The sequence below is a fragment of the Plantactinospora sp. ZYX-F-223 genome, from assembly GCF_039649625.1.
GTDB lineage: Bacteria > Actinomycetota > Actinomycetes > Mycobacteriales > Micromonosporaceae > Plantactinospora.
In genome coordinates this window covers 1-98,875 of record NZ_JBDJAV010000036.1, presented here as the reverse complement: position 1 = coordinate 98,875, position 98,875 = coordinate 1, and the positions used below count along the sequence as shown (strand labels likewise).

Annotated in this window: 88 protein-coding genes and 1 tRNA gene; 50 read left to right on the top strand and 39 right to left on the bottom strand. The window is 70.5% G+C overall.

All coding sequences use genetic code 11. The features are described 5' to 3' along the window. Positions 1-995, top strand: a 995-nt coding sequence (locus AAH979_RS30730; RefSeq protein ID WP_346261634.1) for a FumA C-terminus/TtdB family hydratase beta subunit, incomplete at its 5' end; no start/stop codon positions are given. Between the two features lie 25 nt (positions 996-1,020). On the opposite strand, the gene AAH979_RS30725 is transcribed toward AAH979_RS30730, so the two are convergent. Further along, entirely contained in the window at positions 1,021-1,275 is a 255-nt protein-coding gene (locus tag AAH979_RS30725) for a hypothetical protein (protein ID WP_346261633.1), read from the bottom strand. 245 nt (positions 1,276-1,520) lie between these two features. Between AAH979_RS30725 and AAH979_RS30720 the strand changes: the two genes are divergently transcribed. From AAH979_RS30720 to AAH979_RS30710, 3 genes are all read left to right on the top strand, one after another. Next, positions 1,521-4,517 (top strand): BTAD domain-containing putative transcriptional regulator, encoded by a 2,997-nt coding sequence (locus tag AAH979_RS30720; protein WP_346261632.1) that lies wholly within the window; start codon positions 1,521-1,523, stop codon positions 4,515-4,517. Positions 4,518-4,614: 97 nt separating this feature from the next. Then, complete coding sequence (locus AAH979_RS30715) at positions 4,615-6,024, top strand: class II fumarate hydratase (protein WP_346261631.1); 1,410 nt, start codon at positions 4,615-4,617, stop codon at positions 6,022-6,024. 39 nt (positions 6,025-6,063) lie between these two features. After that, on the top strand, positions 6,064-6,756 hold the full coding sequence (locus AAH979_RS30710) for an HAD family hydrolase (protein WP_346261630.1): 693 nt from the start codon (positions 6,064-6,066) through the stop codon (positions 6,754-6,756). A 64-nt stretch (positions 6,757-6,820) separates the two neighbouring features. Here AAH979_RS30710 and AAH979_RS30705 read toward each other — a convergent pair whose 3' ends face one another. Then, positions 6,821-7,495: a helix-turn-helix domain-containing protein gene (locus tag AAH979_RS30705; RefSeq protein WP_346261629.1), complete on the bottom strand. Its 675-nt coding sequence runs from the start codon at positions 7,493-7,495 to the stop codon at positions 6,821-6,823. Between the two features lie 113 nt (positions 7,496-7,608). On the opposite strand from AAH979_RS30705, the gene cysS reads away from it, so the two are divergent. From cysS to AAH979_RS30660, 9 genes are all read left to right on the top strand, one after another. Continuing rightward, on the top strand, positions 7,609-9,030 hold the full coding sequence (gene cysS / locus AAH979_RS30700; RefSeq protein ID WP_346261628.1) for a cysteine--tRNA ligase: 1,422 nt from the start codon (positions 7,609-7,611) through the stop codon (positions 9,028-9,030). Continuing rightward, positions 9,030-10,187, top strand: coding sequence for a 23S rRNA (guanosine(2251)-2'-O)-methyltransferase RlmB (gene rlmB / locus AAH979_RS30695; RefSeq protein ID WP_346261627.1), 1,158 nt, complete (start codon positions 9,030-9,032; stop codon positions 10,185-10,187). The genes cysS and rlmB overlap by 1 nt, the downstream gene beginning before the upstream one ends. A gap of 315 nt (positions 10,188-10,502) precedes the next feature. Then, on the top strand, positions 10,503-13,298 hold the full coding sequence (locus AAH979_RS30690) for an Hsp70 family protein (RefSeq protein WP_346261626.1): 2,796 nt from the start codon (positions 10,503-10,505) through the stop codon (positions 13,296-13,298). A gap of 113 nt (positions 13,299-13,411) precedes the next feature. Further along, positions 13,412-14,494 (top strand): pentapeptide repeat-containing protein, encoded by a 1,083-nt coding sequence (locus AAH979_RS30685; RefSeq protein WP_346261625.1) that lies wholly within the window; start codon positions 13,412-13,414, stop codon positions 14,492-14,494. 312 nt (positions 14,495-14,806) lie between these two features. After that, positions 14,807-16,249, top strand: a complete 1,443-nt coding sequence (locus tag AAH979_RS30680) for an ATP-binding protein (protein WP_346261624.1) — start codon at positions 14,807-14,809, stop codon at positions 16,247-16,249. Positions 16,250-16,278: 29 nt separating this feature from the next. Continuing rightward, on the top strand, positions 16,279-16,683 hold the full coding sequence (locus AAH979_RS30675) for a roadblock/LC7 domain-containing protein (protein ID WP_346261623.1): 405 nt from the start codon (positions 16,279-16,281) through the stop codon (positions 16,681-16,683). A gap of 48 nt (positions 16,684-16,731) precedes the next feature. After that, entirely contained in the window at positions 16,732-17,103 is a 372-nt protein-coding gene (locus tag AAH979_RS30670) for a DUF742 domain-containing protein (protein ID WP_346261622.1), read from the top strand. Continuing rightward, complete coding sequence (locus AAH979_RS30665; RefSeq protein WP_346261621.1) at positions 17,084-17,728, top strand: ATP/GTP-binding protein; 645 nt, start codon at positions 17,084-17,086, stop codon at positions 17,726-17,728. Before AAH979_RS30670 ends, AAH979_RS30665 begins: the two co-directional genes overlap by 20 nt. After that, complete coding sequence (locus AAH979_RS30660) at positions 17,725-19,002, top strand: cytochrome P450 (RefSeq protein ID WP_346261620.1); 1,278 nt, start codon at positions 17,725-17,727, stop codon at positions 19,000-19,002. Before AAH979_RS30665 ends, AAH979_RS30660 begins: the two co-directional genes overlap by 4 nt. 99 nt (positions 19,003-19,101) lie before the next feature. Here AAH979_RS30660 and AAH979_RS30655 read toward each other — a convergent pair whose 3' ends face one another. From AAH979_RS30655 to AAH979_RS30635, 5 genes are all read right to left on the bottom strand, one after another. Next, positions 19,102-19,752 carry a hypothetical protein gene (locus AAH979_RS30655; RefSeq protein WP_346261619.1) on the bottom strand — a complete coding sequence of 217 codons (651 nt, stop codon included), beginning with the start codon at positions 19,750-19,752 and terminating at the stop codon, positions 19,102-19,104. A gap of 25 nt (positions 19,753-19,777) precedes the next feature. Beyond that, entirely contained in the window at positions 19,778-20,656 is an 879-nt protein-coding gene (locus AAH979_RS30650) for a carbohydrate ABC transporter permease (protein WP_346261618.1), read from the bottom strand. Next, positions 20,656-21,639 (bottom strand): sugar ABC transporter permease, encoded by a 984-nt coding sequence (locus tag AAH979_RS30645; RefSeq protein ID WP_346261617.1) that lies wholly within the window; start codon positions 21,637-21,639, stop codon positions 20,656-20,658. The genes AAH979_RS30650 and AAH979_RS30645 overlap by 1 nt, the downstream gene beginning before the upstream one ends. A 77-nt stretch (positions 21,640-21,716) precedes the next feature. Continuing rightward, a complete protein-coding gene (locus tag AAH979_RS30640; RefSeq protein WP_346261616.1) occupies positions 21,717-22,967 on the bottom strand; it encodes an ABC transporter substrate-binding protein in 1,251 nt (416 codons plus the stop codon). 114 nt (positions 22,968-23,081) lie between these two features. After that, on the bottom strand, positions 23,082-24,245 hold the full coding sequence (locus AAH979_RS30635) for a LacI family DNA-binding transcriptional regulator (RefSeq protein WP_346261615.1): 1,164 nt from the start codon (positions 24,243-24,245) through the stop codon (positions 23,082-23,084). 240 nt (positions 24,246-24,485) lie between these two features. Between AAH979_RS30635 and AAH979_RS30630 the strand changes: the two genes are divergently transcribed. The 8 genes from AAH979_RS30630 to AAH979_RS30595 all read left to right on the top strand — a co-directional run bounded on the left by AAH979_RS30630 (position 24,486) and on the right by AAH979_RS30595 (position 37,600). Further along, complete coding sequence (locus AAH979_RS30630; protein WP_346261614.1) at positions 24,486-25,814, top strand: Gfo/Idh/MocA family oxidoreductase; 1,329 nt, start codon at positions 24,486-24,488, stop codon at positions 25,812-25,814. A 17-nt stretch (positions 25,815-25,831) separates the two neighbouring features. Next, positions 25,832-27,268, top strand: coding sequence for a glucuronate isomerase (gene uxaC, locus AAH979_RS30625; protein WP_346261613.1), 1,437 nt, complete (start codon positions 25,832-25,834; stop codon positions 27,266-27,268). Continuing rightward, a complete protein-coding gene (locus AAH979_RS30620; protein ID WP_346261612.1) occupies positions 27,265-28,575 on the top strand; it encodes an enolase C-terminal domain-like protein in 1,311 nt (436 codons plus the stop codon). Before uxaC ends, AAH979_RS30620 begins: the two co-directional genes overlap by 4 nt. After that, positions 28,566-30,071: a mannitol dehydrogenase family protein gene (locus tag AAH979_RS30615; RefSeq protein WP_346261611.1), complete on the top strand. Its 1,506-nt coding sequence runs from the start codon at positions 28,566-28,568 to the stop codon at positions 30,069-30,071. Before AAH979_RS30620 ends, AAH979_RS30615 begins: the two co-directional genes overlap by 10 nt. Beyond that, positions 30,068-31,300 carry a Gfo/Idh/MocA family oxidoreductase gene (locus tag AAH979_RS30610; protein WP_346261610.1) on the top strand — a complete coding sequence of 411 codons (1,233 nt, stop codon included), beginning with the start codon at positions 30,068-30,070 and terminating at the stop codon, positions 31,298-31,300. The genes AAH979_RS30615 and AAH979_RS30610 overlap by 4 nt, the downstream gene beginning before the upstream one ends. A gap of 254 nt (positions 31,301-31,554) precedes the next feature. Then, positions 31,555-32,916 carry a pectate lyase gene (locus AAH979_RS30605; RefSeq protein ID WP_346261609.1) on the top strand — a complete coding sequence of 454 codons (1,362 nt, stop codon included), beginning with the start codon at positions 31,555-31,557 and terminating at the stop codon, positions 32,914-32,916. Positions 32,917-33,119: 203 nt separating this feature from the next. After that, entirely contained in the window at positions 33,120-34,742 is a 1,623-nt protein-coding gene (locus AAH979_RS30600) for a family 16 glycoside hydrolase (RefSeq protein ID WP_346261608.1), read from the top strand. 263 nt (positions 34,743-35,005) lie between these two features. Continuing rightward, positions 35,006-37,600 carry a family 16 glycoside hydrolase gene (locus tag AAH979_RS30595; protein ID WP_346261607.1) on the top strand — a complete coding sequence of 865 codons (2,595 nt, stop codon included), beginning with the start codon at positions 35,006-35,008 and terminating at the stop codon, positions 37,598-37,600. A 194-nt stretch (positions 37,601-37,794) separates the two neighbouring features. Here the strand turns inward: AAH979_RS30595 and ugpC are convergent, their stop codons facing one another. Further along, positions 37,795-38,886, bottom strand: coding sequence for a sn-glycerol-3-phosphate ABC transporter ATP-binding protein UgpC (ugpC, locus tag AAH979_RS30590; RefSeq protein WP_346261606.1), 1,092 nt, complete (start codon positions 38,884-38,886; stop codon positions 37,795-37,797). 319 nt (positions 38,887-39,205) lie between these two features. On the opposite strand from ugpC, the gene AAH979_RS30585 reads away from it, so the two are divergent. Then, a tRNA-Thr gene (locus AAH979_RS30585) sits at positions 39,206-39,282 on the top strand. A gap of 61 nt (positions 39,283-39,343) precedes the next feature. On the opposite strand, the gene AAH979_RS30580 is transcribed toward AAH979_RS30585, so the two are convergent. Next, positions 39,344-39,484 (bottom strand): hypothetical protein, encoded by a 141-nt coding sequence (locus AAH979_RS30580; RefSeq protein ID WP_346261605.1) that lies wholly within the window; start codon positions 39,482-39,484, stop codon positions 39,344-39,346. A gap of 191 nt (positions 39,485-39,675) precedes the next feature. Further along, positions 39,676-39,798, bottom strand: a complete 123-nt coding sequence (locus AAH979_RS30575; protein WP_346261604.1) for a hypothetical protein — start codon at positions 39,796-39,798, stop codon at positions 39,676-39,678. Between the two features lie 686 nt (positions 39,799-40,484). Between AAH979_RS30575 and AAH979_RS30570 the strand changes: the two genes are divergently transcribed. Continuing rightward, complete coding sequence (locus tag AAH979_RS30570; RefSeq protein ID WP_346261603.1) at positions 40,485-42,518, top strand: AIPR family protein; 2,034 nt, start codon at positions 40,485-40,487, stop codon at positions 42,516-42,518. 37 nt (positions 42,519-42,555) lie between these two features. Here the strand turns inward: AAH979_RS30570 and AAH979_RS30565 are convergent, their stop codons facing one another. The 3 genes from AAH979_RS30565 to AAH979_RS30555 all read right to left on the bottom strand — a co-directional run bounded on the left by AAH979_RS30565 (position 42,556) and on the right by AAH979_RS30555 (position 46,784). After that, entirely contained in the window at positions 42,556-45,147 is a 2,592-nt protein-coding gene (locus AAH979_RS30565) for an N-6 DNA methylase (protein WP_346261602.1), read from the bottom strand. 1,041 nt (positions 45,148-46,188) lie between these two features. Then, positions 46,189-46,371, bottom strand: a complete 183-nt coding sequence (locus AAH979_RS30560) for a hypothetical protein (protein ID WP_346261601.1) — start codon at positions 46,369-46,371, stop codon at positions 46,189-46,191. A gap of 5 nt (positions 46,372-46,376) precedes the next feature. Continuing rightward, entirely contained in the window at positions 46,377-46,784 is a 408-nt protein-coding gene (locus AAH979_RS30555) for a hypothetical protein (RefSeq protein ID WP_346261600.1), read from the bottom strand. Positions 46,785-47,256: 472 nt separating this feature from the next. Between AAH979_RS30555 and AAH979_RS30550 the strand changes: the two genes are divergently transcribed. Further along, positions 47,257-47,922 (top strand): XRE family transcriptional regulator, encoded by a 666-nt coding sequence (locus AAH979_RS30550; RefSeq protein ID WP_346261599.1) that lies wholly within the window; start codon positions 47,257-47,259, stop codon positions 47,920-47,922. A 170-nt stretch (positions 47,923-48,092) separates the two neighbouring features. Here AAH979_RS30550 and AAH979_RS30545 read toward each other — a convergent pair whose 3' ends face one another. The 3 genes from AAH979_RS30545 to AAH979_RS30535 form a co-directional block, all read right to left on the bottom strand. After that, positions 48,093-48,695: a hypothetical protein gene (locus tag AAH979_RS30545; protein WP_346261598.1), complete on the bottom strand. Its 603-nt coding sequence runs from the start codon at positions 48,693-48,695 to the stop codon at positions 48,093-48,095. 76 nt (positions 48,696-48,771) lie between these two features. Continuing rightward, a complete protein-coding gene (locus tag AAH979_RS30540) occupies positions 48,772-49,071 on the bottom strand; it encodes a hypothetical protein (RefSeq protein ID WP_346261597.1) in 300 nt (99 codons plus the stop codon). Positions 49,072-49,083: 12 nt separating this feature from the next. Then, complete coding sequence (locus AAH979_RS30535; protein ID WP_346261596.1) at positions 49,084-49,908, bottom strand: hypothetical protein; 825 nt, start codon at positions 49,906-49,908, stop codon at positions 49,084-49,086. Between the two features lie 209 nt (positions 49,909-50,117). On the opposite strand from AAH979_RS30535, the gene lhgO reads away from it, so the two are divergent. After that, entirely contained in the window at positions 50,118-51,308 is a 1,191-nt protein-coding gene (gene lhgO, locus AAH979_RS30530; RefSeq protein WP_346261595.1) for an L-2-hydroxyglutarate oxidase, read from the top strand. A gap of 116 nt (positions 51,309-51,424) precedes the next feature. Beyond that, entirely contained in the window at positions 51,425-51,661 is a 237-nt protein-coding gene (locus AAH979_RS30525; RefSeq protein ID WP_346261594.1) for a hypothetical protein, read from the top strand. 234 nt (positions 51,662-51,895) lie between these two features. Here AAH979_RS30525 and AAH979_RS30520 read toward each other — a convergent pair whose 3' ends face one another. Beyond that, on the bottom strand, positions 51,896-53,374 hold the full coding sequence (locus tag AAH979_RS30520) for an FAD-dependent oxidoreductase (RefSeq protein ID WP_346261593.1): 1,479 nt from the start codon (positions 53,372-53,374) through the stop codon (positions 51,896-51,898). After that, positions 53,374-53,874, bottom strand: a complete 501-nt coding sequence (locus AAH979_RS30515) for an MSMEG_6728 family protein (RefSeq protein ID WP_346261592.1) — start codon at positions 53,872-53,874, stop codon at positions 53,374-53,376. Before AAH979_RS30515 ends, AAH979_RS30520 begins: the two co-directional genes overlap by 1 nt. Positions 53,875-53,990: 116 nt before the next feature. On the opposite strand from AAH979_RS30515, the gene AAH979_RS30510 reads away from it, so the two are divergent. Next, entirely contained in the window at positions 53,991-55,955 is a 1,965-nt protein-coding gene (locus AAH979_RS30510) for an NAD-binding protein (RefSeq protein ID WP_346261591.1), read from the top strand. Positions 55,956-55,974: 19 nt separating this feature from the next. Here the strand turns inward: AAH979_RS30510 and AAH979_RS30505 are convergent, their stop codons facing one another. Then, positions 55,975-57,189, bottom strand: coding sequence for a DUF4032 domain-containing protein (locus AAH979_RS30505; RefSeq protein WP_346261635.1), 1,215 nt, complete (start codon positions 57,187-57,189; stop codon positions 55,975-55,977). Between the two features lie 137 nt (positions 57,190-57,326). On the opposite strand from AAH979_RS30505, the gene AAH979_RS30500 reads away from it, so the two are divergent. Both AAH979_RS30500 and AAH979_RS30495 read left to right on the top strand, forming a co-directional pair. Then, positions 57,327-58,079 (top strand): phosphatase PAP2 family protein, encoded by a 753-nt coding sequence (locus AAH979_RS30500; RefSeq protein WP_346261590.1) that lies wholly within the window; start codon positions 57,327-57,329, stop codon positions 58,077-58,079. A gap of 325 nt (positions 58,080-58,404) precedes the next feature. Beyond that, complete coding sequence (locus AAH979_RS30495; protein ID WP_346261589.1) at positions 58,405-58,656, top strand: hypothetical protein; 252 nt, start codon at positions 58,405-58,407, stop codon at positions 58,654-58,656. Between the two features lie 63 nt (positions 58,657-58,719). On the opposite strand, the gene AAH979_RS30490 is transcribed toward AAH979_RS30495, so the two are convergent. Both AAH979_RS30490 and AAH979_RS30485 read right to left on the bottom strand, forming a co-directional pair. Next, positions 58,720-59,196, bottom strand: a complete 477-nt coding sequence (locus AAH979_RS30490) for an SRPBCC domain-containing protein (RefSeq protein WP_346261588.1) — start codon at positions 59,194-59,196, stop codon at positions 58,720-58,722. Beyond that, positions 59,180-59,530 carry a metalloregulator ArsR/SmtB family transcription factor gene (locus AAH979_RS30485; RefSeq protein ID WP_346261587.1) on the bottom strand — a complete coding sequence of 117 codons (351 nt, stop codon included), beginning with the start codon at positions 59,528-59,530 and terminating at the stop codon, positions 59,180-59,182. Before AAH979_RS30485 ends, AAH979_RS30490 begins: the two co-directional genes overlap by 17 nt. Positions 59,531-59,699: 169 nt before the next feature. Between AAH979_RS30485 and AAH979_RS30480 the strand changes: the two genes are divergently transcribed. Further along, positions 59,700-60,845 (top strand): hypothetical protein, encoded by a 1,146-nt coding sequence (locus AAH979_RS30480; protein WP_346261586.1) that lies wholly within the window; start codon positions 59,700-59,702, stop codon positions 60,843-60,845. Between the two features lie 54 nt (positions 60,846-60,899). Here the strand turns inward: AAH979_RS30480 and AAH979_RS30475 are convergent, their stop codons facing one another. From AAH979_RS30475 to AAH979_RS30455, 5 genes are all read right to left on the bottom strand, one after another. Beyond that, complete coding sequence (locus AAH979_RS30475) at positions 60,900-61,445, bottom strand: DUF3105 domain-containing protein (RefSeq protein ID WP_346261585.1); 546 nt, start codon at positions 61,443-61,445, stop codon at positions 60,900-60,902. A gap of 547 nt (positions 61,446-61,992) precedes the next feature. Beyond that, positions 61,993-62,676, bottom strand: a complete 684-nt coding sequence (locus tag AAH979_RS30470) for a dihydrofolate reductase family protein (protein ID WP_346261584.1) — start codon at positions 62,674-62,676, stop codon at positions 61,993-61,995. A 440-nt stretch (positions 62,677-63,116) separates the two neighbouring features. Continuing rightward, complete coding sequence (locus AAH979_RS30465) at positions 63,117-66,539, bottom strand: DEAD/DEAH box helicase family protein (protein WP_346261583.1); 3,423 nt, start codon at positions 66,537-66,539, stop codon at positions 63,117-63,119. A gap of 46 nt (positions 66,540-66,585) precedes the next feature. Next, positions 66,586-67,773, bottom strand: a complete 1,188-nt coding sequence (locus AAH979_RS30460; protein WP_346261582.1) for a restriction endonuclease subunit S — start codon at positions 67,771-67,773, stop codon at positions 66,586-66,588. After that, complete coding sequence (locus AAH979_RS30455; RefSeq protein ID WP_346261581.1) at positions 67,770-69,308, bottom strand: class I SAM-dependent DNA methyltransferase; 1,539 nt, start codon at positions 69,306-69,308, stop codon at positions 67,770-67,772. Before AAH979_RS30455 ends, AAH979_RS30460 begins: the two co-directional genes overlap by 4 nt. A 214-nt stretch (positions 69,309-69,522) precedes the next feature. Between AAH979_RS30455 and AAH979_RS30450 the strand changes: the two genes are divergently transcribed. Further along, entirely contained in the window at positions 69,523-70,149 is a 627-nt protein-coding gene (locus tag AAH979_RS30450; RefSeq protein WP_346261580.1) for a hypothetical protein, read from the top strand. 449 nt (positions 70,150-70,598) lie between these two features. Further along, complete coding sequence (locus tag AAH979_RS30445; RefSeq protein ID WP_346261579.1) at positions 70,599-70,829, top strand: hypothetical protein; 231 nt, start codon at positions 70,599-70,601, stop codon at positions 70,827-70,829. Positions 70,830-70,840: 11 nt separating this feature from the next. Here the strand turns inward: AAH979_RS30445 and AAH979_RS30440 are convergent, their stop codons facing one another. Next, positions 70,841-71,074, bottom strand: a complete 234-nt coding sequence (locus tag AAH979_RS30440; protein ID WP_346261578.1) for a winged helix-turn-helix domain-containing protein — start codon at positions 71,072-71,074, stop codon at positions 70,841-70,843. 346 nt (positions 71,075-71,420) lie between these two features. On the opposite strand from AAH979_RS30440, the gene AAH979_RS30435 reads away from it, so the two are divergent. The 6 genes from AAH979_RS30435 (at position 71,421) to AAH979_RS30410 (ending at position 77,611) form a co-directional block, all read left to right on the top strand. Further along, entirely contained in the window at positions 71,421-71,909 is a 489-nt protein-coding gene (locus tag AAH979_RS30435) for a hypothetical protein (RefSeq protein WP_346261577.1), read from the top strand. Next, positions 71,906-72,469, top strand: coding sequence for a hypothetical protein (locus tag AAH979_RS30430; protein WP_346261576.1), 564 nt, complete (start codon positions 71,906-71,908; stop codon positions 72,467-72,469). Before AAH979_RS30435 ends, AAH979_RS30430 begins: the two co-directional genes overlap by 4 nt. A 148-nt stretch (positions 72,470-72,617) precedes the next feature. Then, entirely contained in the window at positions 72,618-72,926 is a 309-nt protein-coding gene (locus AAH979_RS30425; RefSeq protein ID WP_346261575.1) for a DivIVA domain-containing protein, read from the top strand. Between the two features lie 109 nt (positions 72,927-73,035). Continuing rightward, positions 73,036-75,114: a LamG-like jellyroll fold domain-containing protein gene (locus AAH979_RS30420; RefSeq protein WP_346261574.1), complete on the top strand. Its 2,079-nt coding sequence runs from the start codon at positions 73,036-73,038 to the stop codon at positions 75,112-75,114. A 337-nt stretch (positions 75,115-75,451) separates the two neighbouring features. Next, complete coding sequence (locus AAH979_RS30415; protein WP_346261573.1) at positions 75,452-76,615, top strand: EI24 domain-containing protein; 1,164 nt, start codon at positions 75,452-75,454, stop codon at positions 76,613-76,615. A 165-nt stretch (positions 76,616-76,780) separates the two neighbouring features. Then, entirely contained in the window at positions 76,781-77,611 is an 831-nt protein-coding gene (locus AAH979_RS30410) for a hypothetical protein (protein WP_346261572.1), read from the top strand. Between the two features lie 42 nt (positions 77,612-77,653). Here the strand turns inward: AAH979_RS30410 and nagA are convergent, their stop codons facing one another. The 3 genes from nagA to AAH979_RS30395 form a co-directional block, all read right to left on the bottom strand. Then, positions 77,654-78,778 carry an N-acetylglucosamine-6-phosphate deacetylase gene (gene nagA / locus AAH979_RS30405; RefSeq protein WP_346261571.1) on the bottom strand — a complete coding sequence of 375 codons (1,125 nt, stop codon included), beginning with the start codon at positions 78,776-78,778 and terminating at the stop codon, positions 77,654-77,656. A 151-nt stretch (positions 78,779-78,929) separates the two neighbouring features. Beyond that, positions 78,930-79,871 (bottom strand): ROK family protein, encoded by a 942-nt coding sequence (locus AAH979_RS30400; protein WP_346261570.1) that lies wholly within the window; start codon positions 79,869-79,871, stop codon positions 78,930-78,932. Continuing rightward, a complete protein-coding gene (locus AAH979_RS30395; protein ID WP_346261569.1) occupies positions 79,868-80,797 on the bottom strand; it encodes a sugar isomerase in 930 nt (309 codons plus the stop codon). Before AAH979_RS30395 ends, AAH979_RS30400 begins: the two co-directional genes overlap by 4 nt. Before the next feature lie 227 nt (positions 80,798-81,024). Here AAH979_RS30395 and AAH979_RS30390 point away from each other — a divergent pair, with 227 nt between their 5' ends. From AAH979_RS30390 to AAH979_RS30380, 3 genes are all read left to right on the top strand, one after another. Continuing rightward, positions 81,025-81,810 (top strand): DeoR/GlpR family DNA-binding transcription regulator, encoded by a 786-nt coding sequence (locus AAH979_RS30390; protein WP_318396735.1) that lies wholly within the window; start codon positions 81,025-81,027, stop codon positions 81,808-81,810. A gap of 120 nt (positions 81,811-81,930) precedes the next feature. Beyond that, entirely contained in the window at positions 81,931-82,602 is a 672-nt protein-coding gene (locus tag AAH979_RS30385; protein WP_346261568.1) for a hypothetical protein, read from the top strand. A gap of 142 nt (positions 82,603-82,744) precedes the next feature. Then, positions 82,745-83,260 carry a hypothetical protein gene (locus tag AAH979_RS30380; protein ID WP_346261567.1) on the top strand — a complete coding sequence of 172 codons (516 nt, stop codon included), beginning with the start codon at positions 82,745-82,747 and terminating at the stop codon, positions 83,258-83,260. Between the two features lie 31 nt (positions 83,261-83,291). Here the strand turns inward: AAH979_RS30380 and AAH979_RS30375 are convergent, their stop codons facing one another. After that, positions 83,292-83,942, bottom strand: coding sequence for a response regulator transcription factor (locus AAH979_RS30375; RefSeq protein ID WP_346261566.1), 651 nt, complete (start codon positions 83,940-83,942; stop codon positions 83,292-83,294). Further along, on the bottom strand, positions 83,939-85,075 hold the full coding sequence (locus AAH979_RS30370; RefSeq protein WP_346261565.1) for a histidine kinase: 1,137 nt from the start codon (positions 85,073-85,075) through the stop codon (positions 83,939-83,941). The genes AAH979_RS30375 and AAH979_RS30370 overlap by 4 nt, the downstream gene beginning before the upstream one ends. 153 nt (positions 85,076-85,228) lie before the next feature. Here AAH979_RS30370 and AAH979_RS30365 point away from each other — a divergent pair, with 153 nt between their 5' ends. The 4 genes from AAH979_RS30365 (at position 85,229) to AAH979_RS30350 (ending at position 89,021) form a co-directional block, all read left to right on the top strand. Next, positions 85,229-86,128: a hypothetical protein gene (locus AAH979_RS30365; RefSeq protein ID WP_346261564.1), complete on the top strand. Its 900-nt coding sequence runs from the start codon at positions 85,229-85,231 to the stop codon at positions 86,126-86,128. Positions 86,129-86,407: 279 nt separating this feature from the next. Further along, entirely contained in the window at positions 86,408-87,418 is a 1,011-nt protein-coding gene (locus tag AAH979_RS30360) for an ATP-binding cassette domain-containing protein (protein ID WP_346261563.1), read from the top strand. After that, positions 87,415-88,431: an ABC transporter permease subunit gene (locus tag AAH979_RS30355; RefSeq protein ID WP_346261562.1), complete on the top strand. Its 1,017-nt coding sequence runs from the start codon at positions 87,415-87,417 to the stop codon at positions 88,429-88,431. Before AAH979_RS30360 ends, AAH979_RS30355 begins: the two co-directional genes overlap by 4 nt. A 209-nt stretch (positions 88,432-88,640) precedes the next feature. Continuing rightward, entirely contained in the window at positions 88,641-89,021 is a 381-nt protein-coding gene (locus AAH979_RS30350) for a DUF3263 domain-containing protein (protein ID WP_346261561.1), read from the top strand. A 45-nt stretch (positions 89,022-89,066) separates the two neighbouring features. Here the strand turns inward: AAH979_RS30350 and AAH979_RS30345 are convergent, their stop codons facing one another. After that, entirely contained in the window at positions 89,067-89,279 is a 213-nt protein-coding gene (locus tag AAH979_RS30345; protein WP_107257510.1) for a hypothetical protein, read from the bottom strand. Positions 89,280-89,552: 273 nt separating this feature from the next. Between AAH979_RS30345 and AAH979_RS30340 the strand changes: the two genes are divergently transcribed. The 3 genes from AAH979_RS30340 to AAH979_RS30330 all read left to right on the top strand — a co-directional run bounded on the left by AAH979_RS30340 (position 89,553) and on the right by AAH979_RS30330 (position 91,827). Then, complete coding sequence (locus AAH979_RS30340) at positions 89,553-90,389, top strand: hypothetical protein (protein WP_346261560.1); 837 nt, start codon at positions 89,553-89,555, stop codon at positions 90,387-90,389. A gap of 111 nt (positions 90,390-90,500) precedes the next feature. After that, a complete protein-coding gene (locus tag AAH979_RS30335) occupies positions 90,501-91,097 on the top strand; it encodes a DUF4291 domain-containing protein (protein WP_346261559.1) in 597 nt (198 codons plus the stop codon). 184 nt (positions 91,098-91,281) lie between these two features. Beyond that, positions 91,282-91,827: a GNAT family protein gene (locus AAH979_RS30330; protein ID WP_346261558.1), complete on the top strand. Its 546-nt coding sequence runs from the start codon at positions 91,282-91,284 to the stop codon at positions 91,825-91,827. A gap of 17 nt (positions 91,828-91,844) precedes the next feature. Here the strand turns inward: AAH979_RS30330 and AAH979_RS30325 are convergent, their stop codons facing one another. Beyond that, positions 91,845-92,429, bottom strand: coding sequence for a helix-turn-helix domain-containing protein (locus AAH979_RS30325; RefSeq protein WP_346261557.1), 585 nt, complete (start codon positions 92,427-92,429; stop codon positions 91,845-91,847). An 89-nt stretch (positions 92,430-92,518) separates the two neighbouring features. Between AAH979_RS30325 and AAH979_RS30320 the strand changes: the two genes are divergently transcribed. Then, positions 92,519-92,926 carry a nuclear transport factor 2 family protein gene (locus AAH979_RS30320; protein WP_346261556.1) on the top strand — a complete coding sequence of 136 codons (408 nt, stop codon included), beginning with the start codon at positions 92,519-92,521 and terminating at the stop codon, positions 92,924-92,926. A 46-nt stretch (positions 92,927-92,972) separates the two neighbouring features. On the opposite strand, the gene AAH979_RS30315 is transcribed toward AAH979_RS30320, so the two are convergent. The 5 genes from AAH979_RS30315 to AAH979_RS30295 all read right to left on the bottom strand — a co-directional run bounded on the left by AAH979_RS30315 (position 92,973) and on the right by AAH979_RS30295 (position 97,655). Next, positions 92,973-95,216, bottom strand: coding sequence for an AAA family ATPase (locus tag AAH979_RS30315; RefSeq protein WP_346261555.1), 2,244 nt, complete (start codon positions 95,214-95,216; stop codon positions 92,973-92,975). Positions 95,217-95,377: 161 nt separating this feature from the next. Further along, a complete protein-coding gene (locus AAH979_RS30310) occupies positions 95,378-95,791 on the bottom strand; it encodes a hypothetical protein (protein ID WP_346261554.1) in 414 nt (137 codons plus the stop codon). Positions 95,792-95,844: 53 nt separating this feature from the next. Then, positions 95,845-96,630, bottom strand: a complete 786-nt coding sequence (locus AAH979_RS30305; RefSeq protein ID WP_346261553.1) for an ATP/GTP-binding protein — start codon at positions 96,628-96,630, stop codon at positions 95,845-95,847. After that, positions 96,608-97,111 carry a DUF742 domain-containing protein gene (locus tag AAH979_RS30300; RefSeq protein WP_346261552.1) on the bottom strand — a complete coding sequence of 168 codons (504 nt, stop codon included), beginning with the start codon at positions 97,109-97,111 and terminating at the stop codon, positions 96,608-96,610. The genes AAH979_RS30305 and AAH979_RS30300 overlap by 23 nt, the downstream gene beginning before the upstream one ends. 73 nt (positions 97,112-97,184) lie before the next feature. Continuing rightward, positions 97,185-97,655 carry a roadblock/LC7 domain-containing protein gene (locus tag AAH979_RS30295; protein ID WP_101369297.1) on the bottom strand — a complete coding sequence of 157 codons (471 nt, stop codon included), beginning with the start codon at positions 97,653-97,655 and terminating at the stop codon, positions 97,185-97,187. Between the two features lie 141 nt (positions 97,656-97,796). Between AAH979_RS30295 and AAH979_RS30290 the strand changes: the two genes are divergently transcribed. Then, positions 97,797-98,875: transposase (locus AAH979_RS30290; protein ID WP_346261551.1), on the top strand; the 1,079-nt coding region annotated here is incomplete at its 3' end.

Sequence of the window (98,875 nt, the reverse complement as noted above, 5' to 3'; positions counted from 1 at the left end):
GCACCTCGGCCTGCCCGCCGTACCACCTCGCCGTGGTGATCGGCGGCACCTCCGCCGAGTACGCCCTGAAGACCGCGAAGCTGGCCTCCGCGAAGTACCTGGACAACCTGCCCACCCAGGGCTCGATGTTGGCGCACGGCTTCCGCGATCTGGAGCTGGAGGCCGAGGTACTGGAGCTGACCCGGCAGTTCGGCATCGGGGCGCAGTTCGGCGGGCGCTATTTCTGTCACGACGTACGCGTGGTCCGGCTGCCCCGGCACGGCGCCTCCTGTCCGGTGGCGATCGCGGTCTCCTGCTCCGCCGACCGGCAGGCGATGGGCAAGATCACCCCGTCCGGCGTCTGGCTGGAGCGGCTGGAGACCGACCCGGCCCGGTTCCTGCCGGACGTCACCGACGCCCAGCTTGACCAGGGCTCCGAGGTGGTCCGGGTCGACCTCAACCGGCCGATGGACGAGATCCGGGCCGAGCTGTCGAAATATCCGGTCAAGACCCGGCTCTCCCTGACCGGCCCGCTGGTGGTCGCCCGGGACATCGCGCACGCCAAGATCGCCGAGCGGCTGGACGCGGGCGAGCCGATGCCGCAGTACCTGCGCGACCACGCCGTCTACTACGCCGGTCCGGCGAAGACCCCGGAGGGGTACGCCTCCGGCTCGTTCGGCCCGACCACGGCCGGCCGGATGGACGCGTACGTGCAGAAGTTCCAGGCCGCCGGCGGCTCGCACGTGATGCTGGCCAAGGGCAACCGGTCCGGCCAGGTGACCCGCTCCTGCCACGAGCACGGCGGGTTCTATCTCGGCTCCATCGGCGGCCCCGCGGCCCGGCTCGCGCAGGACTGCATCAAGCACGTCGAGGTCCTGGAATATCCGGAACTCGGCATGGAGGCGGTGTGGAAGATCGACGTGGTGGACTTCCCGGCCTTCATCGTCGTCGACGACAAGGGCAACGACTTCTTCGCCGAGGTGACCAAGCCGGTGCTGACCGTCGGGCGACGCTGACCGACGGTTGACGCTGGTGCACCGCTCAGCCGGTACCGAGCAGGGCGCTGGTGCGGACCAGCACCTGCCGTTCGGGACCGGCGCTGCCGTCCCCGCGCAGCTCCACGCCGCGCAGGGACAGCCACTCGAGCTGCGGATACCGGCCTAGATCCGCGCCGACCCCGGTGACCCGGAGCACGAGCGGGCCGGTTCCGTAGCAGTAGTCGGATTCGGCGAATTGCAACACGTCCCCGGCGGTCGGCACCGGCCGGGACCGCTCGGGTCTTGCAGAGGCGTCCATGTCCTGGCGTCTCCTCAGGTGTGGATGGCGGCGAAACCGCTGCTCCGACACGGTGCGTCCGTCGCCCCCGCAGGTCGGCGGACGCACCGCCCCCGTCGATGTGTCTCACCTGGTGTCGTGCATCCCAGCGCACAGTGTGGGCGGTGGCGCTCTCGTTCCGCTGCCACCCCGCTATCAAGTCGATTCTGCTGCGAGTGATTGTCGGGTTACTCTGCTGCCGGATGCGACCTCGGTCAGGAGCTGGCATGCGGTTCGGAATCCTTGGGCCGCTCCAGGTGAGCGGCGGCGAGTCGACGGTGACCGCTGGCCGGGACAGAGTCGTTCTGGCGGTGCTACTTCTGCATGCCCCGCAGGTGGTACCGGTCGACGAGTTGGTCGACGCGGTCTGGGACGCCGACCCGCCGGTCACCGCGCGGGGGCAGTTGCAGACCTGCGTCTCCCGGCTGCGCCGGCTGCTCGCCGGCGCCGGGGTGCCCGGTGAGACGATCGTCACCGGCCCGGCCGGCTACCGCATCGTGCTCGGGCCGGACGACCTGGACGCGCACCTCTTCGAGCGGCTGGTCGCCGGGGCCCGGAGCGCCGCCGCCGAACAGAACTGGCCGGAGGCGCGGGAGGGCTACCGGGCCGCCCTCGCGCTCTGGCGCGGTCCGGCGCTCGCCGGTATCACCGGTACGGCGGTCCGCCGGGGTGCGGCGTCGCTGGACGAGCAGCGCATGCTGGCGATGGAGGACGGCTTCGAGATCGAGCTCCGGCTCGGCGGCCGGAGCGGCGACCTGGTCGCCGAACTGACCGAGCTGGTGGAACGCCATCCGCTGCGGGAACGGCTCCGGGGTCAACTGATGCTGGCGCTCGCCGACAGCGGCCGCCGGGCCGAGGCCCTCGCGGTGTTCCGGTCCGGCCGGGAGATCCTCGCCGGCGAGCTGGGCATCGAGCCCGGGCCGGCGCTGCGGGAGATCCACCGGCGGGTACTCGCCGGCGAGGTCGGGCCGGCGGACGACGAGCCCCCGCCCCGGTCGCCGGTACGTGCCCTGCCCCGGGCCATCGAGGACTTCACCGGCCGGCACGAGACCATCACCCGGCTGCGCAAGGAGATCGAGGAGGCCGGTCCGCACTTCTCCGCCGTCTACGTCATCGACGGCATGCCGGGCAGCGGCAAGACGGCGCTGGCCGTACACCTGGCGACGGCGCTCGGCGCCGCGTACCCGGACGCGCACCTCTTCGTCGACCTGCACGGGCACAGCCTGCACAGCCCGCTGCCGACCAGCACGGCCGTCGGCACGCTGCTGCGGCAGCTCGGGGTACCCGGGGAGCGGATACCGGCCGACCTCGACGACCGGCTGGCGCTGTGGCGTACCGAGCTGGCCAGCCGGCGCGTGCTGCTGGTGCTGGACAACGCGGCCAACACCGCCCAGGTCGGTCCGCTGCTGCCGGCCGGCCCCGGCTGCCTGACCGTGGTGACCAGCCGACGCCGGCTGGTCGGCCTGGACGGGGTACGGGCGCAGTCGCTGACCGTGCTGGAGCCCGCCGAGGCGGTCGACCTGCTGGCCCGGATCGCCGGCCCGGAACGGATCGGGGCCGAGCCGGCGGCGGCGGAGGAGGTGGTCCGGCGCTGCGGGTACCTGCCGCTGGCGATCCGGCTCGCCGGTGCCCGGCTGGCCCACCGTTCCCGCTGGCGGGTGGCGGACCTCGCCCAGCGGCTCGGCGACCCGGACCGCCCGGTACTCGCCGAGTTCGCCGTCGAGCACCGCACCCTGGCGGACGCCTTCGCGCTGTCGTACGCCCAGCTACCGGAGCCGGTCCAGCGGACGTTCCGGCTGCTCGGAGTGCACCCCGGCGTGCAGTTCGACCAGTACGCCTGCGCCGCGCTGACCGAGTTGCCGCTCGGGGTGGTCAGGGAACACCTCGACGAACTGGTCGACGCCCATCTGACCGACGAGGTGGACGCCGGACGGTTCCGCCTGCACGACCTGGTCCGGGAGTACGCCACCGAACTGGTCACCGTGGTCGGCGGCGAGCCGGAGCGGCGGCAGGCGTTGCAGGCGCTGCTCGACTACTACCTGCACACCGCCGCCTCGGTCAGCCAGGTCCTCGAACCGACCGGAAACCTGCGGATGGCCGTACCGGGGCAGCCGGCCCGGCCCGACCTGGTCGCCGCCGCGGCGCAGGAGGGGCGGAACTGGCTGGAGGCGGAACGGCGCAACCTGGTGGCACTGGTCCAGCTCGCGGTGCAGGAGGGCCTGTACCGGTACGCCTGGCAGCTCGCCCGGGCCAACTGGCGGCAGCTCTATCTCGGCGGCCACCTGGACGAGCTGATCCAGACGCACACCGACGGGCTGCGCGCGGCGGAGGCGCTCGGCGACGACGCCGGGATCGCCATCATGCACAACTACCTCACCTCGGCGTACTTCCGGCTCGGCGAGTTCCAGCGCTCGGTCGAGTCGCTGCGGGTGGTCATCGCGATCTGGGAGCGGCTCGGCGACGTCGCCGGGCGGTCGGTGGCGACGGTGAACCTCGGCCTGCCGCTGATGATGCTCGGCCGGACCCGGGAGGCGGTGCACTACCTCGAACTCGGGCTGGAGCTGGCCCGGCAGACACCGGGCTGGCACGCGATGCCGAACGCCCTGACCAACCTGGGCAGCGTCTATCTCGTCCTCGGCCGCTATTCGGACGCGCTGCGGGTACTGCGGAACCGGCTGTTCATGGCCCGCCAGGTCGGCAAGATCGCCATGGTGGCGGACACGCTCGGCTCGATCGGCGGGGTGTACGGGCGGCAGGGACAGCGCGACCGGGCGCTGCGCTACATGTCCGTGGCGCTGCGGATCCAGCAGGCCCGGGGCAATCCGTTCGCCGTCGCGGACCTGCTCAACGAGATCGGCAGCATCGAGCGGGAGTGTGGCCGGCCGGAGGTGGCGGTGCAGCGGCACCGGGAGGCGCTGGCCGCGATGCGGGACGCCGGGGACCGGGCCGGCGAGTGCGCGGCCCGGAATCTGCTCGGGCGCGCCATGCTGGCGCTGGGCGACACCGAAGCCGCCCTGGACCTGCACCGGCAGGCCCTGCTCGGCGCGACGAAGATCCAACTGGCGTACGAGCAGGCCCGCGCGCTGGACGGGCTCGCCCGCTGCCTGCGGGAGACCGACCCGGCGGCGGCCCGGTCGTACTGGACCCGGGCGCTGGCCCTGCTGATCCAGGTCGACTCCCCGGACCAGCACGACGTCCGGCGGCGGCTGCGCGAACTGGGCTGAATCCGGCCGCCAGCACCGGCGAGGGCGGCAGGGCGGGCAGCCGGAGCCGCCGGTCGGTGACGGCGATCATCTGCGAGCCGGCCGGGGTCGGGGCAGGATGGAACGCGTGACCACACCAGAGGCGGCCGGCTACCGGATCGAACGCGACACGATGGGCGAGGTGGAGGTGCCCGTCGACGCGCTGTGGCGGGCCCAGACGCAGCGGGCGGTGCAGAACTTCCCGATCTCCGGGCGCGGGCTCGAATCGGCGCACATCCGGGCACTGGCCCAGATCAAGGGTGCCGCCGCGATGGTCAACGCCGAGCTGGGCGTGATCGACGAGGCCGTCGCCGGAGCGATCGTCACCGCGGCGGCGCACGTCGCGGACGGCGGCTACGACGACCAGTTCCCGATCGACGTCTTCCAGACCGGTTCGGGCACCTCGTCGAACATGAACGCCAACGAGGTGATCGCCACGCTGGCCGCCCGCGAACTGGGCCGCGAGGTGCACCCGAACGACGACGTGAACGCCGCCCAGTCGAGCAACGACGTCTTCCCGTCCTCCATCCACCTGGCCGCCACCCATGCCGTGGTGCACGACCTGCTGCCGGCGCTGCGGCACCTGGAGTTCGCCCTGGAGTCCAAGGTGGACGAGTTCGCCGAGGTGGTGAAGGCGGGTCGTACCCACCTGATGGACGCCACCCCGGTCACGCTGGGCCAGGAGTTCTCCGGGTACGCCACCCAGCTCCAGTACGGCATCGAGCGGCTGGAGAGCTGCCTGCCCCGGCTCGCCGAACTGCCGCTCGGCGGCACCGCGGTCGGCACCGGGATCAACACCCCGGCCGGCTTCGCCCCGAAGGTGATCGAGAAACTGCGCGAGATGACCGGGCTGCCGCTGACCGAGGCGCGCAACCACTTCGAGGCGCAGGGCGCCCGGGACGGGCTGGTCGAGGTCTCCGGCCAGCTCCGCACGGTCGCGGTCGGCCTCTACAAGATCGCGAACGACATCCGCTGGATGGGCTCCGGCCCCCGGGCCGGGCTGCGCGAGTTGCAGATTCCCGACCTGCAACCCGGGTCGTCGATCATGCCCGGCAAGGTCAACCCGGTGGTCTGCGAGGCGGTCCGGCAGGTCTGCGCCCAGGTGATCGGCAACGACGCCACGGTCACCTTCGCCGGGTCGCAGGGCGACTTCGAGCTCAACGTGATGCTGCCGGTGCTGGCCCGCAACGTGCTGGAGTCGATCCGGCTGCTCACATCTGTCAGCCGGCTGTTCGCCGACCGCTGCGTGGTCGGCCTGGTCGCGAACGTCGACGTGGCGCTGGCGTACGCCGAGGGGTCGCCCTCGGTGGTCACCCCGCTCAACCGCTATCTCGGCTACGACGAGGCGGCGTCGATCGCCAAGGAGGCGCTGGCCAAGGAGCTGTCGATCCGCGAGGTGGTGCTCGCCCGGGGGCACGTCGAGGCGGGCCGGCTCACCGCCGAGCAGCTCGACGACGCGCTCGACGTGCTGCGGATGACCCACCCCTGACGCTCCCGGGGCCCGGTCGCCGTCGCTACCCTCGAACCCGTGGGCCTGCGCACGGTGGTGTTCGACGCGGACGAGACCCTGGTCGACCTGCGTACGGCGGTGACTGGCGCGCTGGTCGCAGTACTGGCCGAGATGCGGCGGCTGACCCCGGCGGCCCGGGACGTCACCCTGGCGGAGATCGAGGGGGACTGGGACGCCGTCTACGCCGAGCACGCCAATGCTCCGGTCACCCAGGTACGCCGGGCCGCGCTGGCCCGGTCACTGGCCCGGGTCGGCCTGACCGCCGAACTGGAGCCGATCGCCGAGCTGTACTTCGCCCGGCGGTTCGCGTTGACCCGGCCCTTCTCCGACACCCTGCCGGCGCTCGGGGTGCTACGCCGGTCGTACACGCTCGGCTTCGCCACCAACGGCAACAGCCGAGTGGACCGGTGCGGGCTGGCCGCCGCCGAGTTCGCCTTCGAGATCTACGCGCACGTCGGGGGCGTACCGAAGAAGCCGGCGCCGGAGTTCTACGCGGCGGTGCTGGCGGCGGCCGGGATGCCGCCGTCGTCTGTGGTGTACGTCGGCGACTCGCCGAGCAAGGACGTCGAGGCCGCCCAGGCGGCCGGCCTGCGCGCGGTCTGGCTGAACCGGGCCGGGCTGGACCGCCCGCCCGGCCTGCGCCCCGACGCCGAGATCCGCTCCCTGGCCGAGCTGCCGGCCGTGCTGGGCCACTGGCGGGAGAGCTCGTAGATCACGCACCATCACAGCCAAGTCACCCGGAGGCCACTCTTTCCGGGAAGCGGCGCGATCTCCGCTAGGAGAGGGCGGCGGCGATCTCGGTGGCGGCGGTGCGGACCTGGGCGCCGGTCTTGGCCACGTCGAGCGGAGCCAGGGCGACCACGCCGACGCTGGCCTCCAGCCCGGGCACGCCGAGCACGGGTGCGGCCACGCCGTAGGCGCCGGCCTGGAGTTCGCCGCTGGTCGCGACCGGGTCGGCCCGGCCCTGCCGGCCGGCCAGGATCGCCCGGCCGGCCGCGCCCCGGCCCAGCGGATGCCGGGCCCCGGTCCGGTACGCGACGTGGAACGCCGTCCAGCTCGGCTCGACCACCGCCAGCGCCACCCCCTCGGCGCCGTCGACCACGGTCAGGTGCGCGGTCGCCCCGGTCTGCTCGGCAAGCCGGCGCAGCGCCGGCAGTGCCCCGTCGGCGAGCAGCGGCTGGGCCCGCCGGGCCAGGTGCAGCAGCCCCGCCCCGAGCCGCAGCCGGCCACCGGCGTCCCGACGGACCATCCCGTGTTCGGTGAGCGCGCCGAGCAGCCGGTAGACCACCGCCCGGCCGACGCCCAACTGGGCGGCCGCCTCGGTCACGGTCAACCCGCCGGAGGCGTCGGCGACCAGGTGCAGCAGGCGCAGCCCACGGTCCAGGGTCTGCGCCGTCTCGCCGGCCCGGCCAGCGGGCACCTCCGCTGCGCCGCCCACCACCCTCGCCACACCAGGCAGCGTACGGCCGGTGCCGGCCGGCACGGGAGCGGGCATGACCGGGGCCGGGCCGGGTGGTGGTCGCGGGGTGAGCCCGGACAGACATCGGTCGGTACCCTTGTACGGTGACGCTACGCCTGTACGACACCGCCGCCCGATCGGTGCGGGACTTCGTCCCCATGCACGCCGGCAAGGTGGGGATCTACCTGTGTGGCCTCACCGTCCAGTCTCCGCCGCACATCGGCCACCTCCGGGGTGGGGTCAACTACGACGTGCTGCGGCGCTGGCTGCTGCGCAGCGGCTTCCAGGTGAACTTCATCCGCAACGTCACCGACGTCGACGACAAGATCCTGACCAAGGCGGTCGAGCAGGGCCGGCCGTTCTGGTCGATCGCGTACGCCAACGAGGTGCTGCTCGGCGCCGCGTACCGCAGCCTCAACGTGCTGCCGCCGACGTACGAGCCGAGGGCGACCGGGCACATCCCGGAGATGCACGAGCTGATCAAGAAGCTGCTCGCCGACGGGCACGCCTACGTCGCCGACGACGGTTCCGGCGACGTCTACTTCGACGTCCGGTCCTACCCGGAATACGGCGACCTGTCCGGTCAGCGGCCGGAGGCGACCCAGACCCAGATCGCCGAGGAGGCCGCCGAACGGGGCAAGCGGACCGCCTCCGACTTCGCGCTCTGGAAGGGGGCCAAGCCGGAGGAGCCGGCGGACGCGGCCTGGCCGTCGCCGTGGGGGCCGGGCCGGCCCGGCTGGCACATCGAGTGCTCGGCGATGTGCTGGCGCTATCTCGGCGCCGAGTTCGACATCCACGGCGGCGGACTCGACCTGACCTTTCCGCACCACGAGAACGAGCAGGCCCAGTCCCGCGCCGCCGGCCTGCCCTTCGTCCGGTACTGGGTGCACCACGGCCTGCTCAACCTCGGCGAGGCCAAGATGAGCAAGTCGCTGGGTAACGTGGTCGACCTCGACCACGTCGCCTCGATCGGGATCCGCCCGGTCGAGCTGCGCTACTACCTGGTCGCCCCGCACTACCGGTCCCGGATCGACTACTCGGACGAGTCGCTGCGCGAGTCCGCGGTGGCGTACCGCCGGGTCGAGGGCTTCGTGCGACGGGCCGTGGAGCGGGTCGGCGCGGGCTCGCTCGGCGAGCTGCCGGCCGAGTTCGGCGCGGCCCTGGACGACGACCTCAACACCTCGGCCGCGGTCGCGGTGCTGCACGACACGGTCCGGGACGGCCAGATCGCACTGGCCGGCGGGGACGACGCCGGGACCCGGGAGGCGCTCGCCGTGGTCCGGGCGATGCTCGACGTGCTCGGTCTCGACCCCCTCGACGCGGCCTGGAGCACGAACGGGCAGGATGGAGAGCTGCGGTCCGTGGTCGACTCGCTGGTGGCGCTGGCCCTGGAGCAGCGGGCACAGGCCCGCAGCCGCAAGGACTGGGCCGCCGCCGACTCGGTACGGGACCAGCTCAAGCACGCGGGCGTGGTGGTCGAGGACACCCCGCACGGGCCGCGTTGGACGATCGGAGAACAGGACTGATGCCCGGAAATTCGGCACGAAGAGGGCGTCGGGTCAGCGCCAAGAAGGGCGCCACCACCGGATCCGGCGGCAAGAACCGGGGTGCGCTCAAGGGGCGGGGCAAGACCCTGCCCGCCGACGAGCGCCCCTGGCACAAGGCATACTCCGGCACCGAGCAGGTGCCGCAGCGCACCGCGTGGAAGCAGGCCAAGGAGCGCCGGGCCGCCGCCGAGGAGGGCCGGGCGCCGAAGGTAGGCATACCGGGGAGCAAGGACACCACCTGGGGGGCTGGCGGCGCCGGTACGAAGAAGGGCGGCCGCAAGTCGGTCAGCGCCGGGCGGGGCGCGGCCACCGCCGGGCGTACGGGTGGCAAGCCGGCTCCGCGTCCGGGCGGTCCCCGGGTCGCGCCGGGTCGCCGCTCCGCGCCCGGGCGGGAGGCGGCCGAGCTGCTGGTCGGGCGCAACCCGGTGGTGGAGGCGCTCCGGTCGCAGGTGCCGGCCACCGCGCTCTACGTGGCGCAGGGCATCGACATCGACGACCGGGTGAACGAGGCGGTCCGGACCGCCGCCGACCGGGGCATCGCGATTCTGGAGGTCAGCCGGGCCGAACTGGACCGGATGACCGGCGGCGTGCTGCACCAGGGCATCGGGGTGCAGGTGCCGCCATTCGCCTACCAGCCCTACGAAGACATGCTCGCGGTGGCGCTGGAGCAGCCCTCCCCGCTGCTGGTCGCGCTCGACGGCATCACCGACCCACGCAACCTCGGCGCCGTGATCCGCTCGGCGGCTGCCTTCGGCGCGCAGGGCGTCTTCGTACCCGAGCGGCGGGCCGCCAGCATCACCGCGACCGCCTGGCGGACCAGTGCCGGCGCGGCGGCCCGGGTGCCGGTCAGCCAGGTGACCAACCTGACCCGGGCGCTCAAGCTCGCCCAGCAGGAGGGGTTCATGGTGGTCGGGCTGGACGCCGACGGCGAGACCGACCTCTACGACCTGGAGGTGGCGATCGGCCCGCTGGTGGTGGTGGTCGGCTCCGAGGGGCGCGGGCTGTCCCGGCTGGTCGGTGCCACCTGTGACCTGCGGGTCAGCATTCCGATGGTCTCCGAGGTCGAGTCGCTCAACGCCAGCGTGGCGGCGGCGGTGGCGCTCGCCGAGGTCTCCCGGCGCCGTCTGGCCGCCTGACCCGCCTGGCCGCCGGACCCCGCGTGACCGACGTGGCTGCCTGACCCGTCGCCCGGCCGGCTGGCCCGGCGCCTCGGCGGGGAGCGGAGCGGCCGGGACATCCTGTCCGCGCACGCTGTCGAGCTGCCCCGCCCGTGCGCCCACCGCCGTCCACGTGGTGGCCGCCGGGCCGGCCCGGCGGCCCGGCCGGGCGGAGGATGGCTGCGGGGGCCCCGGTCAGGCGGAGGATGGCCGCGGAGGCGCCGGTCGGTGCTGGGCCATGCCCCGTAACATGCAGGGCCGGGCAACCCCTCGCCCCCGCGGAGGAGTCGGTTCATGGCAGGTCAGGACGGAGGCTACGGGCTCGGCGTCGACCTCGGGACCTCGCACACCGTGGCGGTGCTGCGCTGGCCCGACGGCCGGACCAGACCACTGCTCTTCGACGGGCAGCCGGTCCTGCCGTCCGGGGTGTTCCTCGACCAGGCCGGGCGGGCACACGTCGGGCGGGACGCCCAGCGGCTGGCCCAGGCCGACCCTTCCCGCTACGAGCCGAACCCGAAGCGGCGGGTCGACGAGCCGGCCGTACTCCTCGGAGACCGCGAGATCGCCACGGTCGACCTGCTGGCCGGCGTGCTCGGTGCGGTGGCCGGCGCGGCGGTGGAGGCGGTCGGGTTCCTGCCGCCGGCCGTACTCAGCTATCCGGCCAGTTGGGGATCCCGCCGCCGGGACACCCTGGCCGCCGCCGTCGCCCGGGCCGGCTGGCCGCCGGTACCGGCCGGCACCGATGCGGCGACCCGGCCTGCCGGTGGCACGCTGCTGGTGCCCGAGCCGGTCGCCGCCGCCCGCTACTTCGCCGACGTGCTGCGCCGGCCGGTGCCGGTCCGGTCCGCGCTGGCGGTCTTCGACTTCGGCGGCGGCACCCTGGACATCGCGGTGGTGCGCAACGAGGGCACCGACGAGAACGGCCGGGCCCGGTTCGTGGTGGTCGGCTCGGGCGGCGTCGCCGACCTCGGCGGGCTCGACCTCGACGCGGCGCTGGTCGAGCACCTGGGCGGGGTGATCCGGACCGCGCACGGGCCGATCTGGGAGCAACTGCGCCAGCCGGCCACGGCCAGCCAATGGCGCAGTCGCCGGCAGTTCTGGGACGACGTACGCGGAGCCAAGGAGATGCTGTCCCGGGCCGCGACCGCACCGGTTCCGGTGCCCGGCGTCGAGCAGGCGCTGCACCTGACCCGGGACGAGTTGGAGAGCGTGGTCACCCCGCTGCTGTGCCGGGGTGTCTACGAGGCCGCGTCGGTGATCGCCGACTGTCGGCTCGGCACCGATCAGCTCGCCGGGCTGTTCCTGGTCGGCGGCTCCTCCCGGGTTCCGCTGGTGGCCCGGATGTTGCACGCCGAACTCGGCATCGCGCCGACCGTACTCGAACAGCCGGAGTTGCCGGTCGCGGAGGGCGCGCTCGCCGAACTCCCGGTCGTGACCGTACCGGCGGCCCGGGGCAGCGCCGGGGTGCCGACCAGCCCGGCCGCCGCCGGCAGTGCGGTACCGGGCCAGACCCGGGCGTACGAGGTCGGGGCCGCGGCGGTCGCCGCGCCACCCGCCCAGGCGGCTGCCGGCGGCTATCCGCCGGCCGGCGGCAGCCATCCCGGTCAGCCCGGTCAGCCGGCCCCGCCGGGCAGTCCGGCGCCGTACGGAGCCGGCGGACCGGGCCGTCCGCCCGGACCTGCACACCCGGCCGGCGGCACCGCACCGGCGGGGCTGGCCGGTCTGGTACGCCGCCGGGCGGTCTGGATCGGCGCCGGGGCGCTGGTCGCACTGGTCGGTGTGGTCGTCGCGACCCTGTTCTACCTGACCCGGGACCGCTATCCCGGCATCGACTTCGCCGCGTTCCAGGAGGTCGACCGGATCGCCACCCGCGAGGAGAACCCGTCCGCGCTCTTCACCGCCACCGGCGGCGGGCGGGCGTACGCCGGCTACCAGCGGAACGACCAGCGGCTGGACATCGCGGTACTCGACGCCGAGTCGGCGAAGGTCGATCGGTGGATCACCACGGCGGCCGGCGCCGAGCGGTGGGACTGGATCACGGCGCTGCCGGACGTGCTGCTGGTCAAGCCGGAGGTTACCGGCACCGGTACCCCGGGCGACCTGACCGCCTTCGACCCGGCGAACGGCGCGAAGCTGTGGAGCCGGCAGGTCCGCGGCGACGACAGGCTCTACCTCTTCGACGAGTACGTCGTGGTGCTCGACGAGACCGCCGACACCCTGATCGGGATCAACGCGCGCAGCGGCCCGAAGTGGACCCTGGCGAACCCGAAGGGCGAGTACAGCAGCGACTCCGTCGTCTATCCGGTGCGGACCGCCGGGGAGGTGGGCGGGGCCGCCGAGCCGGCCGGGGACGCGCCGCCACCGCTGAACCATGGTGACGAGCCGCGACTCGTGCAGATCGGCGTGGACGACTCGATCCGGGTCGTCGACGTGACGAACGGCAGAGTGGTGAAGTCCCGGGCCGACGCCGCCGACACCGACGACGAGGTGCTGGCGTACGAGGGCCAGCTCTTCGTCGCGCCGAAGACCGACGGCTACGGCCTGGCCCGGTACGACCTGGCCACCCTGGCCACGCCGACCAGCATCTACAACGCGGTGGACAAGAGCCGCCGGCCGACCGCTCTGGAGCCCTGCGGGGACAAGCAGATCTGCCTGCTGGAGACCGCCGGCTCGGACGCCGAGACCACCGAGCTGGTGGCGGTCCGGACCGACCAGGGCGCTGGCCAGCCGGCCGCCTGGCGGAAAAAGGTGCCGCAGGCGCAGAGCCTGCTGCCGGTCGGCGAGCATGCCCTGGTCCGGCTCGGCTCCAGCGACCCGGCGGCGAAACTCTTCTCCGGCGACGGTACCGAGAAGCTGAGCCGGGACGGGTTCGCCGTCCGGATCGACGGCGGCAACCTGCTGGTCTTCGACGAGCAACCGGGCACGTACAGCCAGGACGCCAGCGTCGCGGGGGTGGTCGCCGAGTCCGGAAAGCTGACCGAACTCGGCCAGCTCAAGCAGGTCATCGGGACCTCCTGCTCCTGGACCACCTCGGTCGTCGTCTGCGGCGCCCGCTCCGAGTTCGTCGTCGTCCGCTTCACCGCCGGATAGCCGGGGACGGGCCACCCGACGACCGTCGGCCGGTAGCCGCCGGGTAGGACATGATCGCGTGTCCGGAAACCGCCGGGTAGCCCAGGGTGAGCGTTGGCGGGCAAACTACGTTCATGAATATCCAGCCTGGCCGGCGGCGGCCGGTCCTGCTCCTCGGCGTACCCGCGCTGGTGCTCAGCGCCGTCGCCACGCTGCTGGCCGGTGCGGCGCTGCGTACGGCTGCCGGCGCCGAGGGCTCCGGGCCCGACCCGGTCACCGCGCGGTTCACCGCCGCCGTCGAGCTGCTGGCCGCTCCCTCCGAGGTGGTACGGGCCGGCGGCGTGCACGCGCTGGAGGGCGTACTCCGGGACGCGCCGGCCGAGCAGCCCACCGTCACCGCGGTGCTCGCCACCTTCGTCCGTCGGCAGTCGCAGGCCGACGCGGCGACGTCCGTCGGCCGGTCGGCTGGGCGCCCGGCTGATCTGGGGCGGCGGCCCGGGGTGGACGTACAGGCGGCGTTGACCGTGCTCGGCCGCCGGGACCCCGACCGGGGCCTCCCGGGTGACCGGCTGGACCTGACCGGGGCGGTGCTGACCGGGGCGTCGCTGGCGCAGGCGCGGTTGACCGGGGCACTCCTGACCGGTGCCCGGCTCGACGGGGCCGATCTGACCGGTGCCCGGCTCGACCGTGCCGACCTCACCGACGCCGACCTGCGCGGTGCCGTACTCGACCGGTCCAGCCTGCGGGAAGCCCGGCTGCGCGGGGCGGATCTGACCGAGGCCCGGATCAACCTGGCGACGCTCGACCGGGCGACGCTGGCCGGCGCCCTGCTGGTCCGGGCCGCGCTGGACGGTACCGGGCTGACCGGTGCGACGCTCGTCGGCGCGGACCTGCGCGGCGCCCGACTCGACGCCACCAACCTGGCCGCCGCCGACCTGACGGAGGCGAACCTCAGCGACGCGTACCTCGGCTACGTGACCGCGCCCGGAGCGGAGCTGGTCCGGACCAGACTGGTCGGTGCCAACCTGGTCGACATCGACCTGACCGACGCCCGACTGATCGGGGCGAACCTCAACCGCGCCCTGCTGCACGGCGCCACCATGGTCGCCACGGAGGTCACCGCGGAGCAGATCAGTTGTGCCGTGCTGAGCGACCGGACCCGGCTGCCGGCCGCGATGACAGGTCCCGGGCCGCCGGCCCCGAGCTGCGCGGACTGAACCCTTCCCACCTGGACAGTGCGGCGCGTGCACCCCGTCTTTCACCTGCGACGACGACGGACCGCAAGGGGAGGTTGAAAGAGGTTCACCGACCCCGGCCGGGCCGACGGCCGCCGACCGGCGCGGCGGCGACCACGGTACGGCCGGCGCTTCCGGGCAGCGACATCTGTCCAGTCAGGGGGGCGGTGATCGCGATCCGATCGGGTACGATCCTCATCCACCACGCGCCTGAACTGCGGTTTGGGGCTCCGTCCTGCCCGGATCTTCCGCTCGAAGGTGAACATGACACCTCTTGGACCGTCAGGTCGTCCGTTGCCCGAGGGCCGCTCGGTGTGGTCGGCCACCTTCCTCCTCACCACCCTGGCCGGTACGGCGGCCGTGGTCGCCGCCGTGCTCGGCACCGACCCGCCGGGGTTGGTGGTCACCGCGCTCGCGGCGGTGGCCGCCGGGCTGACCCTGGTGCTGCTGGCGGTGCTCCGGCGCCGGCAGCAGGCCGCCCGGGCGGCGCTCGACGAGCGCGAGCGGGAGTTCGAGCGGCAGGTGCGCAGCTACCAGCAGCAGTTGGCGGAGCGCGAGACGCAGTGGCGGGACCGGGCCGAGGCCCGGTCGGCGGCGGTGGACAACGCCCTCGACCACCTGCTCCGGGTCCGGCTCCCGGCGGTACTGGCCGGGGCGCCGGTGCCGTCCGCCCGGCACGATCCGATGCTGGGCGACCGGACGACCGGCCTGATCGACGAAATCCTCGCCGAGGCGACCAGCGCGCTGAAGCGGTCGGACGAGCGCGAGGAGTCGTTGCGGCTGGCGGTGGTGGCGCTCTCCCGCCGGGTACAGACGGCGGCGCACTCCATCCAGGAGCAGGTCTCGCTGATGGCCGAACGGCACCAGCACGACCCGGACGTGGTGGAGTCCAGCATGCGGGTCGACCACGCCGCCGCGCAGCAGGCCCGGCACGCCCAGAGCCTCGCCGTGCTCTGTGGAGAGTGGCCGGGGCAGCAGTGGCAGGAGCCGCTGGCCATGGTGGACGTGGTACGCGCCGCGTCGGCCCGGATCCTGGCGTACCAGCGGGTCGAGGTCTCCGGCGACCAGGACGTGGCGGTCGCCGCCGAGGTGGTGGAGCCGGTCATCCACCTGGTGGCGGAGCTGCTGGCCAACGCCACCCAGTCGTCGCCGCCGGCCACCAGTGTGCCGGTGACGGTGCGGCGGGTGCAGCGCGGTGCGGTCATCGAGATCGACGACGGCGGCATCGGGATGGACGACCACCGGCTGGAGCAGGCCCGGGAGACGGTTTCCGGGCGGCGCCCGGTCGGGCTGGGCGAACTGGGCGAGATTCCGCAGACCGGGCTCGCCGTCGTCGGCCACTACGTACGCCGGCACGGTTTCCGGGCGGATCTGAGCGAGTCCCCGTACGGTGGGCTGCGGGCCGTGGTGCTGATCCCGTCGAAGGTCGTGGAGACGGTGGACCCGCCGGAGGCGGTGGTGATGCGCCCGCCGGCCCCAGTGGTGACAGAGCCGCCGGCCGTGCGGCCCCAACCGGGGCCGAGGCCGGTCGAGGCGGAACCCGCCGATCCGGCGGCCGGCCCGACGCTGCCCCGCCGCCGGTCCCGCCGGGGCGAGACCACCCCGGCCGCCCCCGAACCGGCGGCACCGGCGGCGGCCTCCTCGGAGCCGACGCCGGAGCAGGCCGGCTCCTGGATGGGCGCCTTCATCTCCGGCGGCCGGGCCGGTGCGCAGGCGGGTCCGGAGGGCTCTCGCTGACCGCCGACAACCACGAAGGATGACGAACGATGAGCGCGAAGCAAGACCAGAACTGGATGCTGGCCGAGGTGGTCTCGGTGCCGTACGTCCGGCACGCCGTGGTGCTCTCCGCCGACGGTCTGGCGATGGTCCGGTCCGAGCACACCGAGCAGGACGTCGCCGACCGGCTCGCCGCCGCCTGTTCCGGCTTGCAGTCGCTCGGCCGGAGCGTGGGCCGGGAGTTCGGGTCCGGCGCGCGGTCCCTTCGTTCGCTGATGATCGAGTTCGACGGCGGATACCTGTTCGTCCGGCGGGCCGGGGACGGCTCGCACCTGGCGGTGGTGACCGAACCGGCCGTCGATCCGGCACTCATCGCGCACCAGATGCAGTCCCAGGTCAACAAGATCGGTGAACGCAACCTCGCCACCACGGCCCGGCACGGCGCCGGGGAATGACCCGGGGTGGCGGGGTCAGGACACGACGGACCGGACCGGGGAGCCTGGATGACCCCTCCTGACGACCGGAGGCGCGAATACCGCGACTCGGCGCTGCGGCCGTACGTGCTCACGAAGGGGCGGGCCCGCCCGTCACGTAACACGATCAGTGTCGACACGCTGCTGATCGCTACCGATCCGGTGCCGCCGCTGCCGATCTCGGCCGGTCGTCAGGAGCGTGCCCTGCTGGCGATGTGCCGGGGACTGCTCTCCCTGGTCGAGGTCGCCGCCCGGCTGGAGTTGCCGGTGAGTGTCGTGCGCGTACTCGCGAGCGACCTGGTCGACTCCGGCCACCTGACCGCGCGGGCCGGAAGCCCCCGCTCCGCGCAGCTTCCCCGGGAACTACTCCAAGAGGTGCTGAATGGTCTCCGCGCGCTCTGACGGCTACCTGCCGGGGACCGTGACCAAGTCGGTGAAGATTCTGGTGGTCGGCAGCTTCGGGGTCGGCAAGACCACCCTGATCGGTTCGGTCAGCGAGATCACCCCGCTGCGCACCGAAGAGATCGTCACCCAGGTCAGCGAGGGGGTCGACGACCTCGCCGGGGTGGGCGACAAGCGCACCACCACCGTGGCGATGGACTTCGGCCGGATCACCCTCAACCAGAGCCTGGCCCTGTACCTGTTCGGCACCCCCGGGCAGCGGCGGTTCTGGGACCTGTGGGAGGGGCTCGCCGAGGGCGCCGCCGGGGTACTGGTGCTGGTCGACACCCGGCCCGGGCGGCTGGAGGCCAGCTTCGAGGTCTTCGACCAGTTGGAGATCGGCACCGAGTTGCCGTTCGTGGTGGCGGTCAACCACTTCCCGGACACGGTGCCGCACTCCGCCGACGAGCTGCGTACCGCTCTGGACCTGCTGCCGGGGACGCCGATCCTGGACTGCGACGCCCGGGACCGCGCCTCCGCGCTGGCCGCGTTGACGAGCCTGGTCCAGCACGCCCTCGACGTCACGGCCACCGCGCCGGACGACGCCACGCCGAAGATCCCCGTCTCCCAGGAAATGGTCTCGTGACAACCTCCCCCGCGATCGAGAGCCCTGCCGGTGCCCGCAAGCCGCTGGCCGAGCTGACCGGACTGACGCCGCTGGCCGCCACCACCGCCTGCCCCGACCCGCAGCACGTCTTCGCACGACTGCGGGCCGAGCACGGTCCGGTCGCCCCGGTCGAGCTGGAGCCGGGCGTGCACGCCTGGCTGGTCATGGGCTACCAGGAGATCCTCACGGTCACCCGGCAGGAGCAGGTCTACTCCTGCGATCCGGACGACTGGTCGGCCCACCACGACGGCAGCCTGCCGGCGGACTCGCTGCTGCGCCCGATGATGTCGCCCTACGACAACGCCTTCTTCGTCAACGGTGAGCGGCACCGCCGGCTGCGTGCCCCGATCGCGGGTGGGATGGCCGAGATCGACCAGCGGGCGATGCGCCGGGCGGTCGCGGCGCTCTGCACCGACGTGATCGGTTCGTTCGCCGGCCGGGGCGAGGCGGACCTGGTCGCCGACTACGCGGCGATCGTCCCGGTGCTGGCCGTCGCGGACCGGTTCGGCCTGGACGCCGTGCAGAGCCACGAACTCCAGGCCGGCCTGGCCGCGATGTTCGCCTGGGGCGCGGACGCGCTGGCCGCCCGGGAGAAGGTCATGAAGATCCTCGCCGATGTCGTCGCGGCCCGCCGGGCGGCCCCGTCGGGCGACCTGACCAGCTATCTGGCCGGGCACCCGAACCTGCGCGGCGACGCCGAGGTCTACGACACCATGGTGCTGCTGCTGGTCGCGGCGAACGAGAACACCATGAGCTGCATCGCCCAGACGCTGCGGCTGATGCTCACCGACGAGCGGTTCGCCGGGCGGCTCCGGGGCGGCCGGCTCGGCGTGGACGACGCGATCGACGAGGTGCTGTGGCGGGACCCGCCGATGACGAACGCGCCGGCCCGGTACGCGCTGCGGGACACCGAACTCGCCGGGCAGCCGGTCCGGCGCGGCGACGCGATGATCCTCGGGTTCACCGCCGCGAACGCCGACCCGCGGATCCACCCCAGTGGTGAGCCGTGGCGGGAGGTCGGCAACCGGGCACACCTCTCCTGGGGCGCCGGTCCGCACGCCTGCCCGGCACAGATCCCGGCCCGGCTGATCGTGCGTACCGCCGTCGAGACCGCGCTGCACCTGCTGCCCGGGGTACGGCTGGCGATCCCGGTGGAGGAGTTGCAGGCGGTCCCCTCACCGTGGGGACGTACCCCGAGGTCGATCCCGGTGCGGTTCACGCCGGTCCGGCACACCGCCGACGGGGAGTCCTGACCGGTCGTCCCGGGCACGGGCCGTACGGCGTGAACTTGTGGCGCCCGGCCGCCGGCCGTGTGGCGCGCGGACCCGGTTGACGTCCGGGCCGGGAGCCGGCTATCCGGCGTCCTCCGGGGACGGCGGGGTGCCGGCCAGCCGGCGGGTGGTGGTGTGCAGCCCGAAGAGCGTGTAGCCGACCAGGATCGGGGCCAGCGGCGGCAGGACGAGCACGCAGAGCAGGGTGGCCAGCGCGACCGTACCGGCCGTGCCGAGCAGGGTCACCGGGCGGTCCCGCACGGTCTGCGCCGCCGCACGGAGCGCGTCCCGCCAGCCCCGGCCGCCCCGCTGGCCGAGGCACACCGCGGTCAGCCCGGCGAAGCCGCCGGCCGCCACCGCTAGTGCCGCGGTGACCGCCACCAGCACCGCGCCGCCCGGTACGGCACCCCGGGTCAGCGCCAGCAGGTTCACCGCGAGTACGGCGGCAGCGATCCCGCCGAGCAGGGTGGGCAGGATGCCGGGCAGTACCGCGCGGCGGAAGTCCCGCAGCACCGGCCGTACCCCGGGCCAGCTCCCCGTCTCGATCCAGGAGTGCAGTGCGGCGCTGCCGGTGGCGACCGCAGCACCGGCGGTGACCACCGGCAGCGCCGCGACGGTGATGACGATGCCGAGCAGCGCCAGGTCGGTGGCGTTGCGCAGGGTGTCCCGCCAGTCCGGTCGGGTGTCGGCGGCGGGCTGCTCCGGCCAGTTCGGAGCGGGTGGCTCGGTCATCCTCCGAGTCTGCATCCCCGACGCCTCATCCCTTGAGCCCGCTGGTGTTGATGCCCTGTACCAGCATGCGCTGGAAGGCCAGGAAGAAGACGAAGACCGGCAGCAGCGACAGTACCGACATCGCGAACATGGGACCGAGGGACGTCTGTCCGCTGGAGTCGATGAACAGCCGCAGTCCGATCGGCACGGTGTAACTGGTCGGGCTCGGCAGGTAGACGAGCTGGGTGAAGAAGTCGTTCCAGGTCCAGATGAAGGAGAAGATCGCCGTGGTGACCAGCGCCGGCCGGCTCAGCGGCAGCATCACGTGCCGGAACACTCCGTACGGCGAACAGCCGTCGATCTTGGCGGCGTCGTCCAGCTCGCGTGGGATGCCACGCATGAACTGCACCATCAGGAAGACGAAGAACGCTTCGGTGGCGAGTAGCTTCGGCACGATCAGCGGCAGCGGGGTGTCGATCCAGCCGAAGTAGTTGAACATCACGTACTGCGGCACGATCAGCACGTGGCTGGGGAGCAGCAGCGTCCCGATCATGACGGTGAACCAGAGCTTCCGCAGCCGGAACCGCAACCGGGCGAAGGCGTACGCGGCCACCAGGCAGGAGACCGCGTTGGCGACCACGGTGGCCAGGGCGATCACAGTGCTGTTGAGGAAGAACCGGCCGAAGCTGAGGTCTCTGATGTAGTTCCAGCCGTCCGGGTAGTTGGCCCAGGTCACCTCCTGTGGGATGACGGAGAGGTTACTGACCACCTCGGTCGGCGACTTCAGCGACGAGCCGACCATCCACAGCAGCGGATAGAGCACGAAGGCGAGCACCCCGACGAGCGCAAGGACCCGGACGATGCCGCGCGAGCGGCGGCCGGTGGCCGGGGTTGCCCGGACTGCCCGGACTGCCTGGACTGCCATCAGTCGTCTCCGTCCGAGTAGTGCACCCAGAACCGGCCGGTGCTGAAGAAGATCACGGTGATCACCGCGATGGCCAGCAGGAAGACCCAGGAGAGCGCCGACGCGTAACCCATCCGGAACTCTCCGAAGCCCTGGTCGTAGATGTGCAGGGTGTAGAGCAGGGTGGAGTAGACCGGCCCGCCGGTGCCGTTGCTGATCACGTATGCCGAGGTGAAGCCCTGGAATCCGTTGATGGTCTCCAGCACCAGGTTGAAGAAGATGACCGGGGAGAGCATCGGCAGAGTGACGTTCCAGAACTGGCGGGCCCGGCCGGCGCCGTCGACCGACGCGGCCTCGTAGAGTTCGGTCGGTACCTGCTTCAGCCCGGCGAGGAAGATCACCATCGGGGCGCCGAACTGCCAGATGGCCAGGACCATCAGTGTCTCGAGCGCCCAGGTCGGGTCGTTCACCCAGGCCTCGCCCTGGATTCCGAAGAGTCCCAGGAAGCTGTTGAACGCGCCGTCGCCGCCGAACATGGCCCGCCAGACCAGGGCCAGCGCGACGCTGCCGCCCAGCAGCGAGGGCAGGTAGAACAGGCTGCGGAACAGACCGACGCCACGCCGCTCGCGGTTGAGCAGCAGCGCGACGCCCAGGGCGGCGGCGAGCTTGAGCGGCACGGCGATCAGGGCGTACGTCAGGGTGACCGTCACCGCGTGCCAGAACGCCGGGTCCTCGCCGAACATCCGCCGGTAGTTGTCCAGCCCGACCCACTCGACGAGTTCCCAACTGGAGAGCACGTCGTAGTTGGTGAAGCTCAGATAGAGCGAGAACAGCATGGGGAAGGCGGTGATCGCCATCAGGCCGATCAGCCACGGGGAAAGGAAGACGTAGCCGGCGACCCCTTCGGCGCGGTGTCGCCGCCGGCTGGCCCGCGTCCGCCGGCCCGGCGTACCGGCCGGCGCGGCGTCGCCGGGACGCGGCTTGGTCGCCGTGGATAGAGCCACGGGTTGGTTCTCCTCTCGAACGACGCTCCGGCAGGGGTGGGGAACCGTTGCCCGGCTCCCCACCCCTGGTCGGGCGGTCAGCCGGCGAGCGCCGCCTGGGCCTCGGCGAAGAACTGCTTTGCGGCGTTCTCGGGGGTGGCGCGGCCGTAGGTCACGCTCTCCGCGATGTCACGCAGCTTGTTGCGCAGCCCGCTGTGCCCCTTCGGCGGCGGCGTGGGCGCCGGGCCGAACTTGGAAGCCAGACCGTTCTCGAAGGCCACGGTCGCCTTCATCGCCGGATCGGTCATGGTCGCCTCGATGGCCGTCCGGGTGTCCATGTTCGACGGAAGGCCCCGGTCGACGCCGAAGATCTTTGCCACCTCCGGGTCGTTGACCAGGAAGTTGATCAGGTCGGCCACCACCTCCGGGTGCTCGGTGCTGCGCGACCCCGCCCAGTACAGCGAGGCGCGCGCCCACTGACCCTTCGGGTCGCCGGGGTACGCGACCATGCCCAGCTCGTTCTTGGTGGCCTTCTGCAACTCGCCGAGCTGGTTCGACCACATGAAGGAGGTGGCGGCCTTGCCCGTCACCACGAGCTGGGTGGCGACGCTGCCGTTGACCGCCTCGTGGACGACGTCGGCCGGCGGGGTCGCGTTCTTGGCCCGGGCACCCTGCCAGAGCCGGAACCAGGAGGCGAGGTCGGCCTCGGTGAACGCGAGCTTGTTGCCGTCGTAGAACTCCTTGCCCTGGGCCCGCAGCCACAGCCACAGCGCCTTGTAGTCGGAGCTGGTGTCCATGGTGCCCCAGTACTTGCCACCGCCCTTGGCGGTCACCTGGGCGGCCCAGTCGAAGAGCTGCTCGTAGCTCCAGCCCTCCTGGGGTTCGCTGACGCCGAGCTCCTTGAGCTTGGTCTTGTCGTAGATCATGGCTGGCGTGTTCTCGCCGGTCGCGACCGCCACCTGCTTGCCGTCGAGCTGGCCGTACTTGGTCAGCCCTTCGGCGTGCTTACTGAGGTCGATCTTGTTGTTCTTGACGTACGGCGTCAGGTCGAGGGTGACGTTGCGGCTCGCGTACTCCGCCAGGCCGTTGTCGTCGATCTGGAAGACGTCCGGGGCGTTGCCACCGGCGGAAATGGTGGCGAGCTTGTCGTAGTAGCCGTCGAAGGCCTGCCAGACGGGGTTGATGGTGACGTTCGGGTTCTTCTGCTTGTAGAGGTCGAGTGCCTTCTGGGTCATCTCGGCCCGGGCCTCGCCGCCCCACCAGAAGAACTCGATGCTGACCGGGCCGCCCGGCTCCGGCTCGTCGTCGCCGCAGGCGGCGGCGCCGAGGACGAGGGGCAGAGCGACCATCGCGGCCGTGAAGCGGCGGAGCAGGTCTCGACGGTGCAGGGTACGGTGGCTACGCGCGGCAGGCGCGTTTGCCGTCGGGGGTGTGGCGGGGTGCATTTCGCTCACTCCTTGGCGTTAGGAGGCGACACTTTCGGGGGTGGCCGCGGTCGCGCCGCCCGGGGCCGGATGGCCGTGCGGGCCCGGGCGAGCAGGAGATGCCGCGCCCGGGCGGTCGGCTGCTGCCGCCGTTCCGGGCCGGTCGGCCGAAGCCGCCGGACCGACGCCCGTCGAGTCGCGGATGACCAACTCGGTCTGCAGGCTTACCTGTGCGGTGGTGCGACGGTCGTCGGCGGTGCTGGTCCGTCCGCCGCCGCGCCCGGCGCGTGCGGAGGAGGAACCGTCGTGTTGCAGGAGCATGTCGACGGCCGTCCGGCCGGCGGCCGCGGTTGGCGTGGCCACCGTCGTCAATTTGGGCCGGGTGAGCCGGCTCAGCGCGATGTCGTCGATGCCGACGACGCTGATGTCCTGGGGCACCCGTAGCCCGAGTGAGTCAAGCCCTTCCATCAGGCCGATCGCCATCAGGTCGTTGTAGGCGAGCACGGCGGTGGCACCGGTCCGGCGAACCTGTTCGGCCATGGCGATGCCGCCGCCCTCGGTGGGCGGGTTGGGGCCGAGCACGGTCAGCGAGGCGTCCGCGGCCCGGGCGGCGGTGGTGGCCGCCCGGCGGATCTCCCGGTTGGTCCACGAGCCGCGCGGCCCGCCGAGCAGGGCGAGGTCGCGGTGGCCGAGCCCGGTCAGGTGTTCGACGGCGAGCCGGGCGCCCTGGCCGACGTCCATCACCACCGCCGGCAGGCCGGTGACCTGGCGGTTGATCACGACCAGCGGCACCTCGCGGCTGAGCTGCTCGATCAGGCTGTTGCTCATCCGAGGGCTGCACAGCAGCACGCCGTCGACCTGCTTGGCCAGGGCGTGCACCAGGTCCTCCTCGGCCGCCGGGTCCTCGTTGGTGTCGGCGATGAAGATGTGGTAGTCGCGCTGCCGGGCCTGGCTCTCCGCCGCCTTGATCAGCGGTGGGAAGAAGGGGTTGGCGATGTCGGCGATGATCAGGCCGATGTTGTGGGTGCGCCCGGTGATCAGTGCCCGGGCGGCCCGGTTGGGCCGGTAGCCGAGGTGTTCGGCGCAGGCCAACACCCGGTTCCGGGTCTCCGGATTGACCAGGTGCGGGGCCGAGAACGTTCGCGAGACGGTGGAGATGTGCACCCCGGAGGCGCGCGCGACGTCTCGAATGGTGGCTGGCACGCGAGTCCTCTCTGTGGCTGCCGGTGTGTCTGCCGTCACGTGGTTGGCCAATTAATGCAAACGGTTGCTCAGGTGTCAACGGGGATCGGTTACGGCTTTGTTGCGGTACGCAGCTATGGGAGCACTCCCATAGTTACAGATCTGGATAAAAGCCGCAGCTTTGCTGCAGGTCGTTGACGACCGCTCGGATACGTGGTTACTTCTCCTGCAAACCTTTGCAGCCAACGGAGGCGAGCTGGGATGTCGGTAACCCCGGGAAGGCAGCGTTTCGCCCTGGTCGGTACGGGCGCGCGTGCGGAGATGTTCGTCCGGGCCCTGGTGCTGGACCACCCGAACACGGCCGGGCTGGTCGCCTTCGCCGACGTCAATCCGGCCCGGATGAACGCGCACAACGGCTGGCTCGCGGAACTCGACTTCGACCCGGTGCCGACGTACCTGGCCAGCGAGTTCTCCTCCATGCTGGAGAAGGAACGGGTCGACGTCGTGCTGGTGACCAGTGTGGACCGGACGCACGACGAGTACATCGTCGCCGCGCTGCGGGCCGGGTGCGACGTGATCACCGAGAAGCCGATGACCACCGACGTGCCCCGGTGCGAGCGGATCCTGCGGGCTGTTGCGGAAACCGGCCGAAAAGTTTCGGTCGCCTTCAACTATCGCTACAACCCATTGCATGAGAAGGTCCGGGAGGTGCTCGCCGAGGGCGCCATCGGCGAGATCGGCTCCGTCCACTTCGAGTGGCTGCTCGACGTACGCCACGGTGCCGACTACTTCCGGCGCTGGCACCGGGACAAGGCCAACTCCGGCGGGCTGATGGTGCACAAGGCGAGTCACCACTTCGACCTGGTCAACTGGTGGCTGGACGCGAAGCCGGTCCAGGTCTACGCCTCGGGCCGGCTCTTCTTCTACGGCGACGTGGCCGGCAAGCGGCACGGCTACGCCCGCCCGTACGACCGGGCGCACGGCGCGCCGGCCGCCGCGGACGACCCGTTCGCGCTGCACCTGGCCGACCACCCGAGGCTGCGGGCGCTCTATCTGGAGGCGGAGGCCGAGGACGGCTACCACCGTGACCAGAACGTCTTCGCGCCCGGGGTGACCATCGAGGACGACATGGCGGTGCTGGCGCAGTACGACAGCGGTGCCACCATGACCTACCACCTGACCGCGTACGCGCCCTGGGAGGGTTACCGGGTGATGTTCAACGGCAGCCGGGGTCGGCTCGAACTCGAGGTGGTGGAGAGCGACTTCGTCAGCCCGCAGGCGGCCGGCGAGCTGAAGGGAGCCGCGCTGCACGGGGTACAGGCCGCCGTGGAGGAGGGGTGGGCGAAGATCACCCTGCGGCCCTTCTGGGAGCAGCCCCGGGAGGTACCCGTCTCCGGCTACACCCGGACCGGACACGGCGGTGCGGACGCCCGGATGACCGCGGTGCTCTTCGGCGGGCACACCGACCCGATGGACCGGGCGGCCACCGCCCGGGACGGCGCACTCGCCCTGCTCACCGGCCTGGCCGCGAACCGATCCTTCGAAACCGGGCAGCCGGTCCGCGTCGCCGAGCTGCTCACCATCCCCTGATCGCAAGGAGCCAGCCCGTGTCCGCACCGTCCGACCGGCCCGACCTGCTCTTCCCGTCCGAGCCCAGCCAGCGGGCCATCGCCCGCGAGCTGTACGCGCTGGTCCGGGACCGGCCGCTGATCTCGCCGCACGGGCACGTGGACCCGGGCATCCTCGCCGACGACGTCGCCTTTCCGGACCCGGCGCGGCTGATCATCGTCCCGGACCACTACCTGACCCGGATGCTGCTCAGTCAGGGAGTCACCCCGGCCGAGCTGGGCGTACCGGCGGTGGACGGCGAGCCGGTCGAGACGGACGGCCGGACCATCTGGCGGCGGTTCGCGGCGCACTGGCACCTGTTCCGGGGTACCCCGAGCCGGCTCTGGCTGGAGGAGACCTTCCGGAACGTTTTCGGGATCGAGACCTTACTCTCCCCGGGCACCGCCGACGAGATCTACGACGCGATCGCGGCCCAGCTCGCCCAGCCGGAGTTCCGGCCCCGGGCGCTCTTCGAGCGGTTCAACATCGAGGTGCTGGCCACCACCGAGTCGCCGCTGGACGAGTTGGGCCGGCACGCCAAGCTGGCCGCCGACGGCTGGGGCGGCCCCGGCGGCCGGGTGATCACCACCTTCCGGCCGGACAACGTCGTCGACATGGAGTTCGACGGCTGGGCCGGCAACGTCGCCCGGCTCGGCGAGATCGCCGGCGAGGACACCGGCCGGTACCCCGGCTACCTCGCCGCGCTGCGCAAGCGCCGCGAGGCGTTCATCGCCGCCGGGGCCACCTCCACCGACCACGGCCACCCGACCGCGCTGACCCTGCGGCTGGGCGAGGCCGAGGCGAGCGCCCTCTACGAGCGCGGCCTGCGCGGCGAGGCCACCCCGGAGGACGCCGAGGCGTTCCGGGCGCACATGCTGGTCGAGTTCGCCCGGATGTCCATCGAGGACGGCCTGGTGATGCAGCTCCACCCGGGCTCGGTGCGCAACCACAACCGCTGGCTCTACGCCAAGCACGGGCGCGACGTCGGGGGTGACATCCCGCAGGCCACCGAATACCTGCACGCGCTCACCCCGCTGCTGGACGCGTACGGCAACGATCCCCGGCTGCGGGTCGTCGTCTACACGCTGGACGAGTACACCTTCACCCGGGAACTGGCCCCGCTGGCCGGCGGCTACGCGGCGCTCTACCTCGGCGCGCCCTGGTGGTTCCTGGACTCGCCCGAGGTGCTGCGCCGGTTCCGCGAGGCGGTCACCGAGACCGCCGGCTTCTACAACACCGCCGGATTCGTCGACGACACCCGGGCGTTCTGCTCGATCCCGGTCCGCCACGACGTGGCCCGGCGGATCGACGCCGGCTTCCTGGCCCGGCTCGTCGCCGAGCACCGGCTGCCGCTGGACGAGGCGGCCGAGACCATCGTCGACCTTGCCTACCACCTGCCCAAGAAGGTCTTCAAGCTCGGGAGCACTGACAAGTGACGGTTACCATCACCGGCGTCGACGTGCACGACGTGCGGTTTCCGACGGCGGCGGCCGGGGACGGCTCGGACGCGATCAACCGGGGCGACTACTCGGCCAGCTACGTCGAGTTGCGCACCGACGCACCGGACGGGACCTTCGGGGCCGGGTTCACCTTCACCAACGGCCGGGGCAACGAGCTGACCTGCGCCGCCATCCGGGCCCTTGCCCACCACGTGGTCGGCCGGTCTATGGCCGAGATCGTCGCGCGGCCGGTGGCGTTCTGGCGGTCACTCAGCGCCGACGTGCAGTTGCGCTGGCTGGGGCCGGAGAAGGGCGTCATCCACATGGCGACCGGCGCGCTGGTCAACGCGGTCTGGGACCTGCGGGCCAAGCTGGAGGGTAAACCGCTGTGGCGGCTGCTCGCCGAGATGCCGAGCGAGGAACTGGTCCGCAACATCGACTTCCACCACATCATCGACGCGATCAACCCGGCCGAGGCCGCCGCCATCCTGGACAAGGGGCAGGTCGGCCTGGCGGACCGGCTGGCCGAACTGGAGCGGGACGGGTTCCCGTCGTACACCACCTCGGTCGGCTGGCTCGGTTATCCGGACGACAAGGTCCGGGCGCTGACCCGGGAGGCGTACGCCCAGGGGTGGCGGGCGATGAAGATGAAGGTCGGCGGCCCGGTCGACGACGACGTACGCCGGGCGCGGATCATCCGCGAGGAGATCGGTCCGGACGCGCTGCTGATGATGGACGCCAACCAGGTCTGGGACGTCGACGAGGCGATCGCCAACATGTCGAGGCTGGTCGAGTTCGACCCGTACTGGATCGAGGAGCCGACGCACGCCGACGACGTACTGGGGCACGCCCGGATCGCCGAGGCGGTGACCGGGCTCTCCGGCGGGCGCTGCCGGGTCGCCACCGGCGAGGTGGCGGCGAACCGGGTCATCTTCAAGCAGCTCATGCAGGCCGAGGCGATCCGGGTCTGCCAGATCGACGCCTGCCGGATCGGCGGGGTCAACGAGGTGCTCTCGGTCATGCTGATGGCGGCGAAGTTCGGCGTGCCGATCTGCCCGCACGCCGGCGGCGTCGGCCTCTGCGAGTACGTCCAGCACCTGGCGATCTTCGACTACCTGCGGGTCGGCACCTCGCTGGACGGCCGGATGGTCGAGTACGTCGACCACCTGCACGAGCACTTCGTCGACCCGGTACGCACCCGTGGCGGCCGCTACCTCCTGCCGGAGCAGCCCGGTTACAGCTCCACGATGAAGCCCGACTCGATCGCCGAGTACTCCTTCCCGGACGGCCCGGTATGGGCGTGACCGTCGGCGCGTCGCGGCTGGGCCTCGGCGTGCTGCGCCGGCTGCCGGCGTCGAGCCGCCCGCTGGTCCGGCCCGGTGCCGTACCGGCCGGGATCGTGCACCTCGGGCTGGGTGCGTTCCACCGGGCCCACCAGGCGGTCTACACCGAGGAGGCGGTCGCGGCGGCCGGCGGCGACTGGGGCCTCATCGGGGTGGCACCGCGCAGCACCGACATGGTGACCAAGCTCGCCGCCCAGGACTGCCTGTTCAGCGTCACCAGCACCTCGGGAGCGGGCAACCAGACCCGGGTGGTCGGGGCGCTCGCCGGGGTCCGGCACGCGGCCAGCGACCCGGCGGCGATCGTCGCGCTGCTGGCCGATCCGGCGATCCGGGTGGTGACGCTGACGGTGACCGAGAAGGCGTACCAGCTCGATCCGGCGACCGGCCGGCTCCGCCCGGACGAGACGGTACTGGCCGACCTGACCACCGACCGGCCGCCGCAGACCGTGCCCGGCCTGCTGGTCCGGGGCCTGCTGGCCCGTTCAGTCGCCGAGGCCGGCCCGATCGCCCTGGTGAGCTGCGACAACCTGCCGTCGAACGGGGAGCGGCTGCACAGCCTGGTCGGCCAGGCACTCCAGGTGGTCGGTGCCGGCGCGGGCGGGCGGTCCGAACGGATCGCCGACTGGCTGCGCGGCAATGTCAGCTTCCCCGGCACCATGGTGGACCGGATCGTGCCGGCCAGCACCCCGCAGACCCTGGCCGACGCGCAGGCGGCGCTCGGGGTGAGCGACCTGGCGGCGGTGGCGGCCGAGCCGTACCGGCAGTGGGTGATCGAGGACCGGTTCCCGGGCGGGCGACCGGCCTGGGAGCGGGCCGGGGCGGTGCTCACCGACGACGCCGGCCCGTGGGAGCGGCTCAAGCTGCGGGCGCTGAACGGCGTGCACTCGGCAACGGCGTACCTGGGCGCGCTGGCCGGCCGGGAGACCATCGCCGAGGCGCTGGAGATTCCGCACCTGGCCGGGGTGCTGCGCCGGCTGATCGCCGAGGATGTGGCGAAAAGCTTCACCCCGCCGGACGGCGTCTCGGTGGTCGAGTACGGCGAGGAGGTGCTGGAGCGGTTCGCCAACCCGGTGATCCGGCACCGCACCATCCAGATCGCCATGGACGGCTCGCAGAAGCTGCCGCAGCGGGTGCTGCACACCATCGCGGACCTGCGCGCGGCCGGGGCCCGGCCCCGCTGGGCGGCCCTGGTGGTGGCGGCCTGGATGCGCTTCGCCCAGGGCCACGCCGACGACGGTACGTCGCTGCCCCTCGATGACCCGCTCGCCGACCGGATCCGGGCGGCCCTGGCCGCCGGGAAGGACTCCCCGGCCGGGGTGGTGGCGGCGCTGTTCGGGTTGACCGAGGTCTTCCCGGCGGAACTGGCCGCCGACGACGAGGTACGCGACCTGGTGGTCGAGTGGCTCACCGCGCTGGACCGGCACGGGGTGGAGAAGACGTTGGCGGGTGCGGCATGACCGGGGTCGGGGCGCCGCCGAGGGTGGCGCTGGTCGGGGCGAGCGGGCATGGGCTGTGGCACCGCCGGATCATCGCCCCGCTGCACGACGCCGGGAAGCTGGAGTTGGTCGCCTTGGTCGACGTACGCCCGGTGGAGGCGGCGCCGGACGCGCCGGTCCCGCCCGGCACGGGGATCTTCACCGACCACCGCGAGATGCTCGGTGCGGTACGCCCGGACGTGGTGGTGATCTGTACCCCGCCGCACACCCACCTGCCGATCGCGCTGGAGGCGATCCGGGTCGGCGCGGACCTGCTGCTGGAGAAGCCGCCGGTGCTCTCGCTGGCCGAGCACCGGATCCTGGCCGGCGCACTGGCCGAGGCGGGCCGGGTGGCCCAGATCGGCTTCCAGGCGCTCGGCTCGACGGCGTTGCACGAGCTGACCTCGGCGGTCACTGACGGCCGGCTGGGCCGGGTCACCGGCATCTCCACGGTGGCTTCCTGGCAACGCACCGACGGCTACTACGCCCGCGCTCCGTGGGCCGGCCGGCGCAGCCTGGACGGGCGGCCGGCGCTGGACGGCGTACTCGTGAATCCGCTGGCGCATGCGGTGATGCAGTGCCTGGCGGTGGCCAGGGCGGCGGTGGCGGCCGGCGCGGTCGCGCCGCTGGGCGCGGTCGATGGCGCGGCGCCGGACTGGCCGGCACAGGTCGAGCTGGAGCGCTACCGGACCCGGCCGATCGAGGTGGACGACACCGCCGCGCTGCGGGCAACCCTCGGCTGCGGCCTCCCGGTGCTGGCCGCGGTGACGCTCGCCGGTGAGGACTTCGTCGCCGGTGAGGTGATCGTGCACGGCACGACCGGCCGGGCGGTGCTGGAATACACCGCCGACCGGTTGACGCTGCCCGGTGATCCGGGGCCGCGCGACGTACCGGGCCGGGTGAACCTGCTGGAGAACCTGCTGGCGCACCGGGCCGACCCGGGCGGAGTGCCGCTGATCGCGCCGCTTGCCCGGACGGCGGCGTTCACCGCCCTGGTGCAGGCGGTCTCGGCCGCTCCGGAACCGGAGCTGGTCGGCGGGGAGCGGGTGGTGGCGACCGGCGCGGGGCCGGACCGGGTGTTGACGATCCGGGGAGTGAACGCGGTGCTGCGCCGGGCGGCGGCCGAGGGGGCGCTGCTGTCGGAGCTGGCTGTGCCGTGGGCGGTGAAGCCGCACCGGGCGGCGGTGGAGAGGGAGACGGGCGATGCGTGACGGCCGGACGTCCTGCGTGATAACGAACGACAGACTGCAAATCTCGGGGACAACTGTTCGATAGAAATCGGACCGAATATCCCTCTACTCGGCATACGGTCGCCGAGCAAATCGTTATTGCCTGTATTCAGTGCAACATACCTGCAAACAGAACGCATTGACACTTTTAAGTGCTGATACCTACCGTTCAATAACAAGAGGATTTCGTAGCCGTTACGAGATCCGGCAAACGGTAGACAGACGCGGAGAGTGGGATGCGATCGAGCAGGTTGACCGCCGCCGTGGTCGGCAGTCTTCTCGTGGTCTCCGGTGCCGTGCTGGCGGCGCCCGCGACGGCCGGCGCGCACGGGAAGGACGGAGTGTCCTGGGTGGCCCGTTCGCTGGGCCGGCAGGCGTTGCCGGCCGGTGACGGCTGGGCCGCCGCCGGCCCCGGCACCACCGGAGGCTCGGCGGCCACCCCGGACCAGGTGCACGTGGTCCGGACCAGGACCGAACTGGTGCAGGCACTGGGTGGCGACAACGCCACGAACAGGAGCAACGCTACTCCGAAGATCATCTATGTCGAGGGCGGGATCGACGGTTTCGAGGCCGCCGACGGGCGGCTGCTCGGCTGCGCCGACCTGGCCGACCCCGAGTACTCGCTCGACGCGTACCTGACCGCGTACGACCCGGCGACCTGGGGGCGGGTGGCGCCGTCCGGGCCACTGGAGCAGGCCCGGGTCCGGTCGGTGGCGAACCAGACCCGGCAGACCCAGATCAACGTCGGGCCGAACACCACCATCGTCGGGCTGCGCGGCGCCACGCTCACCGGGCTGACCCTGATGGTGGACACCGCCAACAACGTGATCGTGCGCAACCTGACCCTCGCCGACGCCCGGGACTGCTTTCCGGCGTGGTCGCCGACGGACTCCGACGCCGGCAACTGGAACTCCCAGTTCGACCTGATGTCGGTACGGCGCAGCGAGAACGTCTGGGTCGACCACAACACCTTCACCGACGGCGACAACCCGGACAGTGGGCTGCCGGTCTATTTCGGACGGCCGTACATGGTGCACGACGGGTCGCTCGACGTGACGCACACCGCCAGCCGGGTGACCGCCTCGTACAACCGGTTCGTCGCCCGGGACAAGGTGATGCTGATCGGCTCGTCGAACACCGTCGGCCCGGACGTGGGCCGGCTCAACGTCACGCTGCACCACAACCTCTTCGACGGCACGATGCAGCGGCTGCCCCGGGTGCGGTTCGGCCAGGTCGACATCTACAACAACGCCTACCGGCTCGCCGGTGACGCGTTCAGCTACGCGATCGGGGTCGGTGTGCAGTCGGCGGTCCACGCCGAGAACAACCACTTCACCCTCGGCTCCGGCGTCACCGCGGCGGACCTGCTCTACGACTGGGACGGCACGGTGCTCACTGAGCGGGGCAACTGGGTACGCGAGGGCCGGAAGCCGGCCCGGCCGGTGAGCCTGCTGGCCGCGTACAACGCCGAGCACGAGCCCGATCTGGGCGGCGACGCCGGGTGGACGCCGACGCTCCGGGCCGGGCCGGTGCTGCCCGCTCCACTCGTCCCGCTGGTGGTGCAGGCCCTGGCCGGAGCCGGTCGGCTGCCGGGATAGCTCCGGCCCCTCGATTCCACCGGTACCGCCGGTGGTGCGGACCCTCGCCGGAGCCGAACGGCGGCCGGTCCAGGGCTGACCCGGTCGTCCCACCGAGTCCAGCCCGCGGCGGCGCGGCGCCGCCGAGAACGCAGTACCCCACACCGCCGCCGTCGCCGCGCCGGCGGCGGCCCACCACCCCCACCACCACAGGGAGGCTCACTGTGCACGCCAACCAGTCCCGGGGACGACCGAGGTGGCGGCTGGTCGCCGTCGCGGGTGCGGCCGGAATGCTCGCCGCCGCCGCGATCACCGTCGCGATGCCGGCCGCCTTCGCCGATACCCTGCTCACCGACAACTTCGAGGACGGCAACTCCTCCGGCTGGTCGACCTCTGGCGGAAGCTGGGCGGTGGCTACCGACGGCAGCCGGGTCTACCGGCAATCCGGGCAGAGCAGCGACGCGCGTACCCTCACCGGCACCACCTCGTGGAGCGACTACGCGGTGCAGGCCCGGGTCAAGCCGACCGGGTTCAACGGTGCCAACCGGCACGTCGGGGTGATCGCCCGGGCGCAGAGCTCCAGCCGCTACTACGCGCTGGTGGTGACCAGCACCGGCGGGGTGCAACTGGTCAAGCGGGACGGCTCGGCGCCGGTGGCGCTGGCCAGCGGTTCCGGCGCGGTACCGGTGAACACCTGGGCCACGCTGCGGCTGGAGGCGACCGGCAGCACGCTGCGCGGGTACGTCAACGGCAGCCTGTCGGTGCAGGCCACCGACTCCGTACTCTCCGCCGGGCGGGTCGGTCTGGCCGCCTCGTACGCCAGCGCCTCCTTCGACGACGTCGAGGTGGCGACGGTGACGGGTACGCCGCCGACCGGTGGCCCGACCGGCGGGCCGACGCTGCCGCCGACCGGTCCGCCGCTCGACCCGGGCGCCCCGCCGATCGGCTTCGCCGGGGTCTTCGCGCTCGGCCAGAACGGCACCACCGGCGGGGCCGGCGGCCCGACGGTGACGGTCTCCACCGCCGCCGACTTCCTCACCGCGATCAGCCAGCCCGGCCCGCTGAACATCCGGGTGCAGGGCATGATCGCGCTGCCCGGCCCGATGCACGACGTGATGTCCGACAAGACCATCGTCGGGGTGGGCGCCAGCTCCGGGATCACCGGCGGCGGGCTGAACATCGGGCTGCCGGTCAGCGACGCGACCAGCCCACCGGCGAACGCCATCCACAACGTGATCGTCCGGAACCTGAACTTCCGGAACACCGTCGACGACGCGATCAACGTGCAGATGTTCTCGCACCACATCTGGATCGACCACAACGACCTGTCGGCCGGCTACGACGGCCTGATCGACGTCAAGCGGGGCGCCAGTTACGTGACGGTGTCGTGGAACCACACCCACCACCACACCAAGAACATGCTGCTCGGGCACGACGACAGCAACGCGGCGCAGGACACCGGATATCTGAAGGTCACGTACCACCACAACTGGTTCGACCGTACGCCGCAGCGCAACCCCCGGGTCCGGTTCGGCGACCCGGTGCACGTCTTCAACAACTACTTCGTCTACAACACCGACGTCGGGGTGGCCTGCCAGATGAACTCGGGCTGCGTGGTCGAGGGCAACTACTTCGAGGACGTCGAGGTGCCCTGGTCGATCAGCTACTCCGGGACCCGGGGCCGGCTGGTCGCCCGCAACAACGTGCTGGCCGGTACGAGCGAGCCGGGTGACTCCGGCGGCTCGGTGACCGAGCCGAGCAGCTACTACTCCTACACCGTCGCCGACCCGAACAGCATCCGGGCGACGGTGATGGCGGGCAGCGGCACCGGAAAGCTGCCCTTCTAGGGACCCCGCGCGCGGCGGTACCGGCCCCGCACCACCGCACCGCCGCGCGCGGTCCCGGCACAGGCCACTCCCGGTCGGTCTCGCACGCCAGCAGGCCGCCGGGCCGACCGCCTCCGCAGCCCCGTTCCCTCCGCACACCCGGCGTGTCGAGTCCGGCCGTCCTGGGCCGATCCGGCACTTGAAGATCGACAAACATCAATGTACAGCTCCGTGAATCCGAGGCCGGTGCCCGACAGGGCAAACACATAACCCGAGGAGGTTCCGTGAGTATCACCGAAACCCGGCGGAGACACCGTCGTGGTCTTCTGATCTCGACCGGCGCCGCGCTCGCCGCGGTCGCCCTCGCGGTCGGGATGGGCGCCACCGCCCAGGCCGCGACGCTCTTCTCCGACGACTTCGAGGACGGCAATGCCAGCGGCTGGACCACGTCCGGCGGCTCCTGGTCAGTGGCGACTGACGGCAGCCGGGTCTACCAGCAGGGTGGTAGCAGCAGCGACGCCCGGGCGCTGGCCGGCACCACGAGCTGGAGCAACTACACCGTGCAGACCCGGGTCAAGCCGACCTCGTTCAACGGCTCGAACCGGTTCGTCGCGGTGCTGGCCCGGGTGCAGAGCAACACCAGCTACTACTACCTGGCGCTGCGCAGCAACAACACCGTCGAGCTGAAGCGGCTCTCCGGCGGCTCCGCGACCACACTGGACACCGCCGGTGTGACGGTCGGGCTGAACAGCTGGTACACGCTGCGACTGGACGTCTCGGGCAGCTCGCTGCGCGGGTACGTCAACGGCACGCTGCTCACCGAGGGCACCGACAGCCAGTACGCCGCCGGCCGGGTCGGGGTGGCCACCTTCAACGCCACCGCCAACTTCGACGACGTACTGGTCAGCGACAGCGTGAGCACGCCGACCACCCCGCCGACCGGTGGCCCGACCACCACCCCGCCGCCGACCGGCAACCCCGGGACCAATGTGGCCGACGGCTGGGCCGGGGTCAACGCGCTCGGCCAGAACGGCACCACCGGCGGCGCGGGCGGCCCGACCGTCACCGTCACCTCGGCGGCGCAGTTCGTCACCGAGGCGGCCTCGGCCGGGCCGAAGATCATCCAGGTCAGCGGGATGATCGACCTGCCCGGCCCGATGCACGAGGTCAGCTCGGACAAGACGATCGTCGGAATCGGCGCCAACTCCGGCTTCACCGGCGGCGGCCTCAACATCGGCCTGCCGATCGACAACGGCATCACCTCGCCGCCGTCGAACGCGGTGCACAACGTCATCCTGCGGAACCTCAACTTCCGCAACTGGGACGACGACGCGGTGAACGTGCAGATGTTCTCGCACCACATCTGGATCGACCACAACACCTGGACGACCGGTGCCGACGGCGGCGTCGACGTCAAGCGCGGCTCGTCGTACGTGACGATCTCGTACAACCACGCGGACGGCACCGACAAGAACATGCTGCTCGGGCACGACGACGGCAACGCCGCGCAGGACGTCGGCTATCTGAAGGTGAGCTACCACCACAACTTCTTCGACAACACCAACCAGCGCAACCCCCGGGTGCGCTTCGGCGACCAGGTGCACATCTACAACAACTACTACCTGAACACCGGCAACTATGGTGTGGCGTCGACCGAGAACGCCGGCGTGATCGTCGAGGGCAACTACTTCGAGAACGTCGACGACCCGTACCACCTCGGTGAGGGGGACTCCGGGGACGGCCGGCTGGTGGCCCGGAACAACTGTCTGATCAACTCGGGCGCCGGCCAGACCGGCGGCAGCGTCAGCAACCCGCCGTACCCGTACACGGTGCAGACCGCCTGCGACATGAAGGCCGTGGTCTCCGCGCAGGCCGGCGTGGGCCGGGTCGGGCTGCCCGGCGGGCCGACCACGAACCCGACGACGCCCCCGCCCACCACTCCGCCGCCCACGACGCCGCCGCCGACCAGCGGCCCGCCGCAGACCGGCCTGATCGGCTGGGCCGCCCAGGCTGGTGGCACCACCGGCGGTGCGGGTGGATCCACGGTGACGGTGAGCAGCTTCGCCGACTTCCGGACCCAGGCGCAGGCATCGGGGGCCAGGACCATCCTGGTCAACGGCATGCTCAGCGGCTCGGGGACGGTGGAGATCACGGCGAACAAGACGATCCGGGGCGTCGGCGCGAACTCCGGCGTCTCCGGCACCACCCTCAACATCGAGGACATGGAGCCGGCCAACGTGATCATCCAGAACATGAACATCCGTGGTGTGCCCGGCGGGGACGCGATCCAGATCGAGAACGCGACGCACATCTGGATCGACCACAACACGCTGTCCAGCACCATCGAGGACGACCCCGACCACTACGACGGCATGATCGATATCACCCACGCCGGTGACTACATCACGCTGTCCTGGAACGTCGTCCGCAACCACTGGAAGACCTCGCTGGTCGGGCACTCCGACGGCAACTCCGGCGAGGACGTGGGTCACCTGCGGATCACGTACCACCACAACTGGTTCGACCGGACCTTCGAGCGCAGCCCCCGGGTGCGCTTCGGCGAGACGGTGCACGTCTTCAACAACTACTACTCCAACGTCAACAACAACGCCGACTCCTACGCCATCGCCTCCACGATGAACGCCGGGGTACTCGTCGAAGCCAACGTCTTCGAGAACGTGCAGCAGGCGTGCTGGTCGGCGAGCGGGTACGCGGACTCCGATCCCGGACGACTGGTGGCCCGGGACAACTCGCTGACCAACTCCGGCCCGTGCGAGGTCAACGGCTCGGTGGCCCCGGTCCCGTACGGCTACACCGCCGACAACGTCGGCACGGTCAAGGCATCCGTCACCGCGGGTGCGGGCGCGGGCAAGATCTGACCTCGCCGCACATCAGGCGCAGGTAGCGGGCCGGCGACCGGCATCGGTCGGTCGCCGGCACCCGCTACGTGACCTGACCAGGGCTTCGCCGGCGGCGCCCGGCACCGCGCGCTGGCGGGAGGTCCGTGGAAAACGATCGGGGCGGTCGCTTCTGAGGAGAAGCGACCGCCCCGACGCGGTGTGGTCCGGCCGGATCAGATCCGGTTGCCGGTCACGGCGTGGAACGCGTGGTTCCGACCGGTACGCGGCTTGACGTAGACGGTGTCACCCATGTTCGGCATGTGCCGGCGGTCGGTACGCACCACGAACCGCTCCGAGGTGCCGTCGATCGCGGCGTGGCCGTAGACGTTCGCGTCCGAGCCCAGGTCCTCGACCAGCTCGACGACGAGGGCGAGGCCGCCCTCGGTCTCCGAGACCAGGTCGCAGTCCTCCGGACGGAAGCCGACGGTCACCTTGCCGTTGCCGCCCTCGGCCTTGGCCGCGGCGATCTGCTCCCGGGTCAGCGGGATGGCCAGATCGGCGAACATCGCACCGTTGTCGGTCAGCGGCACGGTCTTGATGTTCATGGCGGGGGAGCCCATGAAGCCGGCGACGAAGACGTTGGCCGGGGTGTCGTAGAGCTCACGCGGGGTGTCGACCTGCTGGAGTACGCCGTCCAGCATGACCGCCACCCGGTGGCCCATGGTCATCGCCTCGACCTGGTCGTGCGTCACGTAGACGGTGGTGACGCCGAGCTTGGCCTGGAGCGTCGCGATCTGGGTACGGGTCTGCACCCGGAGCTTGGCGTCCAGGTTGGACAGCGGCTCGTCCATCAGGAAGACCTGGGGCTCGCGGACGATCGCCCGGCCCATCGCGACCCGCTGGCGCTGACCACCGGAGAGCGCCTTGGGCTTGCGGCTGAGGTAGTCCTCCAGCTGGAGCAGGGCGGCCGCTTCCTTGACCCGCCGGTCGATCTCCGACTTCGAGGTCTTCCGGAGCTTCAGCGCGAACGCCATGTTCTCGTAGACGGTCATGTGCGGGTAGAGCGCGTAGTTCTGGAAGACCATCGCGATGTCGCGGGCCTTCGGCGGCAGGTGGGTGACGTCCCGGGTGTCGATGTAGATCGAGCCGTCGTCGACGTCTTCCAGCCCGGCGAGCATCCGCAGGCTGGTGGACTTGCCGCAGCCGGAGGGGCCGACCAGGACGAGGAACTCGCCGTCGCCGATCTCCAGGTCGAGGTGGTCGACCGCCGGGCGCTCCGTACCCGGGTAGATCCGGGTGGCTTTCGAGTAGGTGACCGTAGCCATGGTGCAGCGCTTCCTTTCACCGGCAGGAACGTGCCGGACGATCCGAGTGAAAGAGCGACCGGCGCGTTGCCGCACCGGTCCGTGGAAGGCATCCGGGCAGCCGTGGGCAGCTCGGGTGTCATCCGCGTCACGCCACGGTAAACGGGTTTTTCTCACATGCCAAGGTCGGGGGCCTTTCCTGGGATGTATCTGACGAACATTTCGGGCATCTGGGCATGCTCCACCACCAAGCGCGTGGGGTGCCGGCCGGTGTCGGGTATCGGAATCGGTGCCGCCCATGGTAGGAGGGCATCTGTGGCTATGCTGACCACGAACATGCGCCCCTGTAGCTCAGTTGGCCAGAGCACTCGCCTTGTAAGCGAGTGGTCGTCGGTTCGAGTCCGACCGGGGGCTCCAACTACACCAGGCGTTCCGCGACGGGAGCCCGTCCGGTCGGCCGGGTTGACAGCAGCGCTGATCATGACAGCCGCCCGTCGAGCTTGCCGAGCGCCTGACGCATGGCGTCAAGGTTGGCGTGAGCGTAGACCTTGAGAGTGATCTTCACGTCGGCATGCCGGGCGGTGGCCTGCACGACATGTGGCGGGACGCCCAGTTCCATCAACAGCGAGACGACGGTGTGCCGTAGGTCGTGCAGACGGACGCCGGGCAGGGCCGGCGGTCTCCCGGAGCCGGGCAAAGGCGTGGCTCAGGTTGCTCGGTTCGATCCGGGTTCCTCGCTGAGAAGGGAAGACGAGGCCGTGGTCCTCTCAGACCTCGGCCAGGGCGGCCCCGTTCGATCTACTGGCGTTCCTAGTGGTTGAGCAGGGCGAGCCAGGTCACTTCGGGTAGTGGTAGCACCGCTTCGGAGTCCTTGGTCTTGGCGTCCAGGACGTGGAGATGTCCAGCGACCCGCTGAACCGTCTGCTGCAGCATCTGTACGTCCTCAAGGCGGCCCGCAACGGGCCGCGCGCGTCGCCGCCTGGGCGCGCTTCCGACGCTCCGCTGTTGCTCTACGGCCACGCAAGACGCCCGTCGACTGGCGCGGAGAGCGGGAAGCCCGGGGCCGCCGCGGACGGTGGCGAGGGTGGTCGAGGTTCAGGGGCCGGCAGCCGGCCGGGGCGCGGCGGCCGTCGCACCGCCGCGCCGCAGGGGCGAGTCACCGCCGGACGTGGTGGGGATGCGGCGCGGCGGGGCCGTCCCTCCAGCCTCAAGGGCGCTTCGCGGTCGCTACGCGACGGCCCTGCGGGCCACCCTTGACCCCGGAGCCTCTGCGACCCCTCGGGCCGGCGTTGCCGGCAGGCGGGAGCCTGCCTGGGTTACACGCGCCGCATCCCCACCACGCCCTCGTCGCGCGAAGCCAGCGCTTGTATGTCTGTCAACAAACTCTTGACCCCTCATGAGCGCCCACGACTAGTCATTATGACGACCGTCATTTCGCGTCCTATGCGGTCCTTCGTCCGGATTTGTATCGGTTGACATCCGATGTGACGCCATACGACCATCAGAGCTTTCCAATCACGTCAGGCCGCCGAGCAGCTTTGTCAGCCCTAGCGGGAGACCCCTTGAATCCGGTACAAGTCAGGCATGTAAAGGAAGCTCTGAGCAGGACCTTTCGCGATTTGATCGACATAAGTGATCTCGCGACTAAGCCCGAGACTGACAAAGAGAGTGGGTTTTTAAGCAGGGCCCTGGCCGCACTCGCGGTGCAAATAGAAACAGGCTGCTCGGAGCAGCAGGCGGCCCAAACTATAATTGACGGCTACGATGATCAGGGGATCGACGCGGTAGCAGTTTCCGGCCCAGGAAAGGCGCCCCGGATCTGGCTAGTGCAGTCGAAGTGGAGTCACAAAGGAACGGCGGGATTCAAGCAGGATGAGGCGCTGAAGTTTCTGCGAGGCCTTGACAAGATTCTTAATGCCGAATATCACTTGTTCAATTCCAAGTTTCAGGCGGCGGCAGATAAGGTTGACACAGCCCTTGGAAATTCGAAGGTGCAGGTGACCCTTGTCCATGCACTTCTCGGCGATACGACGCTAAATCCTCAGGTCCAGATGGTGATTGATGAGGAGTGCGCTAAGCTGAATTTTGCTCGACCCTTTGTGGATGTTCGTGTGCTCGGACTGAAGCATTTCCACCGCGCCATCCTCGGTGACGTTGCCGAGCCGAAAATCAATCTAGACGCTAGGATAGAGGGCTGGAGCTTCCAGCGCGAGCCGTACGAAGCCTACTACGGAACGATTTCCGTTGTCGACGTTGCGACGTGGTACGAAGAGCACGGCCGAGCGTTGTTCTCAAAGAACATCAGAGACTCGCTAGATCTGACTGAAGTGAACACCGGAATCACCGAGACCCTTCTGTCTGCACCGGAAAATTTCTGGTACTTCAACAATGGCATAACTATCTTGTGCGATAGCGTTGGAAAGACGCCACGGTTCCTGAGCGCTCCTGGTGGCGTCGGAGAGTTCCAGCTCGTCGGCGCCAGTGTAGTGAACGGCGCACAGACCGTTGCGGCGGTACATCGAGCGCTCAAACAACGGCCTGACTCGGTCAACCCGGGTAAGGTGCTCGTCAGATTTATATCGCTAGAGAATTGTCCTGAAGAGTTCGGAACAGAGGTTACTAAGAAGACAAATACGCAAAACCAAGTCGAAACCCGAGACTTTGCCGCTCTCGACCAGGACCAGATTAGGCTGCGCGAGGATTTTGCGGTTGCGTTGCAAAAGACGTATGCAATAAAGCGAGGCGAGCGGGAGCCAGAGGCCGACACAGGATGTTCAATCGTCGAGGCAGCGATCGCGCTTGCCTGTGCTCATCGAAGCGCCGAGCACGCCGCCAGAGCAAAGAGGGATGAGGATCTTCTCTGGGAACGTAAGACCTATTCCGCAGTTTTTGGCCGCCATCCAAACGCCTACCGGGTTTGGCGGTCGGTCCTGGTGCTACGGAAAGTCCGGGAGTCCCTTGGGAGGCTAGACGAGGATTTCTTGGGACGAGGCTCGGCTGTGGCAGCGTACGGCGATCTTTTGGTTACGCACCTGGTCTTTCAGGGCCTCAACACAAGCGGCATTGACGACCGGGAGACTGATTGGGATTCCCGGATGCAAGAGATCCCTGGACTCGCCAAGAGCGCTCTGGAGTGGTTGATCGATAGCATTGACGTGGAGTTTGGATCCTCCAGCCACGTAATCGCGACTTGTCGTAGCGCAGAGCGCAGTCAAGCGGTTGCGGAGCGGGCTCAAGCGGGCATGGCGACCGGGAAGGTACCGACTCTGCCATCTTCCTATCGGTCTTCGAACGTCGAAGGGACCGCTCGCCGAGCCACCGCCGTCTCTGTGCTTATCGACACGGGATTTATTCCTGAAGGCACCGTCTTGGAGTTCCGTCCAGCCCACAAGCTTGAGCGCAAGGCGCTGGCAACGTGGCTCGCTGAGGACCCGCACCGCGGCCAAGCCGTCTGGACCAACAGTCGAACAGCGCCGCTGCTGTGGGCTGTAGACGGTCAGGGTTATTCACCCTCCGGCCTCGTCACCGACATGATCGAAGAGGCCACAGGCAAGCGACCTCGTGCTATCCAAGGCACCAGCCGCTGGTTCTGGCCCGGCAAGGGTTCCCTCGTGGAGCTGGCGGACGTGGCCCGGAGTGAGGACGAAGTCTGAGGTCTGGACCTGGGCGGACCATGCGGCGCGAGGCGGCCTAAAGAAGCGCTGTGTGGTCGGGCTGTGGTCGAGGCTGAGGCAAGGGGAGCAGGCCCATCCCAAGAAGGTTGTTCACGACCGCATCGATGCTGACATGCCCCGATAGTAGTTGATCGATGAAAGGCTCAACTCGCCTGCGGACGCTCTGGTCAGTGATACGCGGGAGCACCACCTTGGCTAAGTCCTCTGTTGCGATTTCGGCGAGCCCATCAGCGCCACGAGCCAATCCCCTCATTTGTACCCGATAAGCTTCTGAACAGAGGCCCACGACTAGATCTAGCAAGTAGTCCGCCGCGTCGTCTTTGACACGCAATCTATGCATTCCGTTTGTGACGATGAGACTGTCGGCATCACGTCCTACCAAAAACCACTTCCGGACGCTGTTTCGAATGCCCCCAACGAAGATATCGCCCGGTTCGGCCAAGTGGCGTGCACGCTGTGGAAGCTCCCAGCCCCGACGCTCATGCCACCTAAAGGAACCCGTTTCGACATCTTGAATCTCAACATGCCGATAGATCTGGGAGGCTTGAAGTCGCAAACGTTGGCCAAAGCTGGAGGTTCGCTCGGGGATGAAGCGGGCGATGTCACCCACGGCGAAGTGTTCCCGGGACTTGATTTGTGTCCGAAGTTCAGAAAACTTTCGGCAGAGCCTTTTCGGGTCTAGGGTTCGATAAGGGTCCCTCGTTACGTCCCCTATGGGAACAGCCCAACCGGGTTCGGCCAAGTCGGCGGAGGCACTGGGAACGTTTACGGTGAGCCAGGGAGAATAAGCGGTTGCGTCACTGGTCCTGATGCGGGAGAGGGTTTCTTCAAAGTCACTGTCAGGGATTAGCCGGCCTTCGTCATCGAGGAGAAAGGTCCCGTCAGTCGCATCGCGACGGAACAGCGGTGCGGCCTTCTTGTCGCCAGTCATCCAGCCGACACGGTCGATAATCTCCACGCACATGTCGTAAGCATCGTCAACGGTAGACTCCCGAAGGGGCTCAGACCTCTTCTCGCAAAATATTACACTTGCGGATACGTCTGCTCCTGAGCCCTTAAAGGTGAATCGAGGAAGTGCGACGATCACCATGATTCGGCAATGCCTCAGGATCCACTCTCGTAGGGCGGCATATTTGATCGACCGATTTCCGAGATAGCCGTTGGGAACCACAAGAGCCATTCGGCCCTCCGGTCGGAGCATTCGAACGCATGCCTCTGCGAATAAGATTCCGCTTTCCTGGGCCTCAAGGACATTCTCAGTCCTCTCGAAGCCCGTATCCGTTAACGTCCACTCGTGGCCAAGGTCGTACAGTGCAAGGGTATTCCTATTTCTCTCTACAATTTTTGCTCCGAATGGCGGATTGCAGATCACGACCTCAGTGGACTCGGTGTTGTCCTTGATGTTGGCTAGCGAGTCTTCTTGTCGAATATTGCTTCTGCCGTCGCCATTAAGAATCATGTTGAAGGTGGCCACCTGGACTGCCTCGGCCGAGACGTCGCTACCCCAAATATTGTTTGCGTAGTTGGGCCACTTCTCAGCCCCGCGCCTATAGGCGGCGGTAAGGAAGTCCGCACTACCGCAGGCAGGATCCTTCACGTGTTCCCCGAATTTGGGGTTCAGTACCTCTACAATGAATTCCGTAAGCGCGGTAGGCGTGAAGTACTGCGCCAGATCCCACTTATAAATGTGCCGCGCGAAGTACATATAGAAGTCTTGAATTACACTGCGCCTCATCGAGACGATTTTCGCGGGGGCGAGGATCTTGGCGATTTCGACGAGTGTCTCGGCGGTCACCGGCAGGGCTGGGGGAATCGGCTCGGGGAGGAACTTTTGGTAATAGCTGACCGCTCTCGCGAGAAGTCTGTTCGACTCTTTGAGTGCGACGCCAGCGGGAATCCCCAGTGCTGCGAAATCTTGGAGCGTTAGGGGTTCGTCCGGCGCATCCTGATGCTCGTGTTCGTCGTGTAGCTTCGCAAGCAAAAGTTGAAACATGATCGTAAAACGCTTGATTGGACCGATTGCCGAAGCGTGGAGAATGTCCTCGATTCTGGCGAAGATTCCAAGAAGTGGCTTCTGGTCATCAATTGTTGCGAACGTCAGTGGGCGAGTCCCGGGAGTTCCGCCGAAGGGTGGGAGTGTTGCAAGCGGGGACTCCTGGTAGTGCTTGACATCGGCGATCCGCTCTAGCCAGTATATCCGTTGCTCCACGTCATCCCAGTAGAGTGCGACGCAGTTGCTACGTCCGGCGAAATCTAGCATCGGCTTGACTTGGAAGGCTGTAGCCTTGGCGGATTCTGCGTTGTCGCGTTTGATCTCGGCTAGCACTAAGGCGTGGCTCAGAACGACATCAGGATCGCTTGTATCGATTGTGGCGACAGGCGCATCTAGTACGACGAAATCAGCGCGGAAGCTATTCCGCCCACTGTTTCCAAAGCGCTTGATCACAGCCTCAATGAGAAAGTTTTCCTTTGGATACCCACGTCGAATCAGGTGCCTGATTGCATCAACACGGAACCGCTCCTCGCTCGGAGTAAGTCCGTCCTTACTGCGCGCCCTGGCCTTCAGGCGGCCTCTGATTGGACATACCAGAGTGAGCCCGTTCGACATGCGCGCCGTTCTCCTAGTTCGCTGTCTGTAGCGCCCCGTGACCGCCCCGGTTGGGACAGACTTGACAGTCTTCCACTTCGGCCGAGAGCCGTCTGCCGACGCTCCGTGGCAATCCCGTTCACCTGAGACTGCCATACTCACCAACCTCGTGGAACGGCAGCCTGGCAGGAGCTGCGTTCCCCGACCCCTCGGCAGCAGGCCAAAGGGCCAGGTGGGTAGCTGCCGGGGCAAGTCGGTAGGCAGCAGTGAGGTGGGCCGCAGCCCACTCGTCGCCGGCGGCGAGAGTGAGGGCTTGGTTGGCGGTATGTGCGGGCTTAGCCCGCCTGACGCTGCCTGGCTCAGACCAGCAACCTGAGTAGGCCTCCCTGGGGCAGGGGTTCGGCTGCCCTTGACCGAACGGCTTCGACAGCAACGAGGCCGAACGGCGACGCCCAGACGAACACCGGGGTGCGGCCCGGTCCAAGCCGGCGACCGTTCGCGAACACGCACGGGCATGCTGAACAGAGCTTGTAAGCGAGTGCTCGTCGGTTCGAGTCCGACCGAGGGCTCTCATACCCTCTCACTCACAGGAATGTCGGTAAGCCTGACGGAGAGGCAAACCGACCGATGGTTGAAGACCATTCGCTTACCGCCCAGCCGAGGATGCCGGGCAGGCCCGGCGGCCGGGGACGGTAGGCGACATGACAAATCGCCACCCACGCGTCCCTTGTCCCGACCCCCGGCCGCCGCTACGCGGCCTGGCTGAACTCCTGGCACCTTGCCCTGGCTGCACAGAACCGAGACCGCAGCAGTGCGGTCGCCCGCCGGATGGTGTCCCGGTCGACGGCGAACTCGTGGCCGATCCGGGCGCCCGGCGGAGCATCGTCCCGGATTGCCGCTCACCGGACGTGATCCGTCCTCGCAGCTCAGCAGCGAGCTGGCGATGGCGCGGCATACCTGAGTGAGGTCGACCACAAGCCAGACCTGCGAAGGCACGTACGGATGTCCGGCGGGGCGGTTGGTCGCACATCAAACTTGCTCCTTCGGTCAGTCGGCGAAGACTTACGTGATGTGGATCTGTACCGGTTGCCCGTCGGCCGAGTCCTGAGCCAGCAGTACCCCATCGACCGTGTACTGGCGCCTCGAGTCGGCCAGGCGCAGCGTTCGGGTCAATGCGTCGGTGCGGTCCCGCCCGGGCAGCCGCTCCGGCGCGGCGGCGCCGTCCTCCGTCAGGTTGAACGTCATCCGCTTCACTCGCGCTCGCCACCCATCCCGGTGATCCGGCGCAGGTCCTCCGGCGTCGGCGTCAACCGCAGGATCTTTACCGAGTCCGGTACCGCGTCCTCGCCGACCACGTTCAGCCACGTCCCGGCGAGCTGGCCCCGGCCGCAGTCTGGCAGCCCGCACGGCCGGCAGCCGTCGACCGTGCGCGGCCAGTGTGCAGTCATCACCTGGCGGGCCACCACCGTGACGAGCCGGCGCCGTTCCGGGTCCGGTGTCACCAACCGGTCCGTGACGACCACCCAGAGCGCCCACTCGGCAGTCGGGCACCAGGTGCCCCGGCAGCCGCCGCACTCCCGGCCCTCGGCGTGCGTGGTGATCGTCGCCCAGGCCCAGTCGACGGCGAGACCCGGCGCGCTCTCCGGAACCATGCTCACCGGTCGGGTCCGGCTACCCGATGCCACCGGCCGCCGACGCGTCGGTAGTCCCGGACGCGTGACCGGCCCCAGCCGGCAGCCCAGCGAATGGACCGAAACTCGTGCCATTCCCATTGCAGGCGCCACAGCACCCCGGTCACCTCCGGTACGCCACGACGCCTGGGATCACCGATCACCGAGCGCCGCTCACATGGACGGATGACGGGGCCGACCGGGCCCAACCACGGGGAGAACCAGCCCGGCCGGCCGGGCCGCAGGCCTGGTCGTACACCCGGCCGGCGGCCTAGATGCACCGTAAGAAGCTGACCGCGCCCGGAGAACCATGTTGGCCGGACGGAGTGGACGAATCGCCGTACCCTGTGGGAAACGTCCTGGACGTCCTCGGGAGGTGGGCTCTATGCCGAACGACGCTCTCCGCACCGCGCTCGCCGGTGCAAAGATGACGGAAGCCGATCTAGCGTCCGCTGTGGGCGTGGATGAGAAAACCGTCTCCCGCTGGGTAGCTAACGCCAGTCGGACGCCGCATCCGCGTCACCGGTACGCGGTCGCCGCCGCACTGGAGGTCGACGTGGAACACCTGTGGCCCGAGGTCGTACGGGCAGCCGTCAAGACCGGCTACGACCGGGAGATTGTCAGCGCCTACCCGCACCGGTCGCTCATCCCGCGCTCGCTCTGGCGTGACCAGATCGGCGGGGCGAAAGACCAGCTGTTTTTTGCCGGCTACACGAACTACTTCCTGTGGCTCGACCTGCCTGGCTTGCGTGGGGTGCTGCGCAAGCGCGCCGATGCCGGGGTGCGGGTGCGCTTCCTGGTCGGGGATCCGGACAGCCCGGTGACGGCCGAGCGGGAGCGGATCGAGGCCGTCCCGCTGACCGTCTCGACCCGGATCCGGGTGACGCTGGACGAGCTGGGCAAGCTTCGCGACCAAGCGCCGTCAATCGCGGGCCGCTACTCGGATCGGCACATCGCGCTGAGCGTGTTCCGGTTCGACTCGGACATGCTGGTGTGCACACACCTGGCTGACCAGATGGGCCACGACTCACCGACGATGCACCTGCGCCGCCGGCAGGACGGTGGGCTGTTCGACCGGTACGCCGCCCACGTCGAGCACTTGTGGGCGGGCGGTCGGGAGGTCTGAGTGGACGGCCCAACCTCGAGGGCTTCGAGACCGCCCTGGTGCTCGCCCGGCGAGATGCCACCGTCCTGCTGGCCGGGCTCAGCCCGGAGCGACTGACCGGCGCCGCGTACCCGATCGGTTGGTCGATCGCCCGACCGGCCTGACCGGCTGGTCCCACCGGGGCGCACCGGTCAGCCGGTGCGGGCCTGCGGCGTCGGGTCGACGACGCAGGCGGCGATCTGCCGTGGTCCCTCGGGCGTCACCACCGAGAGGGTCAGCAGGGTCGTACCGATGGGGCAGGTCGGGCCGGGCGGACCCGGCTCGCCCGTCGGCCCGGCGGGTCCCTCTGGACCGGCGGGACCCGCCGGCCCGTCCGGCCCGGTGGCGCCCGGCTCGCCGTTCGGGCCGATGGGGCCGGGAGCACCGGCCGGACCGGGATCGCCTGGCGGTCCGGGCTCGCCGGGCGGACCTGGGTCACCGGGTCTACCGTCCCGACCGGGCAGGCCCGGTGGCCCGGGTGGACCCTCCGGACCGGCCGGGCCCTGTGCACCACGCAGGTCGGCGGGGTCGACGACGCACTCGCCGCCGAGTTGGCGTACCTGCTGGCAGAGCTGTTCGGCGCCGGAGACGGCGGTCGCCGCCCGGCGCTGCTCCACGGCGGCCTGCCGGTCGAGCCGGGCCCAGGCCCAGCCGCCCGTCGCCGCGATCAACGCGGTCGCCACCACCACGATGACGAACCGACGTCGGATGCGCCGGTCCATCCGACGGCGGAAGATCTCCGTCTCCTCGGTCATGCCGCCCTACCTCCCATAGAGAGCCCGACGGTGGTGTTCGTACGGGCCTCCCCGCCGCGCCGAGACCTCGTCCGGGTCATGCCGAGCCGTTCGGGCGGTAGCGGTGCAACTCGCGTTCGACGAGGGCGAGCGCGTCCTCGGCGGCCCGCCGCGCCCGGCGGGCCTCGTCCACGGCCTGTTGCAGCCCTTCCGCCCGCTGTTCGGCCGCGTCGGTCCGGCGTGCGGCGTCGTCCGCGCGCTTCTCGGCCCGGTCGATCGCCTCCTGGTACTCCTTGCGATCGGCCCGGTTGGCATTGAGCAGGTACGCCACGATCATGACGAGCAGGCCCCCGACACCGACGGCACCGAAGCCGCCGGTGGAGAGGAGATTTGCCACTTCACCCACACGTCAGCTCGCCGGGCTGCCCAGTTTCGCCGCCAGCTCCGCCGCCCGGTCGCCGAACGCGGTCTTCAGGGCGGCCGCGACGCTGTCCATGTCGCGCTGGCCGAGCCCGGCCAGTACGCCGTCGACGATGGCCTTCTCGTCGGTCGTGTCCCGGCCGACGGCGTCGAGCAGGGCAGCCTGGTTGACGGTCAACTGCTGGACCCGGGCCAGCAACTGCTGGATTCCGGTGTCGGCCATCACCTTGGTCTTGGTACGGGTTGCGATCTTGTCGATCGTCGCGTCGTCCACGTCTTCCTCCGTCGGGTCTCCGAGCGCGATCGCCAAGATCCGCTCCATCACGCGTCTGTTGGCGCAGGAGCGCCGGTCGAGGGTCAGGTGCCAGTGCCACAGGTGGCTGGAATCGCTGCTCGCGGCCCGGTTCCGGACGTTGTCCCAGCCGTCGACGACCTTGTCGCCGTCGACGTTGCCGTAGAACTCGCGTACCTCTTCGAGATGGCCGGCGCGCAGGGCGGCGTAGAGCCGTTTGCACTGCGCGACCAGCTGGCCGGCCGACCCCGGCGTGAAGTCGACCCCGGCGATGTGTCGCTGTTGGACAGCGGTCAGCCCGGACTGCACCGTGTACGTCCGGGAGGTGCAGTACCGGGACTTGCGGATCCATTCCTGGGAGCGGTGGGCGCCGCGCAGGTGGTTGTGGTCACCCTTGGTACCGAAGGCGCCCCGGGGACGTTTGGTACGCCGGCACAGTTCGTCGCCGAGCCAGTCCAGCTCCGGGGTGATGATCTCCCGACCCCACCATGCTTCAGCCTGCAATTGCGCATAGGTCACCATCGGACCTGCCTATTGTGAATACTTCTATCAATTGGGGCGATTCAGATCAGTATTGATATTTGTCGTGAGTTACCAAGTTGCGGAAGAAACAGTCGTCAACCCGACAGTGTCGTACCGGGACACGCTCTGACCGGCGCGTTCACGAACGCCTGCCGGAGCGCGGGCGGGCGCATACCATCGGCTCCGATGCCACCGGCCGGGGAGCGCGGATGACCAGGTACCTGATCGTGGGCGGCGGGATCCTCGGGCTCGCGGTGGCGTACCGGCTGCGCACCGACCGGCCCCGGGACACGGTGACCGTGCTGGAGAAGGAGTCCGGCTGGGCCGCGCACCAGACCGGTCACAACTCGGGCGTGATCCACGCCGGGGTCTACTACAAGCCGGGGAGTCTCAAGGCGACGCTGTGCCGGGCCGGCAGTGCCTCGATGGTGCGGTTCTGCGCCGAGCAGGAGTTGCCGTACGAGGTCTGCGGCAAGCTGATCGTCGCCGCCGAGGCCGCCGAACTTCCCCGACTGCACGCACTGCACGAACGGGCGGTCGCCAACGGGTTGCCGGTCGCCCTGCTCAACGCGATCGAGGCGGCTGAGTACGAGCCGCACGTCGCCGCCGTCGCCGCGCTGCGGGTCGCCTCGACCGGGATCGTCGACTTCGGCGCGGTCTGCCGGCGGCTCGCCGAACTCCTCGCCGAAAGCGGTGCCGAGCTGCGCCGGAACACCAGGGTCACCGGGATCCACGGCCGGGCCGGCGGTGTGGTGGTGAGCACCAGTGCGGGCGAGGTGACCGGCGACGTACTGGTGAACTGCGCCGGGCTGCACGCCGACCGGATAGCCCGGCTGGCCGGCATCGACCCGCCGGCCCGGATCGTGCCGTTCCGGGGCGAGTACTACGAGCTGGTTCCCGAGCGGCGGAAGCTGGTGCGTGGACTGATCTATCCGGTGCCCGACCCGCAGTTCCCGTTCCTCGGCGTACACCTGACGCGCATGATCGACGGGACCGTGCACGCCGGCCCGAACGCGGTGCTCGCCACCGCGCGGGAGGGGTACTCGTGGCGCCGGTTCGATCCGCGCGACGTCTGGGAGCAGGTCGGCTACTCCGGCCTGTGGGCGCTGGCCCGCCGGCACTACCGGTACGGGCTGACCGAGGTGACCCGGTCACTGTCCCGGAAGCGGTTCGCGGCCAGCCTGGGGCGGCTGGTGCCGGAGCTGACCGAGGCCGACATCGTCCCGGCCGGCGCCGGGGTACGCGCCCAGGCCGTACGCCCGGACGGCGGCCTGGTGGACGACTTCCTGATCGTCGAGGCGGAGCGGCAGGTGCACGTGCTCAACGCGCCGTCCCCGGCCGCGACCAGCTCGTTCGAGATCGCCCGGCACATCGTCGACCGGCTTCCCGCCGACCGCTGACGGGCTGCCCGGCACCGGTCACCGCCCCACCGGTCGCCGAGTGCCCACTGGCCATCACCGTCCGTCACCGGATTGGGCGATGGTGATCGTCGACCCGTGCCGGTGACACTGGCCTAATGGACCGCCCCGGTGTCGCCATCCTGCTGGTCGGAGTGGCGTTCGGCCTGTTCGCGGGCACCGCGTACGCGGTGGCCCGGCGGGCCTGGGTGGACTACCGCAAGACCAGGGCCAGCCTGTCCGGGCTCCGGAAGACCGCGTGGACGGTGACCCGGATCGCCACCAGCCGTGCTGGCATCGTGCTGCTGATCTGCCTGGCCGCCGTCGGCTGGGCCGCCGTCGGCGGCGAACACTGACCGAAGTGGCCGGCGCAAGGCCGCCGGCGGTGCCGGCCGGGTGGGCTGCCGCTGCTCGCCGGTCCCGGTCTCGCCGAACGTCCCTCCGCTGTGCTGCCCCGCAGGACGGCCGTCGGGCCGGCTCGGCCGGGTCGACCGCCGGGGCTGCGTGATCTGGTCGCCATATCCTCGACCCGGCGGCCGACGCGGCACCGAACCCCCCGCTGCGGCGGGCGACGGCGGGACGGCGCCGGGTCAGGGCCGGCGTGGGCGGCGGGCCAGCAGGCCGCGCCGGGGGATGGTCCGGACGGGTTCGGTGGCGGCGCCGGCACGCCGGAGGATGTGGTTGGCGGCGAGTATCCCGGTCAGGGCGGCCCGCTCCAGCAGCGCGCTGGGCAACTCGGTGCGGATGCCGTCGCCGGCCAGATAGAGCCGGTCCGCGTCGGTGAGCACGCCGGGGCGGTCGGCCGAGCAGCTTGGCCGGAACGCCGGGGCCCGCCGCTCGACCCGGCAGCGCAGGTCGCGTACCGGCAGGCCGGCGACCTCCGGCCAGAGCCCGACCAGTTCGGCGTGCATCCGCCGGGCCAGCTCCGGCGCGGGTACGCCGTCCGGGCAGGCGTACGCGTGCAGCTCCAGCACCGCGCCGCCGGTCCGGGCGGCCCAGTCGCGCGCCTGCGCCTCCAGCCGGTGGTAGAGGGTCACCGAGTCCAGGGTGGGTTGCCGGGATACCCCGCTGAACACCGCCCGGTCGGCGGCGACGTCGCCGGCCAGCCAGTACCGGGCAACCGCGTACGGCGGGCCGGTGCCGAGCCGGGCCACCTGTCCGGCGAGTACGGGTGCCCGGGCGGCCAGCTCCGGCGAACCGGCCAGCAGCGCGGTCAGGGCCGGCGGGTCCACGGCCAGTACGAGGTCGCGGGCCCGGTGCTGAACCCCGGCGCAGGTCTCCAGCCGCCAGCCGTCGCCGTCGGGCAGCACCGCCGTCACCGGCCGCCCGAGGAGGATCCGGGCACCGTGCCGGTGCAGGTGACCGGCGAGCGGTCGCCAGATCGCCGACTCGTAGTCCCGGTCCGGTGCGTCGAAGCCGAGCCCCTCCGGGTTGCCGAGGAAATAGAAGTGGAAGTTGGCGATCAGTTCGGCGGCGGAGAGGTCCGCCTCGTGGTTGAAGAACGAGTGCGAGAAGACCTCGAAGAGCATCGCCCGGGCCCGGTCCGGCAACCGCAGCGCGTCGAGCAGCTCCTCGGCGGTGGTGTGGTCGAGTTCGGCGTACGTGCGTCGGGGGTGGTAGGCCAGCAGCGGCAGGGCCGACCGGCCGTCCAGCCGGCGCAGGTCCCGCAGCCGCAGGCTCGGACTGCGGGCCAGCAGCGCGAACAGGCTCCACGGCGGCCTCGCCGGCAGCCGGGCGAAGTCCTCGGCCGGCCAGTCGGCGTGCAGCACCGGATAGCCGGGTACCGGCCGGAGCAGGGTGAGCGCCGGATCGATCCGGCGCAGGATCGCGCGCAGGTTGTGGTACTGCCGGAAGAAGGCGTGGAAACCGTGGTCGACCGGTGCGACCGTGCCGTCGGTCAGCGTCTCGGGCCGGGTGTCCAGCCGGCCGCCGAGCCGGGGTCGGGCCTCCAGCACGGTGACCCGGACACCGCGCTCGGCGAGCACGACCGCCGCCGAGATCCCGGCGACGCCGCCACCCACCACCAGCGCGTCGGTGTCGTGCCGCACCCGCCGCGGGGACCGTCCCATCAGGACTGTCCGATCGGCGGAGGCGGCGGCCGGCAGCCCGGTGGGCGGTCGGAGGAGGGCCAGACGTACGGCAGCTCCGGCACCTCGCCGAAGATCGGTCCATAGTGCACCGGATCCTTGCGCAGCAGTGCCGAGCGGTGGCTCAGGTGCAGGTCCTCCCGGCCGATCCAGGGCGGCAGCTCACCGGCGGCGGCCAGCTCGTCCTGCCGGCGTACCCGGTTCAGGCCGCAGCCGGCGGCGAGGTCGGCGACGAGCGTGCCGGCGCAGGTGTCGGCCCGGCCGGTCGAGACCCACTCGGCGCAGACGTCCAGGCCGTACCGGACCAGCGCCTCCTCGTAGCCGGCCCACATCTTCACCGCCGGGTGGTGCCGCCAGCCGTAGCCGGGGCGGACCAGGCCGCGCAGCACCTGGATCGCCTCGACCCGCTGCTTGCCCAGCCGGCGCTGGTCCAGGCTCCGGGCGGTCTGCCCGAAGTCCGGATATGGCAGGAAGGTCTGCACCGGGGTGCACTACCCGTGACCGCAGCTTCCATTCTTCGACACGCTGGGTGATTGGGCTGCCTCGTCCGGTTTCCGGGCGGCTCCCGAGCACTGATCACAGTGACTACCATCCGGGCATGGCGGATCTCTGGCGGACCCGGGCCCGGCGCGCTTTCGAGACCCGGTTGCGGGACGGCCTGCGGACCAACGGGGACAACCGCCCGCACTACGTGGTGTGCGGCCAGGACGCCCTCGCGGTCCACCTCGTCAGCGAGTTGCTGGGCAACGATCCGCAGAGCAGCGGCGTACGGGTGACCGTGATCGTGCCGTATCGCCGCCGGCCGGACGGGCCGGACATCCGGTCGGTCCGGGGCGTCCGGGTGATCCAGTCGGACCGGCTCGACGAGGAGACGTTCAAGACGGCCGGGCTGGTCGGGGCGACCGGTCTGGCGCTGCTGCACCAGGACGACGTGGGCAACATCCACGCGGCCCTCTGCGCCCAGGAGGTCGAACCGGACCTCCGGGTGGTGCTGCGGATGTTCAACATGAGCCTCGGCAACGGCATCCGCCAGCTCTTCCCGAACAGCGCCGTACTCTCCGACGCCTCGATGGCCGCGCCCGCGTTCGTCGCGGCGGCGCTCGGCGAGGTCGCACCGTCGTACTTCCGGCACGGCGGCCGTACCCTCTTCGTCGCGCACCGCGCCGAGGTCCGGCCGGAGCAGGTGGTCTGCGGCCTGGCCGACACCCGGGACCCGCACCACCCGGTGGTGCTGCCCGCCGATCCGGCGGACGCCGACCTGGTACTCGCCGAGGCGGTCGGCCAGGTCGGCACCGAGCAGGCCACCCGGCGGCGGCTGTTGCGCACTCAGCGGCCGGGGCGGCGCCGCACCTCGGTACTGCTCCGGGCGGTGCGCTCGTTCGCCACCCGAAAGATCGGGATGGCCACCATCGCGGTGCTGATCGTGGTGGTGGTGCTCGGCTTCCTGCTCTCCTTCGCCGAGGACACCAGCATCGGAAACGCGATCTACCTGACGATGGTGACCACTATCGTCGGCGCCGATCCGGACACCGAGAAGGGCGCGGCGGCCCAGGTCCTCCAGGTGGTGCTGAACCTGGCCGGACTGGCGCTGATCCCGCTGATCACCGCTGCGGTGGTGGACGGGATCGTCAAGGCCCGGCTGGCGCTGGATGCCGGCCTGCTGCCGAGCGAGCGCAACGGGCACGTCGTGGTGGTCGGCCTGGGCAACGTCGGTACCCGGGTGATGTGGCAGCTCAACGACCTCGGCGTCGAGGTGGTCGCCATCGACAAGGACCCGGAGGCCCGGGGCGCGGCGGTCGCCCGGCGGCTGAACATCCCGCTGATCGTCGGGGACGCCGCCCGGGAGGAGACCCTGGACACCGCCTCGGTGGGTACCGCCCAGGCCCTGGTGGTGGTCTCCACCGACGACGTGACCAACCTCCAGGCGGCGCTGAACGCCCGGGCACTCCGGGCTGACCTGCGGGTGGTGCTGCGGCTCTTCGACGGCGACTTCGCGCAGCGGATCCAGAAGACCTTCCGGATCGGGGTGTCCCGCAGCGTCTCCTACCTCGCCGCGCCGTCGTTCTCGGCGGCCCTGCTCAACCGGGCGGTGATCGCGACCATCCCGGTGGCCCGGCACGCGCTGCTGGTCGCGGAGGTGCCGATCGCGCCCGGCGCGGCACTGGCCGGGCAGGAACTCCGGGTGGTCAGCCAGGCGGAGTGGGTCCGGGTGATCGCGCTGACCGGCGCCGGCCAGCGGCGCTCCGAGTGGTCCCCGCCGCCGGGGCACCAGCTCCGGCCCGGGGACGTGTTGACCGTGGTGGTCCGGCGGGCCGGACTGAACCGGCTGCTCAGAGAGGCGAGTACCCCGCTGCCACCGCCGCCGGAGCAGAGTGGGGGACCGGCGGGCAGGTCGGGTGAACCGGCGGGCCGGTCGTCGGACCCGAGCCGGCCCAGCCGGCGGACCGTACCCCGGCAGTCCGGCCAGCCGGGGCGGGCGGGCAGCCGGGGTCAGCCGGGTCGTCCGGCTCGGCGGAGCCAGCCGAGTCCGCCACCGGCCCGCCGGCCCGATCCCCCGCACTAGACCCCGGTGATCCTGAGGGTCAGCTCACCTCGATGCCGAGTACGGCTTGCTCGTCGGGGCGGTGCACCAGCTCGTCGGCGAGGAACGACTGCACGGCCGAGGCCAGCCCGACGTCCCGGCCGGCCCGTTCGGAGAGCCGCCAGCGGTGCTCGATGACCTGCACGAAGAGTTCGGCCGGTTCGAGCTTTCCGCGCAGGTGCGCCGGCACCGCCCGGACCACCGGTTCGAAGACCTCGGTCAGCCAGCGGTGCGCCGCCTGTTGCTCGTCGGTGAGGTCGCTCTCGGCCCGGTAGGTGTCCAGGTCGTTGAGGAGCCGCCGGGCCTGGTTCTCCTCGGCGTCCAGCCCGGTCAGCCGGAGCAGCCGGCGGCTGTGGTAGCCGGCGTCGACCACCTTGGGCCGGACCAGGTAGCGGCCGTTGTCCACCACCGACATCGCCACCTCGGCGACGTCGAAGCCGAGTTCGTTGAGCCGGCGGATCCGGCCCTCGATGTCGTGCCGGGCCTCCCGCTCGATCTGCTGCTCATAGGTGATCTCGTGCCACAGCCGCTGGTAGCGCTGGACCACCTCCTCGCAGACGACCTCCGGGTCGATCGAGGGGTGCAGCAGCCCGGCGGCCTCCAGGTCCAGCGCCTCGCCGAAGATGTTGACCCGGGCGATCTCCAGGTCCTCGTCCCGCTGCCCGTTGGAGAGCCGGGGGTGCAGCGCGCCGGTCTCGGCGTCGACCAGATAGGCGGCGAACGCACCGGCGTCCCGCCGGAACAGGGTGTTGGACAGCGAGCAGTCGCCCCAGAAGAAGCCGGTCAGGTGCATCCGGACGATCAGCGCGGCCAGCGCGTCGAGCAGCCGGTTCAGCGTCTCGGGACGCAGCGTGTGCGAGAAGAGCGCCCGGTAGGGAAGGGAGAACTGGAGGTGCCGGGTGATCAGCACCGGGTCGAGCGGCTCGCCCCGCTCGTCCTGCCGGTCGGCGACGATCGCGACCGCCTGCACGGACGGGAAGTCGATCCGCTCCAGCGAGCGGAGCAGGTCGTACTCCCGCTCGGCCACCCGTTCGCCGGTCTCCTTGACCGCGTACACGGTGCCGGCGAGGCGGACGAATCGCACGATATGCCGGGAAATTCCCTGAGGTAGCGCCACCAACTGGTCGGCGGGCCACTGCTCCAGCGGAGTCGACCAGGGAAGGTCGAGCAGCGCCGGGTCGACGAGGGCCGAGGTGATCCGCACGGCACCAAGCATGCCGGTCCGGGCCGCCGCGCGCCGCCTCACGTGTGCGGGCACACATCGCCGGCCGTCACGGCGCGTCAGTGGACGGAAACCGGCCGGCCGCCGTCCTGCGCCGGCTTTGGAGCGCCGGCCCGGTAGCGTGGTCGGGTATGCGGGAGACCACGACGGTACGCCGACCGCTGCGGCTGCGCCCCGTCCGCCCGGCCGGCTGGTGGCTGGACGGCGTACTGGTCGCGGCGGTGGTCGCGTTGACCGGCGCGCTCGCCGCCGGCCAGTTGCTCGGGCTCGACCTGGCGGTGCGGGACTGGGTCGACGCGCACCGGCCGGGGCCGGCGTACTGGGTGGCCCGGGTCTTCAACTCGCTGGGCCAGGGCGGCTGGTTCCTGATGCCGATCGCGTTCGGGCTGGCGGTGCTGGTCGGCTGGCGTACCCGGTCGGTCCGACCGCTGCTGGTGCCGATCGGCGCGTTCGTGCTGACCTCGTTCACCATCGGCCCGCTGAAGCTGTGGCTGGACCGGGGCTATCCGCACAACTTCGCGCTGGCGCACCCGGAGGAGCTGTTCAGCGACCCGGCGAACGGCACGGCGTACCCGTCGGGGCATGTGGCGAACGCCATCGTCTGGTACGCGGCGATCGCGCTGCTGCTCGGCGCGCTGCTGCGTACGCTCGGCCGGCCCGACGCCCCGCCCAGGCTGTACGCCGTGATCCGGCTGGCGCCCCCGGTCATCGTCTTCTGCACCACCACCTACCTGGGCTGGCACTGGATCACCGACTCGGTCGCCGGGCTGCTGCTCGGGCTCTTCCTCGGCCGGCTGCTCGGCCGGGTGCCGTGGGACGACGTACCGCTGCCGGCCCTGCCCGGTGGGGTGCATCGACGCGGAGTGTTCACCGACGACCTCTAGGTTGTTCCCACTTTCGCCGCGCTGGCCGGTTTCGCCGTGCCCGCCGTCGGCCCCGGCCAATACCCCCGAACCGGTCGCCTGGAGGACACCGATATGTCTGGCGAGCGTGATACCACCCAGTCATCATGATGACTCGGTGGTATCACCGCCGCATCGCAGATGCCGGGCCGCCGGCGGCCGCCGCGCACGGTGCGGCCACGTCTACCCCCTGGGGCGCCGCACCGCGGACTTCGCCCGGAGCCAGGGCATACCCTCCTGGTACGAGGCCAGTGATGCTACTGACGGGTGACGCGGATGCAGACCTCTGTCTCCTAACGTCAGGCGCATGAAGAAGGCTCTCGCCGCCGTCGGAATCCTGTTCGGGCTCTATCTGATCGTTCGTGCCGTTGCCGAGCCGTTCGTGATCGACATGACCGATCCCGCCAGCTACCGGCAGGACTGGGGCGGGCCGAGCCTGGCCGGGGTACTCCTGGTCCACTGTGGTCCCGGCCTCGTCTCCGCAGTGCTGATCGGGCTGGCTGCGCGTTCGTGGCGGCGACGCCGGGCGGCAGCCGGGCGGAGTCGGGACGGCGAGTGAGTCAGGGCCCGGTGGCGTCGGGTACGGGCCTGCCGTGGGCGGCGACCAGACGAATGTCGCGCTTCATCGTGCCGCCTCGCCCTCGGCGATTCCGGCGAGTTGCTTGGTGACCGACCCCCAGCCCTCGGCGAAGCCGAGTTCCTCGTGGCGGGCGCGGGCGGCGGGATCGCCGTGCCGGAGCAGGACCCGGTATTCCGTGCCGTCTGGATGATCGGTCAGGGTGATCTCGGCGGTCATCGGGACCGGGGCCGGGTTTCTCGGCCGCCACTCGCTGTCGATCGCGTTCGTGAAGACGATCCGCTCCAGTTCGTCGACGACGAGGAAGCTCGCGTCCAGGTGCGGGACGAACTCCGCCCCGTCGTCGCTCATCCGGGTCACCAGCCCGCCACCGGGCCGGACCTCCAGGCGGTCGACGCGGCACAGGGTCGGAGCGGGCAGCCACCACTTCTCGAAGCGGGACGGATCGGTCCAGGCACGCCACACGACGGCGCGAGGGGCGCGGATGATCCGCTGCAGGGCGAGGTCAAGGTCGGGGTTCATCGTGGTTCTCCTCCGGGTCGGTGACCAGCCGTTCGAGGCGGTCGGTGCGCTCCTCCCAGATCTGGCGCTGCTCGGCCAGCCAGTCGTCGAGAAGGGCGAGGCGTTCGCGGTTGAGCACGCAGGTGCGTACCCGACCGGACTTGACCGTGCGGATCAGGCCGTTGGTCTCGAGCGTCCGCACATGCTTCATGAACGAGGGAAGGGTCATCGGGAACTCGCGGGCGAGGTCGCCGACGCTCGTCGGACCACGGCCGAGGCGTCGGATGACGTCGCGCCGGGTCGGGTCGGCCAGGGCGACGAACACACCGTCGAGCTGGGCCGAATACTGTGCCATGCGGCTAAGTATTGCCTGCCGAAACACTTAGTGCAAGGGCAAAGTATTCGGAGGACCGACTCTTGCGTGCCCGGCCGTCGCGCGCCAGAGTTTAGCCATGCAGACTCAACTAGATCCCGAGATGTGGCTCCAGTCCTTCGCCGTCCTGGCATTGCGTGTCAACAAACTGTTGACTAGCTCGACCGGCGGAACGGTGCTCATCTACCGTGGTCCCGCCGAGTGGAGCGCCCAGGTCGAGGCCGAACAATCGAGGCCACCCGCCGAGCTGATCGAGGACTGCGCACACCTGCTGCGCGAGATGCCCTTCGTCGGGAGCCGGGCGGCCCACCTGTCCGGTCAGCTCCGCGCGATGCGGGCGATGGTCGGCGGAGCGGACGGCGCGTGTCCGCCGCTGGAGGAGTACGCCAGGCAGTGCCTCGGTGTGGCGGCCACCTGGCAGCCGGAGACGGTTTTCGCGGTGGCGCACGACCAGCTCGACGCCGCCCTGCCCGCCGGAGGGTCACTGGCAGCCCGCCTGCACCGCTGGCAGCGGACGCACGCCCTGCCGCCGGACCGCTCGGACCGGCTGCCGGAGCTGGTGCACCGCGCCATCGCCGAAACCCGTGCCCGCACCGAGGCGATCGTGCCGCTGCCCGCGGACACCGCCGTCGAGTGCGTCCTGGACCCTGGCCCGCACCGGGGTCATTACCAGGGCGGACGGCGAGCGACGCTCTACATCTGCGACAGCGTCCCGGTCAACCTCGCCGACCTGCTGTACGTCGTCGCGCACGAGGGGTTCCCGGGGCACATCGCCGAGTCCATGCTGAAGGAGATCCACCTGGTCGAGGGGGCCGGCCTTCTGGAGCATCAGGTCCGGTTCATGATCTCGCCGTCCTTCGTGCTGAGCGAAGGGCTCGGGCTGCACGCGCAGGGGATCGTCTTTCCCGGCGACGAGGCACAGCGGTGGCTGACCGACAACGTCCTGCGCCCACTTGGGATCGGCCCGGACGGCAGCGACTTCGCCGCGATCCACGCCGCCCGGAACGCGCTCTGGGGCGCCTGGGGCAACGCCGCGTTCCTCGCGGCCGAGGGACGCCCGGACGCGGAGATCATCGACTATCTGGCCCGTTGGGCCCTGGTCACCGACGCGGAGGCGAGGTGGGCCGTGGACTTCGTCCGTGCCCCCGGGATGAACGTCTACGTCCTCGGTTACTACCACGGCTGGCGACTGCTGCGGCGGTGGCTCGACCACCCCGAGCGGGCCGCCCGGGTGCGCCGCCTGCTCACCGAGCCGGTACTCCTGACCGAGCTGGACGACGACCCGGACCGGCAGTGACACGGCCTCGGGGACGCCGCCCGGCTGGTCCGCCCCGGCGCGGGCGGTTCCCCGTTACCGGGTGGTGGTGATCCCGCCGCCGCAGGGCGCCCCGGGCTCGATCGCGGCGGTCTGCCGGTAGGCGGAGATGAACGCGGCGATCGCGTCGTCGTCGGCGTCGTCGACGGTGAGCTGGTAGCCCCAGGCCTGGAGCGAGATCGGTGCCGACTGGCCCGGGTACGGGCTCAGCATCATGTGCGACAGCCCGCGTACCCGGTCGATGAGCTTGCCCACATCGGACGCCGGCAGGCCCGGCCGGTACGTGATCCACACCGCGCCGTGTTCCAGGCTGTGTACGGCGTTGCCGTCCTCGATCGGCGCGGTGTAGACGTCGCCGTTGCAGTTCTGCCACCGCTGGAAGTGCGGTCCGCCGGCCGGCGGGGTCATCGGGTAGCTCACCGGCTCCTCGACGTGGTCCGGCGAGAGCGCCCCCGGGTTCGTCTCCCGATAGTTGATCACCTCGGAGAGGTCCCCGCCGCTGCCGCCGTCCCGCTGCTGGTACCAGAGGAACGCGCCCACCCCGCAGACGAGGAGCAGCAGCAGTGCCACCCCGCCGGCCACGATCCCGATGATCAGCCCGGTACGCGGCCCCGCCTTCGCGGCCGGCGCCGGCTGGCCGTCCTGGTACGGGTACCCCGGCTGTCCGTACCCGGGTGGCGGGAGAGGCGGTTGGCCGGGCTGCGGGCCGGAAGGCTGGCCGTACCCGGGCTGGGGTGCTGCGTAGCCCTGCTGCGGCACCGGCGGCGTGCCGTAATCCGGGGGGCCAGCGAGCGGCGGCCCGTAGCCGGGCTGCGGCTGCTGCGCCGGCCCGTAGCCGGGCTGCGCGGGTGCCGGTGCTGGCGGATATCCGGGCTGCGGGGAAACAGGCGGTGGTGCGTAACCGGGGTGCGGGGGCAGCGGTCCCGGTGGCGGACTGGGTTGCTGCGGCTGCGGCGGTTCCGGGTTGCCCATGTCTGTCTACGCCTCCCGGCCGGGGGTGGGAATCCGATCGTACCGAGGCGGGATCGGCAGGCGGTCCGGCGGTGGACACGCCGCGTGGGCGCGAGCCGCACCTGTGCGGGGCGGGACGAGCGACGGGTTCGCGGACTACACGACCTCGTCTGAATCGTCACGGCTTGTCCGATGAGGAGTGGGAGGTACTGGAGTCCCTGTTTCCCTCCACGACGCCGCGGTCTTCACGTCGCATGTCCCCGCCGACGGGGGTTCCGGCACCGAGGCCGTAACGCAGGAGCACAGCGCCCTTGGCCGAGGTGACGGGTGGCTCGAGGAGCGTCAGGTTGGCAGGCACCGCACCGCCGTCGAACACCTTCTTTCCGACGCCGAGCACGATGGGGAAAATCCACAGGGTGAGCCGGTCGAAGAGGCGCTCGTGCAGGAGGGTCTGCACCAGGTTCAGGCTTCCGATCACGTGGACGTGCTCGTGCTTGTCGCGCAGCTCACGCACGGCGCCCACCAGGTCGGGTCCCAGCCGCGTCGAGCCCGCCCAGTCCAGATCGGGGTTGCCTCGCGAGGCGACGTACTTCGGGATGCTGTTGAACAGCGTGGCGATCCCGCCATCGACGCCGTCGACCTGGTTCGGCCAGAACGCGGCGAAGATGTCGTAGGTCTTGCGACCCAGGAGCAGGGCGTCCATGCCCTGCATGCCGGCGGTGACGTACCGGCCGACCGTCTCGTCGAACAAGGGCGCCTGCCATCCCCCGAACGGAAAGCCGTCGGGATCCTCCTCGGGATCACCCGGCGCTTGGCCAACCAGGTCGAGCGTCGCGAACAGGTCGATGTGGAGCGTGCCCATGATGTCATCCTCCTTGTGCTCTGGCCTGTGTTCCGGCACGGGCCCTCTCGCATTCCGCCACCAGGGCGGCGCCGACCCACCCGTACTCGAGCAGCGGCAGGCCGTTCGCGTCGAGCGCCCGTACCTGCCTGGTGAACGGGGGAAGGGTCATCGGGAACTCGCCGGTGACGTCGCCGACGCTTGTCAGGCCACATACTGTGCCAATCGGCTAAGTATTGTTCGCCGACACACTTAGCGCAAGGGCAAAGTATGTTCCGCTACCGGGTGGTGGGGGTTTCACCGCCACAGGGCATCCCGGGTTCGATCGGGGCGGTCGCGCTCGGCGTCCTGCTCCACATGCTGGCCCGGCGCCGCCGGATCGTCACGGCAACGCCAGAGCAGCAGCGCTGGACCGAGGGGCAGGGTTGGGCCGGATGGTGCCCAGCCCTTCCTCCGGGACGCTAGGCGACCTCGGTTGTCGGCGTCGCCCTCGCCCGTACGGAGTCGAGAATCGTGATGATCCGGTCGACGTCCTCGGAAGCGAAGAGGGTCTCCGGGCCACGGGGTGCGACTCCGGTGAACGGGGACTCGTAGAGATGCTCGGGCTTCATCACGCCGTTCGCGGTCAGGTCGCCGATCATCAGGTTGACGAAGTCGAGTTGGGCGGCGTTCAGCGTACGGCCGGTGAGGAACTCGCCGAACGCCTCCCGGGCCGCTTCCCGGTCGAGCCCGACCAGGCCACGGATGAAGAGTCCGAGGCCCTCGGCGGCCCGCCGCGCCTGCTCGATGTCCTGCTTGTCGCCGACACCGCTCTCGGCGAGCATCCGCTCCAGCTCGGCGAGGTCGGTGCTGGTGAGCTGCCGGTTGCGCCGCAGCTTCCGCAGGGCGACGTGATCGGAGTGGGCGTGCAGGTAGACGCGTACCTTTTCGCGGAACCGCTCCCGGTCGGTGCCGACGCTCACGCCGACGAACTCCAGTTCGGTGACGCTGTCGAGTTGGTCGGCGAAGTCGGTGTAGATGATGGTCCGCTTCGCCTTCGGCACCAGCCGGACGAGGTTGCGGATACGTCGTCGGGCGAGTTCCAGCATCGTCAGCGTGACGTCCTGCCACCACTCGTCGGAGGCCACCTCGTCGAGCAGCCGAATCTCGGCGCGGATGGCCGGGATGGTCGTCTGTTCCAGCAGCGCGGACGCGATCTCCTGCACGTCGGCGCGGAGCTTGGCGAAGTGCCGGCCAGAGCCGGTGATCAGGTCGTGCTGGAGCCGCAGGATGACCAGGTCGAACCGCTTGGCCTCTTCGCCGTCGTCGGAGACCTCGCTCGGCAGGCCGGCCAGTTCGCGGGTGAGCTGGTCGGCCGCTTCCGGGGTGAGGTTGTGCCAGTTGGCGGGGTTGCCGAAGAACTCGACGATGCGGCGGTGCGGGCGTACGACGATGTTGTCCAGGCGCATGGCGCGGACCCGGCTGTGCAGGTCGCGGGCCAGATCCCGGCGGAGGCCGGCCTCGCTGCGCGTGCCGTCGGTGTCGTCGGCCGGCTTATCGGCGGTGCTGAGGCGTTGGTCGAGCTGGCTGACCAGCTCGACCTTGGCCTTGAAGAGCCGTTCGGTCAGGGACGGGCTGACCGAGCCCTGGGTGGTGGTGGGGTTCTGGCCGAAATACTCGAAGTTGCCGCAGAAGTCGAAGACGAAGAAGTCCTTCTTGTCGACGCCGGGGGCGTACAGATCCGGCCGGAGCCGGGTGCCCCGGCCGAGCATTTGCCAGAACTTCGTCTTCGACCGGACGATCTTGAAGAAGACGAGGTTGACCACCTCGGGTACGTCGATGCCGGTGTCCAGCATGTCGACCGAGATCGCGATGTGCGGGGTCCGTTCCGGGATCGAGAACGTGTCGATGAGACCCTGGTTGCCCTCGATCTGATGGGTAATCATCCGGGCGAAGTCGCCCTTGTAGTGCGGGAAGTTGGCGTCGAAGCGCTGGGCGATGAACTTCGCGTGATTGTTGTTCTTGGCGAAGATGATCGTCTTGCCGATCCGGTCCCCACCGGCGACCTTGTGCCCCCGGGTCATCAGGTATTCGAGGACCTTGTCGACGGTGTCGGCGTTGAAGAACCAGGTGTTGACCGCCTCCGGGTCGACCCCGTCGGGGACCTCGCCGTCCTCGTCGCCCCACTCCAACTCGTCCCAGCGGTCCTTCTCCGCCGGGCTGAGGTCGTCGTAGCGCAGCCCTTTGCGCTGGATGCGCAGGTCGACGGCGACGACGTTCGGCGGCACGAGCCAGCCCTCACCGACCGCCTCCTCCAGGTCGTACGCATCGGTGGGGACGCGGTCCTCCAGGTCGAAGAGGCTGTAGGTGTTCCGGTCCACCTCGTCCTTCGGAGTGGCGGTCAACCCGACCAGCAGTGAGTCGAAGTAGCCGAAGATGGCGCGGTACTTCTGGTAGACCGACCGGTGCGCCTCGTCGATCACCACCAGGTCGAAGTAGCCCGGCCCGAAGCGGCGCAGGTCGCCGTCGGTCTGGTTGATCAGGCCCATCATCGTCGGGTACGTCGAGACGTAGACCCGGCCCTCGGTCACCTTGTCTTCGACCAGGTTAACTGTGGTCGCGTCGGGCAGGTGCGCCTTGAACGCGTTGGTGGCCTGCTTGACCAGCGCCTTCCGGTCGGCGAGGAAGAGCACCCGCTTGACCCAGTTGGCCCGCATCATCAGTTCGACCAGGGCGATGACGGTGCGGGTCTTGCCGGCCCCGGTCGCCATCACCACCAGCGCCTTGCGCTGTCGGTCCTGCTCGAAGGTCTCCGCGATCCGCCGAATGGCCCGCTGCTGGTAGGGCCGCTCGACGATCTCGGAATTGATCGGCAGCTCGCCGAGCTGCCGACGAGTGGACCGGCGCTGCACCAGCAGTTGCAGCTCCTCCTTGGTGTAGAAGCCCTGGACCTGCCGCGGCGGATAGGCGGCGTCGTCCCAGAGCCAGATCTCGTATCCGTTGGTGTAGAAGATGACGGGACGCTGGCCGAACTTGGCTTCGAGCGCGTCGGCGTAGAGCCTGGCCTGCTGCTGGCCGCTGATCGGGTCACGCCGGGTCCGCTTCGCCTCGATGACGGCGAGCGGCTTGTCGTCCTCGCCCCAGAGCACGTAGTCGGCCCGGCCGCTGCCGGAGCCGCCGGGCAGGCCGGTGACCGGGTACTCGCGGTCTCGTCGCTGGTCGAGCCGCCAGCCGGCCTCGGCGAGCAACAGGTCGATGTAGAGGTCGCGGGTCTGCTTCTCGTCGTAGTCGTGGGTGTCCGGCCGGCGCTCGTTGGCGGCCTTCGCCGCCGCAATCTGCTTGCGCAGCTCGGCGATCTCGGCGTCCAGATCGACCTTTGCCGTCTCCGCCTTGGCCAGCGCCTCGTCCTGGGCGGCGAGCCGGTCGTTGAGCGCCTGCATCTCGGCCCGGGTCTGGGCCCGGACGTCCGTCGGGCGGGGGATCAGCGAGGTGTCGAAGGTGAGCGCGCTGGGCGGCATCGCCGCCGGGTCGCGGGTGTAGTGCCGGGCGATCCAGTACGTCACATGGAACAGCTCGCGGACGGCGGCGACGGCTTCCGGGGCGGCTACCGCACGGACCTCGTGTACGGCCTTGTTCCCCAACCGCCGAATGACCTGCATTTTTGTGATGATCGGGGGACCGACCAGGGTCTGCATGGTCGGCGCGGTGATCATTTTGTCCAGCGTTGGTTTGTGCGGCAGCCGCAGGGTGTTGTCGGCACGATAGAGCCACTTCACGGCGTGTTCCAGGCACCGCCGGGCATAGAAGCAGGTCGCTCGTGTGTCGGCGTAGACGTTGCGTTCGGCCTGCCGCGCCTCCGTGAACAGCTCGGGCCACTCGGTGTGTAGGAACGCGAAGTTGCTCATCGAAGATGATCTCCCCGTCAGGTGGACAGCCCTCGATGATGACACATCACAGCTCCCCGCGGAAAGCCCGATCTTGCAACGACGCGAACAGCTCGTCCAGCGCCCGAAGTGCCGACAGTCGGTCCACCTTGAGCTTCTCAAGGAATTGCACCCGTCTAGAGAATTCCCTTTGCAGGTGAATTGGTGGGACAGGAATCTCAAGACTTCGACAGGCGGGCAGCGATAAGTGTTTGACCGTTGACCCAGAACCCCCACGCAGGAATTGGCGACGTAAGAACGAGCTTCTGAAGCATGCCGAAAAATACTCCGGTGTTGCCTTCTGCGGATCTACTCGGTAGAGCATCAAGCGCTGACCCAGGAACACGCTTTCGTTGGAGTCTAGGATCCCGGATTCCCCCACTGGTGCTTCTCGAGTAAGGACCACGTCACCTCGCCGAGGAGTCGCTCGTCGGTTCCAGCGTCGGAAGACCTCTTCGGTTACGTATCGGCAGTTTTCCAGGCTGACCTTTCCGGCCCTGACATTGCTTGTCCTTATCATCTTGAAGGGAGTCGGATTGTCAACCGTGGGGGCGGTCCTATTCACGCAGTCGACTATCAAACAACATACAGTCTCCACCCCTTCAACTGGCCATCCGAGCGGATTTCTGGTCAGGTCACCGAACATGTCAAGAAAAGTAGATTGGGTGAGTTCATCGAGGCGAGAGAGGCTCTCAATGTGCGTGGCCCGCAGTTCGTCCGCCCGATCCAGTACCTCCGCAATCCTGCGCTGCTCCTCTACTTCGGGGAGTCGTATTTCGAGGTCGGCCACGAATGCTTCGGGAACTCGGCGCTGGCCACCACTTCCCGTCATCCTGCGCTCTCCTAGCTCACGGATGCGTTGTTGGCGCAAAAAGTGCAGGATGTAGCGGGCGCTGGCGCGAGCACGGTCAGGTCGTATGACATGAAACTCCGTGGACCCAACGCCAAACCTTCGGCGGATTCTAGCTTGCGCAATTTTGCCGTTCTCGAAACATGGTGTGATCTTGGCGAATAATATGTCTCCGTCTTCGAAATAGGTGTACCCCTTCTTGACCTCACCGAACGGCCTGTCCTCGCCTTCCGATGTTGTGCCATTTTCGGCGTTCACAGCTGCCATGGGAAGGAAAGAGATCGCCTCGTCGTCGCTGGGTCGCTTCTTTGCTCTTGGATTAATAAGGCAGGCATCGCGCAGCTTTGACACCTCGACCTCGCTCATCCGATCATCGCCTTCAGCGTCGACAAGCTTTGCTTGATCTCGCCTTCGAGTCGTTCAAGGTCGGCTAGGATTTCCAATGGTGGGCGGTGTTCGGCCTCCTCGTGAACGACCTCCTTATAGCGGTTAAGACTAAGGTCATAGTCTTGAGTGACGATGTCGCCCTTCGACACGCAAAAACTCTGCTCGCTCCGTGCCTGACTCAGCTCCGCACTGTCTCGTTTCGGCCAACGAGCCAGAATGTCTGGCAGGTTATTCCTGGCGTGTTCCGCCTCGTCTAAGTCGGTCGATGGCCTCGCCCCAAGTTTTTCGACTGACATGAGAGGAGTACGTTTGTCGTCTAGGCTCCAGCCGTCGGCCGCCACGTCGTAGAACCAGACGTTCTCCGTCCCGCCGCTGTTGGTCTTGGTAAAGAATAGAATCGCAGTCGATACTCCGGCGTATGGTTTGAAGACCCCTCCGGGAAGCTTGACCACTGCGTCGAGCTTATGGTCGTCGACGAGCATCCGGCGAAGTTCCTTGTGTGCCTTGGATGAGCCGAAAAGTACTCCGTCGGGTACGATCACCGCTGCCTGGCCGCCGGGCTTGAGTAGGCGCAGAATGAGTACCAGGAACAGTAACTCGGTCTTCTTGGTCCTGACTACCTGGAGCAAATCCCTCGCTGTGCTCTCGTAGTCAAGGCTCCCGGCGAACGGTGGATTGGCCAAAATAACCGAGTACTTCTCGGCCTCATCGCTGACACTTTGCGCGAGCGAGTCACGGTATTCGATGACCGGGTGCTCGACCCCGTGTAGCAGCATGTTCATGCTGCCGACTCGGAGCATGGTGCTATCGAAGTCGAAGCCGTGGAACATGTCGTGATGGAAGTGGTGGTTGCGCTTGGGGTCGTGGAAGGCGTCAGGGTGCTCGCGCCGGATGTATTCACTCGCCTCCATCAAAAAGCCGGCCGTGCCGCAAGCCGGGTCACAGATGGTGTCGTCCGGTCCGGGACCGATCATCTCGACCATGAGCCGGATGATGTGTCGCGGAGTCCGAAACTGTCCATTGTGGCCGGCTATGGCAATCTTGCTGAGCATGTATTCGTACAGGTCACCCTTGGTGTCCCGGTCGTCCATCGACACGCCGTCGAGCATGTCGACCACCCGCGACAACAGGGCGGCGTTGGGGACGGTGAACCGGGCGTCCTTCATGTGAGTTGAGTAGGTGGAGCCGTCACCGCCGAGCGTGCGTAGGAACGGGAAGACGTGCTGCCCGACGATCTCGAACATCTCACCCGGCTCGGCATGCTTGAAGTGCGACCAGCGCAGCTCCTTGTATGACCTGCCCTGCGGATCGGTGCCGTCCGGGTAGAGCGGGCGCTCGATCGGCTTGCCCGTTCGCATGGCCTTGTTCTCGGCGAGCGTGTGCAGGTCATCCAACCGTCGGATGAAGAGCAGGTAGGTGATCTGCTCGATCACCTCAAGCGGGTTCGAGATGCCGCCCGACCAGAACGCGTCCCAGATCCGGTCGATCCGGCTCTTCAGCTCACCAGTGATCACTTAGCTACTTCCCCAGGTCTTCGGCACATGAAGGACGTTCGGGTTCGTAGGGTACGGCGTTCTGTCTATGGATGAAATCGGGTGTTGAGGTCCGGCGAGCCGTACCTGGAGCCGAGGAAGTCCGGCTGCTGAGTTACCGCCCGTTGGCCGAGGGCTGACGGGGCGTGTCTACTTCGGTATGGTCGGCGGCACCAGCATCGCCGGAAGGATCCGCATGGCCCGCGTCATCGTTCCAGTTGGCTTCAGCCTTGGACCGCAACACAGGTACGTGCGCCCGGCCGACCCGGAGCCCGAGTCGTGGGAGGTCCACCTCGGCGGGGACATGGTGGACCTGAACGATGCCGAGATCGGCGTCTACGGCGCGGCCTTCCTCGACGTCGAAGGCCACTCGAATCTGCGGGTGAACCGTGACTGGCTGGTCCAATCGTTGCTGACGGCGCCGAAGCCGCAGGCAGATGCCGAGGGTCTGGTGACCGGGCTGCTTGAGCGCGGACTGCTGCTGGAGTTTGACCCCGAGGGTCCGCTGGAGGAGGTGTTTCGGCGCTACCGGCTCTTCCCAACGGCTGAGGGAATGGGCACCACGCCTGAGGAGCCCGAGTACCACCGGATGGGCCATCACAACAAGGCCCTGGTCGCCGTGCACAACACCACGTACACGATGTGGGCGTTCTCGTTCCTGCACCCCAACCTCTGGACCGCGTGCGAGTATCTAGCAGCCGTGGACGAGGGCGAGGAACCATCTGGCCTCACCGCATCGCAGGTCGCGCGCGAGGTGGCGCTGAACCTACCGATGATGATCGCCACGCAGTGCGCCTTCCTTGATCCTGTCGTAGACCTGTGAACTACCGCCGCCGGCACAACCAACGCCAGGAGCGAGAGTCCTCCTTTCTGCGGAACTGGAAGTTTGAGACGCCGAAGGAAACACTCGGGAAGTTGGTCGAGTGGGCAGGCGGAGCACTTGGTCTGATTGCCGGGGGTGCTGCGGCCAGGCGTGGGGTACCGCTGCCGCCAACGGTGGTCTCGGGGGCCGGCGCCGTACTCGGCGTGGCGTTGGGCGCTGTCGCGAAGGCAGCGGTGAACGCGGGCTTCGACACGCTCAAGAGCCGTACCTCGCGTCGGGACGCCCCGCAGTCGCCCACCGGGGTCAACGGTCCGCCAGCCCAGCAGCCTGTCCGTCTCGGTTCGGTGCCGGGACAGCGGACGGGGAGGCGTGGACCGCAGTTGGGGCGGAGGAGCCGGGGTGACGGAGGGAGCAGCGCGAACGTAAGCACTGGCAGTCTCATCGCTGAGATGGAACAAATCATCGCGATGATCGAGCGCAATCATCGGGAGCTGACCGGCGTGATCGACGGCATCCGCAACAACCACGCCTGGCTGATGACGGTGCTCGCGGGAGCCAGCCCTACCCTCCTGCAACGGATCAACGGGCAGTCGAGCGCGGCACGCGCAGCGGTGGAAGAGGCGTGCACGCTGCTGCGGTTGTCGCGGGACAACCTCCGGGGCTACTTGAGGACGATCTGAGCTGTCCGGACCTAAGCCAGTGGAGGGTTCTCTGCCACGAAGGTTCCCTTGCCTTGATGGCCTTCGACAAGGCCACGCTCACGAAGGATTCGCAGCGCGTTCTGGGCGGTGGTCACGCTGATCTTGAACTGGTCGGCAAGCTGGGCGTAGGTGGGAAGCTTGTCTCCCGGCGCCAGTTCACCAGCGCGGATCTGCGCGGTGATCGCGTCGATGACACGTTGATAGTCGGCAGGTCGGTTGGGCATGGTTGGGCACTCCTCGCTCGGCCCATCCATCTCACCATGTGAGTTTGTTACCTACAACATCGTAGGTGTCTAGGCTGCCTAAGATCGCTGCGGCATCTACTCATCCGGCTTGACCGTGCACAGGTTGTCACTTCGGTCTCCGAAGTTCATTGACTTAGACGTCTAACTTGCCTAACGTTTCCTCTGTGGAACTCCTCGCTCGGCGGCCTGGTGTTCCGCCTCCCCCGGGTTGTACGACCCGGAAACGTGTCGGGGTGGCCATCGGGCCACCGAGCGGTGACCCGAACCTGACCTAGTGGTTCGGGCTGCCCCGGCACGCCAATCACATCTCGTGGAAGGGGCCCAGGTGACAGTGATGGAAGTGGCCGGCACACCCGTGACCGACCGGAGTACCTACCTCGAACTCCTTCGAGAACTGGCCAGGAGTGACGCGGAGGCGTACCGCCAGCGCTGTGCGGAGCTGGACGAGCAGGGCTGGGGTGAGCTGGGGCTGGTGGTCGGGGCCGGGTTCTTCCTGGCGACCCGAAGGCACTTGGCGGCCTTCTCGGACCAGGCGGCGATCATCCAGTTCGTCGCCGATACCCGGGTCGAGATCGTGCGCACCGGGTTCGACCTTGACCCGAAGGTTGCTGAGAGCCTGATCGGGAGCGCGACGACCGGCGACATCAGCGAGGGGGAGCAGTTCGATCCCAATCTCGTCATCGAGGTGGAGATGCTGCTCCTCTGGAGCCTACTCAAGTGGGTGTCGGAGGACGAGCTGTCGCGGTTCCTGGCCGATGTCGGCTCGCTGTCGCAGCAGTGGGCCGCCGACGCACCCACCGGAGGTGTGCGGTGACGGTCCCGGAACCGAGGACGGCGGACGCGACACCACAGGACGTACCAGTGGATACCCCGGAGGCGAGTGCGGCGTGGGCGGCGGAACAGGTCGCGGGTGAGCTGCGGGAGGCGTACCTGACTGTCTCGGCCGCCGCCGCGTTGCTGGAGCGGACCGGGGCCGGCTCGGCGCACCCGGAGCTGCGGCGGGCCCGCCGCTGCACCGAGGACGCGCTCGATCTGGCCAACCACGCGGAGCAGTTGCTCGGCGGCGGCATCCGGCGCGTACACGAACGCTTCGGCCGGGATGACATGACCAGTATCGGGCAGGTCGCCGGAATGCTGACCGTGTCGCAGACCCAGTTTGCCGAGGCGGCCGAGCGGATCGCCGAGCTGCCCGACCGGCTGCGCGGCGCCGGGCAGTGGCTCCGGGACGCGGGCGACCCTGACTTTTCCACCGACACCGTGACCGAGCAGTGGTCGCAGGCTGCCGAGCAACTCGGCCTGATGACGGCCAGCCTGACTGAGGCGGCCGGCGCGCTGGCCTCGTACACCGATCGGCTGACCGGCGCGACCAGCTAGAGCCTCTTCCGGCGCTGTGGGGGCACGGCGTCCGGAAGTGGGAAAGGGCCCGGGGCGGATGCCGGGCTCCGGCCGCCGCTGTCCGGGTAGCCGGTGGCCGACCCCGTCCGCCTCGGTGCCGCCCGCCACCTCTCCCGGAAGGACCGACGTGGGACGCGAGAAAGTGTCGGCGGTGGCCCGAGGGGCCACGCTGAGCCATCCAGCCCGGCAGCCTGTCCAGCCGTCCCAGGTCCGTGCGGCCACGTTCCGTTCGCGGTGGCGTGGCCTCGACCCGGAGCAGGTGTACGCCTACCTGCGCCGCCTCGCCGACGAACTGGAGGGCCTGCGGCGGGCCGAGAGCGCCGCCCGCGCCGAGGCGGAGCGGATCCGGCAGGGGTTGCGACAGTGTCAGTCCCGGCACGCCCGATGCTGGTACGTCGACCCGGCCCGGCGTACCCCGAACCGGGGGCCGTGGTGAGCGCGACCGGGCTCGATTTGTTGATGCTTAACGATGTTGTCCAAGATCTCTGGGCTTGATACAGTCATCGTCCGCTAGCTCAGCGTAGCCACGTCAATCGGGGTGTTCCATGCGTACTCGGCGTGCCCGCCTTTGCTCCACCACCTGCGGTTGGCGGCTTTCGGCGCTGCCGACCATTGCCGTCGTCCTGATCGCCGGCATGGTCCTGCCCCCCGCCGGCCCGGCCGCCGCGTCGCCGACGCAGGATCGGTTCGAGCGGTCGAACCAACCGGTGCCGCGCCTCGCGACCGACCGTAACGCAAAGCCGAACGCGCTGGCGGACCGCAAGTCGGACGGTAAGCCGTGCGCGACGGGAGCCGCGCGGCCGTACGTGCTGACCACGACCCCGATCCTGGCGGGCCGGCAGTCCGATCCGGACACCGGGCAGCAGTCGTTGACCACCTGGTTCTACTGGTGGCCCCTTGGCGACTCCCGAAACGAGGTCGACAAGGTTTCGCAGGCTTCTGGGAACCCGAGTACGGTGTCGCAGGCGATCCCGGCCGGCAAGCTGGTCGACGGTGGCACGTACGTGTGGCAGGCGCGCACCCACGACGGCTCCGGATACGGTGCCTGGTCGGAGGTCTGCGAGTTCACCGTCGACGTCACGCCGCCGCCGATGCCCGGCAACGTGACGTCGACCGACTACCCGGACGACGGTGCGCACGGCGCGGTCGGCTGGCCGGGGGTGTTCGAGATCGCGCCGCCCGAGGTGGATCCGCACGAGGTCGAGGCGTACGCCTGGACCTTCGACTCGGGGACGCTGCCGACGACCGCCGCCACGATCCCGGCCCGCTCGACCGACCACGGGGCCACGTTGGTGGTCAGCCCGCCCCGCGACGGGATCAACATGTTCCGGGTGTGGTCCAAGGACCGCGCCGGTCGGTTCTCGACCCAGGCGCGGATCTACACGTTCTCGGTGCGGGCGCCGTGGGGGCCGGCCGGGCACTGGACGTTCGAGGAGACCGGCGGCGACGCCGTCGACGTGAGCGGACACGGCAACACGGCCGCCCTCGACGCCTCCGCGACCCGGGTGTCGGGGCGCTCCGGCGTCGGCACGGCGTTGGCGCTGGACGGCAGCGCGGCCGGCACGGTGAGCGGGCCGGTGACGCTGACCCGCCCGGGTGAGAGCGCGGCGGTGCCGGTCCGGACGGATGCGGACTTCACGGTCGCCGCCTGGGCCAGGATCACCTCGCCGGCCGGCCCCGCCGAGCAGGTCGTACTGGCCGGGAACGGCACGCGCACCTTCGCGTACTCGTTGGGCTACGCGGGCAGCGTCGAGCGGTGGCGGTTCTCGATGACCGGCGCCGACACGGACGACCCGGCCGTGTACTCGGTGACGTCCGACGCTGTCGCCGTGCCGGGGAAGTGGACGCATCTGGCCGGGGTCTACGAGGCGGCGACCCGGACGCTGACCCTCTATGTCGACGGGGTCGCGCAGAGCAGGACCGCCGCGTTGGCGGGTGGCTTCGGCGCCACGACCGACACCACGATCGGCAAGCGCCGGTGGAACGGTGGCGACCAGGGGTTATTCACCGGCGCGGTGGACGACGTACGGGTCTACGACTATCCCGAAAGCCCGGCGAAGCTCGCCGAACTGGCCGTTCCGCTGCAACCGGCGGTCACCTTCCCCAATGGAGCCGTGGCCGATGCCGGCGGCCAGCTCACCGTCGTCTTCGACGCCCGCGGCGACACCAACGTGACGAAGTTCCGTTACAGCGTCCACAACTTCGGGCTGGACACCGTTGTGGCGGCAACGGAGCCGGGTGGCACGGCGACGGTGACGTTTGATGTTGGCAGCCAGATCGGCGACCGGTCGGTGTACGTGGTCGCGGTGGACGACGGCAACCGGGTCAGCGCCTCGGCCCGCGGGCAGTTCACCGTGCTCGGGCAGCCGTATCTCTCCGGCACCGTGATCGATGTCAGGACGTTCATGCCAGTCGCCGGCGCCACGGTGCGGTTGGAGCCGGGCGGCCTTGAGTTGACCACCGGTCCGGACGGAGCCTTCTCGTTCACCGGGATTCCGGCCGGAACTTACACCGTGTCGTCCAGCCATGACGGGCAGTGCGCCAGCCAGACGATCGACATCTCCCCGGCAGGAGCCTTCTTCGATCTCTATCTGTTCCCGTGTGCCGAGGGTGGGCCGCGCTAGACCTGGAAACCCGCACCTGCGCGCCGGTCCGCTGACCGAGCTCGAGCGCCCGGGCCGGGGTGGTCACGGACATCCGGCAGGCGTCCACCATCGGGATACCGGCCGCATCACCGGCCGGCCGCCCAGCTCGTACGCCTTCGTTCCGCTGGCCAACCGGATGCACCGTCTCCTCCTCGTAGCCTGAGCCGGCGGCCGACGAGGGGAATGTCAGCCGCCGGGATCGGAACTACACTGCTCGATGACTCGGGGCCGGGCGTCCAACCCCGTACCACCAGGGGGTGGCTGTGCTGCCCCGACAGTCATGCCCTCTCCCGTTGGCCCGAAAGGTTGCCTCGGCATGCGTACGCCCGAGCCGGAACGACCTGTCCCACGTCGCCCGGCCGGTGCCGACGACCCCGCCGTCCCGTTCGCCGACCTCGGCGACCACCAGGTCGGCCCCGCCGAGGCGGCGATGCTCGCTCCGCTGGAGCCCACCCCGGTCGTGCCGCAACCACGGTGGAAGCCGCGCCAGGTCCCGGACGCCGAGGCGCTACGCCAGGCCGGCCGGGCGGTGGCCACCGGTGCCGCGCAGACCGCCACAGTCGTCGCCACCGGTGCCGCGCAGACCGCCGCGTCGGTGGCGACCGGAGCGGCCCGGACGGCGCGTACCGCCGCCCACCGGGGCACCCGGCCGATCGTGAACCTCGCTGCCGGGATCGGCTACTTCTTCCGGGGCGCCGGGCGGTTCCTCGGCAGCCCGGCACTCTGGCCCTACGCCGTGGCCCCGCTCGTGCTGCTGGCGCTGGTCATGCTCGGCATCGCACACGCCGTCGAGGCCGGCGCCGCCGCCGTGATCGGTTGGCTCACCTCGTTCGCCGAGACGTGGCCACAGTGGATTCACAGTACGCTCGGCGAGATCCTGCTCTGGGGCGTACGGATCGGCATCCACTTCGCCCTCGGTTATCTCGTACTGCCGCTGAGCATCGTGCTGGGCGCGCCGTGCTACGTGCTGCTCGCCCGCCGGCTGGAGCGTCGGCTCGGCCCGGTCGAGCCGGTCGTTGGCGTCGATCCCGGCGCCACCGACCGGATGCCCTCGCTGTGGCGGGCGTCCGGGGTCGCCATCCGGCAGGCCGTCCTGGTCACGCTGGTGGTCCAGCTCGGCTGGCTGCTGCTCGTACCGCTGCTGCTCGTGCCGGGGCTCAACGTGTTCGTGGCGATCGGCGCGGTCGCCGTCTTCAACGGGTTCCTGGTCGGACTGCTGATGCTGGCGATCCCGCTGCATCACCACGGGGCGTCCACGTTCCGGGGCCAGTTCCGGACGGTCTGGCGGCACCGGGCCAGCGTGATCGGCTTCGGTGCCACCAGTGGACTGCTGCTCGGGGTGCCGTTCACCCCGCTGCGGGCGCTCGTCGCGCCGATGGTCTTCACCGGTGCGGTACTGCTGCACCGCCGGATGCGCCGGGCCGACGCGGTGACCCGGAGGGACCGCGCCAGCGATTGCACCGATCTTCATCACAGGTGACAGAAGCGGGGGTCCGACCTGCCGCCCGCATTGTCAACACTGACGAAGACAGCGCCGTCGCGCGCTGTCACGCTATTCGCGTCTGTCGATTCCTCGGTTGTCGCCGAGTTCCGCCCGACGGCAGAGTCCAATTCGTCGTGGACGAGGAGCACCAGGAGGGGCGAGATGGTGACAAGGATGAAGAAGCGGCTGCTGGCGGGCGTCAGCGCCACCGTACTGGCCACCGGGGTGCTGGTGCCGGGCACGGCCAGGCCGGCCCAGGCGGTCGACCCGGGAACGGTGGCGTCGATCATCCAGTTCGCGGCGGCCGCGTTCTCGTATTTCAAGGGTTCGCAGAACGGCGGCATGACGATCGAGCAGGCGACCAGGCAGATCATCAGCGCGGTCAACACCTCCCGGGACGCGATCATCGCGCACGCGGACGCGCTGGCGGTGGCCGAGGCGACGGCGTGCGTCCGGCACCACGTACTCGAGTTTGCCGACATCGCGGAGTTCTCGCTCAGCCTCAAGCAGCGCTGGGCGCAGGACGTGACCAGTTGCGTGACCCTGATCGACGCCCTATGGAGCGGGGTCGGTGCGGACAACACCGGGGCGCGCAACCAACTCGGCATCCTGCTCGGCGCGATCGGGCCGATAGCGTTGGTCGCCCGGGCCGAGGCCCGGTTCAGCACTGCGGAGCTGACCACGCTGCTGGTCAACGCGTTCAACCGGGCCAAGCTCCGCTTCCAGCCGACCTGCTTCGGCACGCCGTACTTCATCAACGAGGAGTTCTGGCTGTACCACCCCGAGCCAGTGTGGCTGGACGGCGGATTCTTCTGCTACGGCGGCTACGACAGCATCGTCCAGGACTACGTGGGGATGGCCTCCACCGGTGGCCGGGCTTGGTTCCAGGGCGGAAACCTGCTCGAGTACGACTTCAGCCCACTCGTCGACGCGTCATCGAGGCAGACGGCGCACGGCGTGGCCGTCGCCGCCCTGGCCCAACTGCAACCGTAGCCCGCACCGCGCGACGGTCGTGGTGGCGTTCTTGCCGCCGGATCAGTCGCCGACCCACTCGCCGGCACGCATCACCCGGACGACGTTCAGATCGTCGTCCAGCACCACCAGGTCGGCCCGCCAGCCGGGCATCAGCGCGCCGATCCGCTGGCCGAGCCCGATCGCCCGGGCCGGGGTGGTCGCGGCCATCCGGCAGGCGTCCACCATCGGGACACCGGCCGCCACCGCCGCGCGCAGCGCCGCGTCCATGGTCAGCACGCTGCCGGCGATCGCACCTGGCGAGGAGTCCGAGGTGGCCAACCGGACGGTGCCGCCAGCCACCACCACCGGCTGGCCGCCCAGTTCGTACTCACCGTCCGGCATCCCGGCGGCGGCCATCGCGTCGGTGATCAGCGCGGCCCGGTCCGGGCCGGCCACCCCGGCGGCGAACGCCAGGGTGCCATGGTGCAGGTGTACGCCGTCGGCGACCAGTTCGCAGACCACGTTGGGCGAGCCGAGCAGCGCGAAGACCGGCCCCGGCTCCCGGTGGTGCGCGCTGGGCATGCCGTTGAACAGGTGGGTCGCCACGGTCGCCCCGGCGAGCACCCCGGCGCCGGTCTGCTCGTACGTGGCGTCGGTGTGCCCGATCGCCGCGACGACCCGCCGGGAGACGAGTAGTTCGATCGCGGCCAGCGCGCCGGGCAACTCGGGAGCGAGGGTGACCATCCGGACCGTACCGTCGCCGAGGGCGAGCAGCTCGGTCAGCTCGTCCAGGGACGGGTCGCGGAGAAACTTCGGGTTCTGCGCCCCGCACCGTACCCCGGACAGATAGGGCCCCTCGTAGTGGACGCCGGCGAGTACGCCCTCCTTGACCAGCGGGGCGAACGCCTCGGTGGCGTCCCGCATCAGCTCGTACGGCGAACTGACCAGGCTGGCCAGGATGCTGGTGGTGCCGTGCGAGAGGTGGAACGCGGCGGCGGCCCGGGCCTCGTCGGCGTCCCCGGTGGTGAAGGTGTGCCCGCCGCCCCCGTGGCTGTGCATGTCCACGAAGCCGGGCACGACCCAGTGCCCGTCCTGGATGGACGGATATTCGGCGACCGCCGAGATCCGTTCACCGTCCAGCTCCACGCATCCCTGCCGGATCACGCCGGTCGGGGTTACCACCTTGCCACTGACCCGGACGGTCATGTCGTCTCCTCGCTGCGCTCGTCGTCGCCATGACATATCAGACCGGGCCGATCGACGATCTCGTCAGGCTCGGTCATGTCGTCGTCGTTGCGTCGCGCCGATGGCCGGAACGGCTCGGGACGGGCCGGCCGAGCAGGGCGGCGTGGCCCGCTCACGGCCGGTTCATGGTGTCGAGGGCGAGCAGCGCGGCACCGAGGGAGCCGGCCTCGTCGCCGAGGGCCGCGCGCAGCAGCCGGGGCTCGGTCTGGAAGGTCAGTCGTTGCCGCAGCGCCACGCCGAGCGGGTCGAGCAGGTCGGCGCCGGCCTCGGCCAGCCCGCCGCCGAGCACGACGACCTCGGTGTCGTAGAGCGCCTGGGCGATGGCCAGCCCGTCGGCCAGGGCGTCGATCGTCTCCCGCCACACCCGGGTCGCGGTCTCCTCGCCGCCGGCCACCCGGGCGACCACCTCGGCGGCGGTCGCCGGAACACCGGTCAGCGTCGCGTAGCGCCGGCCGACCGCCGCGGCCGAGGCGACCGCCTCCAGGCAGCCGAGCCGGCCGCAGCCGCAGCGCGGCCCGTCGGGGCGTACCACGACGTGGCCCAGCTCGCCGGCGGCGCCGTGCGCGCCCGCGAAGGCCGACCCGTCGACCACGTGCGCGGCGGCGATCCCGGTGCCGATGGCGAGGAAGAGCACGTGCCGGGTGCCCCGCCCGGCGCCGAGCCGGGCCTCGGCGAGCCCGCCGGACCGCACGTCGTGGCCGAGCGCCGCGGGCAGGCCGAGCCGCGCGGTGACCAGCTCCCGCAGGGGTACGTCCCGGAAGCCCAGGTTGGCCGACCAGACCGCCCGGCCGGTGGTCTCGTCGACCACCCCTGGCACGGCGAGCCCGACCGCGACCGGGGTGAGCCCGTCGGACCGGGCCTTGCCGGCGAGCCCTTCGGCGACGTCGAGGATGCTCTGCACCACGGCCGCCGGGCCGCGCTCGGCCCGGGTGTGGTGCCGTTCGGTGTGCACGACGCGTCCGTCCGGTCGGACCAGGGCGCACTTCATCCCGGTCCCGCCGACGTCGAGCGCGACGACCACGTCTCCGGCCGGTGCCGGGGCGGGGTCGGTCATGCGAGAACCACGGACCGGGTGAGGTGCCGGGGCGCGTCCGGGTCGAGGCCGCGCCCCTTGGCCAGAGCGACGGCGAAGCGCTGCGCCAGGATCAGGTCGGCCATCGGGTCCAGCGGCGGCCGGCCCGCGGCCCAGCCCCCGATCACCGCGTGTACGCCGTTGGTCCGGCTGTGCACGAACGCCGCCCCGGTGGCCGCGATGTCCTCGGCCAGCCCGTCGGGGATCTCGCCGAACGCCCAGACCACCCGGCCGGGTGCGGCGATCGAGATCGGGCCGTGCCGGTAGTCCATCGCCGGGTACGCCTCGGCCCAGGCGGTGGCCGCCTCGCGGCACTTGAGCGCCGCCTCGTGGGCGATCCCGACCGTCCAGCCCTTGCCGAGGAAGGTGATCTGCTCCACCCGGGCAGGGTCGAACGGCAGCGGGGCGCGTACCGCCACCTCGGCGTCGGCGGCCAGCGCGGTGATCCCGGTGCCGAGGTGGGCCCGGAGCAGGGCCAGGGCGCTGGTGGCGAACCGGGTCTGTACCACCGAGCGCTCGTCGGCGAAGGGCATCGCGACGGCCTGCTCGGCGAGGTCCACGGCCGGCGAGCCGGGGTCGCCGACGATCACGGTGCTCGGCCGGCGCCCGCCCAGCGCGGAGAGGACGTCCAGCACCTCCGTGGTGGTACCGGACCGGGTGATCACCACGACCCGGTCGTACCGGCGGTCGAGCGGGAACTCGGAGGCCTGGAAGGCGTCGGTCTCGCCGTGCCCGGCGCGCTCGCGCAGCCCGGCGTACGCCATCGCCATGAACCAGGAGGTGCCGCAGCCGACCACGGCGACCCGTTCGCCGGGCCGGGGCAGTGCGCCGGTGGAGTCGGCGGCCAGCGTGGCGGCCTGCCGCCAGCACTCGGGTTGACTGGCGATCTCCGCGTCGACGTGGCCCATCTCAGCTCCTCGCAGGCGGGAGACCGCACCGGCGGGGCGGCGCCATGTGACGGCGGACCGGCCTGCGCAATACGGCTCGGTTTGACGATCTTTCGCGCGTTATTCTGCGCGAAACATAACGGTCGTGGCAACCGTGCGCAGCTTTGCGCAGAACATGGTTTTGCGGCTGCGCGTTTCGCGCACTATTGTGCACGGAATCTCCGCATCGTACGCAGCTGGAGGCCCGGGTGGACCGCTACGCCAGATGGAACGCGCTGCTCGAACTGCTGACCGACACCGGTCGGGTGAGTGTGGAGGACGCCGCCGCCCGGCTGGACGTCTCGCAGGCGACCATCCGGCGCGACTTCGACCAGCTCGCCCAACAGCAGATGATCACGCGTACCCGGGGCGGCGCGGTCGCCAACGGCGTCTCGTACGACCTTCCGCTGCGCTACAAGACCGCCAAGCACTCGGCCGAGAAGCAGCGGATCGGCGCCGCCGCCGCCGCTCTGGTCGCCCCGGGCATGGTGGTCGGGCTCAACGGCGGCACCACCACCACCGAGGTGGCCCGGGGGCTGGCCGTCCGGCCCGACCTGAACAGCAGCGCCGACGGCGCCCAGTTGACCGTGGTGACCAACGCGCTGAACATCGCCAACGAGCTGCTGGTCCGGTCCCGGATGAAAATCGTGGTGGCCGGCGGCGTGGTCCGGCCGCAGTCCTTCGAGCTGGTCGGCCCGCTCGGCGGCGCGCTGCTCCGCGAGGTCACCCTGGACGTGGCACTACTCGGGGTGGACGCCATCGACGTGCAGCTCGGCGCGGCGGCGCACCACGAGGGCGAGGCGTCGATGAACAACCTGATGGTGGCCCGGGCCAAGCGAGTCGTGATCATCGCCGACTCGTCCAAGCTGGGCGGGCACGCCTTCGCCCGGATCTGCCCGATCGAGCGGGTCGAGACCCTGGTCACCGACTCCGGTGCGGACCCGGTGACGGTGCAGGCGTTCCGGGACGCGGGCGTCAACGTCGTCTGCGCCTGACCCACCGCCGCCCAGCACGGGGCGCGGGCCTCTGCCGGCCTGACCTGGCCGGACGTCACCACATGGTCGATCTCGCTGGGTACTTGACACCGTGAAGCTAAGCTCATTAGCTTTACGGCTATGAAGCATCCTCGGTTCACGGCGACCTCGACACCTGCCGCCACCCGTACCCGGCCCGGCGCTCTCCTGTTCGCGGCCGCCGGTGCCCTGTTCGTCCTCTATCCGGCCATCCGGCCCTGGGACGACGAATCCACCCCGGCCGGGGCGATCGCCGCGATGAGCTCCACCGCGTGGGTGGCCTCGCACCTGTTCGCCGTGATCGGTTTCATCCTGCTGCCGCTCGGGCTCCTCGCGCTGCGCAGAGCGGTCGACAGCACCCCGGGCGAACGGCCGGCGGTCGCCGCGATGCTGACCGGGTGGATCGGCGCGGGGCTGGTCCTGCCGTACTACGGCGCCGAAGACTTCGGCCTGAACGCCCTCGCCCGCGAGGCCGCCGAGGGTCAGCGGTTCGACCTGCTCGCCGTGGTCGAGACCGTACGCTTCAGTCCGGTCGCGAGTACCACCTTCGGGATCGGACTGCTGGCGCTGGGCATCGGCGCGGTGCTGGCCGCGGTGGCGGTCTGGCGGTCGGGGACGCTGACCCGCTACAGCGGGATCCCGTTCGCGCTGGGGTTCGCCCTGTTCCTGCCGCAGTTCTTCACGCCCGCTGCGGTGCGGATCACGCACGGCGTGCTCGTCGGGATCGGCTCGGCCTGGTTGGCCTGGGAGCTGTGGAGAGCGGAAGCCCGGTAAGCCGAACGACTCGGCCGAACGACTCAGCCGAACGGCGGGCCGGAAGGGCGGCTCCGGCCACCAACGGGCGATGTGGACGAACCGGGCATCGCCGTACGGTCGTCCCCGTCCAGTCCGAATCAGTGATGGCGAGGTGTTTCCGATGACCGAACACGACGACCGGAGGCGGTTCCTGCGGCGCGCCGCCGGTGCCGGCGCGGTGGCGATCGGTGCGGCGGTGACCGCGAGCGGGGTGGCGGTGGGTGCGGGCGGGGCCGCCTCGGCGTCCCCACCGAACCGCCGGAGGCCGGACAGCCCGGTCGTGGGTACCTGGCGTGGTGTCGTCACGTTGCCGCACGAGGAGGAGGTGGCACTCTTCACCTTCCTGCCGGACGGCTTCTTCCTCTCCTTCGCCCAGGGGATCCACATCGCCACCGGGCGCTGGGAGCCCACCGGGCGGCGTACCGTCACGTTCACCCTCTGGCAGGTGCTGCCGGACGACCTGAAGGGGATGCCGCTGCGCTACAACGGCGAGGTCCGGGCCCTGCACCACGCCGAGGTACGCGGCGACACGCTGACCAGCCAGGGCACGTACCGGGGGCTCGACATCGACGGCAACGAGACTGGCCGAGGGCCGGTGAGCGCCCGGGCCACCCGGTTCGACATCAGCACGTTCTGAGCGTTCGGCGGAGCGGGCCGGCCGACCCGGCTCAGCGGACCAGGCCGGCGCGGTGCGCCAGGATCGCCGCCTGCACCCGGTTCGTGAGCTGGAGCTTGGCAAGGAGCCGACTGACGTGGCTCTTCACGGTGGCCTCGCTGAGATAGAGCCGCCGGCCGATGTCGCTGTTGGTCAGTCCCTCGCCGAGCGCGACCAGTACCTCCCGCTCCTTGTCGGTCAGCACGTCGAGCCGGCGGAGGGCGTCGTGGCGGTCCGGGTCGGCCGGCTCGGCGAACCGGTGCAGCAGCCTGCGGGTGACCTGCGGTGACAGCATGGCGTCACCGGCGGCGGCGCTGCGGACGGCGGCGGCCATCTGGTCGGCGGTGGCGTCCTTGAGCAGGAAGCCGACCGCGCCGTGCCGGAGCGCCGTCGCCACGTACTCGTCGAGGTCGAAGGTGGTCAGCACGACCACCTTCGGCGGCACCGCGAACCGGGCCAGCGCGGCGGTCGCGTCCAGCCCGTCGGCGCGGGGCATCCGGATGTCCATCAGCACCACGTCGGGGCGCAGGTCGCGTGCCTGGCGTACCGCCTCGGCACCGTCGCCGGCCTCGCCGACCACCTCGATGTCGTCGTACGCGTCCATGATTGTCCGGAGCATCGCCCGGACCATCCACTCGTCGTCCACCACCAGCAGCCGGATCACGGGCTGACCTCCAGGTTCGGGCCGGCCACCGGCAGCCGGGCCGACACCTCGAAACCGCCGCCGGCCAGTCGGCGGGTGCGAAGTGTGCCGCCGACCAGCCGGACGCGTTCGGCGATGCCGAGCAGCCCGTGCCCGCCGCCCGGCGCCATGGCCGGTGCTCTGGTACCGCCGTCGTCCCGGACCACCAGCCAGAGCCCGTCGCCGTCCGAGCCGACCGACACGGTGGTGCGGGCGTCGTGGGCGTGCTTGTGCACGTTGGTCAGCGCCTCCTGCACCACCCGGTAGACCGCGTGCTGCACCAGGGCCGGGGCGGAGAGTCCGGCCTCGACGGAGAGCTCGACGGTGTGCCCGAGGGCCCGGGACGCGGTCACCAGCTCGGCCAGGTCGTCCAGACCGGGCTGTGGGCGCAGCGGCACGGCGGCGCCGTCCCGCAGCACGCCGACCAGGGTACGCAGTTCGGCCAGCGCCTCGCGGCCGATGCCCTGGATCTGGCCGGCGATGGTCACCGCGTCCCGCCCCTGCGCCGACTCCAGCGCGGTGGCGTGCAGCACCATCAGCGCCACCCGGTGGGTGACCACGTCGTGCATGTCCCGGGCGATCTGGGCCCGCTCCTCGGCCCGGGCCTGGTCGATCCGGAGCCGCTGCTCGCGCTCGTTGCGCCGGGCGCGTTCCTCCAGGTTCGCCAGCACCTCCCGGCGGGACGACAGGTAGAGGCCGACCAGCACCGGCAGGATGCAGATCGCGACGCTGAGCGGTACGCCAGCGTCGCCGCCGTTGGCGTGCCAGATCGGCCAGGCCACCGCGGTCACCATGACGGCGGTGAGCACGACCCGCAGCCGGGCCGGGCGGAGATGGGCACCGACGGAGTACTGCGCCAGGATCGTCGCCGGGTACGCCCCGACGACGGCCCAACAGAGCAGCGCGGAGCCGTACAGCAGCAGTGGCCGGTCCCGCCGGACCAGTACGGCGAGCCCGGTGAGCACCCCGAGGGCCGCGTTGACGGCCAGCGGGGCGCGCTGGTTGACGATCGGGGAGCCATCGAACAACCCGGACTGGAACCCGTCCCAGACGCCGGCCAGCACGCAGACCGCGGCGAGCAGCAGGTCCACGGCGCGTTGCTGGCGGGAACCCATGCCGGAGAAGTCTATGCAGGTCGGCCTCGTGCCGCCTCGGTCGTTGGATTCATCCGTTAGTAGTGCCGGGGGCCGGCACCGAGCGACCATCGGGCGGCGATGCGGGGTATCTCGGCCGATGGCGACCGGGTCGGGCGTGCCTAGCGTCGAGGCATGTCTCTCGATGTCCGACCGGAGCGGGGCCGCGTCTCCAGGCCCGCTGCCCTCACCGTGCTGCACTGGGTCTTCGTCGGTTTTGCCGCGCTGGCCGTCGGGTCGCTGCTGGGTGGCTCCGACGCGGTCGTACTCCGGGTGGCGGCACTGGTCGGCTATCCGGTGGCGGCGCTGCTGTCGGTGGTCGCCGCGCTGCGCGGGCCGGAGCGCGGGCGCCGGATCACCATCGTCCTGCACCTGGTCCTGGCGCTGGCGCAGTTCGTCTTCAGCATCCCGGCCACGGTCGCGCTGCTCGGCATCCCGCTGTCGCTGGCGATCCTCGCGGTCAGCCGGCCGAGGTTCCCCCGGATGTCGCCCCGGACCCGGAAGGTCTGGCTGGTCCTGCACGTCGGGTTCAGCGTCGGCTGGCTCGGCGTGGCGCTCACCATGACGGTACTGGCGATCGTCGGTACCGCCGCCGAGTCGCACGCGCTCCGGCACGGCGCCTACGAGGTGCTGCACATCGTCGATCTGGCGGCGGCGATCCCGTCGATGTTCCTCGCCATCATCACCGGCCTGGTGCTCTCGCTCGGCACGAAGTGGGGTCTGGTCCGGCACTGGTGGGTGCTGGTGAAGTTCGCCATCTCGGTGAGCATCCCGCTGGTCGCCGGGACGCTGGAGAGTGCGCTCGCCGACGAGTTGGCGCTGCGTACCGTCGACCCGGCCGCCGAGCCGGGTGCCACCGGCGTCGCCCTGACGGCCTGCCTGGCGGCGTTCACCGTCGCGCTCTGGGGCGCCACCATCCTGTCGGTGCTGAAGCCGTGGCCGCGTACCCGGTGGGGGCGCTCGGCCGACGCCCGGGAGCGGGCGGCGCGCCGGGACGCGGCCCGGCCCTCGGCGTCGGCCGGGTCCCGGTCATGACAGCGATGGACCCACGCCGCCCGGACGGGTCATCCGGGCACCGGCATATATGCCGGTCGAGCGTGATACCACCAAGTCATCGTGATGACTCCATGGCATCACGCTCAAACTCGGGTGCCGCCGGCTGCGAGGAGCGACGGACGAGGTACTGAAGATCGGCCGCCCCGATCGATTACCGCAACCGAAGTAGCGTGTATAGCGGGGTAGCGTGCAAAGCGATGGTACGGTGTCGGTCGTTACCGGACGTAGGCGATTCCGGACACGACCAGAGAGGCCGAAATGGCTGCCGTACTGGAGATCGAAGGTCTGCGGAAGACCTACCGGAGTAGACGCCGGGGCACCCGGCAGGCGTTGGACGGCTTCGACATGCGGGTCGAGGCGGGCCAGGTGCACGGGTTCCTCGGCCCCAACGGCTCGGGCAAGACCACCACGCTGCGTACGCTGCTCGGGCTGATCCGGCCCAACGGAGGCCGGATGGCGATCCTCGGCCAGGAGGTGCCGGCGGCGCTGCCGGTGGTCGCCGGCAAGGTCGGCGCGATCGTGGAGAGCCCGCAGTTCTTCCCGCACTTCTCCGCCCGGGACACCCTCTCGCTGCTGGCCGGGGCCGGCGGCGTGCCGCAGACCCGGGTGATGGAGGTGCTGGAGCTGGTCGGGCTGCGCGAGCGGGCCAAGGACCGGGTCAAGACCTACTCGCTGGGCATGAAGCAGCGGCTCGCGGTCGCCTCCGCCCTGCTCAAGAACCCGAAGCTGCTGATACTCGACGAGCCGGCCAACGGCCTCGACCCGGGCGGCATCCGGGAGATGCGCAGCCTGATGCGTGACCTCGCCGCGTCCGGCATGACCGTGGTGGTCTCCAGCCACATCCTCGGTGAGGTGCAGCTCATCTGCGACTCGGTCACCATCATCTCGCTGGGCCGTCGGGTCGCCGCCGGTCCGGTCGCCGAGGTGCTGGCCGAGCACTCCGGCGGCGGGCTACGGGTCCGGCTGGAGGCGGTCACCGACCTGCCGGCCGCCGTCGACCTGCTCACCCGGGCCGGCGCCCGGGTCAACCCGCACGACGACCACCTGCTGGTGTACGAGGTGGACAAACCAGCCACCGTCACCCGTACGCTCGCCGCCAACAACCTCTACGTCAGCGAGCTGGCCCCGATCACCGTCGACCTGGAGAGCGTCTTCCTGGAGCTGACCGCCACCGCTCCGGTGCCGGGCCAGCACCGCCAGGTGGACCAGTCCGTGGTGGTCGACGGGGGCGCGACCGACTCCAGGGCGAACGGGGGGTGGGGGGTGTGAACCTCTACACCACGGAACTGCGCCGGCTCGCCAAGCGGCGGTTCGTCCGTTATCTGACCCTGGCCGGGCTGCTCGTGCTGGTCGCCGTCGCGGTCGGGATGTTCGTCACCAACCAGAAGATCGGGCCGGCCCAGGTCGCCCAGGCGGAACGCGCCGCAGATCAGGAATACCAGCAGAACGTCGCGATGACCGAGCAGCACCGGAAGGAGTGCGAGCAGGCGAAGGCGGCCGGCAACGCCTCGACGGACCGTTACCCGGAGAAGTGCGCGGACATCCAGCCGCCGCCCCGGGAGGTGTTCCGGGCCGACTGGCACCTGCCGGCCACCTTCGAGTTCCGCAAGGAGTTCGCCAGCACCATCACCACGCTCACCGCCGTACTCGCGCTGGTGGCGTTCGTCGGGGGTGCCTCGTTCGTGGGTGCCGAGTGGAGTTCCGGCGGGATGATGAACCTGCTGCTCTGGCGACCGCAGCGGATCCGGGTACTCCTCACCAAGCTGGGCGCGCTGCTCTCCGCGCTGTTCGGCGTGACGGTGCTGACCGGCGCGCTCTGGACGGCGGCGTTCTGGGCGACCGGCAGCCTCCGGGGCAGCACCGCGGGCATGACCTCCGGGGCCTGGCAGTCGTTCGGCCTGACCGGACTGCGCGGGCTCGTCCTGATCCTGGTGGCCGGGGTGCTCGGCTTCGGACTGGCCTCGCTCGGCCGGCACACCGCGCTGGCGCTCGGCGGGGTGCTCGGGGTGATGGTGGTCGGGCAGTTCGGCCTGGGCATCGTACTGGCGGTGGCCCAGGTCAGGTTCATGGAGAGCTGGCTGCTGCCGACGTACCTGCTGGCCTGGATGGACAAGAAGGTCACGTTGCAGAACTGGGACGCCTGCCAGGCGTCGTTCACCGGCGAGTGTCAACCGCTGACCAAGGACATCACCTGGCAGAACTCGTCGGTCCTGCTCGCCGTCGGACTGGTGGCCGTGCTCGGCGGGGCGATCTGGTCGATGCGGCGGCGGGACATCACCTGACGGGACGTCACCTGATCTGTCGTGGCGGCGGGTGACGGGGGTCGGGGGCGGCGGCCGGGGGGTGCCGCCCCCGGCGGCCGCCGCGCCTGGGAACGGGCCGTCCGGAGGTGACGATTGTCGCCGGTGGCGCCCGGTGCGGTCTTGGTCGGGCGTCGGTAGGCTGGTGAGCTGTTCGCAGGTCGTGCCGTGTCTACTCCCGGGGGAGCGCCATGAGGAACGCCTCTGCTCCGGCCGACGACGAGGCGGACGACGTCGCCGCCGGGCACGCCGAGACCGTCCACGTTCCGCAGCCGCGGCCCGCGCCCGGTGCGGAGTCGGAGGACGTACCCGAGATCCCCGCCCCGGCGCCGCCGGCCGACCCGGCACTGTCCGAGCGGGAACGCGAGATCCTGGCCTTCGAACGGCGCTGGTGGAAGCATGCCGGCGCCAAGGAGCAGGCGATCCGGGACGCGTTCGACCTCTCCGCCACCAGGTACTACCAGCTCCTCAACGGACTGCTGGACAATCCGGCCGCGCTGGAGGCCGAGCCGATGCTGGTCGCCCGGCTCCGCCGGCTGCGCGCGGCCCGCAGCCGCAACCGCCGCCGCTGACCACGCCTGTTTCCGGACCGGCCGCCCCGTGCCCGCCGGGAACGGTCACTTCTCGTACGTGCGCAGCCCGTTGCCGAGTGCGATGAAGGTCGGCGCCCACTCGCCGATGAAGATGCCCCAGCGGTCGGCCCGGTCGATCCCGGCGCTCTCCATCTGCTTCGACAGGCACCAGCTCAGGAACGACAGCCCGATGCTGGCCGCGCCCGCCATGTACATGTGCTCGGCCCGCAGGCCCATCCGGTGCAGGTGCTCCAACATCTGCGCCCCCTCGTGTCAAGCCCCGCCACCGACGTTACCGTCGGTAATTGTCGCAGGCAGGCAGGTTGCCCAGATGGGGTGCGCCGCCCGCGCCGACGCCCGCTCGGCAACGGGTCGCCCACCCCGACGGCCGGTCGCGGGGAACTGCTTCCCGACCCGTCGATTTCGGCCGGATCGGGTCTGATTCACGGTAGACAGGAGAGAGGACCACCGTCGGAGTGCCGGGGAGCCGCCGATGAGACCGTCAGGCCGCCCGCAGCCGGAGCTGCGCCGATGATGCGGGTCCGGTCGGCCTCGGCGGCCGCGCCGGGACGACTGGAGAACGAGGACCACGTCTTCCGGTACGGGGAACTGGTCGGCGTACTCGACGGAGCGACGGTGCCGGACGGCTTCGACACCGGCTGCGTACACGGTCCGGCCTGGTACGTCCGGCGGCTCGCGGCGCGGCTCGGGCTGGCCGCGGCGGACCGGCCCGCCGCCGCGCTGACCGGCAACCTCGCCGCCGCGATCCTGGCGGTACGCGCGGACCACGGCGGTGCCTGCGACCTCGACCATCCCGGCACCCCGTCGGCGACCGTCTGCCTGCTGCGGAACGGTGGCGACTCCGTCGACTACCTGGTGCTCTGCGACAGCCCGCTGGTGCTCGACCTGGGCGAGCGGGTCCAGGTGGTCTCCGACGAGCGGCTACGGGCGGCAATGGCCGACCTGCGGCAGAAGGCGACCACCGTGGCGCGGGTGGGCGGTGAGGTGGACCCGGCGACCCGGTTCCGCCGGGCGGTGGCGTTGCAGCGGGAGCAGATGAACCAGACCCACGGCTACTGGGTGGCCGCCGCCAATCCGGATGCGGCGTACCACGCGGTCGCCGGCAGCCTGCCGCTGCACGGGCCGGGGCGGATCCGCCGGGCCGCGCTGCTCACCGACGGGGCCTCGGTCGCGGTCGAGCAGTTCGGCCTCTTCGACTGGCGTGGCCTGCTCGACCTGCTCAGCGAGGCCGGGCCGGGCGAGCTGATCCGCCGGGTCCGGCTGGTCGAGGCCGGCGACGGCCAGCGGCGCAGCGGCTTCAAGCGGCACGACGACGCCACCGCGGTGCTCTGCGAGTTCGACGACTGAACGCCGGCCCGGGCACGGCACCGGCCCTGGCAGCGCGGGCGCCGGGTCGAAACCGGGTGGCGGGTCGAAACCGGGTGGCGGCGATCGCCGGGTACGGCGACGATCGGCGGCGTGTCGATTCCCCAGCGGCAGGTCCGGGCCGGCTACACCGACGAGACGATCACGGTCTACCAGGCGTACGCGCCGTCGATCGCCGAGCCGGCGCTGGCCGCCGGCCGGTTCGTGGCCCCGTTCAAGCGGGAGCGGATGACCTGGATCAAGCCGTCCTTCCGGTGGATGATGTACCGCTGCGGCTGGGCGGAGAAGCCCGGGCAGGAGCGGGTACTCGCGGTCGAGATCACCCGGGACGGCTTCGAGTGGGCGCTCGGCCGGGCCTGCCTGAGCCACTACGACCGGGACCGGTATCCGAGCCGGTCGGACTGGGCCGCGCGGCTGAAGACCAGCCCGGTACGCGTGCAGTGGGATCCGGAGCGGTCGCTGGAGCTGGCACCGCTGCCGCACCGGTCCCTCCAGGTCGGGCTGAGCGGCCCGGCCGTCACCCGGTACGTGGACGAGTGGACCGTCGGGATCCGCGACGTCACCGCGACCGCGCAGGCGATCCGGGCACACCTGCGGGCCGGCGAGCGGGACGCGGCGGCCGCGCTGCTCCCCGCCGAGCGGCCGTACCCGCTGCCGGAGCCGGTGGCGGCGGTCATCGGCGCGTCCTGATCCGGGCCGGCGCCGGTCGTACCGTGCCCACCCGAGGTGTGTCGCGGGTCCGCCGGCCGGCGCCGGGGTCGGCACGACCAGCCAGTCGGGCAGGGGGTCGCCCGGTCGGGTCGGGGTGGCCCGAACGGAGCGGGTCTGGCAAACCGGTGGACGCGGCGGCGACGCGGCGAGAAGCATCGAGATCGTGACCCGTGAGGTACGGCTGACGCCGGTAGACGAGCAGAATCTCGAACCGCTGCTGTCGGTGGCGGTCGCCGAGACCGAGCCGGACGAGGTGATGCCGCCGGTCGAGGCGCCTGCCGGCTGGTCACAGGCTCGGCGGGACGCGTTCCGGGAGTTCCACCGGGCGAACTTCGGCGGCCTTTCCGGGCCGACCGGCAACCTGATGTACGCGATCGTCCAGGACGGCGACGTGGTCGGGATGGGCCGGCTGGGCCGGCACGCCGAGCCGGGCACCCTGGAGACCGGGATGTGGCTCGGCAAGTCCACCCGGGGGCAGGGCATCGGGCTGATCGCACTGCGGCTGCTGCTGGCCGAGGCGATCGATGCCGGCGCCCGGCGGGTGGTGGCCGAGACCCGGGCGGACAACATCCCGGCGCTGAACCTGCTGGCCCGCTGCGGCGCGGTGCTGGACGGCGACGGCACGGCGATCCGGGCGGAGATCCGACTCGGGGTCAACGAGGACGTGCCGGCGCCTGGTGAGGCCCGGGCGGCCGGCGGGGCCGGGTAGCCGCCGGTCGCCCGCCGTCAGCGGGCCGCGCCCGGCCGCAGGCCGGCAAAGATGATCGCCAGGGTACGTTCCCGCAGCTCAGCGTCCCAGCCCCCGTGCAGGGCGCCCTGGCAGGTACTGGCGAGCAGCGCCATCACCTCGGGCAGGCGTACCTGCCGGTCGACCGTGCCGGCGGCCCTGGCCTGACGGAGCAGGCCGTGCACCGCCTCGCCGAGCACGTCCAGCACCTCGGGTAGCTGGATCTCGACGCCGGTCCGGGCCAGCAGGTCGGCCACGGCCTTTTTGGTGGCGGCCTGCTCGACGGTCTGGGCGAAGAACGTGAACAGCCCGGTGCCGTCGCGGTTGTCGCCGCCCAGCGTGGCGGCCTGCTCGACCAGCCCGGCCAGTACGCCCTTCATGATCGCGGCGAGCAGGTCGTTCTTGGTCGGGAAGTGCCGGAAGACCGTACCGATGGCGACCCCGGCCCGGGCCGCGACCTCCTCGGTCGACGCCGCGACGCCGTGCTCGGCGAACACCTCCTCGGCGGCCGCCAGGATCCGTACGCGGTTGCGCTGCGCGTCCGCGCGCAGCGGCCGGCCGGGATCGGCTGTCCGGGACGTCATGCGGGGCTGCCCTCCTTGCAAAATGAGTCGAGGCTCATTATCTTCCTAAGTCGAGTCATCACTCACTCTAGCGTCGAGGAGATGTCCCGATGAGCACGCCCAGCGAAGCCTTCGCCCGGATCCGGAACAACTTCCTGGCCAACACGGCCGTCTTCGCCGAGGACCAACTCGCCGAGGACGTGGTGGTGGAGATGCCGTTCGCCGCACCCGGCCGACCCCACCGGATCGAGGGCCGGCGGGAGTTCCTCGACTTCGCCGCCGCCGGCCGGGCCCAACTCCCGCTCCGGATCGACGACTGCCGCAACGTGGTGATCCACGAGACCACCGACCCCGAGGTGATCGTCGTCGAGTACGAACTCGCCGCCACCCTGACCACCACCGGCGTCTCCGCCTCCGCCCCGTTCATCGCGGTGCTCCGGGTCCGGGACGGCCGGGTGGCGCACTGGCGCGAATACCAGAACCCGGCCGCATTGGCCCTGGCGACCGGCCAGGAGTGAGCCACCGGCCAGTCCGGCGCCACCGGGCGGCCCGACCGGCACCGGCTCACCGCTGCGCGGCGTACCCGGCCAGCCAGGCGACCTGGCCCGGATCCAGGGACGGCCGGACCCGGGCCCGGGCCGTCGCTACGTGCCCGGCGTGCACCGTGCTCGCCTCCAGCGACTCCCGCATCGCCGCGAGCGCCGCCTCCCGGACCAGCGCGGCGCAGTCCGCCGCGGAGAACCCGTCCAGCTCCTCGGCCAGCGCCGCCAACTCCACCTCCTCGGCCAGCGGCACCGACCGGGCAGCCGCCCTCAGGATCTCGGCCCTTGCGGCGGCGTCCGGCGGCGGCACGTAGACCAGCCGTTCCAGCCGGCCCGGCCGCAGCAGCGCCGGGTCCACCAGATCCGGCCGGTTCGTCGCACCGATCACCACCACGTTGCGCAGCGGCTCCACCCCGTCCAGCTCGGTGAGCAGCGCCGCGACCACCCGGTCGGTGGTGCCGCCGTCGGTGGCCTGGCCGCGTACCGGGGCCAGCGCGTCGACCTCGTCGAGGAAGACCAGGGTGGGGGCCGCCTCCCGGGCCCGCCGGAACAGCTCCCGGACCGCCCGCTCGCTCTCGCCCACCCACTTCGAGAGCAGCTCCGCGCCCTTCACCGACAGCACGTTCGCCCGCCCGGTACCGGCCAGCGCGCTGACCAGGAAGGTCTTGCCGCAGCCCGGCGGGCCGTAGAGCAGTACGCCGCGCGGCGGCTGCACGCCGAGCCGGGCGAAGGTGTCCGGATAGTTCAGCGGCCAGAGCACCGACTCGGTCAGCGTCTCCTTGACCTCGGCCATGTCACCCACGTCGTCCAGGGTCACGTCGGCCAGCTCCAGCATCGAGGACTCGGCCATCGAGGTCGGCCGGACCACCTCCAGCGCCGCCGAGAAGTCGGCCATCGCCACCGTCGGGGCGGTCGCCTCCTTCTGCCGCAGCGCGGCGCGTACCCCGGCCTCCCGGGTCAGCGCGGCCAGGTCGGCGGCGACGAATCCGGGCGTACGGGCGGCCACCTCGTCCAGCCGGACGTCCTCGGCCAGCGGCATCCCGCGGGTCAGCACCGTCAACTGCTCCCGGCGCAGCGCGGCGTCCGGCAGCGGGATCGCGATCTCCAGCGAGAGCAGGTCGGGGGAGCGCAGCGCCGGATCCACCGACTCGGGTCGGCTGGTCGTGCAGACCACGGCGGCTCCGGCGCGTACCGTCTCGGCGAGCAGTTGCCGGAAGACCGTGCCCACCGGACCGGGCGTGTCGCGCGGGGCCAGCGCCTCGACGTCGGAGACCAGCAGTACCGCCGGCGGCGCGTCCCGGACCGACGCGACGGCCTCGCGCAGCCGCCGGGCGGCGGCGTCGTTGGTCAGCGCCGCCACCTCGGGCGCCCAGATCGCGGCGAACCGGGCGCCCACCGCCCGGGAGACCGCCCGGACCAGCGCGGACTTGCCGGACCCGGCCGGACCGGTCAGCAGTACGCCGAGCGAGACAGTGGTGCCCAGCCGGCCCAGCACCTCACGGTGGTGGAAGCCGAGGTCCAGCAGCTCGGTCAGCTCCTCGGCCTGGGCCCGCAGCCCGGGCAGCTCGTCCAGCCCGGGCGCCGGATCGGGCACCGCCCTGGTCGCCGCCGCCGGGCTGGGGCCGCCGGTCACCGCCCGTACCTCGGTCGGTGCGGTGCCGTGCGTGGCGTGGCCGCCCTGCCAGCCGACCACGCTGTCCATGGTCACCAGCACGGAGTCCGTGCCGCCGCCGGGGAGCCCGTTCGCGGACTCCGCCGAGGTGACCGTCAACAGGGTGCTGGTCCAGGCGTAGCCGACAGTGTTCGCCAGGCTGCGCCGGGCCGCCTCGACCAGGGTCCGCACGCCGGCGTCCGGGAGTACGTCCTGGGGCAGCAGGGAGACGTCGTCACCGGTGGTCACCATCTTGCCGAGCAGCGCGAGGCGGAGCATCTCCGGCGAGACCACGGCGACGATCTCCGGCGGGCCGGTCAACATCACCCGGCGGGCCGCCACCACCGGGGTCGGGGTGACGGTGACCTGGCTGCCGTCGCGTACCCCGAGGTTGCCGAGGACCAGGTCGTCGGCGTAGAGCAGGGCACGGCTCGCCGACGGCTCCGCCCGGGCCACGATCCCGGCGGTGGTACGGCGCCCGGTGAGCCGTACCGGAGCGCCGGGGTGCAGGCCCAGCGCGGTCAGTACCTCCGGATGCAGCCGGACGATGCCCCGGCGGGCGTCCAGCGCGGCCGGCCGCAGGCTGGCGGTGAGCGTGAGATCCCGACCCGTCACCGGCCGAGAGTACCGACCGGGAACCAGCCGCCGGGACGCGACGAGTGAACCTTTTTCGACCTCTCCTTACGGTCCGGCGCACCGCAAGGTCGGCGGCGGTGCGTGAGCGGCGCGCGATCCAGGTTGAAATAGGTTCAGTGCGCCGGTGACCGTCGACGGCCTCAGCCGTGGTCGTCGGGGCCGAGCAGGGACGGGTCCCGCCGGATCAGGTCGGCGAGCCGGGCGGCGGCGTCCGGAGTCGGCGGATCCTCCGGAGCGGCCCAGCTCGGCACCGTCCGCACCGACATCGGCCAGGAGTGCGGTGGCTGCCCGGCGACCGGCAACGCCGGCTCGGCGGCGGGGCGTACCGTGACCACCCCGTCCGACCAGGCGACGTGCATCGCCGAGATGTTCGGTCCGTCGGCGACCCACATCGTGACCGCCACGTTCGGATACTGCGCGACGACCCGCTGGACCGCGTCGGTCACCTCCTCGACCGGTGACCCGGCCCGGGCCGCCGCCTCCTGGGCCCGTCGTCGTTGCAGCGCCTCCCGGCGCTCCATCCGTGCCAGTGCGTCGTCCAGTTCGCCCCTCATCGTGTCACCCTTCCCGGCCAACCGCCGACCCGTCGCGGCCGGACCGTCGCGGGCTAAGTCTCCCGCTCCCGGATCGCTCGATCCAGGGCCCGATCCAGCACGATCAGTAAGGCGTCGCGTACCGAAAGTCGATCTCTGGCGTCGAACTGGACCAATGGGACATGTTCCCCGATCGCCAGCGCCCAACGGATCGCCGTCAGGTCGTGCGCGATCTGGCCGTCGAACGCGTTGACCGCGACGACGAAGGGTAGACGGGCCCGCTCGAAGTAGTCGATGGCGGGATAGCAGTCGTCGAGCCGCGAGGAGTCCACCACCACCAGCGCCCCGAGCGCGCCCCGGGCCAGGTCGTCCCACATGAACCCGAAGCGGGACTGCCCCGGCGTGCCGAAGAGGTAGAGCTTGAGACTGCGGTCGATGGTGACGCAGCCGAAGTCCATCGCCACCGTCGTGGTGGTCTTCTCGGAGCGGATTCCCGGATCGTCGACGCCGATCCCGGCGGTGGTCATCTCCGCCTCGGTGGTCAGTGGCGCGATCTCCGAGATGGCGCCGACCGTGGTGGTCTTGCCGACCCCGAAACCGCCGGCGATCAGGATCTTCACCGGAATCGGCGGCGCGGTACCACGCCGCTGCTCGGACCGGTGCGCCCCGGCCGGGTCGGCGCCGGCCTCCCGGGCGTGCCGGGGCGGTACGTGGCGGGTGGGCGGGGCGTACCCGGCGGGCAGCCCCCGGCCGGTCCCGACGCTGTGTCCGGGCGGGCTGCCGTACCGGCCGGGTGCGCTGTTCGCCAGGGGGCCGGCCGGCGGCGAGGCGGGCCAGTCAGGAGATCGCACGAAGTCCATCGATCACTCGCATAATGAGGTCGGGGTCGTGGGCATCCTCGACGGGACAGATGTGTACGTCGAGGTGGCCGGCGGCCCGCAGGTCACCGACCAGGATCTTGGTGACGCCGAGATGCATCCGGAGCCGCGCGGAGATCTCCGCCACGGACATCGGCTCGACGCACAGCGCGACGATTTCCTGGAGTTCCGAGGAGAGCCGGTTGACCGGTGGGCTGGTCCAGGACGTGGCATCGATCCTGGCGGTCACCTGGGTCTCCAACCCGATCGCCGGGTCGGCCCCGGAGACCCGCCCGGAGGTCAGCACGAACGGGCGCAGCCCGGTCGGCACCGGCTGCACGATCGGCAGCTCCCCGGTGTCGACCTCCGGCTCCGCCTTCTCCTCCGCCAGCACGGCCTGGAGATAGGGACGGATCCGGACCGTCGGCAGTACCTCCGGCTCCGGCTCGGCGTCCGGCTCCGGCAGCTCGCTCCGCTCGGTCATGCCGGTCCCTCACTCCGCCCGAAGGCGTTCCGGGGGGTACGGCGCGGCGGGCCGCCACCCGCAGCACCCGTGGTCACGACTGAACGGAGTTCTTCAGTTCGACGATCAGCCGAGGGGTGAGCGCGCCTCCGGCCCGACCGGCGAACAGGGTCATCTCGTAGGCGACGGTGCCGAGGTTGGCCGACCGGTCGGCGACCACCCCGAGGACCGAGCCGCTGCTGATCGCGCTGACCAGCAGGTAGCCGTCGGTCATGTCCACCACCACCCGGTTGAGCGCACCCAGCGTGTACCAGTTCGCGGCGCCGCTGGCCAGGCTGGTCATCCCGGAGACCACCGCGGCCAGGCGCTCCGCGTTCGACCGGTCCTTGATCGACGACATGGCCATCAGCAGACCGTCGGAGGAGACCGCGATCGCCTCCTGTACGCCGGCGGTGCCGGACGTGAACGAGTCCAGCAACCAGTTGAAGGTGCGCGCCTCCTGGCTCAGCTCGCCGGTGCCCGCTGCCTGCTGGTCCTGCTCGGTACGGATGAAGGGAGTGCTCATCGGGAGCTGCCCGAGAATCCGCTGGCTTCAGCCATGGGGAGGAAAGGGCGGTCAGGCGTGGTGGTTTTCGGCATGGCGTCGACTCCTCTGCGGGTCCTCTGCGGGTCAAATCTGTCGGATGCGGCTGGGATGCTTGTGGGCGTGGACGAGACGGTGCGGTACACCTACCGGTTGCGCCCTGGCGCGACTGCGGAGGCCGCGCTGCTTGGCGAGTGGGGGCGGTGTCGCTGGTTGTGGAACGAGGCCGTCCACCAGCACAGGACCGGCCGCAAACCGACCTTCGGCAGGTTGTCGAAGTTGTTGACCGAGGCACGGGCCCGCTCGCCGTGGTTGCGGGAAGGGTCCCAGGTCGCCCAGCAGCAGACGTTGCGCACCTATGCTCTCGCCCTCCAGCGCTCCTTCAAGGTGAAGGGACGCGGCCGGCCGAGGGTCAAACGACTGAAGGACACGCTGCCCAGCCTGGAATACACCACGCGCGGGTTCTCGATCCGCGACCGTCGGCTGCGGCTGCCCGGCGGCGTCAGCATTCCGGTCGTCTGGTCCCGCGAGCTGCCGTCCGATCCGACCAGCGTCCGCGTCTACCAGGACTCGCTTGGGCACTGGTACGCCTCCTTCGTCGTCCGCCGCAAGGCTATCGCCGCCCCCGACGTCGAAGGGGCGATCGGTGTCGACTGGGGCGTAACCACGACCGCGACGACCACCGACCCCGCCTACGACCTGCCACACCTCGCCCACCGGAAACGGTGCGCCGCCGAACTCGCCAAACTCCAACGCCGAATGAGCCGCCGTCGGCGCCCCAGGGGTGTCAAGCCGTCGAACGGCTACCTGCGCGCCAAACGCCAGGCGGCGAAGCTGGCGAAGAAGGCGGCCCGGCAGAACACCCACGATGCCCGTGTCTGGGCGAAGAAGATCGTCGACAACCACGCGACGATCGCCGTTGAGGATTTCAAGCCGACGTTCCTGGCCAGGTCCCGGATGGCGGGCAAGGCCGCTGATGCGGCGATTGGTGCGGCGAAGCGGGAACTTGTCGATCGTGGCTTGCGGGCGGGCCGGAAGGTGGTGCTGGTGCCGCCCGCCTACACCACGATGACCTGCTCGCAATGCGGTACGAGAGCCAAGCACCGTCTCGGGTTGGGTGTCAGAGTCTTCCGGTGCGACGACTGCGGATACACCGCCTGTCGGGACCGGAACGCCGCGAGGACGATCCTCGCCACGGCAGA

Coding starts and splice junctions, on each gene's coding strand:
- AAH979_RS30565 (WP_346261602.1), bottom strand. CDS start 45,147: ATGTCGAACGGGCTCACTCTGGTATGTCCAATCAGAGGCCGCCTGAAG.
- AAH979_RS30630 (WP_346261614.1), top strand. CDS start 24,486: ATGTCGGTAACCCCGGGAAGGCAGCGTTTCGCCCTGGTCGGTACGGGC.
- AAH979_RS30370 (WP_346261565.1), bottom strand. CDS start 85,075: ATGGGTTCCCGCCAGCAACGCGCCGTGGACCTGCTGCTCGCCGCGGTC.
- AAH979_RS30310 (WP_346261554.1), bottom strand. CDS start 95,791: ATGAGGGGCGAACTGGACGACGCACTGGCACGGATGGAGCGCCGGGAG.
- AAH979_RS30440 (WP_346261578.1), bottom strand. CDS start 71,074: ATGCCCAACCGACCTGCCGACTATCAACGTGTCATCGACGCGATCACC.
- AAH979_RS30525 (WP_346261594.1), top strand. CDS start 51,425: ATGGACCGCCCCGGTGTCGCCATCCTGCTGGTCGGAGTGGCGTTCGGC.
- AAH979_RS30560 (WP_346261601.1), bottom strand. CDS start 46,371: ATGACGTTCAACCTGACGGAGGACGGCGCCGCCGCGCCGGAGCGGCTG.
- AAH979_RS30715 (WP_346261631.1), top strand. CDS start 4,615: ATGGAACGCGTGACCACACCAGAGGCGGCCGGCTACCGGATCGAACGC.
- AAH979_RS30720 (WP_346261632.1), top strand. CDS start 1,521: ATGCGGTTCGGAATCCTTGGGCCGCTCCAGGTGAGCGGCGGCGAGTCG.
- AAH979_RS30420 (WP_346261574.1), top strand. CDS start 73,036: ATGCGTACTCGGCGTGCCCGCCTTTGCTCCACCACCTGCGGTTGGCGG.
- AAH979_RS30670 (WP_346261622.1), top strand. CDS start 16,732: ATGACCCCTCCTGACGACCGGAGGCGCGAATACCGCGACTCGGCGCTG.
- AAH979_RS30665 (WP_346261621.1), top strand. CDS start 17,084: ATGGTCTCCGCGCGCTCTGACGGCTACCTGCCGGGGACCGTGACCAAG.
- AAH979_RS30575 (WP_346261604.1), bottom strand. CDS start 39,798: ATGCTGCAGCAGACGGTTCAGCGGGTCGCTGGACATCTCCACGTCCTG.
- AAH979_RS30465 (WP_346261583.1), bottom strand. CDS start 66,539: ATGAGCAACTTCGCGTTCCTACACACCGAGTGGCCCGAGCTGTTCACG.
- AAH979_RS30505 (WP_346261635.1), bottom strand. CDS start 57,189: ATGCTTGGTGCCGTGCGGATCACCTCGGCCCTCGTCGACCCGGCGCTG.
- AAH979_RS30485 (WP_346261587.1), bottom strand. CDS start 59,530: ATGGCACAGTATTCGGCCCAGCTCGACGGTGTGTTCGTCGCCCTGGCC.
- lhgO (WP_346261595.1), top strand. CDS start 50,118: ATGACCAGGTACCTGATCGTGGGCGGCGGGATCCTCGGGCTCGCGGTG.
- AAH979_RS30500 (WP_346261590.1), top strand. CDS start 57,327: ATGCGGGAGACCACGACGGTACGCCGACCGCTGCGGCTGCGCCCCGTC.
- AAH979_RS30365 (WP_346261564.1), top strand. CDS start 85,229: ATGTCTCTCGATGTCCGACCGGAGCGGGGCCGCGTCTCCAGGCCCGCT.
- AAH979_RS30410 (WP_346261572.1), top strand. CDS start 76,781: ATGGTGACAAGGATGAAGAAGCGGCTGCTGGCGGGCGTCAGCGCCACC.
- AAH979_RS30345 (WP_107257510.1), bottom strand. CDS start 89,279: ATGTTGGAGCACCTGCACCGGATGGGCCTGCGGGCCGAGCACATGTAC.
- AAH979_RS30445 (WP_346261579.1), top strand. CDS start 70,599: ATGGAACAAATCATCGCGATGATCGAGCGCAATCATCGGGAGCTGACC.
- AAH979_RS30605 (WP_346261609.1), top strand. CDS start 31,555: ATGCGATCGAGCAGGTTGACCGCCGCCGTGGTCGGCAGTCTTCTCGTG.
- AAH979_RS30510 (WP_346261591.1), top strand. CDS start 53,991: ATGGCGGATCTCTGGCGGACCCGGGCCCGGCGCGCTTTCGAGACCCGG.
- AAH979_RS30300 (WP_346261552.1), bottom strand. CDS start 97,111: ATGACCGAGCGGAGCGAGCTGCCGGAGCCGGACGCCGAGCCGGAGCCG.
- AAH979_RS30615 (WP_346261611.1), top strand. CDS start 28,566: ATGGGCGTGACCGTCGGCGCGTCGCGGCTGGGCCTCGGCGTGCTGCGC.
- AAH979_RS30610 (WP_346261610.1), top strand. CDS start 30,068: ATGACCGGGGTCGGGGCGCCGCCGAGGGTGGCGCTGGTCGGGGCGAGC.
- rlmB (WP_346261627.1), top strand. CDS start 9,030: ATGCCCGGAAATTCGGCACGAAGAGGGCGTCGGGTCAGCGCCAAGAAG.
- AAH979_RS30350 (WP_346261561.1), top strand. CDS start 88,641: ATGAGGAACGCCTCTGCTCCGGCCGACGACGAGGCGGACGACGTCGCC.
- nagA (WP_346261571.1), bottom strand. CDS start 78,778: ATGACCGTCCGGGTCAGTGGCAAGGTGGTAACCCCGACCGGCGTGATC.
- AAH979_RS30725 (WP_346261633.1), bottom strand. CDS start 1,275: ATGGACGCCTCTGCAAGACCCGAGCGGTCCCGGCCGGTGCCGACCGCC.
- AAH979_RS30655 (WP_346261619.1), bottom strand. CDS start 19,752: ATGACCGAGCCACCCGCTCCGAACTGGCCGGAGCAGCCCGCCGCCGAC.
- AAH979_RS30690 (WP_346261626.1), top strand. CDS start 10,503: ATGGCAGGTCAGGACGGAGGCTACGGGCTCGGCGTCGACCTCGGGACC.
- AAH979_RS30470 (WP_346261584.1), bottom strand. CDS start 62,676: ATGGGCACGCTCCACATCGACCTGTTCGCGACGCTCGACCTGGTTGGC.
- AAH979_RS30685 (WP_346261625.1), top strand. CDS start 13,412: ATGAATATCCAGCCTGGCCGGCGGCGGCCGGTCCTGCTCCTCGGCGTA.
- AAH979_RS30640 (WP_346261616.1), bottom strand. CDS start 22,967: ATGGTCGCTCTGCCCCTCGTCCTCGGCGCCGCCGCCTGCGGCGACGAC.
- AAH979_RS30520 (WP_346261593.1), bottom strand. CDS start 53,374: ATGGGACGGTCCCCGCGGCGGGTGCGGCACGACACCGACGCGCTGGTG.
- AAH979_RS30320 (WP_346261556.1), top strand. CDS start 92,519: ATGAGCACGCCCAGCGAAGCCTTCGCCCGGATCCGGAACAACTTCCTG.
- AAH979_RS30325 (WP_346261557.1), bottom strand. CDS start 92,429: ATGACGTCCCGGACAGCCGATCCCGGCCGGCCGCTGCGCGCGGACGCG.
- AAH979_RS30490 (WP_346261588.1), bottom strand. CDS start 59,196: ATGAACCCCGACCTTGACCTCGCCCTGCAGCGGATCATCCGCGCCCCT.
- AAH979_RS30360 (WP_346261563.1), top strand. CDS start 86,408: ATGGCTGCCGTACTGGAGATCGAAGGTCTGCGGAAGACCTACCGGAGT.
- AAH979_RS30460 (WP_346261582.1), bottom strand. CDS start 67,773: ATGAGCGAGGTCGAGGTGTCAAAGCTGCGCGATGCCTGCCTTATTAAT.
- AAH979_RS30395 (WP_346261569.1), bottom strand. CDS start 80,797: ATGGGCCACGTCGACGCGGAGATCGCCAGTCAACCCGAGTGCTGGCGG.
- AAH979_RS30650 (WP_346261618.1), bottom strand. CDS start 20,656: ATGGCAGTCCAGGCAGTCCGGGCAGTCCGGGCAACCCCGGCCACCGGC.
- AAH979_RS30495 (WP_346261589.1), top strand. CDS start 58,405: ATGAAGAAGGCTCTCGCCGCCGTCGGAATCCTGTTCGGGCTCTATCTG.
- AAH979_RS30385 (WP_346261568.1), top strand. CDS start 81,931: ATGAAGCATCCTCGGTTCACGGCGACCTCGACACCTGCCGCCACCCGT.
- AAH979_RS30415 (WP_346261573.1), top strand. CDS start 75,452: ATGCGTACGCCCGAGCCGGAACGACCTGTCCCACGTCGCCCGGCCGGT.
- AAH979_RS30580 (WP_346261605.1), bottom strand. CDS start 39,484: ATGGAACTGGGCGTCCCGCCACATGTCGTGCAGGCCACCGCCCGGCAT.
- AAH979_RS30305 (WP_346261553.1), bottom strand. CDS start 96,630: ATGGACTTCGTGCGATCTCCTGACTGGCCCGCCTCGCCGCCGGCCGGC.
- AAH979_RS30675 (WP_346261623.1), top strand. CDS start 16,279: ATGAGCGCGAAGCAAGACCAGAACTGGATGCTGGCCGAGGTGGTCTCG.
- AAH979_RS30295 (WP_101369297.1), bottom strand. CDS start 97,655: ATGAGCACTCCCTTCATCCGTACCGAGCAGGACCAGCAGGCAGCGGGC.
- AAH979_RS30380 (WP_346261567.1), top strand. CDS start 82,745: ATGACCGAACACGACGACCGGAGGCGGTTCCTGCGGCGCGCCGCCGGT.
- AAH979_RS30400 (WP_346261570.1), bottom strand. CDS start 79,871: ATGACCGACCCCGCCCCGGCACCGGCCGGAGACGTGGTCGTCGCGCTC.
- AAH979_RS30450 (WP_346261580.1), top strand. CDS start 69,523: ATGGCCCGCGTCATCGTTCCAGTTGGCTTCAGCCTTGGACCGCAACAC.
- AAH979_RS30545 (WP_346261598.1), bottom strand. CDS start 48,695: ATGACCGAGGAGACGGAGATCTTCCGCCGTCGGATGGACCGGCGCATC.
- AAH979_RS30340 (WP_346261560.1), top strand. CDS start 89,553: ATGATGCGGGTCCGGTCGGCCTCGGCGGCCGCGCCGGGACGACTGGAG.
- ugpC (WP_346261606.1), bottom strand. CDS start 38,886: ATGGCTACGGTCACCTACTCGAAAGCCACCCGGATCTACCCGGGTACG.
- AAH979_RS30535 (WP_346261596.1), bottom strand. CDS start 49,908: ATGGTGACCTATGCGCAATTGCAGGCTGAAGCATGGTGGGGTCGGGAG.